Source organism: Paenibacillus terrisolis, from assembly GCF_056171975.1.
Map to the genome: position 1 here is coordinate 115,343 of NZ_JBKFGG010000009.1, position 87,024 is coordinate 202,366.

80 protein-coding genes (1 of these 80 running past the window's edge) are annotated in these 87,024 nt (G+C 53.7%); 22 read left to right on the plus strand and 58 right to left on the minus strand.

What is annotated here, in order from left to right; genetic code table 11:
- A protein-coding gene (locus ACI48K_RS11265; RefSeq protein ID WP_475027695.1) for a glycosyltransferase family 4 protein crosses the window boundary here: on the minus strand, positions 1–21 show its beginning. Its footprint begins 1,194 nt before the window's first position; 21 of the gene's 1,215 nt are visible here — the first part of the coding sequence; it begins with the start codon at positions 19–21; its stop codon lies beyond the left edge, outside the window.
- Positions 22–258: 237 nt separating this feature from the next.
- On the opposite strand from ACI48K_RS11265, the gene ACI48K_RS11270 reads away from it, so the two are divergent.
- The 3 genes from ACI48K_RS11270 to ACI48K_RS11280 are packed head-to-tail and all read left to right on the plus strand — an operon-like array spanning position 259 to position 3,458.
- Complete coding sequence (locus tag ACI48K_RS11270) at positions 259–1,536, plus strand: nucleotide sugar dehydrogenase (RefSeq protein WP_475027696.1); 1,278 nt, start codon at positions 259–261, stop codon at positions 1,534–1,536.
- A 33-nt stretch (positions 1,537–1,569) separates the two neighbouring features.
- Positions 1,570–2,547, plus strand: coding sequence for an NAD-dependent epimerase/dehydratase family protein (locus ACI48K_RS11275; RefSeq protein ID WP_475027697.1), 978 nt, complete (start codon positions 1,570–1,572; stop codon positions 2,545–2,547).
- Positions 2,547–3,458 carry an NAD-dependent epimerase/dehydratase family protein gene (locus ACI48K_RS11280; protein WP_475027698.1) on the plus strand — a complete coding sequence of 304 codons (912 nt, stop codon included), beginning with the start codon at positions 2,547–2,549 and terminating at the stop codon, positions 3,456–3,458. Before ACI48K_RS11275 ends, ACI48K_RS11280 begins: the two co-directional genes overlap by 1 nt.
- Before the next feature lie 101 nt (positions 3,459–3,559).
- Here the strand turns inward: ACI48K_RS11280 and ACI48K_RS11285 are convergent, their stop codons facing one another.
- The 18 genes from ACI48K_RS11285 to ACI48K_RS11370 form a co-directional block, all read right to left on the minus strand.
- Positions 3,560–4,282, minus strand: coding sequence for a glycosyltransferase (locus ACI48K_RS11285; protein WP_475027699.1), 723 nt, complete (start codon positions 4,280–4,282; stop codon positions 3,560–3,562).
- The gene (locus ACI48K_RS11290) at positions 4,279–5,229 is read right to left on the minus strand and encodes an NAD-dependent epimerase/dehydratase family protein (protein WP_475027700.1); all 951 of its coding nucleotides are present in this window, start codon (positions 5,227–5,229) and stop codon (positions 4,279–4,281) included. Before ACI48K_RS11290 ends, ACI48K_RS11285 begins: the two co-directional genes overlap by 4 nt.
- Complete coding sequence (locus ACI48K_RS11295; protein WP_475027701.1) at positions 5,196–6,038, minus strand: SDR family oxidoreductase; 843 nt, start codon at positions 6,036–6,038, stop codon at positions 5,196–5,198. Before ACI48K_RS11295 ends, ACI48K_RS11290 begins: the two co-directional genes overlap by 34 nt.
- Positions 6,035–7,021 (minus strand): polysaccharide biosynthesis protein, encoded by a 987-nt coding sequence (locus ACI48K_RS11300; protein ID WP_475027702.1) that lies wholly within the window; start codon positions 7,019–7,021, stop codon positions 6,035–6,037. Before ACI48K_RS11300 ends, ACI48K_RS11295 begins: the two co-directional genes overlap by 4 nt.
- The gene (gene wecB, locus ACI48K_RS11305) at positions 7,014–8,105 is read right to left on the minus strand and encodes a non-hydrolyzing UDP-N-acetylglucosamine 2-epimerase (protein ID WP_475027703.1); all 1,092 of its coding nucleotides are present in this window, start codon (positions 8,103–8,105) and stop codon (positions 7,014–7,016) included. The genes ACI48K_RS11300 and wecB overlap by 8 nt, the downstream gene beginning before the upstream one ends.
- A 25-nt stretch (positions 8,106–8,130) precedes the next feature.
- Positions 8,131–9,573 (minus strand): glycosyltransferase family 4 protein, encoded by a 1,443-nt coding sequence (locus ACI48K_RS11310; protein WP_475027704.1) that lies wholly within the window; start codon positions 9,571–9,573, stop codon positions 8,131–8,133.
- A gap of 43 nt (positions 9,574–9,616) precedes the next feature.
- Entirely contained in the window at positions 9,617–10,735 is a 1,119-nt protein-coding gene (locus ACI48K_RS11315) for a CgeB family protein (RefSeq protein WP_475027705.1), read from the minus strand.
- A gap of 157 nt (positions 10,736–10,892) precedes the next feature.
- The gene (locus tag ACI48K_RS11320; protein WP_475027706.1) at positions 10,893–11,987 is read right to left on the minus strand and encodes a CgeB family protein; all 1,095 of its coding nucleotides are present in this window, start codon (positions 11,985–11,987) and stop codon (positions 10,893–10,895) included.
- A gap of 234 nt (positions 11,988–12,221) precedes the next feature.
- The gene (locus ACI48K_RS11325) at positions 12,222–12,626 is read right to left on the minus strand and encodes a hypothetical protein (RefSeq protein WP_475027707.1); all 405 of its coding nucleotides are present in this window, start codon (positions 12,624–12,626) and stop codon (positions 12,222–12,224) included.
- On the minus strand, positions 12,589–12,930 hold the full coding sequence (locus ACI48K_RS11330; RefSeq protein ID WP_475027708.1) for a hypothetical protein: 342 nt from the start codon (positions 12,928–12,930) through the stop codon (positions 12,589–12,591). Before ACI48K_RS11330 ends, ACI48K_RS11325 begins: the two co-directional genes overlap by 38 nt.
- A complete protein-coding gene (locus ACI48K_RS11335; protein WP_475027709.1) occupies positions 12,927–13,280 on the minus strand; it encodes an alpha-helical endospore appendage domain-containing protein in 354 nt (117 codons plus the stop codon). Before ACI48K_RS11335 ends, ACI48K_RS11330 begins: the two co-directional genes overlap by 4 nt.
- A 26-nt stretch (positions 13,281–13,306) precedes the next feature.
- Positions 13,307–13,594 (minus strand): nucleoside-diphosphate sugar epimerase, encoded by a 288-nt coding sequence (locus ACI48K_RS11340; RefSeq protein ID WP_475027710.1) that lies wholly within the window; start codon positions 13,592–13,594, stop codon positions 13,307–13,309.
- Between the two features lie 89 nt (positions 13,595–13,683).
- On the minus strand, positions 13,684–15,048 hold the full coding sequence (locus ACI48K_RS11345) for a glycosyltransferase family 2 protein (protein ID WP_475027711.1): 1,365 nt from the start codon (positions 15,046–15,048) through the stop codon (positions 13,684–13,686).
- Between the two features lie 33 nt (positions 15,049–15,081).
- Positions 15,082–16,203 carry a GT-D fold domain-containing protein gene (locus ACI48K_RS11350; RefSeq protein WP_475027712.1) on the minus strand — a complete coding sequence of 374 codons (1,122 nt, stop codon included), beginning with the start codon at positions 16,201–16,203 and terminating at the stop codon, positions 15,082–15,084.
- A gap of 47 nt (positions 16,204–16,250) precedes the next feature.
- Complete coding sequence (locus ACI48K_RS11355) at positions 16,251–16,982, minus strand: sugar phosphate nucleotidyltransferase (protein ID WP_475027713.1); 732 nt, start codon at positions 16,980–16,982, stop codon at positions 16,251–16,253.
- 26 nt (positions 16,983–17,008) lie between these two features.
- Positions 17,009–17,761 carry a glycosyltransferase family 2 protein gene (locus tag ACI48K_RS11360; protein ID WP_475027714.1) on the minus strand — a complete coding sequence of 251 codons (753 nt, stop codon included), beginning with the start codon at positions 17,759–17,761 and terminating at the stop codon, positions 17,009–17,011.
- Positions 17,758–18,879, minus strand: a complete 1,122-nt coding sequence (locus tag ACI48K_RS11365; RefSeq protein WP_475027715.1) for a glycosyltransferase family 2 protein — start codon at positions 18,877–18,879, stop codon at positions 17,758–17,760. The genes ACI48K_RS11360 and ACI48K_RS11365 overlap by 4 nt, the downstream gene beginning before the upstream one ends.
- 5 nt (positions 18,880–18,884) lie before the next feature.
- Positions 18,885–19,724, minus strand: a complete 840-nt coding sequence (locus tag ACI48K_RS11370) for a glycosyltransferase family 2 protein (protein ID WP_475027716.1) — start codon at positions 19,722–19,724, stop codon at positions 18,885–18,887.
- A 311-nt stretch (positions 19,725–20,035) separates the two neighbouring features.
- On the opposite strand from ACI48K_RS11370, the gene ACI48K_RS11375 reads away from it, so the two are divergent.
- Complete coding sequence (locus tag ACI48K_RS11375; RefSeq protein ID WP_475027717.1) at positions 20,036–20,992, plus strand: radical SAM protein; 957 nt, start codon at positions 20,036–20,038, stop codon at positions 20,990–20,992.
- 68 nt (positions 20,993–21,060) lie between these two features.
- Here the strand turns inward: ACI48K_RS11375 and ACI48K_RS11380 are convergent, their stop codons facing one another.
- Positions 21,061–22,233 carry a glycosyltransferase family 4 protein gene (locus tag ACI48K_RS11380; RefSeq protein ID WP_475027718.1) on the minus strand — a complete coding sequence of 391 codons (1,173 nt, stop codon included), beginning with the start codon at positions 22,231–22,233 and terminating at the stop codon, positions 21,061–21,063.
- A gap of 211 nt (positions 22,234–22,444) precedes the next feature.
- On the opposite strand from ACI48K_RS11380, the gene ACI48K_RS11385 reads away from it, so the two are divergent.
- The 3 genes from ACI48K_RS11385 to ACI48K_RS11395 all read left to right on the plus strand — a co-directional run bounded on the left by ACI48K_RS11385 (position 22,445) and on the right by ACI48K_RS11395 (position 27,148).
- Entirely contained in the window at positions 22,445–23,572 is a 1,128-nt protein-coding gene (locus ACI48K_RS11385) for a YheC/YheD family endospore coat-associated protein (protein WP_475027719.1), read from the plus strand.
- Positions 23,573–24,903: 1,331 nt separating this feature from the next.
- The gene (locus ACI48K_RS11390) at positions 24,904–25,263 is read left to right on the plus strand and encodes a BlaI/MecI/CopY family transcriptional regulator (protein WP_475027720.1); all 360 of its coding nucleotides are present in this window, start codon (positions 24,904–24,906) and stop codon (positions 25,261–25,263) included.
- 13 nt (positions 25,264–25,276) lie between these two features.
- Entirely contained in the window at positions 25,277–27,148 is a 1,872-nt protein-coding gene (locus ACI48K_RS11395) for a M56 family metallopeptidase (RefSeq protein WP_475027721.1), read from the plus strand.
- A 65-nt stretch (positions 27,149–27,213) separates the two neighbouring features.
- Here ACI48K_RS11395 and ACI48K_RS11400 read toward each other — a convergent pair whose 3' ends face one another.
- The 3 genes from ACI48K_RS11400 to ACI48K_RS11410 are packed head-to-tail and all read right to left on the minus strand — an operon-like array spanning position 27,214 to position 30,273.
- Positions 27,214–28,014, minus strand: a complete 801-nt coding sequence (locus ACI48K_RS11400) for an energy-coupling factor transporter transmembrane component T family protein (RefSeq protein ID WP_475027722.1) — start codon at positions 28,012–28,014, stop codon at positions 27,214–27,216.
- Positions 28,011–29,675, minus strand: a complete 1,665-nt coding sequence (locus tag ACI48K_RS11405; protein ID WP_475027723.1) for an ABC transporter ATP-binding protein — start codon at positions 29,673–29,675, stop codon at positions 28,011–28,013. Before ACI48K_RS11405 ends, ACI48K_RS11400 begins: the two co-directional genes overlap by 4 nt.
- A complete protein-coding gene (locus ACI48K_RS11410) occupies positions 29,668–30,273 on the minus strand; it encodes an ECF transporter S component (RefSeq protein ID WP_475027724.1) in 606 nt (201 codons plus the stop codon). Before ACI48K_RS11410 ends, ACI48K_RS11405 begins: the two co-directional genes overlap by 8 nt.
- 349 nt (positions 30,274–30,622) lie before the next feature.
- On the opposite strand from ACI48K_RS11410, the gene asd reads away from it, so the two are divergent.
- Complete coding sequence (gene asd / locus ACI48K_RS11415; protein WP_475027725.1) at positions 30,623–31,408, plus strand: archaetidylserine decarboxylase; 786 nt, start codon at positions 30,623–30,625, stop codon at positions 31,406–31,408.
- A gap of 4 nt (positions 31,409–31,412) precedes the next feature.
- Here the strand turns inward: asd and ACI48K_RS11420 are convergent, their stop codons facing one another.
- The 3 genes from ACI48K_RS11420 to pdxR all read right to left on the minus strand — a co-directional run bounded on the left by ACI48K_RS11420 (position 31,413) and on the right by pdxR (position 34,864).
- On the minus strand, positions 31,413–32,282 hold the full coding sequence (locus ACI48K_RS11420; RefSeq protein WP_475027726.1) for a DUF4097 family beta strand repeat-containing protein: 870 nt from the start codon (positions 32,280–32,282) through the stop codon (positions 31,413–31,415).
- A 214-nt stretch (positions 32,283–32,496) separates the two neighbouring features.
- Positions 32,497–33,282 (minus strand): AraC family transcriptional regulator, encoded by a 786-nt coding sequence (locus ACI48K_RS11425; RefSeq protein ID WP_475027727.1) that lies wholly within the window; start codon positions 33,280–33,282, stop codon positions 32,497–32,499.
- Positions 33,283–33,322: 40 nt separating this feature from the next.
- Positions 33,323–34,864 (minus strand): MocR-like pyridoxine biosynthesis transcription factor PdxR, encoded by a 1,542-nt coding sequence (gene pdxR / locus ACI48K_RS11430; protein ID WP_475027728.1) that lies wholly within the window; start codon positions 34,862–34,864, stop codon positions 33,323–33,325.
- A gap of 604 nt (positions 34,865–35,468) precedes the next feature.
- Between pdxR and ACI48K_RS11435 the strand changes: the two genes are divergently transcribed.
- The 3 genes from ACI48K_RS11435 to ACI48K_RS11445 all read left to right on the plus strand — a co-directional run bounded on the left by ACI48K_RS11435 (position 35,469) and on the right by ACI48K_RS11445 (position 37,729).
- On the plus strand, positions 35,469–36,089 hold the full coding sequence (locus tag ACI48K_RS11435) for a pyridoxamine 5'-phosphate oxidase family protein (protein ID WP_475027729.1): 621 nt from the start codon (positions 35,469–35,471) through the stop codon (positions 36,087–36,089).
- 110 nt (positions 36,090–36,199) lie between these two features.
- Complete coding sequence (locus tag ACI48K_RS11440; protein ID WP_475027730.1) at positions 36,200–37,498, plus strand: aminotransferase class I/II-fold pyridoxal phosphate-dependent enzyme; 1,299 nt, start codon at positions 36,200–36,202, stop codon at positions 37,496–37,498.
- 105 nt (positions 37,499–37,603) lie between these two features.
- Positions 37,604–37,729 (plus strand): YjcZ family sporulation protein, encoded by a 126-nt coding sequence (locus tag ACI48K_RS11445; protein ID WP_475027731.1) that lies wholly within the window; start codon positions 37,604–37,606, stop codon positions 37,727–37,729.
- A gap of 61 nt (positions 37,730–37,790) precedes the next feature.
- Here the strand turns inward: ACI48K_RS11445 and ACI48K_RS11450 are convergent, their stop codons facing one another.
- The 5 genes from ACI48K_RS11450 to ACI48K_RS11470 all read right to left on the minus strand — a co-directional run bounded on the left by ACI48K_RS11450 (position 37,791) and on the right by ACI48K_RS11470 (position 42,614).
- Positions 37,791–39,005, minus strand: a complete 1,215-nt coding sequence (locus ACI48K_RS11450) for an ABC transporter permease (protein ID WP_475027732.1) — start codon at positions 39,003–39,005, stop codon at positions 37,791–37,793.
- Positions 39,006–39,008: 3 nt separating this feature from the next.
- Complete coding sequence (locus tag ACI48K_RS11455) at positions 39,009–39,755, minus strand: ABC transporter ATP-binding protein (RefSeq protein WP_475027733.1); 747 nt, start codon at positions 39,753–39,755, stop codon at positions 39,009–39,011.
- A gap of 35 nt (positions 39,756–39,790) precedes the next feature.
- Positions 39,791–41,233: a DEAD/DEAH box helicase gene (locus ACI48K_RS11460; protein ID WP_475027734.1), complete on the minus strand. Its 1,443-nt coding sequence runs from the start codon at positions 41,231–41,233 to the stop codon at positions 39,791–39,793.
- Positions 41,234–41,350: 117 nt separating this feature from the next.
- On the minus strand, positions 41,351–42,127 hold the full coding sequence (locus tag ACI48K_RS11465; protein ID WP_475027735.1) for an SDR family NAD(P)-dependent oxidoreductase: 777 nt from the start codon (positions 42,125–42,127) through the stop codon (positions 41,351–41,353).
- 31 nt (positions 42,128–42,158) lie between these two features.
- Positions 42,159–42,614 (minus strand): chemotaxis protein CheX, encoded by a 456-nt coding sequence (locus ACI48K_RS11470; RefSeq protein WP_475027736.1) that lies wholly within the window; start codon positions 42,612–42,614, stop codon positions 42,159–42,161.
- 293 nt (positions 42,615–42,907) lie between these two features.
- Here ACI48K_RS11470 and ACI48K_RS11475 point away from each other — a divergent pair, with 293 nt between their 5' ends.
- Together ACI48K_RS11475 and ACI48K_RS11480 are read left to right on the plus strand one after the other, a co-directional pair.
- On the plus strand, positions 42,908–43,810 hold the full coding sequence (locus ACI48K_RS11475; protein ID WP_475027737.1) for a LysR family transcriptional regulator: 903 nt from the start codon (positions 42,908–42,910) through the stop codon (positions 43,808–43,810).
- A gap of 48 nt (positions 43,811–43,858) precedes the next feature.
- A complete protein-coding gene (locus ACI48K_RS11480; RefSeq protein WP_475027738.1) occupies positions 43,859–44,668 on the plus strand; it encodes a histidinol-phosphatase in 810 nt (269 codons plus the stop codon).
- Between the two features lie 135 nt (positions 44,669–44,803).
- On the opposite strand, the gene ACI48K_RS11485 is transcribed toward ACI48K_RS11480, so the two are convergent.
- The 4 genes from ACI48K_RS11485 to ACI48K_RS11500 all read right to left on the minus strand — a co-directional run bounded on the left by ACI48K_RS11485 (position 44,804) and on the right by ACI48K_RS11500 (position 47,258).
- On the minus strand, positions 44,804–45,364 hold the full coding sequence (locus ACI48K_RS11485; protein WP_475027739.1) for a GNAT family N-acetyltransferase: 561 nt from the start codon (positions 45,362–45,364) through the stop codon (positions 44,804–44,806).
- Positions 45,365–45,386: 22 nt separating this feature from the next.
- Positions 45,387–45,878 carry a VanZ family protein gene (locus ACI48K_RS11490; protein ID WP_475027740.1) on the minus strand — a complete coding sequence of 164 codons (492 nt, stop codon included), beginning with the start codon at positions 45,876–45,878 and terminating at the stop codon, positions 45,387–45,389.
- Positions 45,879–45,880: 2 nt separating this feature from the next.
- Positions 45,881–46,624: a DUF1361 domain-containing protein gene (locus ACI48K_RS11495; RefSeq protein ID WP_475027741.1), complete on the minus strand. Its 744-nt coding sequence runs from the start codon at positions 46,622–46,624 to the stop codon at positions 45,881–45,883.
- A 79-nt stretch (positions 46,625–46,703) separates the two neighbouring features.
- Positions 46,704–47,258, minus strand: coding sequence for a GNAT family N-acetyltransferase (locus ACI48K_RS11500; protein WP_475027742.1), 555 nt, complete (start codon positions 47,256–47,258; stop codon positions 46,704–46,706).
- Positions 47,259–47,364: 106 nt separating this feature from the next.
- Between ACI48K_RS11500 and ACI48K_RS11505 the strand changes: the two genes are divergently transcribed.
- Positions 47,365–47,688, plus strand: a complete 324-nt coding sequence (locus tag ACI48K_RS11505) for an MGMT family protein (protein WP_475027743.1) — start codon at positions 47,365–47,367, stop codon at positions 47,686–47,688.
- 5 nt (positions 47,689–47,693) lie between these two features.
- Here the strand turns inward: ACI48K_RS11505 and nagZ are convergent, their stop codons facing one another.
- The 6 genes from nagZ to selD all read right to left on the minus strand — a co-directional run bounded on the left by nagZ (position 47,694) and on the right by selD (position 55,706).
- Positions 47,694–48,980 (minus strand): beta-N-acetylhexosaminidase, encoded by a 1,287-nt coding sequence (nagZ, locus tag ACI48K_RS11510; RefSeq protein ID WP_475027744.1) that lies wholly within the window; start codon positions 48,978–48,980, stop codon positions 47,694–47,696.
- Positions 48,981–49,031: 51 nt separating this feature from the next.
- Positions 49,032–49,610 carry an LOG family protein gene (locus tag ACI48K_RS11515; protein WP_475027745.1) on the minus strand — a complete coding sequence of 193 codons (579 nt, stop codon included), beginning with the start codon at positions 49,608–49,610 and terminating at the stop codon, positions 49,032–49,034.
- 82 nt (positions 49,611–49,692) lie between these two features.
- Positions 49,693–50,223 carry a hypothetical protein gene (locus tag ACI48K_RS11520; RefSeq protein WP_475027746.1) on the minus strand — a complete coding sequence of 177 codons (531 nt, stop codon included), beginning with the start codon at positions 50,221–50,223 and terminating at the stop codon, positions 49,693–49,695.
- A gap of 801 nt (positions 50,224–51,024) precedes the next feature.
- Positions 51,025–53,427 carry an S-layer homology domain-containing protein gene (locus ACI48K_RS11525; protein ID WP_475027747.1) on the minus strand — a complete coding sequence of 801 codons (2,403 nt, stop codon included), beginning with the start codon at positions 53,425–53,427 and terminating at the stop codon, positions 51,025–51,027.
- A 142-nt stretch (positions 53,428–53,569) separates the two neighbouring features.
- Positions 53,570–54,613, minus strand: a complete 1,044-nt coding sequence (gene mnmH / locus ACI48K_RS11530; RefSeq protein WP_475027748.1) for a tRNA 2-selenouridine(34) synthase MnmH — start codon at positions 54,611–54,613, stop codon at positions 53,570–53,572.
- Between the two features lie 40 nt (positions 54,614–54,653).
- Entirely contained in the window at positions 54,654–55,706 is a 1,053-nt protein-coding gene (gene selD / locus ACI48K_RS11535) for a selenide, water dikinase SelD (RefSeq protein WP_475027749.1), read from the minus strand.
- Positions 55,707–55,892: 186 nt separating this feature from the next.
- On the opposite strand from selD, the gene ACI48K_RS11540 reads away from it, so the two are divergent.
- On the plus strand, positions 55,893–56,957 hold the full coding sequence (locus tag ACI48K_RS11540; RefSeq protein ID WP_475027750.1) for a permease: 1,065 nt from the start codon (positions 55,893–55,895) through the stop codon (positions 56,955–56,957).
- Positions 56,958–57,105: 148 nt separating this feature from the next.
- Here ACI48K_RS11540 and ACI48K_RS11545 read toward each other — a convergent pair whose 3' ends face one another.
- Together ACI48K_RS11545 and ACI48K_RS11550 are read right to left on the minus strand one after the other, a co-directional pair.
- Positions 57,106–57,942, minus strand: a complete 837-nt coding sequence (locus ACI48K_RS11545; RefSeq protein WP_475027751.1) for a lysostaphin resistance A-like protein — start codon at positions 57,940–57,942, stop codon at positions 57,106–57,108.
- A gap of 15 nt (positions 57,943–57,957) precedes the next feature.
- Positions 57,958–58,479: a YfiT family bacillithiol transferase gene (locus ACI48K_RS11550; protein WP_475027752.1), complete on the minus strand. Its 522-nt coding sequence runs from the start codon at positions 58,477–58,479 to the stop codon at positions 57,958–57,960.
- 148 nt (positions 58,480–58,627) lie between these two features.
- Here ACI48K_RS11550 and nrdD point away from each other — a divergent pair, with 148 nt between their 5' ends.
- Together nrdD and nrdG are read left to right on the plus strand one after the other, a co-directional pair.
- Positions 58,628–60,817 (plus strand): anaerobic ribonucleoside-triphosphate reductase, encoded by a 2,190-nt coding sequence (gene nrdD, locus ACI48K_RS11555; protein ID WP_475027753.1) that lies wholly within the window; start codon positions 58,628–58,630, stop codon positions 60,815–60,817.
- Positions 60,818–60,822: 5 nt separating this feature from the next.
- Positions 60,823–61,335 (plus strand): anaerobic ribonucleoside-triphosphate reductase activating protein, encoded by a 513-nt coding sequence (gene nrdG, locus ACI48K_RS11560; RefSeq protein ID WP_475027754.1) that lies wholly within the window; start codon positions 60,823–60,825, stop codon positions 61,333–61,335.
- A gap of 567 nt (positions 61,336–61,902) precedes the next feature.
- Here the strand turns inward: nrdG and ACI48K_RS11565 are convergent.
- The 7 genes from ACI48K_RS11565 to ACI48K_RS11595 form a co-directional block, all read right to left on the minus strand.
- Entirely contained in the window at positions 61,903–64,284 is a 2,382-nt protein-coding gene (locus ACI48K_RS11565; protein WP_475027755.1) for a glycoside hydrolase family 95 protein, read from the minus strand.
- A gap of 80 nt (positions 64,285–64,364) precedes the next feature.
- Positions 64,365–67,406, minus strand: coding sequence for an alpha-mannosidase (locus tag ACI48K_RS11570; RefSeq protein ID WP_475027756.1), 3,042 nt, complete (start codon positions 67,404–67,406; stop codon positions 64,365–64,367).
- Between the two features lie 232 nt (positions 67,407–67,638).
- A complete protein-coding gene (locus ACI48K_RS11575) occupies positions 67,639–71,889 on the minus strand; it encodes a X2-like carbohydrate binding domain-containing protein (protein ID WP_475027757.1) in 4,251 nt (1,416 codons plus the stop codon).
- A 258-nt stretch (positions 71,890–72,147) separates the two neighbouring features.
- Positions 72,148–73,023, minus strand: a complete 876-nt coding sequence (locus ACI48K_RS11580) for an NAD-dependent epimerase/dehydratase family protein (RefSeq protein ID WP_475027758.1) — start codon at positions 73,021–73,023, stop codon at positions 72,148–72,150.
- Between the two features lie 32 nt (positions 73,024–73,055).
- Complete coding sequence (locus tag ACI48K_RS11585; RefSeq protein ID WP_475027759.1) at positions 73,056–73,850, minus strand: nucleotidyltransferase domain-containing protein; 795 nt, start codon at positions 73,848–73,850, stop codon at positions 73,056–73,058.
- A 22-nt stretch (positions 73,851–73,872) separates the two neighbouring features.
- A complete protein-coding gene (locus ACI48K_RS11590) occupies positions 73,873–74,355 on the minus strand; it encodes an N-acetyltransferase family protein (RefSeq protein ID WP_475027777.1) in 483 nt (160 codons plus the stop codon).
- A gap of 120 nt (positions 74,356–74,475) precedes the next feature.
- Positions 74,476–75,228, minus strand: coding sequence for a hypothetical protein (locus ACI48K_RS11595; protein WP_475027760.1), 753 nt, complete (start codon positions 75,226–75,228; stop codon positions 74,476–74,478).
- Between the two features lie 241 nt (positions 75,229–75,469).
- On the opposite strand from ACI48K_RS11595, the gene ACI48K_RS11600 reads away from it, so the two are divergent.
- The 5 genes from ACI48K_RS11600 to ACI48K_RS11620 are packed head-to-tail and all read left to right on the plus strand — an operon-like array spanning position 75,470 to position 79,159.
- Positions 75,470–76,126 carry a DUF1796 family putative cysteine peptidase gene (locus tag ACI48K_RS11600; RefSeq protein ID WP_475027761.1) on the plus strand — a complete coding sequence of 219 codons (657 nt, stop codon included), beginning with the start codon at positions 75,470–75,472 and terminating at the stop codon, positions 76,124–76,126.
- Complete coding sequence (locus ACI48K_RS11605) at positions 76,116–77,111, plus strand: SDR family NAD(P)-dependent oxidoreductase (RefSeq protein ID WP_475027762.1); 996 nt, start codon at positions 76,116–76,118, stop codon at positions 77,109–77,111. The genes ACI48K_RS11600 and ACI48K_RS11605 overlap by 11 nt, the downstream gene beginning before the upstream one ends.
- A gap of 13 nt (positions 77,112–77,124) precedes the next feature.
- Entirely contained in the window at positions 77,125–78,360 is a 1,236-nt protein-coding gene (locus ACI48K_RS11610; RefSeq protein WP_475027763.1) for a glycosyltransferase family 4 protein, read from the plus strand.
- On the plus strand, positions 78,357–78,575 hold the full coding sequence (locus ACI48K_RS11615; RefSeq protein WP_475027764.1) for a hypothetical protein: 219 nt from the start codon (positions 78,357–78,359) through the stop codon (positions 78,573–78,575). Before ACI48K_RS11610 ends, ACI48K_RS11615 begins: the two co-directional genes overlap by 4 nt.
- Positions 78,572–79,159 carry a class I SAM-dependent methyltransferase gene (locus ACI48K_RS11620; protein WP_475027765.1) on the plus strand — a complete coding sequence of 196 codons (588 nt, stop codon included), beginning with the start codon at positions 78,572–78,574 and terminating at the stop codon, positions 79,157–79,159. The genes ACI48K_RS11615 and ACI48K_RS11620 overlap by 4 nt, the downstream gene beginning before the upstream one ends.
- An 83-nt stretch (positions 79,160–79,242) precedes the next feature.
- Here ACI48K_RS11620 and ACI48K_RS11625 read toward each other — a convergent pair whose 3' ends face one another.
- The 8 genes from ACI48K_RS11625 to ACI48K_RS11660 all read right to left on the minus strand — a co-directional run.
- Positions 79,243–80,352 (minus strand): DNA alkylation repair protein, encoded by a 1,110-nt coding sequence (locus tag ACI48K_RS11625; protein WP_475027766.1) that lies wholly within the window; start codon positions 80,350–80,352, stop codon positions 79,243–79,245.
- 29 nt (positions 80,353–80,381) lie between these two features.
- Positions 80,382–80,972 carry a TetR/AcrR family transcriptional regulator gene (locus tag ACI48K_RS11630; RefSeq protein ID WP_475027767.1) on the minus strand — a complete coding sequence of 197 codons (591 nt, stop codon included), beginning with the start codon at positions 80,970–80,972 and terminating at the stop codon, positions 80,382–80,384.
- An 84-nt stretch (positions 80,973–81,056) separates the two neighbouring features.
- The gene (locus ACI48K_RS11635; RefSeq protein ID WP_475027768.1) at positions 81,057–81,923 is read right to left on the minus strand and encodes an NmrA family NAD(P)-binding protein; all 867 of its coding nucleotides are present in this window, start codon (positions 81,921–81,923) and stop codon (positions 81,057–81,059) included.
- Positions 81,924–82,096: 173 nt separating this feature from the next.
- Positions 82,097–82,606 carry a GNAT family N-acetyltransferase gene (locus ACI48K_RS11640; RefSeq protein WP_475027769.1) on the minus strand — a complete coding sequence of 170 codons (510 nt, stop codon included), beginning with the start codon at positions 82,604–82,606 and terminating at the stop codon, positions 82,097–82,099.
- 15 nt (positions 82,607–82,621) lie between these two features.
- On the minus strand, positions 82,622–83,068 hold the full coding sequence (locus ACI48K_RS11645) for an aminoacyl-tRNA deacylase (protein WP_475027770.1): 447 nt from the start codon (positions 83,066–83,068) through the stop codon (positions 82,622–82,624).
- 18 nt (positions 83,069–83,086) lie between these two features.
- Complete coding sequence (locus ACI48K_RS11650; RefSeq protein WP_475027771.1) at positions 83,087–83,974, minus strand: PhzF family phenazine biosynthesis isomerase; 888 nt, start codon at positions 83,972–83,974, stop codon at positions 83,087–83,089.
- A gap of 130 nt (positions 83,975–84,104) precedes the next feature.
- On the minus strand, positions 84,105–85,997 hold the full coding sequence (locus ACI48K_RS11655) for a cellulase family glycosylhydrolase (RefSeq protein ID WP_475027772.1): 1,893 nt from the start codon (positions 85,995–85,997) through the stop codon (positions 84,105–84,107).
- An 89-nt stretch (positions 85,998–86,086) separates the two neighbouring features.
- On the minus strand, positions 86,087–87,024 hold a 938-nt coding region (locus tag ACI48K_RS11660), incomplete at its 5' end, for a cellulose binding domain-containing protein (RefSeq protein WP_475027773.1).

The following is an 87,024-nucleotide window of genomic DNA, read 5'->3' on the forward strand; positions in this document are numbered from 1 at the left end:
GGTCGTCAATAATATGTTCATTTCCCCATTCCTTCCCTTTCGAACTTCTAGAAACAATCTATGTGTTCACCTACTTATTCGTCAGGTACACAAGACCATTTTTTGGCAGATAAAGTCTCGAAAAAAGGCGCTTCTCCATATCAATCTAGTGCGGAGACGGGATATTCTACCATTTTTTCTAGCAAGGGTACTCCCATCTATACCAATAGAAGCCCCGTCGAGTAGGATATACAAACTAGAGAAAAGGAGTGAAAAATAATGGTTCCTGCAAAAGCTAGTATCGCTATCGTCGGTCTCGGTTACGTGGGGCTTCCGCTAGCCGGTTTGTTTCTGGAAAATGGCCATACCGTCTATGGCATCGACGTAGATACGAGCAAAATCGCCAAGCTGAAAAACCAGCAAAGCTATTTATCCGACTTCTCGAATAAAGAGATTCGGGCCATGTTTGCCGATGGCCGGTTTCATGTCAGCGATTCTTTTGCCGAGGTTGATCATGCGGACGCGATCATCGTTTGCGTGCCTACCCCCCTTGATCACAACAGTCAGCCGGACCTCACTTATGTCAGAGGGGCGATTAAAAATATTCTTCCCTATTTGCATCAAGGACATCTGGTCGTGCTTGAAAGCTCCACATATCCGGGAACAACGGAAGAGGAACTGCTGCCGATGCTCCAGTCCACGGGCCTTGTCGTCGGCAAGAACGTTTTCCTCGCATATTCTCCGGAACGGATCGACCCAGGTCCCCACCAAACGTCTCTGCACAGTATCCCGAAAGTGCTCGGGGGAGTGAGCGAGCAATGCACGGCGATGGCCAAAGCGGTATATGAGAGCATTTTTTCCCGCGTTGTGGTCGTTTCTTCGCCCAGGGTCGCCGAATTTACGAAACTGCTGGAAAACTGCCAAAGACTCGTAAATATCTCATTCATGAACGAGATGGCGATGCTCTGCGAGAAAATGGAAATTAATCTGTGGGAAGCGATTGATGCGGCCAGCACGAAGCCGTATGGTTTTACCCCCTATTACCCCGGTCCCGGAATCGGCGGGCACTGCATTCCGGTCGATCCTCTCTATTTGCAGTGGAAGGCCAAACAATACGGGGAAAGTTCCGGCTTTATCGAGGTGGCTCATCTTATCAACGAATCTATGCCGGATTATGTCGCCGAAAAGGTCATTCTAAATCTATCCGCCTCAAAACCGCTGGAAGAATGCAAGGTTCTGGTTGTCGGCGTCACGTATAAAAAGGACATCAACGACCTGCGCGAATCCTCGGCATTCCCGATTATCCGCAAGTTGGAAAGCCAGGGAATCGAAGTTAACTTCCATGATCCCTATATCAAAACAATTGATATCGATGGACGTGTAAAGGAAGGCCTTACACTGACGAAACGCAATATCCAGCTGCATGATTGCGTTTTGATCTTGACCGATCATTCTTCTATTTCCTATGAATCGCTTGCATCGTTTGCCCCGCTAACGATCGATACCCGCAATGCGACCAAAAAGATGAAAGATCGCAAAAATATCGTGTTGATCTAAAACTCTCCCATATCGAACGAGGTGTGTTCAAAGATGAATATTTTAGTAACCGGAGGCGCCGGGTTCATTGGTTCTCATCTGGTAGAGCGGCTGCTGCAGCAGGGACATTACGTCTGGTCTCTGGACGATATGTCTACCGGTCGATTGGAGTTCTTAAGCGAAGCGACCGAAAGCAACCGGCACTCTATGATTCACGGTTCGGTCACCGATAAATATCTGCTTCGCGGGCTGATGGAGCGCTGCGATGCCGTTTTCCATCTGGCCGCCGTATTAGGGGTAAAAAATACCGTCGAAAACCCTTTAAAGGTCATTGAGGGGAACATCGACGGGACGCGCAATATCCTGGAACTTGCTTACCAGAGCAAAATCAAAGTCGTGTTCGCTTCAACCTCGGAGGTGTACGGCAAGAACAGCAAGCTTCCCTTCAGGGAGGATTCGGACCGGGTGCTGGGCGCCCCCCATATCCACCGCTGGAGTTACGCCACCTCCAAAGCGCTAGACGAGCACCTGTGTTTCGCTTATGCCGAAAAAGGGCTCCCGGTCAGCGTAGTGCGTTATTTCAACGCTTACGGCCCGAGACAAACCTCTTCACAGTATGGAGGCGTCGTCCCCCGCTTCATCAAGGCCGCGCTGCTGGGGCAGCCGCTGGAAGTATATAATGACGGCTCGCAAAGCCGCTGCTTCACCTTTATTCGCGATACGGTTGAAGGAACGCTCGCCGCAATGAGCAACCAGGCAAATGGACTCGCGTTTAACATCGGCTCCGAGCATTCGGTAACGATTCGCGAGCTGGCCGAAAAAATACGCGGTCTGGCCGGCTCCTCTTCGCCAATCGTAGGGGTCCCGTACGAAAAAGCTTACGGCCCCGGATATGAAGACATGCCCGTACGGATTCCCGACATCACCCGGGCCAGAACGATTCTCGGCTACAATCCGTCCGTTTCGCTTGACGAAGGGCTGCAAATTTCGATCGACTGGTTTAGAGAACAGCTGAAAGCCGGACGATTGTAATGAAGGCGATCGTTACCGGCGGCGCCGGGTTTATTGGCTCGCATCTGGTTGAAGCCCTGCTTGCAGAAGGGGCCGAAGTCCAGGTTATCGATAACCTTTCAACCGGGAACCCCGATTATCTGCCGAAAGGCGTCACTCTGCATTATGCGGACATTCGCGGCGAGGAAGCCGCGAAAGTGATCCTGACCGAACGTCCCGATATCGTATTTCACCATGCCGCGCAGGTGGACGTTCAACGCTCCGTGTCGGATCCGGGGTACGATGCGGCCGTCAATATCGCCGGCACAATTGAAATTTTGGAGGCTTGCCGGAAGGCATCCGTCCGAAAAATCGTGTACGCTTCTTCCTGCGCCGTATACGGAGACCTCGAAGTTCCGCTGATCCATGAGCAGGACCCTACCGGGCCCATTTCCTTTTACGGGATATCGAAAAAGACGCCGGAGCTTTATATCGATGTTTACCGCAAATTGTACGGGCTGCAGTATACGATCTTGAGATACGCCAATGTTTACGGCCCCAGACAGACTCCAAAAGGCGAAGGAGGCGTTGTGGCGATTTTCATGGACAAAATCCGCAATGGGAGCGAACTCGTGATTTTCGGAGACGGCGAGCAAACCCGGGATTTCGTATACGTCAAGGATGTCGTTAAAGCCAATCTTGCCGCGTCCAAGCGCGGAAACGGAGAGACGATTCAGGTTGGAACGGCATTTCCTACTTCCGTCAATGAATTGCTGCTGCACTTGCAGCATATTCACGGCGCTCCGTTAGCGGCAGTACATCGGCCCGCAAGACCCGGCGATATCAAGCACAGTTGCCTGAACAACATCAAGGCGTTTGAAATGCTCGCCTGGAAACCGAAATACGATCTGTACCATGGACTGCAGGAAACGTACCAATATGTAATGAACTGAGCAAGAAAACAGGGTTGCCCGTCGGTCCATCATGAACGAGGGCAACCTTGTTCTTTTTTTCGCAATGCCTTTCATTGCCTGAGAAAAGCACCCGTCACCCGTTACAGGTTCATCCGGGCCAGAAGCTGTAGCATCAATCCCCGGTAACGCTCCTGGAGCGCCATATACTCCTGCCCGATCTGATGTTGATAACGCAGCGTCCCCATCGCGTCATGCCAGCGGTAGCCGGTCAGCGGCTCATTAAGAAAAGGAAAATGAGCTCCGCTCAGAATCGCTCTGTACCAGAAATCAAGATCATGAGTAAAGGGAAGCGCCTCGTCAAACAGGCCGATGCTGCGAAAAAGCTCCCTTTTGATCATGATCGTGCAGCCGTTGACCGGATTGACGTTGAAAAAAGAACGGTAAAAATCCCCCGTATTGCCGAGCAACCCGGTTGGCGTCACATTGTACATCGTGATTTGGCTTTGGCTGTCGATATAATGAAAATTCGTAAAGGAAATCGAAGCGTTCTGCTCGATCATAAAAGCTACCTGATGTTCGATTTTTTGCGGATAAAACAGATCGTCCGAGCTGAGCCAGGCGATGTATTCGCCCCGGGAATGCAGAATTCCGTGATTCAGCGCCGTAGCGGTTCCCCCGTTGGCTTTTCCCAAATAATGAATCCGACTGCGAAAAGGGGCGAGCCGCCCGGCCTCGCGAGTCGATCCGTCATCGACGACAATGATCTCCACGGAGCCATAAGTTTGATTAAGCGCGCTTTGAACCGCCTGCTCAACGTAAGGATCATTATAAAAAGGAATTACGATCGTCACTAAAGGCCTCATCGAATCTCTCCTTTCACGGCTCGGGAATAGCGGATGACGTCGGTCAGCGAAACATTGAACGGAATCTGCGGCGACCACCCGAGCTGCGACAAGAAGGACGGAACCGGGGAATCCGCCGATTTGGAGACCGCGGCGGACTCGGGCGAAGCATCCTCCCAAGTCACGGAAACTTTCCTTCCCGAGAGGGTTTGCATCGCATCAGCAACCTCCTCGAGGCTCCGCTCCACCCCGGAGCAGACGGGATATACCTGTCCGCTCGCGCCCTCCGCGAGGAGATAGCCATACGCCCGGACCGCATCGCGGACATCCAGAAAATCGCGGAGGGAATAACGGGACGAAATCCGGAAGGGCGGAAGCTTCTCGCCCAGTTCGGACTTGGCGATGTGGCTCCCGAGCAACGAACACACGCCCGAGGAGCTTCCCGGACCGATCAGGTTGGAGGATTCGGCCACCATGACGAATTGACCGAATAAGCTCTCCCAGGAAAGGGCGACCGTCTTTTGCAAGCTTTTGCTGAAGCCGTACGGGTGCCTCGGACGAAAAGGCGCCGTCTGCTCGGAGGACAAACGCGAACCTGCGATCAGAATGCGGCATGATTGATAGGGCCGCAGGGCCTCCAGTAAATATAAAGAAGACAGCACATTGGTCTCGAGATAGAGCAGCGGATGAGCCCAGGATTCGGAAACCGAATTTTTTCCGCCCAAGTGAAGCACAAAGTCGGGAGCGATTTTTTTCACAACGGCGCCAATCTGCCGCGAATCGAGCAAATCGCAAGAATAGTACCGGATATTCGGGACAGGGGGAGAGGCCAGGTTGTCTTTGAACCGAACCAGCGCGGCTACCCGCATGCCCATATCCGCAAAATATTTGCATGCGTGGACGCCGGTAAAACCCGCAGCGCCCGTAATCAGGATTACGCGTTTGCGGAGGGCTTCACCTTCGTCCATCTTTCCAACTCCTTCAGCATTTCACGGTAATGGGGCGTTACATAGCTCCAGTCGCTTCGCGTAGATACCAACGTCCGGTCTTGAAAGGGCTCATCGCTCGGAACGACATTGACCCCGGAAAGGCCCCAAATCTCACGGAACAAAAGCAGTAAATCATGTTTGCTGATTACCTCCGGATGAGCCAGATGAATCAAACCGGATACGGGCGAGGCTAACAGCGAATCGACCGCTTTGGCCAATTCAAGCGTTGTCACCCCGTTCCAAAACACGTTACGGTAGCCCTGAACAGTCCCCTTGCTGTTCATAAACCAATGCATCAGCCCGATGCCTCCGCTGCGGATCTCCGGCCCGATGATCGAAGTGCGCACCGTAATATGACCCGGCGCCCGGACTTCGCCGAGCGCTTTGGTCAAGGCGTAAACGCTTATGCCGTCCGGTGCGTCATCCTCGCGATAATGTCCGCGCGTGCCCATAAATACGCAATCCGTGCTGATATGAATGAGGCGGGCCCCGATCTGATCGGCTGAACGTGCCAACCGGTGCGGCAAAAAACTGTTGATATGGTAAGCGCCTATTTTATCGGCTTCGGCGAATTGGTTCAGAACGCCGATCGCATTGACGATGACCTCCGGCCGAACGGCTTCGACCAGCTTCTCGACTCCCGCGATATCCGCAGCATCGACGATAAGGGCCCCGGGATCGGCGATTTCGCGTGACGTATAAAATACGGAATGTCGGCCCTGCCGCTTAAAATAATCCACCAGCATATGACCGGCCATTCCGTTTCCGCCAAAGATCAAGAGCTTCATGACAAGAACCCCCCGCGCTGCAGTATTTGCCGGATCTCCCCTTTGGACATCAGATTCTGGGAGGAACTGAAGCTGGTGAAAGAGACAGGAGGGCAGTGCTTGTAACGCTCTTTGAGCTCGGGTATATTGATCGTCGGAAGAATGACCAGGTACTGCTCGTCGTAAACGACCGTGTTCAAGCTTTCAAATTCGCTCATAAGAATTTCGTGGATTTTTTCGCCGGGCCGTATCCCCCGTTCCACCAGCTTAATGTCGGACAGACCCGAATCCTCAATCAGCACCTCGGCCAAATCCACGATCCGGCAGGTCGGCATCGTCATGACGAAAATTTCTCCGCCGATGCTCTCCACCGACGCTTTAAACAACAGGGAAATCGCGTCCGGCAGCGTCAGAAAAAAACGGGTCATGTTTACGTCCGTAATCGAAACTTCGCCCTTCTGGCGGATTTGGTCCTTGAACAGATGGACCACGCTGCCGTTCGTTCCGAGCACGTTTCCGCCCCGGACGGTCACGAACCGGGTTTTGCCGCGGAGCAAATTCGCGTAGACCATCAGCTTCTCGCCGATCGCTTTAGTCATGCCGTAGAAGTTGGACGGGTTGGCGGCCTTATCGGTCGAAATATAAATAACCTTTTCCACGTTGCTTTCGATGGCCGCTTCGATCACATTTTGAGTGCCGATCACATTGGTCTTCAAAGCCTCGTAGGGCTGATCCTCACAGACCGGGACATGCTTCAACGCCGCGAGGTGAAAGACGTAATCGATATCCTGACAGGCCGCCGTCAGCGCTTCCTTGTCACGGATATCCCCGATGCAGAAGCTAAGCCTCTGATTCTCGAACTGCCGGCTCATCGCCACCTGGGTGGATTCGCTGCGGGAATAAATAATAACCTCCCGCGGATGCTGGGGAAGCAACTGCGAGATCAGCTCGTGCCCCCAAGAGCCGGTGCCGCCGGTTACTAAAATGCGTTTATTCTCAAACATGCCGTTTCCCTCCAAGCAGAAATTTGACAACCTTCATCGATACATCCGTTGCGAGATACCCCTTGGGGCATTCCCAGCGGGGAGAAATTCCGGTCATAACCCCCACCGATCGGACGATGTCCTCCGCGCCTACCCCGGATACGATGTTGCTCCCGCAATCTATGGTTTCCGGCCGCTCGGTCGTGCGGCGCAGCGTTACCGTCGGCACCCCAAGGATGCAGCATTCTTCCTGGACGGTCCCGCTATCCGTCAGAGCGCATGAAGCATGACGCTCCAGCTTAACGAAATCGAAAAATCCGAACGGTTCGTGAAACTCCACATGCGGATGCAAGCTGTTCCGAATCTCTTGAGTCAACTTCGACCCAGTGCGGGGATGGATGCTGCAAATGATCCGGCGATCGTGTACTTCGGCCACCCGGCTCAGCCCCTGCATGATTTCCTGCAGACGCTCGGGACGGTCCACGTTTTCGGCCCGGTGAACCGTCACCAGAAAATAATTCCGCTCCGTCAAATTCAGCCGCTCCAAAATTTTGCTGTCCGTAATCCGGGTCTCATAGTGCCGGAGCACTTCGTTAATCGGGTTTCCGGTCAACACGATGCGGCGGCTCGGAATCCCTTCCGCGACGAGATGGCGCTTGCTTTGCGGCGTATAAGGCATGTTGATCGAAGAAATCGCATCGATCACCTTGCGGTTTTTTTCTTCAGGAACCTCCAGATCAAAACAACGGTTGCCCGCTTCCATATGCACGACCGGAAAGCCCATTCGTTCCGCCAAAACAGCACATAACGCGCTGTTGGTGTCTCCGAGCAGCAGGACGTGGTCCGGCCGTTCTTTAAGCAAAATGCGCTCCATCTGCGAAAACATGGACGCAAGCTGCTCACCCAGCGTCGACTGCCGATCCTGGAGCACATAATCCGGCGCCCGGAGTCCAAGCTGCTGAAAAAAAATCCCGCTAAGGCTTTCGGTAAAGTTCTGCCCCGTATGCACCAGAATATGTTGATCCGCGTATTGGTCAAGCAGCGGAATGATCAGGCTAAGGCGGATAATCTCCGGACGCGTGCCCAATATCGTCATAATTTTCAAGTGGCTCACCCCTTGGCAAATGATGTTATTTCACGGATCTCTTGCGGGAAGCCGCCAAACGCCGGCGCGTTCTTTGTCTTCCGGACCGGGCCGCCTTCCGGGGTAAACGTTCCTTTTTCGTTCTAGTCCGTGACCTCCTCTTCCCGGACCGGATGGGAACACGCCGTTTAAAGCCGGTTCTTCGCTTGTTTCTTCGCTTCATTCCCCGTTTCATTCCCCGGACCGCCGGCTGCTCCGGCAAATCGGGCTGCTGCTCCTCTACAGCCGATATCGCCGGGAGGATCTCGGGTCCGGGAGCGAGCTGAAGCAAGCGGTTCACCATATCGTCAAAGCGCTCCGCGTAAGTGGAAGGGCCAAAAGCCGCTTCCACTCTCTCCCGGTTCGCCGCTCCTATGCTTTCCATCGTTTCCGGGGACGCCAGAAGCTCCGATATTTTGGCGGCAAGTTCACCGGCTTCTCCCGTTTTGGCCAAATAATTCCCGTTTCCCGTAAGCTCCAGAATTTCTTTAAGCCCCCCGGAAGCGTATGCCGCAACCGGCTTGCCGAAAATCATCGCTTCCATCGCGGTCATCCCGAAGCCTTCGCTCACCAGACTGGGGATGACCACCATATCCATCGCGCAGTAGGCCGCTTCAATATTTTCCTGATGATCGGCGAACATGATCCGGCGTCCGGAACCCTTAGCTTTCTTTTTCAGGGATTGATAAAAGTCGTGATCCAATTCACCGCCGATCACAACATAGCGGGTGTCCGGATGGCCCTGTTCCGCTGCAGCCGCCTCGATAAAATGGTCCGGTCCCTTCTGGGGAAACAGAAAGGAAGATATATAACCGACTACCCGCTCTTCAGGCCGTATACCCCATTCCCAACGCTTTTGTCTTCTTAATGACGGCCACAAAGACGGGTGAAACTCCTCCTGGTTCCATGAAGGATAAAGCAGGCTCAGCTTCCCCTCCGCCGGCGTGCCCTCAAAAGGAGCCAATCCGGCCTTGGAAATACCTACGACGAGGTCGCTGTACCGATCGATTACCCCCACCGATTGACCGGTGTGTTCGTTTTCCGCCACAATTTCGGTAATATGCCAGAGGACGGGAATGCCCAACTGCTTGGCCGCCATGGCCGGAATCACGTTAACGCTCGTGTTCACAAAAACGTAATCCGGCCGTTCTTCCCGGAGAAAGCTTACGGTTTGAGCGGTGGCCCTGCTTCTCAGCATGGCATCGGCGTCCCTGCTCAAGCCTTCATAAGGCAAACACATGCCATAAAGCAAAGGAATGTCCCTGATAACGGCCCGAAGGCCATTTTCTCGGGCCATGCGGGTTAGTCTGCCATGATGTGGAGCCACAATCGTGCAATCGAATTGACCGGAGAGCCTTCTGGCCAGAAAAAGCAGCAGCTTCTCGGCGCCCGTAATGTTTTTGATATTGCTGACATGGGAAAACAGCATCAGCCTCTTCCGTTCCGGCATCGCAAATCTCACCTCCGTATTGGAAGATCAGCCTCTTTGGGATTTACCCGAAAATATGGCGAAGCATTTCGTCGAGACGGTTGCTGTACGTATGGTCCCGATAAGTTCTCGCCAAAGCGCGGAGGGCGATCTCCCGTCTTTCTTTTTCATGAGTTAAATAGAAGTTGACCTTATCCATCAATTCTTCCGGAGAAGTGAACGTTTCGATTTCTTCGCCCGGAGTATAGAACGTCGCCAAATCATCGCGAGCATCGACCAACTGCAGCGTAGCGCAGGCGGAAATTTCGAAGGTCCGCGGATTCGGCGAAGCCGCCAAAATGCCGGCCGCGTTGTTGTTGACCGAATCCTCGAACGGGGAGCGGTGCAAGTTCAAAATGATTTTCGTACCGCTGTATACTTCCGCCGTTTCGGCCGGCCCCATCCATTTACCAAGCTCGATTTGGTTGTGGTAAGCTTCAAACTCGGGAAGCCGATCCCACCATATTCCGTTAATGATCAGCCCGCGGTCCATCAAGCCGCCGATAATCGGCTGCAGGAAATGAACCCGGTTCCAGTAAGCCGAACCGATAAAGCTGAGATTACGGCGAACCGGGGAGAGCGACAGGGTTGGGCGGTAATGTTCGGTGTAAGCGGCAAAAGGCAAATAATGCACGTTTCCGCAGCCGGCCGCCCGGTAAAGATCCACGCAGTTTCGTTCTAAAGTGAATACGAAATCGTAATGGGTCGCCATGCCGATCGTTAAATCCGTGTAGTAAGGATCGTCCGTCAGCCAGACGGCGACCGGGATTCCAAGCGAACGAACATAATCGACCTCTTCTACCGGCCTTTCCATACCGTCAAGCACAATCACAAGATCGGGCCGGACCGAAGCCGCCGTCTCGGTGAAGGGCAGACCTGGATCATGAACCGTCAGATCGGTCACCAAAGTGCGTAAAGTTGCCGTAATAGCCTCATCTATCGGAGAATAAGGAAATCCTTTGCCGGACCCGACATACAGCACTTTCAGGTTCCGGACAGGCCGCGGCGGCTGGCCCTTCTGAACGATAGCGCTGGCCCGGCCCCGCAGATATCCCTCGTCGTAGCCGTCTCTTAGCCCCGCATTCCGTCCGTCTTTTGCAGGATCGGACACCTGATTCTCCATGACCGGTTGAATTGTCAACATACCGTCACTCCTTCTTTAGTCCTTATATAAATTGAACCGAAGTTTGAATACGTATAGTGGCCAGCCGTGCCAAATGTTCTTTCGATGCCGTTTCTGCCGGAACATTTCACACTCTTGCCGAGTTACTTTTTCATTGGTTCAACTTATATAGATGGGTTCAATCCTTAAAAACGGCGGCGAGCAGCCTTCCAACCCGATCCGCATAGTTATGGTCGCGGCGAGTCGTCCAAAGAGAACGCCATGCTATCTCCTGCCGCTCTTCCTCATGATTCAGATAATAGTCGATTTTTTGCTCCAGATCGGAAGCGTCGCTAAACGTTTCGATGTCGTAGCCCGGCCGGTAATATGTCGTCAGATCTTTTCGGACATCCGTGATCTGGAACGCCCCGCAGGCTGAGATCTCATAGGTCCTGGGGTTGATGGATCCTCCGGTGATATCCCTCCCGTTGCGATTATCGAGCCCTGCCGTTGTGGGCCGATGAACATTGATTACGATTTTGGCTCCGTTATAATAGGACACCGTCTCTTCCACCGGAATCCAGCCGCTTCGTATCATTTCCGTTAATCGGCTGTAATTGGCCAAGCGGTCCCAATTCCCTCCGGCGATCAACACATTTTTGTTCTGCAAAAATGAAGCCAGGGTATCGAACAGTCCTACACGGTTCCAAAAGGCGTTCCCGATAAAACAAATATCGTATTGATATTGGGGTCCGGTCTTTATTGGGCGGAACTTAGTCATATCGGCCGCAAGCGGCAGATAATAAACTTGGTTTGCGCCTAAAGACTTATAAAGCGGTACGCATTCCAGTTCATGGGTGAACACCACATCGTAGCGGAGGGATAGAGGGAAGGTATCGTCCGTAAAATAAGGGTCATCGACAAACCAAACCGCTGTGCGGATGTCCATTTTCCGAATTTGGGCAATCTGCTCCGCATGATCGGCAGGAAAGACATGCAGCGCGTTCATGACCAGCACCAGGTCGGGACGAAAGCTTTTCGCCTCGCTTAGCATGGAATCCGGTGATGCCACCCGGCATTCACCCGCCATTTCCTTAAGCGCAGCGGAGACTCCGCCGTCGATCGCCTCAAATCCTTGGGGAATGTACAGAACCCGCTTGTCAAACCGGGGAGGCGCGGAAGACGGAATGCGTTCAAGAACCGCCTGGCATCCCCCATAGCGGTAACCCTCACTGTATCCGGACCGGTAACCTTCATCTGAGGAAATGTCCCGCTTGTTCTTCAAGGCCTTCATCCTATCTTTTTTTGTGATTTCCTGGGTCTGTATAAATATATGCTGAGGGGGCACGTGCATCATGGACGACTACCCGGAGGTTGTATAAATTGGCGAATGCCGCCTTTTCGTACTAGGCTTCCCCCTTGGCACAGGCGGCTTTCGGCCATTATTCGGCCAATGTAAAAAGCCCCTGCATCCCGGCCGATAAGCCGGAAAACAGGGGCAAAGAAATCTATGAATCTATGATGAATGCTACCGTTGCTCTTTATAGGCCAGTTTATGGCCGTCTTCAAAGCCTTGGGCAAAACCCGAATTAAACCCTTCTTGATAAGCCTCATTGTAAGCATGATCATAGGCGGACGTCGCATCCTGAGCCACGTCGGTACTTACGGCGTCCGGTACGGGAACGGCTTCGAAATTCACCGCTCTGCTCACTCGCCGTCCGCGGCGGCTGCGGCGCACTCGCCGGCGCCGGCCGGCGCTTCCTATTCCTTTCTTTCTCCGAGCTTGCCGTGACCTTCCGCGCACAAGGCTCAGCTTGCGTTTTTTGCCCAGCCGGGACTTGCGAAGTTTACCCGTTCCCCGAAGCTTCCGCCGGGCCTTTCTGATCGAACCGGTCTTAAGCCGGCGGCTGCGCCGGGTTTTCGTTTTTGTCATGTCGATCCTCCTGTTCTCCTTGGGCCGCATCGTATGCCGAATAACATGAATTCGTAATCCATGGCGATGAAGGAGTTCCATAATAAACCCGATGCAAATGAATCCCGTATAAAGCGCGGGCCATCGCATCCTGGTGATGGGTCAAAATCCGGATATTTTGAGCCAAATGCCTGGCCGTCTCTCCCGAATGCTCCGACACGTCGGCCAGACTTTCCAAAATGCGGGCCATCGCGGTCTGGCTCCGGCTGATGGAGTCGATGAACCGAAGCTTGACGGCTTCTTCGGCTTCGAAATGCCGGCTCATTTGTCGGCGCCCTCCAGATCGAATCCGCCTCCGCCGAACATCCCGCCAAAACCGCCCCCGTCTCCGCCGAGTTCCTCGGCCCCCGTGTCCAAAACGGTTTTCAGATTGCTCGTCAGCCCGTTCTGGAGCTTGGTCAACCCTTCAACCATCTCAACGATCTGGTCATGAACGTCAAGCGGGTCGGACAGCTGCTTTTCGTGGTCCTGATAGCTGCCTGAGACCACATGATTCAATATCCAGTTGCGCACCTTTTCGCTTTCAACCGCTTTGGCCTCCAGAATCATCGCTACGTTCCACTGTATTTTGGCGGCCGCATCCAGCATGTGCAGATAGGCCTGGTCCCTGCTCATGTCTAATCATCCCCGCTTCTTTCGAGCTACTCTTCTTCTTGGACTCTCAATTCCTTGATCACAAGGCCCAGATTTTCCGCCATCGCCTCCTGAAGATCAGCGATCGCGTTTAAATAAGAAATGACGCTTTTGTTGATCCGGCCCGAATTTTCGAGCAACCCGCTCATTCCCTCAAAAGCGGGTTCGGCATCTGGAATGGCGTGCACGATTTGCGCCATGCGCACGGCAACCTGGCGCTCGGCATCGATTACCCTTGCCATTTGCTGGTGGGAGTTCGACATGTGGACGATCATTTCGGAAATTTGCTGGTCCACCCGGATTCCTCCTCCTAACTGGTCATCTTGGGTGTTGCCCTGCTTCTAACATATGCCGGAGCCGAAACCTCCGTTCCTTCCGGAACGCTTTATAAATCTTCCGAGAGAATCCGCGGCGGCGGCAGAATTGGAAGTCCCTCCGGATGGCTCTCAATCTCGGATCTCGGAGTAATCTCATCCGGTATTTTCAATCCCCATGACAAGCAGGCATAATTCGAGACGATTTCCCGACGATTTCCCCGGTCGAGCTGGTATAGGCGGCCGTTCTCGTCCCGGAGTACCTTTCCTTCCCATGTTTCAGCGGCGGGAGTACCCTGCCCGAAAACAAAAGACCCTGTCCGTTCGCCCCCGGTCGGGAACTGCAGTAAATCGATTACCGATAGCCGGACCGGGTCCGCCGGACTTTCCGCCGCATTCCGACTGCCATTTCCGTCGTATGGATATTTTATCCCGTGCTCAATCCGATAGACTTTTCCCGACCATGCCTTGACCCAGACATGCGTGGGGCAAAAATCCGCGGACTTGCGAATTTCCGGACTGGGGAAGGCTTGAATTCGCGGAAGCAGCCGGTAAGGCTCTCCCCATTTGCCGCTAAAAAACATCTGATTGCGTTCATTGACCTCAATAAAGCCCTGGGCGCCCAAGCCCTTCATCGTCATGCTGCCGAAATGGTGAATAAACGTGTCTCCGGCAATGATCATTTTTTTGCCTTGGAAACGAAGCCGAAGCACCCAATCGTCATCCTCGAAATTTCCAATGGCATACCCTTCGTCAAAGTAACCGATTTGCTCAAAGACGCTGCGGGGAAAAAGAAGGCAGAAGCCGACAAGACGGTCCGTCTCCCGCCATTTCCCCGCATCCGAAACGTTGTAAGCCGCAGCGAATTTCGGCATATCCGCAACATCCTCGTATGGAACGGGAATTAACTGTTCTCCGCTGATATAATTCGTTACCGGTCCGACGGCCGACGCTCCCGGATAAGTCCGCAGGCATTGCAGCAGTTGGCTTAGCCAGCGTTCGGTCACCAGCACATCGTTATTCATCAGCACGATATGGCGGCCTCTGGCCATCATAAGTCCCGTATTCACGGCCCTGGCAAAACCAAGGTTCTCGGGATGCGCCGCAATTCGGACCGTTCCGTGCCGTTTTCGCAATTCCTCAACGGTACCGTCCCCGGAACCGTTGTCCACGACGATGATTTCGTAAGGGGAATCGGTGTGAGCCTCGATGCTTTGCAGGCACCGGAGCAGCAGCTCCTTCTGGTTGTATGTGGGAATGATGATACTGGTCCCCTCAAACCAGACGCCAAAGGAACGTTTTGCCGCAAGCGTCCCCCGTTCATATCCGGTTTCGTAACCCTTTTGGTATTCGCGGGGCTTCGACCGCTCACGATGCTGACGTTTTGCAGCTTCGCGCCCGCGGGGTTTCTTTTTATCGCTTTTATTCTGTAACATCCGACTGCACCTCCTGATAGGGCAAGCTGATGATCATCCCGGCAACAGCTCCAGCTCTCCGCCAACCAGTTTATCGGCCAGATGGCCAAAATCCAGCGCCACCCTGCCAAGCTCGGCCGCGATGCGAGCGCAGAGAATAACGGCGGGGATGCCTGCCGCCACAAGCGCGAGTTCGAAATCCAAACCGGCGACTTCGCCCATGATGCGCGGTATATCATGCACGCCGTTCACAGGTCCGACGATCCCCGAGATTTGAATCCCTCGCTGAGCCATAAAAGCGGCCAATCCCGGAGCTTCGTTCCCCGCGATCAGCACTTTGCGTCCGGTGAGCAGCCTGACGAGGTAACCCTCCGTATTGAGCGAATAATTGATCGTGGAAGATGTCAGCCTGAGCGTCCGGTAATCGATCCCGTAATGCTTGAGTACGGGGAACAGCAGCCCTTGGTAGGACGGATGCCGAGACTCCGGAACTCCGACGATATTCGCGGCGCGGACGGCCCAGGCTAAGGTATCGCGGGCCGCGGGATCCGGCAGATGGATACCGGCATACGGAAGAAAAGCTCCCCAGCGCATGGCTTGCCCCACGGGAAGCACCGTATCGTGGGCAAGAGCCAGCAGTTCCCCGTCGCCCAAACGGACGACCGACAGCGGGATCTTGTTCCGCAGCGCTTCGTCCATGATCGCATATACGGCATCCGGTCTAAGCAGCGGATGCAGTAAGCCCGAAGCGGTACGAAAACCTGCGTTAATGACGTCATCCACCACAAGTTCAGGCAAAATCGAGTAGGCGGGTATCAGCCGCCCCAGCTTGGCTTCGCCGCCTTCAAAAAGTCCCTGCCGGTAGCCTTCTTCAAAGGCGGCGGACCGTTCCATGGCTGCCGTTTCACCGGCGCCCGGCATGGAAAGCCTATGCTGCGCCGCCTCCGCCGCAACCGGAAGCGCCTCTTTCGCTTTTTCGGCGGATCGTTTCTTTTCCCGGACCAACATGAGGCTCGCCGCCTTCCGCCGGGCTCTCCGGCCAGACGGCCGGGAAGCCCGGCGGAAGGCTGTTCTTTGGCTCGCCCGATTCGCCGCTTCCCTGTAGTAGCGCTTGGCTCTGCGCTTCGCTGTCCGCGACGGGTGAACAGGGCGATTTAATTTGCTCCTGACCGCCATAAATCCACCTCCCCCACTCTTTCGCCGAGAGAACCTGCTTTTAATGCTTACGGAAGTACGCCTCTCATGTGGACTCCGGCCTCCTGTAAAGACTCAAACGTCCCGGCATCTCCCCACCACAGTTCAAGCACGTCATATTCCAGTTTGCCGTTTTGCGCATACCTGTTGTTGACGTCCGTAATTTCAAGTTCTCCCCGGGCTGACCGGCCAATTCCCCGAATCAGCTCAAACACCGCGGTATCGTACATATAAATTCCGGTCACGGCAAAGTCCGATTTCGGTTTTTGCGGTTTTTCCTCAATGTAAGAAATCAGGTCGGGATTGTTTTTGTCGAACACCGGGACTCCGTACCTTTTGGGATTCTCCACCGGTTTCAGCATGATTCTGGCGCTTCCCGGCGGCTGACTCATAAACCGTTCCGCATAAGACGTCAAATCGTCCAGAAACAAATTGTCGCCGAGCAGGACGATAAATCTTTCTCCGGGCGGGATCAGTCCTTCGGCAAGCTCCAGCGCCTCGGCGATCCCGCCGGCCGACTCCTGGACGCGATACGTCAGTTTTACGCCGAAATGATCGCCGCTTCCGAAATAATCCGTGTAAAGCCCCGCAGACTGTTTTCCGATCACCATGATAATATCCGTGATTCCGGCTTGACGCAGCCGTTCTATCCCATAACTAACCATCGGATGTTTCCCGACCGGAAGCAGATGTTTATTGATCAATCGGGTTAGCGGGTATAGACGCGTTCCGGTGCCTCCCGCCAAAATCACACCTTTCATGAGCTCTCCCCCCAAGTGTTGGTAAACTATATGAATTGCCGGGGATCCACTCCCCATTTTTCGATGAACAATCTATGGTTCCGCGTAATCAGCGACTCCCACCCTTCGGGGTAGCTCGCTTTGAAGCTGGAACTCCCCGCATGATAAACAAACGTATCTCCGCAAATGAGCAGCCGGTAACCATGCAATCTAGCCCGGTAGCAATAATCGTCATCCTCGTAGTGCCCGGGTGAATACCGTTCGTCCAAAAATCCGATTCTTGTCAGCACCTCACGTTTGAACAACAAGCACAGCCCGATCAGCCTGCTGACCTCTTGCCATTTCTTCGGGTCCGGCGAGGAACCGTTAAAGCGTTCCGCGAATCGGGTAAACTCTTCGCCCGCAGGACACTCAAGTTCCACCTGCTGGCGGCCGCTCGCGTAATTCGTTACCGGCCCCACGAAGCCGATGTCTCCGGAGCTCGCAAGAGCATGCAGCATATTCGTCAGCCATCTTGGCGAGACGATCACGTCATTGTTCAATAGCAGCAGCTGTTCTCCCGAAGCCACGGACAATCCGCGGTTGCAGGCAACCGGAAATCCGGCGTTTTGGGGCAGTGACACGAGAATCAGCCGCTCCTGTAAGCAATACGCCGCCGTCCCGTCGCCGGATCCGTTATCGACGACGATAATTTCGTAGGGCGTCTCCGTATGGCGGCGAATCGCCTCAATGCAAGGCTTAAGCAAATGAAAGCCGTTATACGTTGGAATAATGATGCTGGTTAATCCGAACCCGTTCAATGGGCATTCCTCACTTTCGCAAGCTGACTGCGGGGCAGCGTAACGAACCGCAGCCGAACGCCTTCCAGGCCCATCACCTCACCGAGCGCCTCCACATGATCGCCGACAATAAGCCGGGCAACGGAATTCTCGGGACCGTTGTTCCCGCTGCGGATCCGGTTGTTCCGGACCACGTCCACGGAATAGGGGGCGCTCACCGACAGTCCGCTTGCCATGGCGAGCGCCTGCGCTTTGGGCGGAACGATGAGGGCCCTTGTCCCGATTGCGGACACAGCCTTACGGGACATGGCGTGCGGCACGGCGGTCAGCGAATTGGCCCGCAAATCGGGCCGGCCTAGCGCCAGATTCAAAAACGCCTTGCAGCGCGTCACTTCATCCTGTCGGGAAAATGCGGGTAGATGCGGGGATAAATCGTTCAGCGCAAGGTCCGTTCCCCGATCGACGGCGATGAGAAAAGCGGCCAATTGCTCCGCGTTAATCACGATATCTCCATCCGTAAATAAGAGAATATCCCCCGTGGCTGCCGCAGCGCCAAGCGCTCTTCCTACGTCATGCCCCAAGCGCTCGGGAAAGCTGAGTACCATGGTTCGGGCGTCCCGATGCACCGACGCATAACTGTCATCGGTGCATCCGTTGAGAACAACGATGATTTCGCCGAGCGGCAGCTTCCGCAGTTCGCTTAGCACGAGCGGCAGCGTTTGCTCTTCGTTGCTGGCCGTCACGACGGCGCTGGCCTTCCCCCGGATCGGCAGCGGAATAAATTCGAGATCCGCCTGCATCCCGGAAGCCAGCGCATATCCCAGCCGATGAGCAAACGCAAGCTGCAGCACAGCCGAAACCTCCAAGCCTTCCGGCGCATGGCCGCCATACCAGCTTCGAAAGCTCTGCTGCAGATGTTCCGCAGACAACGCTGCGGTTTCGGCCTCGGCCGCCGCATGAAAGCCGGCTTTGAGCGCAACCTGCTCAAGCCTTCTTGCCATGCTTCCCGCGGCGCCGCGCGAGGTAACGGGAACCCGAGGCTTTCGGACCTTGCTTCGGGATCTTCTTGAGCTGTTCCATCGCAATGGAGAAACGGTTTTTCCGCTTCTTCGTCTTTTTTCATTCGCTTTGTCTCTCATTTTCATCACCTCACCCTGCCGCGCATGCGTCCTAAATCCTCGTAACCGCCGCGCGGCCCATGCTCGCGGATGAGCCAGTGAACGGCTTCCAGATGGTCGCCCGTCACCAGGGATGCCAGCGGGTCCTTGCTCAATTTGCCGCTTTCTTCCTTCTTTCTGCCTCCGCGCCGAATCGGGTTCATCCTGCCTACCGGCACCATATGAACGGCCTGCACGCGAAGTCCCGACAGCACCGCTTTGGCCTGCGCCAAAGGCGGGACCTCCAGAGCCGATGCGCCGACGACGCCGAGAGCCCGGCGGCTGATGGCGTGCGGAACGGCCGTCAAGGAAGCCCCCTGCAGATCGGATCGCCGCAGTAGCGTGTTTAGAACATGTTTCGCCAAAACGACCGGATGTGTCTCCTTTTTGCCTACCGGGCCGGGATACGAGTTCAGCGCGACATCCACTCCCGACAGCACCGCCTCTACGAACGGACGAAGCTCCTTGGCCGGAATGACCATGTCGGCATCCATAAACAACAGCACCGAACCTGCAGCGGCTTCCGCTCCGACGCGTCTTCCCACGTCGTGCCCCAGCGGTTCCGGAACGCGGATGAGCCGCGCACCGCAAGCTTCGGCAAGCTCGGCGGATCCGTCGGTCGAACCGTTGGCCACGACGATCGTTTCGCTGCGGGGATGCACGCGCGAGGCTTCGCGCAGAACTCCCGGAAGCGTGGCAATTTCATTCATGGCCGGAATGATGATGGAGACGACCGGTTCGGGATGATTCACCACCAGCGGCATGGGCGCCTTCCGGCGAACCGTTCTGCGGTTTCGGCGTCTGCGGATAATGCGTTTTCTAACCACAGGCACAACCTCCCAGATCATGATGTTCCGGAGCATATACCACAGTTTATGTGCCAAGCGGAGCGTTGCAACGGCAAACGTACCGTATGTCCACGTTTGCCCGGCTCCGCAAGTTTGCCAAATGGATTAATCCGTACTTCAACGGAATCATGCTATTTTCCTGGATACCGGGTTATGTACAATTCAATCTTCCTTCCATTCCCGAGTTAAAAAAGTCATAAAACGTGTGCATCCAAAACATTTATAATCACTAGACCGGGCTTTTATCGTTGTACTAACTCAGATGTATGATCAGGGGGCAATTATTTAAAATGGAGAAATATAAATTTCTGGAGCTGAATAAGCCGGAAACCTATGAACTGGAGGCGCTTGAGGTAGGCGTTACTTCCAGCTGCAATTTCAGGTGCGATTACTGCTGCGCTTATAAAAGAAACGACGGCAACAGCATTGAAGGCAAGGAAGTTGTCCGCGTGCTGAAGGAAATCCCGTCGATCCGCAGAGTTCGGCTGTCCGGGGGAGAAGTGACCCTCAAATTCCAGGACTGTCTGGAGATCGTCAAGTACTGCGCGGAGAACGGGATCGGCATGCAGCTCAATTCCAATGCCAGCCTGCTCTCGCCTGAAAGGATCGATCAATTGGCCGAAGCGGGCTTAACGAACATACATATTTCGTTTAATTTCACGTCGGCCGAGGAATTTGCGCGATATTACCATCTTCACCCCAGCGTGTATCCGAAAATCCGTGAAAATATCGCCTATTGCGCCCAATCGTCCATCGATACGGTGCTGGAAACGCTGCTCTTCGAAGAAACGCAGCATCGCCTGCGGGAAATCTCCGACCACGTATACCAGCTCGGCGTGCGGACGCATGAAATCCAAAACAGCATCGTGATGGAACACAGCGGCTGGAAAGCCATTGCCGCCCGGGAGCAATTAAAGCAAGCCGTACAGGAGTTGATCTCCTACAGACGGGAGGATTCCACGATTTATTTTACCTGCATGGACCGGTTCGCCGAAGAGTTGGGATTCAAAGAGCAACCCGGCGTCCATTTCTCCCACTGCATCGAAGGGAAAAAGCAGCTGCATCTGCACGGCAACGGGGATATTCTCATTTCCGAGCTGTGTTATCCCGTCGTAATCGGCAATATTTATAATGGAACCTCGCTTAAAGACATTTTTACAAATATGCCGGCGGAGCTGAAGCATTTTCTCGATACCGAGCCATGTCCGGCGCTGGATGCTTTATTTCCGGAAAAATCAAATTCCTAACGCCGCAAAAAAAGCTGTGCCTTGCGTCATGATGCTCATGACATTAGGGCACAGCTTTGCTGTTTCTTTTATAATTTGCGTCCCGCGGGAACGTCCTCGCTTCTCCTCATCAGTTCAACCCAACGTTCCGCCGTATGCTGCCAGCGAAAACGGCTGCGCGCCAGCTCTCTGCCCGTGCGCCCCATGATCTTTCGCTCTTCCTCATGCTGCAGCAAATAAAGCACCCGGTCCGCCAAGCCATTTTCAAGCCCCTCCGATGGCAAAAGAAACCCGGAGCGCCCGTCGGCCACGATTTCGGGAATTCCTCCGACCTCGGCCGCCACCACCGGAACCGCCGCAGCCATGGCCTCGACATTGACCAGGCCAAACGCCTCTTCATCGCCGGAAGGGACAACCAGGCAATCGGCCAAGTTATACCAATCGGCGATCCTGGGGTACGGCGTAAACGGCAGAAAAGCAACCCGGTCCTTGTAGGGATCCGCCATGGCTTTCAGCCTGCGCACATATTCCGTTTCCCGGTTGGCGCCGTAAAAAGAGCTTCCTACGATCACCAGCATCGCGGCCGGTTCCTTTTCGAGCACCGGCCGCATGGCGGACAGCATGTGATGAACGCCCTTGGAGGGAAGCAACCGTCCGACGAACAGGATGATTTTCCGTCCCTCCCAGCCAAAGTCGGCAAGCCGGGCCTGACGAAGCGCCTCTCCGAAAGGCGTCCAGCGGGGGACGAAATCCTCCAGGCTTACACCGAGCGGGTTGACGAACATCGGTACCGATAAAGCGGGAAACCTGGCTTTGATTTCGTCTTTTAAAAACTCGCTGTTGACGATCAATCCATCGACGCTTTGAAGCATTCGCTGCATGCTCGTTTCCGGATGACAGGAAGGGGAAATAAACGTAGTTGAATGAAGCGTCAGCAGCACGCGCGCAAGGCGAAGCCGGCTTTTGAGCCGCATGGCCAGCAAGGGCCTGTTGTGCACGTCAACCGTATCCGGCCTCCATTTGCGAAGATGGCGGAGGATCGATTCTTGATATAAATGGCCGCCGGGCATCCGGTAGCATGGAACTCGGCCGATCATCCCCAGCGCCGGCAGCTCAGCGTCTGCCCGTCCAAAAATCCGAATCTCCAATCGATCCGCCGCAAGCGGAACTACTTTTTCGATAACTCTTTCTACAGAACTGCTTCGCCCTGAAGGAATGACGAAGGATCCCGGGGTGATCACCGCTACCTTTTTCCGTTCCATCGTATAAAAGCCCCCCTCCCTTCCCCATGACGGGTTCATGATACCTTAAATATACGATCATGGCCTGACAAATGTGACTGGAAGAGCCGGCTTAAGGCTGCCCTTTCAGGTCGATGGCCCGAAAACAGGCTGCTGCCGCAGAACAGTCGTCCACTCTTTTTGGCCGTGGAAACATAAATTGGAGGAAGAAGCACGGGAAGGAGGAACATCTATGGGGCAGGACCATGTCGGTATTCTGCTGAACTCCAACATGTACCGCGGCATCCCGCAGCGAAAAACCGGCCAGGAATCGATCTCTAATTATGAGGAAGCGGCGCGGCGGTACGATTTGACTCCTTGTTTTCTGCGCCTGAGCGACATCGATCTGAAGCAGGGAACAGCTGTCGCTTACATGCTTAACGGACCGGATTACGTGAAAAAGACCATTCCGATTCCGTCCATTATTCATAACCGCGGCTTATATCCCGAACCCTCGGCGCACCGGAAAATTCACGACCTGATCTCCCAGGGAATGACCGTTTTTAATGTCAACAACCGTTACGGGAAGGACGTTATTCACCGGTTGTTGTGGAATACGTCCCATCTGCGCAGCTATCTTCCGGTAACGGCTCCCGCCAATTCGGATGCTTTGCGGAAGATGATGGCCAAATACCCCGACTTGATTCTGAAACCGATTCGAGGCTCCGTGGGACAAGGAATTATGCGACTGCGTCAAACGGAACAGGGATGGGAGCTTGTTTTCCCGTCTTCTTCCGAAAAAAACGAATGGAGTACCATGCTTCTGCGGCAGGGAGAGCTTCCAGCCTGGACCCGCCGCCTGTTTCATCGTACTCCTTATCTCGTTCAGGAACGGATCCCGCTTGCCGAATACGATTCCCGGCCTCTCGATCTTCGCGTCACCGTGCAGCGCGGGATCAGCGGTGAGTGGAGCATCACCGGGCTGTTTGCCAAAGCCGCCCCGCAAGGCGGCTTTGTCTCCAACATCGGCAAGGGCGGGGAGGCGTTTCCGGCGGCTCCCTTGCTTGCCATAGTGCTTCCGCCGCGCCTCGTCCGGCCCGCAATCGCCCAGGTCGAGGCTCTGGCGCTGGCCGTGTGCCGCCAACTATCGACCGCTTTGCCGCTGCTTGGCGACTTAGGCATCGATATTGGACTGACCAAGGTCGGCCGGCCCTATTTCATCGAAGCCAACGGACGTGATCAGCGTTACGGTTTCCGCAAAGCCGAAATGACGGAAGTCTGGCTGAATGCCTACCGCCAGCCGATGGCCTTTGCCCGCTATTTGTTGGACTGTCCGGCTCAAGTGGCCTTAACGCGCAAAAACCGGAGAACCGCGCAATAGCCGGACTTCCGCCCTCGAGGGCGATAAGACCAAAGCGATGCACCGGCGAAGCCAAGCTTCCGATATTCATTCAACTTGCGCTAATTGTAAAATATTCAGCTAAATTCCAGTCGGTACACCTTTCCAAAAAAAGTAATTTAACTTTCTGGTTTTTTGCATCCCCCGCTGCCTTCTTAAGCAGATTGTGGGCAAGGGAAAGCTACCCGATCACCAGGCTAAAAAGGGTGCTCCTCTGTCATCTACGATGACTTTGGGGACACCCTTATTCCATTGGAACACATTTTGGCCAGTCCCTCTCGGTTCTTTAGCTTACGGGAAACGGGATAGGATAAAGCCGGGCTTCAAGTTACTCGTGTGAATAATGTGACTCGTGTGACTTCAGGGAACTGGCAGCCAGAAAGTCATTGGGAAAATTCGCCTGCCTTTAACCGTTCCAATTCCCCCTCGCCAGTTCTGCCACTTAAAATAACGGAATTTTATGGCCCTATCTCCACTGGACGGCCCCTTTTTTGCATAAATAGCACCGTTTTGGGGTCTTATTTCTTCAGAAGGAGTCCTTTTCTCCTCAAGTCTAGCCGTTTTATCGAAAATAAAACCATTTTGTACCGCTATTTTCGGGAAAACGCGGTTTCGGAGCGAAATAAGGCCATTTTATGCCTCTATTCGCAAAATTGCCGTTTGCTGGTTATAGTTTATTCCAGGCTAGGCCGGCCCCGCTCAATGCCCGCCGCCCACGCCCCGTTGAAGTATGCCGTTCCCGGAGCAGATGGGCTGCACGCCGATTACGTACGAGCCCCCATCCTTGATGCCAAGACTCGCTCCGACTGACCGGCCCGCAGCGAGGCGCGGCTCCTCGGATCGGCGTTTCGCTAGGATCCCCCCGCAGTAGCATGCGTATCTGTCCTGCACGCTGCGCCGTGCATCAAGGGCAAGCTAGGATTCCGGCATTTGCTGCTTTGAAGCTTGCCGAAAGCAAGCCTAGAGATCGAATCGCTTTCACTGGCCCGGCACCTACCCGACAATTTGCCGCCATTTGCTTGAGAAAGCGGCCATAGAATCAAAAGAATGAAACGATGATGCAGGGATAGCTCCCTGGCGCCGCCGTTTTTTTCACTTTTAGTTCCATTTTCAGCTAAGCAAGCGGCTCGTCCAAAGAGCCACTTGCTTTTGGGCCACTCGCTTGTTTTTTTGTTGTTTGGAAGAGAGCCGTCAGCAAGCCGGCGGAGGCTTCGCCATTCCAGACTACTGGAGTAGTATTTACATCTTGGCACTACTGCGGTAGTATGGTTGTGTCGACAAAACTACTGCAGTAGTTTATAAGGAGATTTGCCATGGAAATCAAACTGTTTGATTCCGAATTAAAAGTGATGGATGTTCTCTGGAAAAAAGGAGATACGACCGCTAAAGAAATTTCCGACATGCTCAAGGAGCAAGTTGGCTGGAACATGAACACTACGTATACCCTTATCAAAAGATGCATCGGCAAGGGGGCAATCGAACGTACGGAACCCAATTTTGTGTGTCATGCTTTGATCACAAAAGAGCAGGTTCAGGAACAAGAAACTGCTGAGCTGATCAATAAAGTCTTTGACGGCTCCACCGATCTGCTGTTTGCCTCGCTTCTGGGCAGCAAGAAGCTGTCAGCAAAGGAAATCGAACGGCTGAAGCAGTTGGTTAAAGATTTAAAATGAGGTGGTCGTTGCTATGCAAGTGATGCAAATGAGCTTTTCGGGGGCAGTCCTCATAGCAGGCGTTGTGATTGTTCGCGCCCTTGCGCTGTATAAGCTGCCGAAAAAAACGTTTCTTGTTCTTTGGGCCATTGTGATTTGTCGCCTGCTTATTCCGTTTTGGGTCCCGTCGCGTTTCAGTTTTTACACCGCTCTTGATCTGCTCGCACATTCTTTTGCGGAACCAACGGCGCTTACAGCTCCGATTGCTGCATCCAACAGCCCCATTTCATTCGCACAGCAAAGTACGGAAAGTGCCGCTGGCGCCGGTATTGGAGAGGCAGGGGCTTCCATTTCTCCCGCCGCTCTCATTTGGCTGGCCGGTTTATGCGCTTGCGTATTGTTTTTCATCGCGATTTACATCAAATGCCGAAGAGAATTTCAGACTTCCCTGCCCGTTGACAGTGATTTTGCCGCCGATTATTTGCGCGAGCATCCCATGCACCGTTCCGTACAAATCAGGCAATCGGATAAAATCTCAACCCCGCTGACCTACGGGGTTTTCCGGCCCGTGGTCCTTCTACCGAAAACGACCGACTGGACGGATGAAACCGGTTTGAGGTACGTGCTTACTCATGAATTTGTGCATATCCGGCGTTTCGACACACTGACGAAGCTGATATTGATATGCGTTTTATGTGTGCACTGGTTTAACCCCCTTGTGTGGGTTATGTACGTTCTTGCGAACCGGGATCTCGAGTTAGCCTGCGATGAAACGGTGGTGAAGACATTTGGAGAAGCCGCAAAATCCGGCTATGCCATTACGCTGATCGACATGGAGGAAAAAAGGAGCACTCTGACTCCTATTGCTAATCATTTCGGCAAAAACGCGATTGAGGAAAGGATTCTGGCGATTATGAAAATGAAAAAATTCACGCTCCGAAAGGTCTTGCTTGCGGTTGTTCTGGTTGTAGGCACAGCGGGCGCATTTGCAACAACTGCGGCTAAATCCGCTTCCGATGTCTCTTCCGTTTCCATGGCGACGGAAAACGGTTCCCAAGCTCAAGGATCGACGGAAAAAGAACATAGCGCCGAACGTAAAAAAATACTGGAGGTCTATGCTCCTTTTGGGCTTAAATACGATGAAGATACCGGTAAGCTGTTCTTTCGAAACAAAGAGGTGCGCGATTTTTACGATGAACGCGCCGGAGTAGGCCAGTCCATGCCAGATGGCAGTGTGGACATATATGCCGTTTATGAGGATGGTAAGTTGGCTGGAATCAAACAGCTCAATCAAAAGCAATTTGACGCGAAATCGTTGGAAAAAGAAGCCGCTCAGAAGGAAACGGATAAAAGGAAGAAGGAATTGGGCCTCTCCGGCAACGCAGCATTTTCCTATTCGAGCGACTCAGCGGCTCCAGTCAATGACAGTATTGAGTGGTATACCTATGATGAGTACAAAACGTGGCTGGATCAGGAAAAGATAGACTTGAAAAAGGCAATCGGGGGAAAGGGATGGAGCCCATCCGAGGGTTGGTATGTCTGGACTCAGGAAAAGGTCGATAAGACCATTCAAATGTATGAGCAAATCTTGCAGGACATCAAAAATGGAACGAAGATATCCAAATCGGTCAATGGAGACGAGAGCTTAGGGATGAGCTATAATCCATCGGATCCGCCTTCGAAAGCCTCTTCAACCGGATTTGTTCTCAACTCTTCCGCGCCTTCTTCCGCTTTGTATTCCGCCAAATTGTCTTTTAGCAACGGTGATGCTAAGGATCTCGGCACATTTGCGACGAAGGAAGAACGATTGTCAGCCGTAAAAGCATACTGCGAAAAGCTGGTTGAGGCAGGTAACTTGACTCGGCAAGAAGCAAACAACGTAATCAAGCTATTCACACAGCCCTAACCATAAGAAAAAGAATAATCCTAAAAAGCAAGGAGGCGGTACGCTTTTCGCCTGTACCGTCTCCTTCAATACCTCACATCCGAAATGCCAAACGGCGGAAAATGCTGCGCGAGCGTGAAAGCAGCCGTTATGGCTCCGGCCAGCAACAGAATGACCAGCAGATCATAACGCGAATAGGCGGAAGGATAATAAAATGTCCGCGCTTTTTTGCTGTCGAACGCTTTGGCTTCCATCGCGACCGCGATCCGGTGCGCGCGGCGGATGCTCTGCGAAAGCAGCGGCACGGCGTACATTTTCACCTGCACGGCCAGTCCCCGGATTCCGCGGGGGCTTCGGAACCCGCGTATGCGAAGCGCATTCCGGCGGATCTGCAGTTCCTCCCAAACCATCGGCAGCAGCCGGATCGAAGCCATGAAACTATAAGCGTATTTGGGCGGGAGCTTTACCTGCTGCATCAGCGAATAAAACAGCGCTACCGAAGACGTGGTGAGCACGAACAGTAGACCCTCCGCCGCAAACGTTACCGACTTCAAGCCGACATGGACGCCGCGAAAGAAGCTTTCCTCCGAAATACGGATGAGTCCCCAGGACCACCAAAGGTGGTCGCCTTTGCCGAACATAATCATCGTCGCCGAGGAAGACAAAAATACGAAAACAAACGTCAGAACGATGATGCTCACCTTCCAGGGAGCATACCCGCTTAAGGCAAACAACAGTACGATAAAAAGCATGGCCTGATAAAACATAAAATCAAGCTGATGCGTAAACAGCGTTATGATGAAAAACAGCACGATGATCGCCAGCTTGCAGGCCGGATTCGCCCGATGCAGCCAAGTTCGAAAGCGCGGAGCCAAAAATTGTTTCATCGCGCCTCGCCTCCTTCATGGGTGGCCGCATATGCCATCGCGGACTCGGCCATGACTATGCCCCGCTTCGTAAACTCCCGGGAAATGAGCCTCCCGTTTGCCACTTCCCAGCGCTGCGTTGCTACCTTTTCCGCGATGATTTCTTCATGCGTCACCATCACGATCGCCGTTCCGGCTCGCCGCAATTCCTCGCACAGCCGCAAAATCGCGAAGGTGTTGACCGCGTCCTGACCGAAGGTCGGTTCATCCAGAAGCAGCACCGGAAGCTCCCGAACCGACGCGCCGGCGACGCTTAACCGCCGTTTCTGCCCGAGCGACAGCTGATAAGGGTGGCGCCGCTCATAGCCTTGAAGGCCGAATTTTTGCAAAATATCGGCCACTTTTTCCGCCGCTTCCTCCGCGCTGAAACCGTCGGCCCGCAGGGAAAACGCGATTTCCTCGCCAACCTGGTCGGCGATAAATTGAAATTCCGGATTCTGGAAGACGAATCCGATCTCACGTGCGGCTTGCCGGGTCCGGTCGCGCCGGACTTTGCCCGCCCTCACCGGAGTCCCCCGCAGCGCATATTTCCCCTCTGTCGCCAGCAGCCCCATGAAGCTGAGGAGCAGCGAGCTTTTCCCCGCGCCGTTAGGCCCCGTCAACGCAATGAAATCGCCCGGCTTGATTTCGGCCCGATCCGCCTCGATGACCGGTTTGCCGTATCGCAGACCGCGGAAATCGGTGAGATCAATGACTGCTCCAGCCGAAACGGCCGATGAAGAACACACTGCCGCCGGCTCGATCAATTCCTTCCCTTGCGGCGAAGCAAAAAAGTCCTCCCACACGCCGGGATACCATATGCCGTATTCTTTCAGTTCCCGGTGAAATTCGGCAAAAATCCGTTCCGGGGAGCCTTGCCCGAGCAGACTTCCATCCGGACCAAACAGGATGACGCTGTCGATCAGTTTCAGAGCAAGCAGTTCCTCGAGCCGATGCTCCACGATGACCAGCGTGCGATGCTCCGCAACTCGGCCGACCGCTTGCCAGATTTGTTCCCTTCCCTCCGGGTCAAGCAAAGCGGAAGGCTCGTCGAGGAACAGAACCTCGGGATCGCTAAGCAGAACGGAGGCAAGCGCAAGCCGCTGCTTCATACCTTGGGAAAGGGAATCCACCGGAACATGCAGGGAATCCAGCATGAGACCCACCATATCTAACGCCCGCTCCATGCGAGCCGTCATTTCCGTCCGGGGAACGCCAAGGTTCTCCAGCACAAACGCCAATTCCTCATCAACATAAGGCATGCAAAATTGCGTGTCCGGATCCTGGAACAGCAGCCCCCATGAAGCCGGGAGAACTTTCTCCGAGCAGCGCATCGGAACCTCGACCAAGTCCGGAATCATGCCGGACAATACCTGCAGCAGTGTCGATTTGCCGCTTCCGCTAGGGCCAAGAAGAAGAACCTTGTCTCCCCGCCGAATCGTAAGTGAAAGATCTTTGAACACAAACCGGCTTTCGCCGGGAAATTTCAGCCGGAGATCGCGGACCTCGGCGGCGGGCAACGGTACTCCTTCAATTGAAACGCCCTCGCTTCTCTCGCGCAGTTCTATGCCCGCAGCAGGGCCATTCAACGCCGCTTTGGCCGCCGTGGCCGGAAGAGCGCTCCCCGGCATCTGATTAGTCATTCAGCGCCTCATAGTCTTTGGCTTCTACAGGCCGCAGCAAGCTGGTTACGCCGGTCGCTTCCACCGCCTTGGCAAGCCCATAAGCCAAATAGCCGCAAATCAACGCTGAGCTTAACGCACGCACGGTGTATTTGGAAATCAGCAGCCATGTCTCGTAATCCTGAACATAACCGTAATAGATGTCTGGAATGAGCGAGCCAAGCGCGGCCCCAATTCCGGCGAGCGCGGCGACGGAACCTGAATATTTCCGGTACCGGAAAGCGGCAAACACCAATTCGGCTCCGAGACCCTGCAGCACGCTGTACATGACGAGCTGAATGCCCCATTCGCTGCCGAACAGAATTTCCACATGGGCGGCGGCGATTTCGGCAATGAGCGCCACGCCGGGTTTGCGAATCAACAGAAAGACCAGCGTAGCCGCAAGGAACCACATGCCGTAAACGAGCTCATCGGCCTGCGGGAACAGCGGCGAAACCAGATTGTAAACGGAGCTCCAGAAATGATAGACCACCCCGAGCACTACCGCTATCAGCACCGTAACCAGCAAGTCGCTCAGCTTCAGTCCGCGGCTGCCTTGTTTTTTTGCCGTTTCTTGCATATCAATCTCCCCTTTGCATTAAAAATGGTATCGTAAAAATAAAAAAACGCCTGAATGCTCAGACGTCGGCAAGGTCCACGGGGAAACAAAAAAACTCCCGGACATTCGATTCTCTACGCTGGCATTATCCAGTTCAGATTAACGGTCCGCAGCGGATAAATGCTGCCATCTCAGCCTGATTGCCCTCAAGCCCCCGTATCCCTATGCGATTGTAAATAACATACACCAAGTCTTTCCATGCATCAAGCACAAATTTTGTAAGCGCCTCCCATATTGATTTCGCGCTTGTTCTATGTCAATATTATCGGAAACGGTCAGGTACAGCCGGCCGGGGCAGGAGGATACAATAATGGCGGCCAATTGGATGAAATATATGACGGAGCTGTCCTCCCGGAAATGGATCGCCCGGCTGACGGGACGATTTTCGCATTCGGCCGTTAGCCGGCCGATCATTCCTTTTTTTGCAAAAGCTTATGGCATTCCGCACCATGAAGCGGAAAAAGAAATCCGGGAATACCGGACGCTGAACGAGTTTTTCTCCCGCAAACTGAAAGCAGGCATGCGCCCCGTGACCAATGAACCAAATGGACTGATCAGTCCGGTTGACGCGCAGATTACATTTATGGGCGACATCCGGTCCGGCACGATGCTAAATGTGAAAGGCCAAGACTATTCGGTCGACGATTTGTTGGCTCGCTCGCCCCGAACGGTATCCTATACTCACGGGTACGCCTTTGTGCTGTACTTGAGTCCCACTGATTATCACCGGATTCATGCGCCGGTCTCCGGCAAGAAGCTGGAGAGCGAACATATCAGAGGAAAGGTATATCCCGTCAATGATTTCGCCATGAAGCACATGAAATCCGTGTTGAGCCGAAACGAGCGGTTAATTACATATATCTCGCATCGCCATGGCGAGCTTGCCCTCGTCAAAGTGGGAGCCATGAACGTCAGCAGCATTAAATACACGGACGAACAGGCCAAAGTCTGGGAGCAAGGCGACGATCTCGCCTATTTCGAATTCGGCTCCACCGTTGTGCTGCTCTTGGAAAACCGCACCTTCAAGCCGCTGCCGGAGCTGCAGATCGGGCACAAAGTGCGCATGGGGGAGCTGCTGGGGCATTTCATTCCTTGAACGGCTAACGCACGCTAATCGAGCCGATGGAAGAAGTGAGCGAAATCAGCGGTCCGCCGCCGTTTATCTCGCTCTTCCCTTTCGCCGCTCCGCTAACCCCGCCCAATTCCGTGGCGGTTTCCAGCGTACAGGCAAGCGACGGAGACAGCGCGACCTGAATGCTGCCGATATCGGCTTTGACCTTAACGCTGCTTTCCTCGCTCATATCCTCAATGACAAGATCTATGCTTCCGGTCCCGGATGTGACCGAGGATTTACCCATGATGCTTGCTCCTTTGAGATGGATCGTCCCCACATCCCCCCGAAGCCGGTAGGTTCCTTTTAAATCGCTTAAGGTGATATCTCCCACATCGTTCGTAAGATCAAACGCATTTACACTTTCCGGAACCTCGATGACATAATTCACGCTAAATTCCGTGAAACCGTATTTCGCTTTGGCCCATTTCCACAAATCCTGATCCGGGTGATCCTTCGGATGCGCCGCAACGATTGCCCGATCTCCTTTGACTGTTACCAAAACCTCACTATTGTCAAATACTTTCTCCAGTTTTTCTTTGCGCAGCGGCAGATTTGTCGACCACAGCTTCGCCTGTACACGAATCTCGTCACCCGCTCCAGGCTTCACATCGATATAACCCACCGCGTTGTCCATATAAAGCTCTTTTGCCGTACCTGCCGGCGCAACTACACTAAGCTCACGTGAAATTCCGTTTTGAGATACATCGTCCTTCCAGTCTTCAGCCGTGTTTTTCACCGACTGCTTCACTCCTTCCGCCATTTTGTTCACATTGTCCCCCAGTTGATTGTTCCATCCGTCACAGCCGGCAAGCAGTACCAGCAAGGCAGCCGCCGCCCCGGCCAGAAAAATTTTCATCCGTTTTGCTCCCACTTTTTATTCCTCCGTTTACTATATAAGAATGGATTTTTCACTGATGTGTTCGGGCTATCCCTCGTCTTTCATTTTATTTCCAAACGTTCCTTCCATGCTATTGGCTGGAGTCCGGTGCGGCGCTGGACTTTGGTCGGGTTTACACAAAAAAGCAGCGATCTTCACGATCGCTGCTGCAAGTTTTATATCGGTTAACCCGCTAACGTATTTCCGAAGGGCTTTTCCCTGTGTATTGTTTAAACTGTCGGCTGAAAAAGAAAATATCCCGATAACCCAGCGCATCGGCAACTTCCGTCACATTCATTCCGGCATGCAGCAGCAGATGCTGCGCCCGGTCGATTCGCGACTTAATGATGTACGATTGGACGGACATCCCTTCAATTTCCTTAAACTTGATTGAAAAATAGCGCGGGGACAACCCGGCGCGGGCGGCCAAATCTTGAACCTTGTGGGGAAGACCCGGATGCTGAAGCACGTAGTTTGCGACTTCGCGAATGACTTCGGTTAGCTGGTTGCTGACTTTTTTCTCGATCGGAACCTCGCGTTCCTCGCGGAGCAGTTGAATCAGCAGTTGCTTTAATATCAGCCGCGCTTCCTCTTCGGCCGCATAGGCCTTGACCAGAAACAGGCGGACATACCGGGATAGCATGTATTCGAAATCCAGCGTATCCTCCAACTCGCGGTAAGAGCTTGGCACCTCCGTAACCGGTTCATCGACATCGAAATGGATGTAGGTAAGTACCAGCGGGCGCTGCGGATTATGCGTCGCGCTCGTGTGATCGCCGCTGCGAAAGAGAAAACAGCTGCCTTTGCTGACCGGAATCGCTTGGTCGTTCAGGACAACCGTGCCTTCACCGCTCCACACATAGAACAAATCGTAGTTCTCCAGCGGCTTCTCTCGCTTATGCCATTTCCAAGCCGGCTCGCATACGATTTTGGCAAACGACGGCTTCAAAATAAATGAAGACGGTGAAACGTGAAGCATGTCCTTCCCTCCCGAAAATAGTATCCCCTCTATTATACTATCAATCCGCGGCCACTTGAATATGTTCCCACGCCGATTTCATGCGGTTTACGCCCTCCAAGAGCCTTTTTTCGTCCAGATGGGCGAAGCAAAAGCATGCGGCGGGCGGTCCCGGCTTCAGCCGATAGATAGCGGCGTCGCGAAACGTTACGCCTCGTTGCTGCGACGCCTGCTGAAAAGTGCGAAATTCCTGCGGCGAGCGCAGCCAGTCGGCATAAACCAGCAGTCCGGCGTCCGCCGGCCGCAGCCGGAACAAGCCGGCCAGTTCCCGCTCCAAGGCGCCGCGGAGCGCTGTTTGCTTCGCGCCATACTCGCGCCGCATCCGGCGCAGATGGCGCTCGTAGCCGCCCGTGCGCATAAAACGGGCGAGCGCCCGCTGCTCCAGCCGCGCCGGAGAAACCGGCTCGTACAGCGCCTTGGCGCGAACGGCCGGTTCGACCAGGCGGCGGGGCAGCACCGCGTAGCCGATCCGCAGGGAGGCGAACATCGTCTTGGAGAAGGAGCCGACATAAACGACACGGTCCTCGCGGTCCAGCGCTTTGAGCGGTTCATGCGGACGGCCGCCCCAGCGGAATTCGCTGTCGTAATCGTCCTCGACGATGACGCCGTCCCGGCGGGCCGCCCACGCCAGCAGTTCGCGCCGCCGCGCCGGGGACATCACGGCGCCGGTCGGGAACTGCCTGCCCGGCGTCACGAACAGGAGCCGCGCGTCCCAGTCGCGCGGCAAGATCCCGTCGCCGTCCAGCTGCGCCGGGACGGCAATGCCTCCGCAGGCGGCGACCGCCCGGGTGATCCCTTGATAACAGGGATCTTCCAGCACGGCCGGCTCGCCTTCCCCCAGCAGGAGCTGGGTCAGCAGCAGAATCGCCTGCATCGAGCCGTTGAACAGGCAGATTTGCTCCGCATCTGCCGCAATGCCCCGGCTCCGCCGCAGGTAAGCGGCGATTGCGCCGCGCAGCTCCAGATCGCCCGCCGGATCCGGCTCCGCTGGCGCCGATGCTTCAACGCCCCCGCCGTCGCGGACGGCCCAGGCGATCGCGCTTTTCCATTCGGCGGCGGGGAACCGCCCGGTGGACGGGCCGCCATCGCGGTAGGAGATTGGCGGTGCTTCGCCCGCCTCCGTTCCCGGCATCGCGACTGTTGGCGCGATGCCGGGGGCTGCCGGCGCGGTGCCCGCGGCTGCGCCGGTCGCCGTGGTGGCGGCCCGCTCCTCGGCCGCCATCACGCGCTGGCCCCAGGGCGACAAGCGCAGCGTGTCCCCGGGCGCCGCCAGGTCCGGCGAGACGGGGATCGCGCCGGACACATACGTGCCGCTTCCGCCCACGGAGCGGACGTACCCCTCGGCATGCAGCATCTCATAGGCCTGGGAGACGCTTCCGCGGGACAAGCCGTACAGCTCCGCCAATTCACGGCTCGAAGGAAGGCGCGTTCCTTCCGGCAGCACGCCGTCGTGAATGGCCTCCCGAAGCGCGTGGTACAAAGCCAAATATTTGTAGCGGTGCTTTTCGCAATGCGCCTCCCAAGGTATCGTAAAATCCAGCATCGTTGTACCTCCCGGACGATTTGATAATCAAAGCTACCTCCCTCTTAGGCCACAGAACCACCTGCCTAAGGCGACAGCGCCAACGAAACTCAGAACCTTTGCAGACTAGAATAAGGAACTTGGGAACTTGGGAACTTGGGAACTTGGGAACTTGGGAACTTGGGAACTTGGGAACTTGGGATCTTGGGATCTTGGGATCTTGGGATCTTGGGAACTATGAACACCCGACCGGCCTAACGGATCTGAGCGACGCTATTTTTCATTTCCCGCGTTATTTCCCACTCTAACGGACTCAGTTGACCCTAATGGGTGCTAAACGCGAAGTTTCGCTGCATTTTCGCACCAATAACGACTCCTCGATCCGTTAGAATTGAAACATGCGCTTTTTACCCAAAATAGCGTCATCTCAGTCCGTTAGAGTTAACCGGGCACTACCCTGACGTCTACCTGACGCACTACCTGACGTACACTTGAGTGCACTACCCGGGTACTCCGCCTAAGCAGAACCGACAAATTGGACCAATAAATTAAATCTAAATTGGTTCTTTTTTATTGTCAATTTTCGGCTTAAGCTGGTATTTAAACAGAGATGGAGGTCCTCGAAATGAGAAGAAAAGAGTTCACGGTGGAAGAACAAGCGGAGATTGATGCATTTTTGCATGAAATGAGTTTCGGATTTCTCGGCACTACGGACGAGGAGGGATGGAGCCGGGTAACTCCGCTTAATTTCGTTTACGACGGAAGCGACTTCTATTTTCACGGCAGTCTAGCCGGTGAGAAAATGAAGCAGATTGCCCGGGAGCCCAGGGTCAGCTTCACTGTCGCCAAGGAGTATGCGATCATTCCGTCCTATTTCACCGATCCGCTCATGGCTTGTCCGGCTTCGGCTTTCTTTAAAAGCGTCATGGTTCGCGGACATGTAGAGGTCGTGGACAAGCCGGAAGACAAGGCGGCGGCCCTTTCTTTATTTATGCAAAAGCTTCAGCCGGAGGGAGGCTACTCTCCCATCGATCCGTCGGATCCGGCCTACGCCGGCCCGCTCAAAGCAGTAGCGGTTTGCCGCATCGTTCCCGAAAGCATGAGCGCCAAATTCAAATTCGGCCAAAACCTGAACGTAGCCAAGTTTTCCGGAGTGATGCAGGGACTCGAAGAACGAAAGCTGGACCTGGATCCGGAAACTGCCGAGCTCATGAAAAAATACTGCCCCGCACATCGTGAAAAATGACACAATGTTGCGTCATTTGACCGTGACTCCCAAAGATCGAAATGATATAATGTTAGGCAGTCAAAAACGGTAGAACACCAATATCAAACCGATCGGAAGGATGAAGAGAGATGAACCCACTCGCGGAGCAGTTCAACGAGAATATCAAAGCCGGCAATATCCATGTGTACGAAATGCTGTCTACTTTGGGCAAGGAAATTTATTTCCCCAAGGAAGGAATTCTGAGCCAATCGGCCGAAGCTTCGGCCCACGCCAAAAAATATAACGCCACCATCGGGATCGCTACCGAAAACGGCGGGCCGATGCACCTGGCAGCCATTCAGGAATCGCTTTCGGCTTTTAAGCCGCAGGACTTGTATCCTTACGCTCCACCGGCCGGCAAACCGGAACTCCGGAACGTATGGCGTGACAAGATGGTTAAGGAAAATCCCGCGCTTGAAGGGAAAAGCTTCGGCAATCCGATTGTGACAAACGCCCTGACCCACGGTCTCAGCATTGTCGCCGACCTGTTCGCCGAAGAAGGCGACGCGGTCATCTACCCGGATAAAAACTGGGAGAACTACGAGCTGACCTTCGGAATCCGCCGTCATGCCGAAATCGTCAACTATCCGCTGTTTACGGAAGACATGAAATTCAACAGCGCCGGGCTCCGCGAAGCTCTCTTGGCGCAAAAGGATAAAGGCAAAGCGATCGTCGTGCTGAATTTCCCGAATAACCCTACCGGTTATACGCCGGGTGCCAAGGAAGGCGACGAAATCGTAGCCGCAATTTTGGAAGCGGCTGAAGCCGGCATCAATGTGGTTGTCGTTACCGACGACGCATATTTCGGGCTGTTTTTCGAGGAATCGCTCAAAGAATCGCTGTTCGGCAAATTGGCCGGACTTCATCCGCGCATTTTGCCGGTGAAGGTCGACGGAGCCACCAAGGAAGAATACGTTTGGGGCTTCCGCGTCGGGTTCATCACTTTTGCTTCCGAGAGCAAAGAAGTATTGGCCGCTTTGGAGCAAAAGACCATGGGCATCATCCGCGCAACCATTTCGAGCGGCCCGCATCCTTCTCAAACGTTTGTGTTGCAAGCACTCAAATCCCCGGACTTTGCCGCTCAAAAAGAGGAGAAGTTCGCCGTGATGAAAGGCCGGGCCAACAAGGCCAAAGCCGTACTGGACAGCGGCAAATACGGCGACGTATGGGAATACTATCCGTTTAACTCCGGATACTTTATGTGCCTCAAGCTCAAATCGGTGAACGCGGAGGAACTGCGGCTTCATTTGATCCATCAATATGGCGTCGGAACAATTGCGCTGGGCGACACCGACCTGCGGGTCGCTTTTTCGTGCATCGCCGAAGAGTATCTTGAGGATCTGTTCGATTTGGTCTATCAAGGCGTTCAGGATTTGCAGGCGAAATAACCGCTGTTTTTGCCCGGAATCTGTACATTGGCCCAAGCACTGGGGCATTTCCCCTCATACAATACGGGTGTAAGCACATTTAGAACCTCGGAAAGGGGAATGCACATGAGCGGAGTAGAAGATGTAAGAGGCGGCTATGGGTATGGCGGTGGTCTGTTTACCAGCATTGGCGTAATCCTTGTTCTCTACATTCTGTTGGTCATCATTACCCGTCCCTTTGGGCTGTACTAATTCATCATTCGGTAGATCAAAAAGGATCGTTCCTCCTCACGGGGAACGATCCTTTTTTGTATTAGTCCTCAAACTCTTCCAGCCATTTGCGCTTCCATCCGGCCCGCATCCCAACCGCCAGCACGATTCCGGCGGCCAAGCTTCCGAAAGTGATTGCGGCGTCTCCGCCCGGTATGACCGCCATCGGCAGCCAAATCAGGAGGACCAACGCAAGCAGCAGCCGTGAACTCAGGCGGATGGCCGCATCCTTACGGGCTCCGGCCGGCAAAGGATAATAGGAAGCTGCGGGAGAATCACTATGCGCATGGCGAAGTGAAGCTAACTGGGTTCCCGTCAGGAAAACAAACAACAGATAGATAAGAGCCCCTAACCAGGACTTGTCATTCCACCCGACCAGCAGCATACCAAGCAGTGTAAGCCGCATAAGGATGCCGAGCAGTTCGCTGCGGATCAGGGTTTTGATCAAAAGGTACCGATAAGCGGCAGACGGCTCCCACGGAACCCGATCCCCAACTTTGGACAACCAGCGGCGGCGGCTGACCTTTTGCCCGTCCGACGGCACGTCGACGAACCAGCCAAGCAGGAGCATAACGCGCGCCGCTCCCGCTTTTTCCGTATCGATGAGGTTATCCCAAGGAACACGGTGCTTCATTGGAAAACGCAGCGCCAGCACATAATTGACGCTGATCAGCAGCATGAAGACGGCGCTTTTCCAGGCAGGCTGCCACAGCCAGGCGGCAAGCATCAGCAGGATGAAGCACCAGCGAAGCAGTCGGTACCCCGCTTTGGCACGGGACGTCGTGATCCGCTGCTCTTGCCAGGCTCCGTAAGCGCTTAAGCCCTTTAAGAGCAGCAGGGCGACAAGCATTAGCCAAAACGGCTGCGTCTGGACGCCGCTGCGAAGATACAGCGGCCAAACAAGCAGGAGCAGGACATACAAACCCAGCAACTTATAGATGATTCCGCTGCGAAAAGCGGGCGACAGGTAATCCTTCATTCGCGTCTCTTGCGGAAGAAGAAAAATGACGTCGGCCGGAACCAAATAGGTGCGGAATCCCGAGTAAATCGTCAACGGCCCGAGCAGAAGCAGCATAATCCAGCGGATCGGCAAATTCGCGGGCAAATTCTGAAGAAACGCCGTATACCAGGCGGAAAAAGCGATAATCAGCAGAAGCAGAAGCACGGCGACGCCGCTCTGGAATACGTAAGGCAGGTACGGGAGCACCTTGCTCCAGAACGCCGTTTTACGCCGGCTGCGCAGCGTTCGCAGTTCCATAAGCTACTCTCCGTCCTTCACTAGAGCATAGAACATATTTTCGAGCGTAGCTCCCGGCGTTTGGGCTTGCTCCCCGATCTCCGCTAAGGATCCTTGGGCGATCACGGCACCCCGATGCAAAACGATAAACCGGTCGCAATAATTTTCGATCGTGGATAAAATATGTGAGCTGAGCAATATCGAAGAGCCGCCTTCTTTCATCTCCAGCATAAAATCCAGCAGCGAACGAATACCGAGCGGATCAAGGCCGAGGAACGGTTCATCGATGATATAAAGCGCCGGCCGGGCCACGAAGGCGCTCATAATCATTACCTTCTGCTTCATCCCCTTGGAGAGATGAATGGATAAACTATCTGCCTTCTCCTCCATGTTGAACAGCTTTAGCAGCCGGCCGGCACGCTCACGGTAAGCTTCCGGCTCCACCCCATAAGCACGGGCGGCAAACTCCAGATGCTCCCTGACCGTCAATTCCTCGTAAAGCAGCGGAGATTCCGGCACGAACGCCAGCGAAGATTGATAAATCTCCGGCTTTTCCTCCCGGGTGATGCCCTGTACGAGAATACCGCCTTTATGGGGCGACATTAACCCCAAAATATGCTTCATGGTCGTGCTTTTCCCCGCTCCGTTCAGTCCGATAAGGCCCACCATTTCTCCCGGTTTGACCTCAAAGCTGATATTGTGCAGCACCGGGCGGCCAAGACTGTACCCCCCGCTAAGCTCTTCGACTTGCAATACGGGCATTTGGCTCAATTCATACTCCCCCCAAACTTTTTGACACACACCCATCATTCCTGGGATTGCTTATTTTTCAGCCATTTAGGCGCGCCTTTGTTTTTGCGGTCCAGCGAACGGTCTTTTTTGCGCGCAGCGGACGGAAGCGAGCTGCGGGTTCCCGACGCTTTTCCATTTCCGGCACTGTGGGCCGCCGGTTTTGCCGTTTTCTCCGAGGCAAAAGATGCCTCCTTGCGGCCGCTCTCCGTTTTCCGTTCTTTTGCGCCATAACTTGGCCCGGTACGGGAAGCCATGCCGCTTTGTCCTTTTATGCTTCGTCCTTTTACACTTTGTCCACCGCGGCTTCCGTCTTGCTCCTCGCCGGGCGCAACGACTTTGCCGCCGTACAAAGCCCGCGGCTCAATGGCGATGCCAAGCTCCCGGGAAAATTTGCGCATGATAAACTCTTCGCGCGTCGTGATGATCGATACGGCAAGCCCATGCTTGCCCATCCGCCCGGTGCGTCCGGCCCGGTGAACGTAGTGCTCGGAGTCGATCGGAGGATCGAGGTTGACGACCAGCGTCAGCTCTTCGATGTCAAGGCCCCGCGCCGCAACTTCGCTTGCCACCAGCACCCGGTACTTTCCGTCCCGGAAACGGCCAAGCGTTACGCTGCGAGCGGTCTTGTCCGCATCGCCGTAAAGGGCGCCGGCGCTAAGGCTCACATGGTTCAGCTTCGCCTCGACTTCCGCGATATCATCCGTATTGTTGATGAACACGATGGCTCTTGGCGGGTCGAAGTGGCGGATGATCCGGCGCAGCAAATCGATCTTGTCCCGCTCATCGCAGACAAAATACAGATGCTCCAGGCTTTTCGAAGTCCGCTGTTCGGGCTCGATTCCCACTTCTACCGGGTTTTTCATTTCCCTGGCCGCTAAAGCACGAATCTCGGAGTTGACCGTTGCCGACAGGAACATCAACTGCCGGTCGCGCTGGGTCCCCCGCAAAATCAACTCCACATCGGCGGTGCCGCCAAGCTGGAACATCTGATCCACCTCGTCGACCACAACGGTCCGAACCGCGTGCAGCTTCAGCTTGCGAAGCGCGAGGATTTCCTTGATCCGGCCCGGCGTCCCTACCACGATATGGGGATGCAGCTTCAAACGCTCAAGCTGCCTTTTGATCGCCGCTCCGCCGATCAGAGGCTGTGCCAGGATACCGAGCGGGGCTCCGTATTTTTCCGCCTCGCGATGGATCTGCATTGCCAGTTCCTGGGTCGGAGCCAAAATCAGCCCTTGCAGGTTTTTTTCCTCGGGCCGGATATTTTGCAGCAGCGGGAGCAGGTAAGCCAGCGTCTTCCCGGTTCCCGTCTGGGACTGAGCCAGAATATCCCGGCCTTCAAGCGCCGCAGGAATACTTTCGGCCTGAACGGGAGACGGCTCCGTAATCCCGTAATCCGCCAATCGCGCGCTCAGCGGCTCCCCAATCCCCAGGCCCGCAAATGTCGTTTTCGTCATCTATAATTCATCCTTTATCATTCGTAGTACATGCTTCTGATGCCAATAATTTCATTATATCGAAAAACGGGCAATGACAACAAATCAATAAAAAAACCTGCCGACATGGCAGGCTGTCTATTTCTTATTCAGCATCCTGTAACTTAGGCGATCCGCCAGGCGGGGAAACAGCTGATAAAATTTGGCTCCAACCCCGGCGACCCAAGGAAGATTGATTTCCGTAGTCCCCTTTTCGACCGCCGATACCATCGCTTTGGCCACACGCTCGGGTTTCATCATAAACCACTTTACATTCTTAACGTAACTCCCGCTTGGATCGGCCAAATTAAAAAACGGGGTATCAATCGGCCCCGGATTAATGGTGGAAACCGTGATCCCGTATTCGCGAACTTCCTGGCGCAGCGCGCTGCCGAAACCCAGAACCGCATGTTTTGTGGCCGTATATGCGGTAGACTTGGAAGTCCCGATCTTGCCCGCAATGGAGGCCACGTTGACGATTCGTCCCGAACGCGCTTGCTTCATATAGGGAAGTATGGCTTTGGTACACCTCACCACACCCATGTAATTTACATTCATCATCTCTGCGAATTCATGCACCGGCATTTCGTCGCAGTATTCGAACCGGCCATATCCGGCATTGTTCAGCAGACAATCCACCCGTCCGAACTCCATCAAAATTTGCGCGAATCCCGCCTCTACCGAGGCATCGTCGCTTACGTCCAACTCCATCAACCGATACGGGCCTTTCAACTTTGAGCCAATCGTCTCCAGCTTATCCATCGAACGCGCGGCAAGCACAACCGTAGCTCCGCGCTCGGACAACATTTGCGCCGCCAAGGCACCGATTCCGCTTGAAGCGCCGGTAACAACAACGATCTGGTTATTCAGCGACATGTCTTTCATCCCTTCGAGCTTTTCCTTAATTCTAAGAGATCATCACTTGAATATCCAGTTCACCGATACCGTCCATCAACAGCGGAATGCAAAGTGCTTTGCGCGGCGCCGAGTCCGCTTGTTCCGTCTTGATCACTTGCGGAGGGGTAATGTCTACGGCAAATCCCTGATTGGATAAAATCGTGCTGGCGTTCCCGCTGATCATATTTCCCAGCTCGGAAATTGCGCTTTGTCCCATTTCATCCATTTCCGTCAAGACAAATCCACCCATCATGGCAGATACGATTCGCAGTGCAACCGTCTCTTGAAGTCCGAAAACAACCATTCCGCTAAAATGACCTGTCATGCCAATCTGAATCCAAATATGATCCTGTACGGGGATCACTTCTTTAACGCCCATGCTCCCGGTGGAAGGAGAGACTTGAACGACCTGTTCAATGACTGAACGTGCAGATTCAAGAAAGGGATTTATTACTTCTGCTTTCAAAATTATGCGCCCCACTTCACTAGGAGAATCACTGATCGATACAATAGACCCATATCTTGGTTAATCCAATTATACTTTATTCCTACTAATAAGTCATTAAAAATCGAACTTTGTTCCCTGATACAAGAAAAAAGATAGAAAATCATCGAATTACGCAGAATATTCCCATAATGCTTATCAAGCCGTGTCATTGATTTAAAGACAGAAAATCCCCTATAATTAATAAAATCATAAGGAAGACGTTTTTTGCTGACGTCCATCGTGAAAAAAACGGATGTAAAGGAGGGAATCAGGTGAATATCAGTCAACTGGAAACTTTAATCACGATCTCCAAAACAAAAAGTTTTCGCAAAGCCGGAGAGCTGCTGAATTTGACGCAGCCCGCCGTATCCGCCCAGATCAAAAGCTTGGAGGACGAGTTTCGGACCGTGCTCGTAGACCGGAACCAGCCGGTAACGCTGACGGACCGCGGGCAAGTGTTTTTGGAGCATGCGGAGCGAATGCTCGACATCGTCGAGGAGCTGAAACAGAAGTTGTCCGATATGGAGCATACGCCGCAGGGCCATATCGTGCTGGGGACAACCACATCGATCGCGATTCAGATATTGCCGCGAATTTTATCCTACTTTCAGGATCAATTCCCGCTGATCAAAACAACGATCCAATCGATGCCGTCCTGTTTGATTTATCAAAACGTAGAACAAGGGTTAGTCGATATCGGCATTGGCTACTTAATCGAAAATAACCCTCAAGTGCTTTCCTCGGTTCTGTATTACGATACCTTCGAACTGGTCGTGTCCCCGCTGCACCCCTTGGCGGGCAGCACCGAACCGACGCTGGATTTGCTGCGCGAGGTGCCGCTGATCATGCTGTCTCCCGATACGGTAGGCCGGCGGTTCATCGACGATATTTTCAAAGAACATGAAATCGAGCCCCACATCGTCATGGAATTGTCCAGCAGCGAAGAAGTCAAACGGATGGTTGAAATCAATCTCGGCGCGGCCATTATTTCCAGACAGGCGATTTTGCGGGAACTGAAGCAGGGCACCCTGAAAATCGTCCCTATTCCGGAACTCGAGGTCACTCACCCCGTAGGCGTTATCTACAAATCCAGCCGTTACATCAATTCGGCCATGCAGCAGTTCCTCGGCGACCTCAAGGGCATGCCGGAGACGAATTTTACCAGTTCCGAGTAGCCGGGGCCGTCCGCGTTCAAAATAAAACGAAGAAAGGAGCGCATCTTCATGAAATTTGACCTTCATACCCATCATTTCCGCTGCGGTCACGCCGATGGGAATATCCGCGACTATATTGAGGCCGGCATCGCCGCCGGCCTCTCGGTTATCGGCATCAGCGACCATACCCCGCATTTCGGAAGCGAGGAGGATCAGCCTTTTCCCCACATTTACATGGGCAAGAAAGAATTCGGAAATTATGTTGCCGAAGTGCTTGAACTGAAGCGGGAGTACGAAGGCAAAATCGATGTTCTCCTCGGAATCGAATCCGATTATTTTCCGGAGCATGCCGAAACGTACCGAAAGGTTCTGGATCAATATCCGTTTGACTACGTAATCGGATCCGTGCACAACGTTGGAGATGTAAGCATCTTTAACAAAAATCGTTGGAAGGGCTTGAGCCGCGAGGAAAAAATTAGGGTCAAGGAAGCTTATTATTCCTTGATCCGGGACTCCGCCCGCAGCGGCATGTTCCAAATTCTCGGACATATCGACGCGATGAAAGGCAACTATCCGGCTTTTTCGGATATTCCGGCCGCATATGCCATTGACGAGACGCTGGAAACGATCGCCGGAGAAGGGCTCGTCATCGAAATCAATACTTCCGGCAAAACGAAAAAAAGCGGAGGATGGTACCCTTCCGACGAGATTCTGGAGCGTGCGCTGCATTTTGGCGTAGAGGTGACCTTCGGATCGGATGCGCATACGCCAACGCGCGTTGCCGACGAATGGGAAGAAGTGTCCAAACGCCTTAAGGAGATTGGTTTTCGCGAGTGGGTTTATTTCAAAAACAAACAAAAACACCGGGTTCCGCTTTAAAAAAAAGGGAACCCGGGTAGCGTCCGCCGGATTCCAAGGAAAAATATATTCAAAAGGGGGTCATGTATTAAGTGTACCCTCTCCCTATTAGAGTTTGATCACAGCTATATTTCATTTGTGTAACAAATCTCGCTTTCAGCGGGAGCTTTTCGTCAGCTTATAGATTTCCAGTGCTTCGAATTCCCCGTCCTCTTTGTCATCGGCGACCATCCGTCCGCAATAACTCATCCCGCTTTTTTGCAGCACACGCTCCGAAGCCGGATTGTCGCCGCTGCAGCGGGCTTCGATTTCGGTAAGCCCCAGCGTGCCAAACCCAAATTCAAGCAAGAGTCCCGCCGCTTCGGTCGCGTACCCGCGATTCCAAAATGCAGGATCCAGCATATAGCCAAGCCGCGCTTTTCCGGCGCCGGGCATCCAGTACTGCAAAGAACAAAGCCCGATAAATCGCTGCCCCCGCTTTTCTTCAACCGCAAAGTGAAGATCGCGCATACTTTGATAGGATTCATCAAAGTAACGGAACAGGCGATCCCGAAAAAGCAAGGTTCCTTGGCGAAACGACATGCGCCGAAGAACGGACGGATGGGTGGCGCAGAGGAACAAGTCATCCGCATCCGCGGCTTCCAGACGGCGCAGAATCAATCGCTCGCTCTCCAGCACGGGAAAACAGCCCTGCAGATCCTGTTTTGTCGCAGGCATGTCCCCTCCTCCTTTCACTCCCTTATCTCGACTTTGGAAGATCCTGCCTGATTCCGCTACCCAGGACAGGTCTGGAGAAAAACGCAAAAATACGAAACGCCCCAAAACCGATAACGGCTCCAAGGGTGTTGAGCAATATATCGTCAATATCAAAGCTGCCAACATGAGTCAGCATCTGTACGATCTCTACGGCAAGCAGCAGAATCAGCGTTCCGGATATGAGGCGGACAAATTTGGTAAACGCCTTATGCAGCAGCGGAAAAAACACGCCGATTGGAATAAATAGCACAATATTTCCGAACAAATTTTTAAACCAAATATCAAAAGGAAGGTAGTCCCGATGATACAGATACGTGTGTAAAGTACGAAAGGGAACCACATTATAGCTGTAGGCGTCGCCGTATACGGCTCCGCGAAAAATAAGCAGCTTTGCCATCACGAGCGCATAAACGAGACAGAAGCCCATGATCAGGAGGTTCCATTTTCGATTCGTAAAATAAGGCTTGAATAGCATGCCTACGCCTTCTCCTTTTTTAGTGCCGCCATGGATTCCCTCATCATGCCGAACAGATACGGTACGACATAACAGAAGCAGGTAATCAAAAATATCCACTTGCAAAATGCCATCGCTTGCTCCAAATGACCCGCTTCCTGAAAATAAGCCGTCGTTTCATGGAGCACATGCCGCGGATTTTTGAGCAAATCCCAGCTGTTCCACCGCATAAATCGCCCGAGATAGATGCCGAAGCTGCTTAAGAGCAGCATAGCCACTGCAAATAACCACCCGATTAGCTCCCCGGAATGGCGCTGCACCAGCCGGTGCACGGAGGCTAGCGAGACGAAGCTCACCGCCAGGCCAAGGAGCGCCGCGAACAACAGGGTGAACAGATGGTTCCAAAACGGAATCTGCAGCCAGAATTGTCCTTGAACCGGATAGGCGGCGAATGGATGGAGCAAGTCGGTAACTAAGTAGGCAGCATTCGGAAAAAAGAACAGCCATAACGCCCCAACCGATATGATTAGTATAAACCTTGGCACCCGGGATTTCAGCAAGCTGATCAAATCCATAACGATGGCAAGTCCGGCTGGAATCCAAGCCAAAAACAAATTCCAGACGAGGAACAAATACGGCGGATTTCCCCCGCCCGGAGGCCGGATGTCCACCGCATATTTCACCCCGATGACCGTACCCGACAATAAAGCGATGTATATATAGATTTTGGCCGGGTAACCCAGCTCATTGAGTGTCCTGCTCTGCAATGGCAGCATCCTCCCATTCACCGTTTCTCGGCTTGTATACGATTAAGGCGAGCAAATTGTTACAATGTCGCCCTTGTCCTTATTCCATCGCTTCGTTTCGCAGAACCATATGGATGTGGTCCTCCCAAACACCGTTGATTTTCAGATATTTCAATGCCAGTCCCTCATGATAGAAGCCGCACTTCTGGGCGACCTTCAAAGAAGCGGCATTCCGCGGCATGATGTTGGCTTCGATCCGGTGGAGCCGGAGTTCGCCGAAGGCATACTTCACAACGCGCTGCACCGCCTCGCTCATGAACCCCTTGTTCCGTTCCTGCCCATCAATGCGGTACCCCATATGACAGGATTGGAAGACGCCGTGAACGATATTGCTGAGCGAAACGGAGCCGATAGCCCGTTCGGGATTCGCAGCCTCAAAGATCCACCATTTATGCATCCGTCCATCCTGGATTTCCAAGGTCTCCTCCTGCAGCAGGCGCTGCTGAAATCCCGCCGTGTAATACTCTTCATCCCGTTTGGGCTCCCATTTCTCCAAAAACTCCCGATTTCGCTCCAGGAAAAGCAGCACATCCTTCCCTTCCTTTACGCCAAGCTCTTTCAAAATCAGCCGATCGGAGTATAAAATAGATTTCATATGCAGCCTCCATTCCTTAAAACATAAAATAAGTCCAAGTGAAAAAGGCGGATGAACCGCCTCAATGTAACCGGATTCAAATTCAATCCTAAGGAGCGCAAAAGCCATGCAGCCGTTTACCGCCCAAGTGATTCAAATCATTTCATCCATTCCCGAAGGAAAAGTCATGACGTACGGACAGATTGCCGCGGAAGCCGGAAGTCCGCGCGCAGCCAGACAAGTCGTTCGGATATTGCACAGCATGAGCGACAAACATCGGCTCCCGTGGCATCGTGTCGTAAATTCCAAAGGTGAAATCGCCCTTCAGGAAGATGAAGCGGTGCAAATTCAAAAAATGTATCTTGAAGCGGAAGGCGTCGAGATCTCCATGTACCGGTCGATCGATCTGACCAAATTCCAACACCGGCCGGAGCATCCTGAAGCGGACTGAACCAATTATTTCAGGCCATGCTTGGTGAGTGCTTCGCCGATTTCCCGGTTAATGGCTTCTACATCCGGCCCTGGCGCCGGATCGTCGGTCAGCCCGTATTTCGCCTTAAGCTTCAGCACGGTATACACCCGGTCGTCAAGCACCTCGGATGAAATTCTTCCGTCTTCTACCGCGCCCGCAATCGCTTGTATGACCGCCTTCTCTTTATCGTATTCATGACCGATCAGCACGATATTGCCCCCGGCCAGCAAAAACTCGACGGCGGCATCGCCCATCTTGTAATGTTCCGTAATTGCACCCATCGTCATATCGTCGGAGATGACCACCCCTTGAAAGCCCATCTCATCCCGCAGCAGGTCCTGAATCACCGCCTTGGAGAATGAAGCCGGATGATCGGGATCAAGTTTCGGCAGGAGCAGATGCGCGATCATCACGACATCGGCGTCGTCTTTAATCGCCTTCGAAAAGGGTACCAGCTCCAGCTTGCGGAGACGGTCCAAATCATGCTGAACGACCGGCAGGCCCAGATGAGAATCCACCGACGTGTCGCCATGACCCGGAAAATGCTTAACCACCGGGATAACCCCACGGTCCCGGATTCCTTCCATCACGGTTAGTCCCATGCTGGTAACAATGTCCGGCTTCGTCCCGAAAGCCCGGTCTCCGATAACCGGATTGTTCGGATTGCTGTTGACGTCCAGTACAGGCGCGAAATCCATATTCAGCCCAAAACCCGATAGTTCCTTGCCGATAATTCCGCCGATTTGACCGGCAAGCTCTTCGCTTTTGCTATCTCCGATCTGGCGGGCTCTAGGAATTTTGGCGAATTCCTTCGGCATTCTGGTAACCCGCCCGCCTTCCTCATCCACGCTCAAAAACAGCGGGACGGGCTGACTTTGATTGATGGACTTCAACCCGTTATACAGGGCTAACGCCTGCTTGGCATCGGTGATGTTGTCCTGATAAAAAATAAATCCGCCCACATGGTCCTTTTCGATCAGCTCCCGTGCCGTTTCGTCGGGAACGGTTCCCTCAAGGCCCACCAGCACGAGCTGGCCGATCTTCTCCGCGGTGCTTAGCTTGTCCAGCTGATCTGCGATGGGGTCGGCCGGCGGTTGTTCGGGGGGCGGAGCCGGCTGTCCCGCTTCAGGCGAGGAAGGCGGCTGTGCCGCTTCCTGATCCGGCGGCGGGGAAGTTTCTCCATTTGGCGAAGTCCCTTTGGAGGAACAGCCGCCCGCGGCAAATAAGGCAATTCCAAGCATCACCGTGCACAAAATAATTCTGCGTTTCATGAAGTCGCCTCCTGAGCAAGGTTGTCTGAATCGATTTACGCAAGGTTTGCGTCAAGCCTTCTGTTTCCACTTTTTCCCCTCATTTTGAGGGACGTAGCTTTCCATCTGCCGGATCAATTCCAGAGGATCCGCGGACATGTTGAGCAGTGCCAGATGATCCGCATCAACGAATCCCGCTTCGATGCAGGATTGCACGAGTCCGATCAGGGGCTCGTAATATCCGTTTACGTTCAAAACGCCGACCGGTTTTTGGTGGATCCCGATTTGCGACCAGCACAGCGCCTCAAACAGCTCCTCCAAGGTACCAAAGCCGCCGGGAAGGGCGATAAAACCGTCGGCCAGCTCCCCCATTTTCGATTTGCGGGCATGCATATCCTCCGCCTCGATAAACTGCGTCAACCCAGGGTGAGCTTTCTCGCCGTCGATCAAACCATAAGGCATCACGCCAATGACTTCCCCGCCCGCTTCAAGCGCCGCATCAGCCATTACGCCCATTAATCCGAATCTGGAACCTCCGTAAATCAGACGATAGCCGTTTTGGGCCAGAACGCTCCCCAGCTCCTTGGCTTTGATCCGATATTGTTCATCATTTCCAAATCGGGAGCCCGCAAATACGCAAATCGATTCCATCCTCTTTCTCCTCTCTGCAGCGCCAAATGAAATCAAGGACCGGTGAACCTGTATAGGTCAGTATATTGTGTAAAATTCGCCGCTATGTATCGGGCAACCCTGCGATATCCCAGCGATGGCGATATTTCTCAAGACGCGGGTGAAGCACGGCAGGCGCTTCGGAAAGCAGCAGGCGAGCTTTGGAAATCCACTCTTCGAATGACGAAAAGGACGCAAACCGGTTGGCCATTTCCGGAGTGAGATAAATAAACAACGGAGCGGGGTAAGTTTCCGCCACATGCCTAAGCGCGGAGTCGACTGGCGTGTATTTTTTCCGCTTGCCTTCCCATCCTTCGACGGCGACCTTCGAAACCCCACGTTCCCGCTTCCATTCATGCAGCCGATCTTCCCGCTTGTAAAAAGCGCTCACCGCCTCATTCCCCATCCGCTTGACGGTTTCCTCGTGCAGCGGGTACAGCACGAATTTGGAGAAAGAGCGGCGCTTTGCCTCCTCCAGTGCTCTGTCCAACTCTTCATCCGTCGTTTGCTCGAAGGAATCATAATACAATAATGTCCCTTTGGTGTGCAGCACCGGCGGCTCATAGCCGTAGGGCACCTGGATATTTTGTCTCATGCTGTCTCTCCTCTGGCTTGGTTGGTAAATATGGCACGCCTAGGTTGCCCTTTTTTACGGCAAATCATGAAGCTAATCCAACCTAATTTTACCATAAGTTCCCCGGCAGAAATATGCGTCAAAAGTAAAAGAGGCGGTCCCAAAAGTAAACTGGCACATTTGACCAATCGCTCACTTAACTGAAAAGGAATCAATAGTGAAAGCCATCCAACCTCTGGGCTTAATTTCGGCAAGTTTCGAAGTAAAAAATGCCGTAAGCATCAGTTGCCCTTGATGCACCGCACGCAGGTTCGCGTAACGGTCAGCCTTGCCGGCGGTCCGGTCAGCCGGAGCGAGCTCGGCATCGAGAATGAGTTGGCGATTTCTCGAATAGCGATACAAAATGGCCTTATTTCACTCCGAGACTGCGTTTTCCTGAAAATAGCGGTTCAAAATGGTCCTATTTTCGGCAAAACGTCCAAAACCGAGTGAAAAAGAGACTCTTCTGAAGAAATAAGGCCAGAAAACGGCGCTATTCATTCAAAATGAGGCCTCTCCAGTGAAAATAGGGCCATTAAAGACCGCTATTTTAAATGACGGAGGAAGAATGGGAAACGGTTAAAGGCAGAACGAATTCCAAAAGTCATCACAGATGACTGGAGGCCGGCCCTCTTGCTGCCATTGGCGTGAGTCGAACGTTGAGGCAAAAACTCGGCCGTCAAATCATAAAACAAACCGGTCTGGCGGTTTTCCAGGGTCCTGATTTCCCCACCAATTTAAAAAAAGGGAGAAGCCTGCGGCTTCTCCCTGATAAAATCCGAATTATTGCTGGCCGATCGGTGAATCGGTTTTGCCTTGCATTCTGACCAACTTCATGATGACGGAGGCGGCTTCCGCCCGGGTAACCGTCTGTTTCGGATTGAATTTGCCGTTTTGCCCTTGCAGAAGGCCAAGCTTAACGCTTAAGGCAACCGCGCCCGGATTGCCGATTGATTTGGCGTCGCTGAACTGGCTCACCGTGCCGTCTTCGCCCAAGTATGCGGTCAGTTTGGAATATTTCAGGATCGATGCCAGCGATACGGCCAACTGCTCTTTCGTCAGCTTTTGATCGACCGGTAAAACGGCATCTTTGGAGAACCACTGCAAATTCGATGCGTAGCTCACCGCATCATAATACTCATTCTCCGGGTGAATCCCGGCTACCGGCTTAGGATCGGTTCCGTAATTATATCCGGAGTAATAAGGCGTAACGGATTTGACCATCATCGTGATCCATTCGCCCGTAGAAACGGCTTCATTGGGCTTCACATTGCCGTCCGCATCGGGAACGATAATCTGATGCTTCACGAGAGTGGCAAGGTCTTTCTCCGCCCAGTGCCCTTGAATATCCTTGGGCTCTACGTCCGTCTGAGGCAAGCTGCTGTCTTGATAGGTTGGCACCCATTTTCCGGTGACGGCGTCAAGCACCTCGTTATTATACACAGGATTGATAAATTCAGGACTGTAAACCAGCCGCAGGACGGGATTGATATATTCGTTGTCATAAATGGTATTACCGCCGTAAAGACCGTACTTCAACGTTAGCTTGTAGTGGCTTTTCAACTCCTGAAGCGCCTTATCGGCGGTTATCGTGGCGCTTTGATCCAGCATATCGCCGCTAATCTTAGTTTCCCGGTCCGCGTTGTAAGCCATCAATCTTCCATACTCATCGATCGTGATCGAAGCTCCGCCGTCTTGAACGGGAATGTCGCCGAGATAGTGGATAAATTGATAACGATATTGCTTACCGTCCGAAAGAAGGTTCCAATTCGCTCCACGGTCAACCAGCTTCAGCTTCCCGCTTGCTTCGGGATACAGAAGATTTATCAAATCGATGGCTCGCTGACGGGCGGTTTCACTCGTTAACCGGACGGCTCCGGCCGGGGCAGATAAAGGTTTAGCCGGCTCGCTGCCCGTGAACTGCTCGCCGTTGAATTGCAGGATTTGCCCTGAAACCGCATCGACCTCCGCCTGCGTTTGGGATGGGAAAAGAGTGCCGTTCACAGGCGTAGGACTTCCCCAGGTTAATCTCCAGATATGTCGAGACTGATCCCTGTAATCCGTGTTCAGGGACTGCGAAATCAAAGCGCGCCCCTCCGGAATCGCGGCCACCTGTTCGACCCGTTTGGCGGCTTCCTCAGACGTGAGTTCTTTGATCGTGTTTCTTGGAACGAAGGTTTGCTTGGATTGAGGGACCGCGCTGTATTTTACCGGAGCCGGGGCAATCTCTTTGCCGTCGTAATCGATTTTCTTCCCGGTCTGCGCATCAATGGAATTGATTGCGTTATCCGCCGGATTCCAGGCCAGAACCCAGCTTTTGATTTCGCCGTTTTGGCGAATCGGGACGTAACCCAGTTCAACCGACATTCCCTCAGTGAATATTTTTTCGGCTTCAACCTTCGTAATAGCAGGCGTACCGGACGGATATTCGTAAGTATCGCCCGGTTTTGAAAAGCTGATCACATTTCCGTCTCCGTCCACAGTGATGCTGATGCTCTCGTATCCGGACAGCCCGTTTTTCAAAATATTGAAACCGAAATCATACTGAACCGGGCCGAACAATGCTCCGTTATCAATGTACCGGTAGTTCTCATCTCTCTTGATATCACTCGGAACAGTAGAGGGAGCCGCCTTGGCGATAAAAGCTTTGGCCGTTTCCAGCGCCTGAGTCTCCGTCAGTTTGGGCGGATAGTAGGACGGTTCGTTTAACGCCGGAAAGCTGATGTAAGTATTAATCAGATCTCCCGTAATGGCGTCTACCTGGCTGCTGAAGCCAAAGCTCCCGTTCCCGTCTCGAAACTGCCAGTTTACGTTCCATATCATTTGATTTTTAGGGGGCGGAAAAGAGTTGGATACTCCAAGCTCTACCTGAGTAACCTCGGCTTTCTTCAAAACCGGAAACAACTCCTGCAGTTTGGCAACCGCTTGTTCTTTGGTAATTTTCGCTTTGGACGGATCCGGCGCGGTTACGCCCGGCGTTGGAATTTCCCCTGCCGCCATCCTAAGCAGCATTTCCGGAGACAAAGACTGGACGGCAGCGTCGGCGGACGCAGAAACCGCAACGGTGCCGCTTTGACCGGAATCCGCCAAGGCCAAACCTTGGGGCAGCGATAATGAAAGCGCAATCAATCCGGTCAATGCCGCTTTCTTGGCACGATGGTTTACTTGTCTGTCTGATCGATTCAAACCTGTTTCATCCTTCCCATTTTCCATATTTTCTCTTTATCCTAATTATTCTACTTCCATCTGCTTGGTTTTTCCAATCTTAAATAAATCCGAACAGCAAAAAAACCGTCCGCCAGATTCCGGCGTACGGTCCATATGTCGTCTAACCAAGCTGCCCCGTTATTTCAGGCAAAATCCCTTCAACGGCAGCGGCAGCCTCGGCTACGGAGCCGGCTCGAATTGTAGTGAACTCAGCCTCCGTATACTGCTCTTCCGTATAGGAATAACGAGGGTCGTAATAATAAAGCAGCAGGAGCTCAACCGCCCGCTCGTAACGCCCTTGAATCAGGCATTCGTCGATTTCGGCCGCGATCGGGACATGGATCCGGGATTTGATCTTCCGAAAAGCCTCGAGGCATGCTTCAGGGTTGTTCCATGGTTCATAATCGTCCAAAATAACCTGAACTCGCGCTTCGATCGGAAGCTCAAGTTTGATATGCTGCCCGTAACCCTTTTGCGCGACAATCAAATCCGGAATAACAACCTTCCCAATGCGCTTGCTTTCCGCCTCCATCAAAACGTATGGGCGCTCCCGGTAACGCAGCAATTCCTCGAGAAGCAGTGAATCGAATGTCTTCTGGTTATGCGGCGAAAGCCCGATCTGCCCAAACGCCGATCCGCGGTGTCCGGCCATGCCTTCCAGATCCAGGACGGGATTGCCGCGTTCCTTGAGTCTTCTCAAAACCGCCGTTTTTCCGCTTCCCGTATTCCCGTGAATGACAACCATCTGCGGAGTGAAGGACATCGACTCCAGGGTAGAAACCACCCACTGACGATAAGCGCGATATCCTCCGGCCAGGCGGTACGTGTGAATGTCCATCAGCGACAGCAGCGTCGCGGTGGTTCGGCTGCGCATCCCTCCGCGCCAGCAGAACACCGCTTTCCGCTCCGGAATATCGGCGAACTGCTGGATAAATGCGGGGAGCTTGGCCGACACGATCTCAAGCCCGCGCTTCTTGGCCGTCTCTACATTGACTCTCGTATATAGTGTTCCGATTTCCGCCCGCTCCTCGTCATCAAACAGCGGGATATTCCTGCTGCCCGGAATGGTAGCTTGCGCAAACTCCGAAGGGGATCGCACGTCGATCATTACGAGTCCCTTGCCGCGCTGCTCCAGCCACGCCTCCAGGGTTATATCCTGAAACATACCGTTATCTCCTTCAATAGGCAAATTCTACGCTGTCTTTCTATAGTTCTACGGTTATGCGGCCCGCGTTTTCGCTTGTGACCTCGCCGATCAAACTCGCTTCCACGCCTTTATCGACGAGCGCCTTCAGCAAAGCGTCCGCTTCACCGGCGGAGACGGAAATCAGCAGCCCGCCTGAAGTTACCGCATCACACAAAATCCAGCGATCAATCTGATCCAACTCTTCCGGAAAGGAAATATCGGATTCCACATGCGCGAAATTGTTTTTGGTTCCTCCGGGAACAAAGCCGCTTTCGGCCAATTCTCTGACGCGAGGCAGCACCGGGACCGAACTGCGGCGAATCGTAATGCCCGCGCCGCTCCCTTTGGCCATTTCAAGCGTATGCCCCATCAGCCCAAAGCCCGTTACATCCGTGCACGCGTGCACTTCAAAAGCTTCCATCGTTTCGGCGGCCGTTTTATTCAAAGCAGCCATCACCGAGGTGACCCGCTTGATCTCCTCCTCGGTAAGCTGATCTTTCTTAATTGAGGTCGTCATGATGCCCACGCCAATCGGTTTGGTCAAAATCAGCTTGTCGCCCGGCTTCGCTCCGGCATTCGTTCTGACTTTATCCGGGTGTACGAGACCGGTAACCGCAAGGCCGAACTTCGGCTCCTTGTCGTCGATGGAATGTCCCCCGACCAGCGTCGCTCCCGCTTCTCTGACTTTATCGGCGGCACCCCGCAAAATGTCGGCGAGTACGCTTTTGTCCAAAGTCGAAATCGGAAACGCCACAATATTAAGAACGGTTAGCGGCTTTCCGCCCATGGCGTAAATATCGCTGATCGCGTTCGCTGCGGCAATTTGTCCAAAAGAATAAGGATCATCCACGATAGGAGTAAAAAAATCGACGGTTTGCACCAGCGCCAAATCGTCGCTGAGACGGTATACGCCGGCGTCGTCGCTCGTATCCAGGCCCACCAGCAAATCGGGATTGGGCTCGGAGCGCGGAAGGCTGCGAATCACCTGCATCAGATCGGCAGGCCCGATTTTGCAGCCGCAGCCGCCTTTGCTGGAAAGCGAAGTCAATTTAACGGGTTCAAATGTAGACATGAAATCGTCACGTTCCTTCCTTGCGGGCTTAAGCAGAGCCCGGTTTTCACCTATAAATCGTACTCCAATTTCCCCAAAAAAGGCAAACCCCGCTGCGAAAACGAGCCGAAAACGGGAATGAAAGGCTCTTGCCTCCCTGTGATATACTTGGGATTGTGTGTAATTATTAACTGTTCGGAGGTAAAAATGTCTTCTTCAAGCGGAAATATTCATTCGAATCGGTCACGATCGGCCGGCAGCCGGAAAGCCATATGGTATGCGGCGATATTTCTCGTTATCGCCATTGCGGGATTGTGCTATGTCAAATGGTGGCCATATTACGGAAAAGCGCTCAAGAGCGCAACCAGCCATTCGATCGGCTCTTCGATTCTCGGTTCCGATACGGCCATCGCCCCATCCTGGAGCGCGGCGCTCGATTATACGGCGGCTTATTTCAAATCGGTATGGAAAGCCGCCGTGCTGGGCATTTTGCTCGGGTCGCTCGTGCAGGTGCTGCTTCCCGCCCGTTGGCTCAGCAAAGTGCTCGGCAGCAGCCGTTTCAAAAGCACCTTTCTCGGCGGGGTTGCCGCTTTGCCGGGAATGATGTGTACCTGCTGCGCCGCCCCGATCGCCTCGGGGCTTCGTAAAAGAAACGTGTCGGTCGGCGCCAGCCTGGCGTTCTGGATCGGCAACCCGGTGCTTAATCCGGCAACGCTCATTTTCATGACGTTTGTCTTGTCTTGGAAATTCACGCTGCTTCGTCTAGTTTTCGGCGTGCTGATGACTTTTGGCGTCAGCTACGCGGCTAACCGGATTGCCAAAGGCCAAGAAGTTCCGGCGCCTGCGGAAATGGAACTTGAAGAGGCGAAAGAGGAAAGCCCCTTCGCATTGCGCTGGCTAAAAAGCCTGGGATTCATGATTTTGAGCGTCGTTCCCGCTTATCTGCTGTCCGTGCTCGTTCTCGGCGCTTTCCGGAACACGATGTTCCCCGTCGCGCTCGGAGGGAGCGTGCTCGCTATCCTGGTTTTTGCGATCGTCGGCACACTGTTCGTGATTCCGACCGCCGCGGAAATTCCGATTATTCAATCGTTTATGGCGCTTGGCCTCGGAAGCGGTCCGGCCGCAACTCTGCTCCTCACGCTGCCGGCGATCAGCCTGCCGTCGATGCTGATCGTTTCGCGATCTTTTCCGCGTAAAGTGTTAATGTTCGTCTGTGCGTCCGTCGTTGTGATCGGCATTGTCGGCGGGCTCGTCGGAGCCTTGGTGCTGTAGCCCGGAGATAGGGCGCGGAATTCATGTCTTGTTACATTTTCCGATATATAAAGGCGCTGTTTCCAAGGAAAGCGGAGTCGGTACTCGACTAAAAGCCCCTTTTGCCTGGAAACGGCGCCTTTTTAATTTCGCGGACATGCCGGCATGCCTACATGACAAGAGTTCTGTTGGCCGACTTGGACCGGTTCCAGCTTCGGAAAGCGAAGAAGCATGCGATCAAAATAACGACAGTCGTCACGAAACTTCCCTCCGCCCCGAAGGTTCCCCCTGAAAGGAACGCGCTGCCTTCCGTGGCCGCAGATACGAATGAGCCTTCTTCAGCCCCCGATACCGCGAAGCCAAACACGTCGCCCTGGAAGAAGTTCCACGTCCAATGAAACCCGATCGTATACCACAGTCCGCGCGTCCGCTCCCGCATCAATGCAAAGAAAATCCCGATCAGAAAGATGTTGATAAGCGGCAAAGGCGTTGATAAAATGCCCGGGTTTCCGAGGTGCATAAGCGAGAAAATAACGGACGGCACGACGACCGCCGTCATCACGCCGAAATATCGCTTCATCACCCCCTGCAGATAACCGCGGAAGAACAGTTCTTCCCCTACGGCGACCAGCAGAAATACGCCGAACGAAGCGCCCGCCTTAGCCCAAGCGTCGGTATCCAGTCGATACGAAAGAATATGTATTCCGCCTAAGGACCAAACGATTCCAAAACAGATGGCTATAAGTGCAATCCCAATAACAAACCCCTGCCCGCCGCTTGCCAAAGGGCGAGGCTGGAGCACGCCGATCGTCCACCTGCTCTTTCGCTCAAAAATAGCGTACATGATAAGCGGAGCCGCGATCATCGGAGCATCGGTAACCAGTTGAGCAGCCCAGGATGTGTGATAATGGATCGCGGATAACCCGGCCGAGCCAAGCGCCAAAAGCACAACGAACAACACGAAGCTAAGCAGAACCTTGCCAGTGACTATAGAGACTTTTTTCAACTTTGCTCCCTCTCCCTAAACGTTGAATTTCTGTCTGCACTGGATGATATGCGCCAAATGATGATTCCCGTGCCACGCGTATACCCCGAGATTGTAAGCAAGGCTTGTGGTTGCTCCGGATTCCGGATGGTGAAACGTTCTTCCGTAGTCAGTATTGCTTAAGGAGCGCAGCAGAATCGCCCATCTTCGGTGCAGAGCTTCCAGCAGCACGGTTGAGACCGCGATATCCGCTTCATAATCGGGGAGCTTCGCCCAGCGATCTTCATAATAAGGCCGGATTGTGGGCGTATCTTCGGTCAGCGCCAGCTTGAACCTTGTGTAGCTGTTGATGTGGCTGTCAACCAAATGATGCACGACCTGCCGAATCGTCCATCCCCCGTCGCGGTATGTCAACTCCAGTTGATCCTCGCTTAATCCCGCTACCGCCTGCTTGATTTTTTCCGGCAGCGCCTCGATTTCCCGAATCCATTCCTCGCGCCGGACGGGGGTGATTTCACCTTCGAATGCAAATTCTCCAATAGGGTATCTGGGGTCCATCGGAAGCCTCCTCTATGAGATATATTCCCTTTATATCCCAAACGAGGAATTATGTCGATCCCCCAAACGAGAGAATGAACAGTGTGTGAAATCACCCTTTTATATCATTTTGTTATGCTATACTCACTGAACAGAACATTTACAAAGGATGATTGTTACGCTAGTCATAAAACGAGACGGGTCCGAAGTGGCCTTTAACCAACAGAAGATTATCGACGCGATATGCGCCGCCATGAACAGCACCGAGAAAAAAGTCGATATGGCTGTCGCACAGAGAGTGGCCGACAAAGTTACCGCCAAAATTTCCAAATTGGACAAGGTGGATATCGAGCATATTCAGGACGAGGTCCAGTCCGCGCTGATGAACAGCCGGAGAAAAGACGCGGCCGAAGCTTATATCGGATACCGCGAAGTCCGGACGCTGAAAAGAAGGGAACGCAGCAGCCTCGACAAAAAAGTGCTGGGCCTGCTTGAGCTGACGAACGAGGAAGTACTCAAGGAAAACTCCAATAAGGACGGAGCCACTATTCCAACGCAGCGGGATCTGCTGGCAGGCATCATGGCCAAGGATTTTGCCCAAACTTACATGATTCCGAAGCGCGTGGTGGAGGCCCACAATAACGGGAGCCTGCATTTCCACGACCAGGACTACAGTCCATATTTCCCGATTTACAACTGCATGCTGATCGACCTCAAAGAAATGTTGGAGAACGGCTTCAAGCTCGGCAACGCGCAGATCGAGACACCCCGGTCCATTACGACCGCCACCGCGATCACGGCGCAGATCATCGCCCAGGTGGCCAGCCACATTTACGGCGGGAACACCATCAACGAGATCGACATCGTTTTGGCGCCTTATGTGGAGAAATCGTTCATCAAACATTACAAGAACGGCTTGGAGTGGCTCTGCGCGCTGGATAGCGACGAGATTGCCAAGCTGGATATTTCCTACGAAAATGACGCGCTGCATGCGCTATATCCGAAATGCTTCGATTACGCGAAAAAGCTGACAGAAAAGGAAACCTTCGACGCGTTCCAATCGCTGGAGTACGAGATCAACACGCTCGTCAGCGCCAACGGACAAACTCCGTTCAGCACTTTCGGCTTCGGCCGCGGACGCTCCTGGGCGGAGCGTCAGATTCAAATCGCCATCCTCCGCAACCGGATTCGCGGGCTTGGCAAAGACGGTAAAACACCCGTATTTCCGAAGCTGATCTTCGGGATGGAAGACGGAGTGAACCTGAAGCCGGGCGATCCAAACTACGACATCAAACAGCTGGCGCTGAAATGCAGCACGCTGCGGATGTATCCCGACATCATCTCGGTGCCAAAGGTCAAAGAGATCACCGGATCGTTCAAATTCCCGATGGGATGCCGGTCGTTCCTCGGCGTTTACGAAGAAAACGGAAAAGAACTGCATGACGGACGGTTCAACATGGGCGTGGTGACCGCCAACCTGCCGCGCCTGGCCATTCGCGCCAAAGGTTCGGAGCAGACTTTCTACCGCCTGCTTGACGAGCTGCTGGAAACGTGTAAGGAAGGGCTGATGTACCGCATCTCCCGCCTGCAGGGCGTCAAAGCCAAAGTCGCCCCGATCCTGTATATGGAAGGCGCGGCCGGAAGCCGGCTGCAGCCCGAAGACAGCATCGACCACCTGCTGGAAAACGGCCGGGCCAGCATCTCGCTCGGATACATAGGCATCCACGAGACCATTCTATCGCTCTATGGGAAACATATTTACGACGACCGAGTCCTGTGGCAAAAAGGACTTGACATCGTCAAATACCTCAGCGCGAAAACCGAAACGTGGAAAAAGGAAACCGGATACGGCTTCAGCCTGTATTCCACCCCGGCTGAGTCTTTGTGCTACCGCTTCTGCAAGCTGGACGAGCAGCGATTCGGCGCGATCGAAGGGATCACGGACAAAGGATATTATACGAACTCCTTCCACTTGGATGTCGCCAAAAAGGTTAGTCCTTTTGAAAAAATCGAATTTGAGAAAGAATATCCCGTTTATGCAAACGGCGGATTTATCACCTATTGCGAATTCGATTCGCTGGTGAAAAATCCGGAGGCGCTGGAAGCGGTTTGGGATTACGCTTACGAACGGGTGCCGTATTTCGGAACGAACACCCCGACGGACAAATGCCTGGAATGCGGCTTTGAAGGGGAATTCGAAGCCACGAACACGGGGTTTGAGTGTCCGAACTGCGGAAACCGCAACCCGAAAACCTCGTCGGTGATCCGGCGCTGCTGCGGGTACTTGTCGGAGCCAAGCCAGCGGCCGTTTAACGCCGGAAAGCAGCGGGAAGTCGTTGCCCGCGTCAAGCATGTGTGAACCCCATGAATATCGCAGACTACAAAAAATTCGACGTGCTGAACGGAAGAGGGCTGCGCAACTCGCTGTTCGTCTCGGGCTGCACCCATCGCTGCGAAGGCTGCTTCAACGCGGCAACCTGGAACTTCAACTATGGCGTCCCGTATACTCCGGAATTCGAAGATCGGATCGTCGCCGACCTTCAGGTGGAGGATATTCGCCTCGCGGGCTTGTCCATCTTGGGCGGCGAGCCCTTCCAAAACACAGACGGACTGCTCGGTCTGGTTAAAAGGATTCGTTCCGAATGTCCCGGCAAGGACATCTGGATCTGGTCCGGCTACACCTTTGAGGAAATTATCGCCGATGCCGCACGCAAGGAGCTGCTTGGCTATTGCGACGTCCTGATCGACGGCAGATTCGTGCTGGAGCGGCGCAACTTGAAGCTCAAGTGGCGCGGTTCGGATAACCAGCGGGTGCTAAACGCGAGAGAAAGCCTGAAAGAGGGAAAAGCGGTAATGCTGGACCCGGATGAGGCGTAGGGCGAATTCGAGAGAGTAGAGTGTTTTTGAGGAAGAGTAGGGCGATTTGAGAAAGAGTAATGTATTTTTGCGGTTGTTTCTTCTCAGCGGCACTGAATAACGATACAAAATGGCCTTATTCCACTCGGAAATCGTATTTTCCTGACAATAGCGGTACAAAAGGGTCCTATTTTCGGAAAAACGTCCAACACCGAGGGGAAAAGGGCAGCTTCTGAAGAAATAAGGCCATAAAACGGCGCTATTCCTTCAGAAAAAGGCACCTCTAGTGGAAATAGAACCCTTTTTGACCGCTATTTTAAGTGTCGGAGGGAAGCCGTGTTTTAGGGACGCTGTTAACCAGAGATGTTGCCCAGAGCAATCCCTTTGTTCTGACTTGTGTCAACGTGTAAATCCCCGTTACAATCCAGCAGGGCTTCTCCGCTTTGTTGTCATGATCTGTTTTAGAGGTTGACCCAAAAGCCGCTATCAATGACTTTTAGGTCAACCTCTTGTCCTATACCGAAAGTAAATCCGGTGCAAGCGTTTATAGTCCCGAAGCTTTCGTCTATTTTAACCTTCTATTTGGGTTCATCGTACGCTCAATTTATACGATCCCCCGGGCTCTGTCGCAAACCGGAGAATACCGTTTGCATCAGGCCTTACTTCGACCTGCCCTCCGTTTGGACCGGTGACCTCGAAGGATGCGCCGGAAGCGCACACCGCGCAGGAACCGCCGTGGATGGAAATCACCCTCGATTCCGTCAGCCGGCCCTCATCCCAGCAAATATCGATTTCGAACCCGCCGCGCGCCCGAAGCCCCGTCACTTCTCCTTGCTTCCAGGAGCTTGGCAGCGCCGGCAGCAGTTCGATACAACCTTGATGGGACTGCAGCAGCATTTCGGCGATGCCCGCCGTTGCGGCAAAATTGCCGTCGATCTGGAACGGGGGATGCGCGTCCAGCAGGTTGCCGTAAACGCCGCCGCGCTCATACACGATATCGTCCTCTTTGACGAGCTGCAGCAGATTGGATACCAGCTTCAAGGCACGGTCGCCGTCCCGGAAACGCGCCCAAAGGCTGATCTTCCAGCCCAGGCTCCAGCCGGTGCCTCCGTCGCCCCGCCGCTCCAGCGACCGTCTGGCGGCGGCAAACAGCTCCGGCGTCTCCTGCTCTGTCAGCTGCCGGCCGGGATAAACTCCAAACAAATGAGACACATGGCGATGGTGTACATCTTCTTCTTCAAAATCCTTGGACCATTCCTGCAGTTGTCCGTGCTTGCCGATTTGCAGCGGCAGCAACCGTTCCCTTGCCGCGGCAAGCTCCTGGGCGAAGTCTTCATCAATCCCGAGCAGCTTCGCGGCCTCTATACAGTTGCCGAACAGCTCCCAAATCAGCGACAGGTCCATCGTAGTTGCTACACTGACACCAAACGCGCGGCCTTCTTCGGTTTTGAATTTATTTTCGGGAGATGTCGAAGGGGCCGTTATTAAATGGCCCTGGCCATCATCGATCAGCCAGTCCAGGCAGAAAAGCGCCGCTTCTTTCATAACCGGGTACGCATGGCTGCGCAAATAAGATTCGTCCCGGCCGAAGACAAAATGGTTCCACAGATGCTGCGTCAGCCAGACGCCGCCCATCGGCCAAAGCGCCCAGGTCGGATCGCCGTCGCCGTAATTGCCCACGGGGGCGGTTTGGCCCCAGATATCCGCGTTGTGATGGGCAACCCAACCGCGGGCGCCATAGTTCACTTTCGCCGTCTCCGCACCCGTCCGGGAGAGCCCGGATATGAGATCAAGCAGCGGCCGATGGCATTCGGACAAGTTGCAGGTTTCCACCGGCCAGTAGTTCATCTGCGCGTTGATATTTAATGTCCAATTGCTGCTCCACGGCGCTCGCGTATGCTCGTTCCAAATCCCCTGCAGGTTGGCCGCCTGCGTTCCCGGGCGCGAGCTTGCGATCATCAGGTAACGGCCGTACTGGAACAGCAGCTCTACAAGCGCTGGATCCCCGGCGCCGTACTGCACAATCCGTGTGTCCGTCGGCGTCTCTTCCGGAGCGGGAGAACTGCCCAAACGCAGCTTCACCCGATCGAAAAGAGAGCGGTGATCCCCGATATGCCCCGCCTTTAATTGCTCATAAGGCATAGACATCGCCATATCCACATAAGAGCCGGCAATAGCCTCGGCGTTTTTGCCTTCGCTTCCGGGCATCCGATCGAAGCCGTTAAAGCTGGTCGCCGCACTGAAATACAGCGTAACGGCCGTGGCGCCATAGATATGGATGCCGTCTCCGTCGGCCATCAAGCGGCCATCCTTCAGTTTAGCCTCAATGCAGCCCGCGAAACGCATGGCTTCCGTTGTTGCCTCATCCCCGTAAACCAGCGGCTTGGAGGAGGAAAAGTAACTCGGATCGGCGTGCTCCGGCGCAATACCGCGGAGTGTGAAGCGCCCTCCTGAAGCCGATGTCGCGTGACGAAGCGGGCTGTCGAGCCGTACATGAAGGTCCAGCGCCCCGCGTTCGCTGGCTTCCATATGAATGGCGAGCACTTGATCCGGGTAAGAAGCAAAAATCTCCCGGACATACTCGACGGTCCCGATCCGGTATTCTACCTTGGACAATCCGCTCTCCAAATCCAACGTCCGCCGATAGGCGTTGTAAATATTTCCATGCTCGAAACTCAGATGCAAATCCCCAAACGGCAAATAGGTCTCCGTATAAGGCCCCATCATATTCTTGCACAATTGTTCCGCTTCTTCATAACGCTCCCCGCGAAGCAATTCCCGCACCTTCTGCAGCGCCTCTTTGGCAGCCGGATTGTTCCAATCCTTCGGGTAACCGGACCATAAGGTATCCTCATTAAGTGCGATCCGCTCCCGTTCCACGCCCCCGAAAACCATGGCGCCCAGCCGGCCGTTGCCGACCGGAAGCGCTTCCGTCCAGAAGCTCGCGGGCTTCTCATATTGCAGCTTCATCTTATACACCTCACCCATCAAGTGAAAATCGGTCGTTTAAAAGGTTCCTTGGCAGACTGGGGTTTCGACCGGACAGATTTTTACGGACGCCGTGGAGAAACGCGAAGCGTTTTGACCTCAAAGGGAGCGAAATTAAGCTGTGCTTCCTGGGAATTTATGAGTGTCGGCTGCAGGCCAAGCTCATGTTCTTCCAGCATGTCCGTTTCCGCGATTCCGGCAATTTCCGTATGAAAACCTATACGGCAGCGGGCAGCCGCCCCTTTAGCTTCATACAGTCTGGCGATCCAGTCCCCCGATCCGTCTTCCGCCATTTTAATCGTATCCAATATGACATTCAACCCACTAAATTGCACAAATTCAAAGGGGCGACTGACCTTTCCGGGAACGACAAGCGGAGGACAATTCAGTTCGTAAGCCTCGCGTACGACAGGACTGCTCATGAAGCCTTTGTTCCATAAATGAAAAGCGTAGGTAAATTCATGCCAGCCCTCATCCGCGTGCTCATCGGGATCGGAAGGCGAACGGAGCAGGGTGAGGTTCATTTTTTTGCCGTCCACGTTGAGCCCGTATTTGCAGTCATTCAGCAGCGAAAAACAGCGATCTCCTTCAACCAGAGCCGACCATTTATGCTGGTTGACCTCGTACCGGTCCGCGTCATGGGGACGGGACCGGTGGGTCGGCCGTTTCGCATATCCGAACTGAATTTCGTTCAAATGTTCGTTTGCCCAAAGGTCAACATCGAAGCACACTTTAAGAAGCTTGTGTTTTTCCTGCCAATGAATCTTCGTGCGGAACTCCACGCTCCGGCTATCGGCTTCCAGGCGTATATCCTGAATCAGCTCGGACTGATGCAGCTTCCGCTGCACCCGAATGGTTCCAAACAGCGGCCCTGCCGCCGCGACGGCGAGTGTCGCCCGCTCCGGCAAATCCACCGGAGCATCGGCATAACGGCGGTCGATTTCCCAAGCGTCAAACCCGGAAGGCTGATCCCGGTACATCAGGAACCGGTTGCTTGGCCCGTTCGTCCACTCCAGACCGGTTTCTTTGTCAAATATGCTCGCGATTTCCCCGTATTCGTTTAAGGCAACCTTCATCCAACGGTTTTCGAGCGACCGTTCCGTCACGATAACCTCTTGCTCCACGTTGCCGGCCGGTGCCGATTGAACGGAGGCAAATCCCAGAGCCGGAAGCTCTACCCGGACGTATCTCATATCCTCTTCATGCTGAACGGGCAGTTTCTCTCCGTAAACTGCGGCGGCGGCACCCTCAAAGCTTTGCGGCAGCTCAACGACAGCCGTACGCTTCCACGGCAGGGAATTAAAGAACGTAACCGCTCCTTCCGTACCGTCGGTCAACGCCGATGCGGCCCGAAGGGCCATGCCTTCCGCCGTATGCGCGATCTCGTCGAAATCCCGCTTGGCCTCTTCATGCACCCGAGCAATCGAACTGCCGGGCAAGATATCGTGGAACTGCAGAAGCAGCAGCTTCCGCCAAACTTCGTCCAATTGCCGCTTCGGATAAGGCAGCTTCCCTTCCAGAGCGGCGAGCGTGCTCCACATCTCGGCTTCCCGGAGCTTAAATTCCCCGAGCCGGTTGCCCTTCTTCATCCCGGCCTGCGTCGTCAGCGTACCGCGATGCGCCGGATAATACAGTTCGCCGCGATAACGGGCGTCCGGCACTCCGCGCCGCTGCAGGTCCTCGAAATAATCCAGCGGAGAGCTGATTTCCGTAAGAGGCACTCCCTCTAGGTTTTCCATCCGTCTCAGCGATTCCAGATCCTTGCGGTTAGCTCCTCCGCCCCCGTCTCCGTAACCGAATTGCACGAGCCGGGTTGATATGTCCTGTTTTTGAATTCGTTCATTCCATTGGAACAGGGCATAAGCGACGTCGGCCGGATTGGGGAAAGGACCGTAATCCATCAGATGCACCAGCACCTCGGAGCCGTCGATGCCTTCCCAGGTGAACGTGTTATAAGGAAAAGGATCGACGATATTGTGATAGGTCTGGAACATTTTGACGGAGGCAAAATAGTTGATCCCGCACTTGCGCATAATCTGAGGCAAACTTCCGGAGTATCCGAACACGTCCGGCAGCCACAGCATCTTGTTGTCGACGCCAAATTCCTCCCGGAAGAAACGCTTGCCGTACAGGAATTGGCGAACCAGGCTTTCGCCGCTAGGCATGCTGGTGTCCGGCTCAACCCAGGCCCCGCCCTCCGGAATAATCCGTCCTTCCTTCACGTAACGCTTGATGCGCTCGTACATTTCCGGGTACAGTTCCTTGACCAGGCTGAATAAAAAGGGCTGACTCTGCGTGTAGCGATACTCGGGATATTCATCCAGCAAAGCCAGTTGATTCGAAAAAGTGCGGGCGATTTTGCGCTTCGTCTCCTCCAGCGGCCACAGCCAGGCAATATCCAGGTGGGATTGTCCCATCATGAACAGCTTGGGAGCCGTCGATCCGTTTACGCATTCCAGAAGCGGCTGCAAAATCTCCCTTCCTTGTTTCGCGAGCATCTCCGGCTCCCGGTCGGCCAGATTCCAATCCAGCTCCCGGATCAGCCGCAGGAAGCCCTTGTCGATTTCGCTGACGCGCAAGGAACCGGCATCCAGGCCGTTTCGCAATTGGAACAAGGTGTTCAGATCGATATAAAACTGATACAACTCTTCATGGGCAAGAACCAGACGGGCGCCTTCGTACACTGGTTTCTGCTCCTTATTTTGGCCCGCGTAGGCTTCGGCGAGGATCTCGAAGGTTTCTCCTGGAACAGCCGCCCGCGTCAAGGTAATTCCGGGATGCTGCCAGTCGGCGGCTCCCGCCAGCTTGCCGTTTACGTACACCGTACTGTCTCCGCCTAGCCGGAGCTGAATTTCTACGCGACTCCCCTCGGCTTCCTGCGGTATAACTACGGTTCCTTTGAACCATCCGTATCGCCAGGCTTCGCCCCACTCTGAGCCGGGTTTTATCGGCGCGAATTCCTTATTTACGGCCTCCCCGTATGGAACCCATTCGTCCGTAACGGTATATTGGAACTCTGGCTCCTCCAAAGACCGGAATACATGCTTGTTTTGATCTCCCAGCCACTTCTCGACATGAAAAAAATACTCTTTCGCCAGTGCCACGGGTCTCCCTCTTTTCTTCGCAGATATATTTGACAGCGCTTACCACAGGTAATATTTTAAGCGGAGCGCTACCGGGGAGGTAGGTACATTTCCGCCCAATCCCGTACATTTACCCGCCTATCTAAGGGACAATTCCGCAGCACTCGTCCCCTTCTCCCGTGAATGCCGCCTAAGCAAAAAGCGCAAGCGGAAGGATACTCGAACCCTTCGCTCGCGCTTTTCGGCCAGTTATTTACGGTTTACCGGGTTTGTCCGGCTTATCCGGCTTGTCCGGCTTGTCCGGTTTGTCCGGTTTGTCCGGTTTGTCCGGTTTGTCCGGTTTGTCCGGTTTGGATGGGGTACCGATGGTGCTGTAAACCAATTTGTCCACGATCATGAAGGCTCCCGATGTTTTCACGACCTTCAGGGTGTGTGAACCGGCGGAAAGTCCGTCGATGCTGAACAGCGTCTGCTGCGTCAATCGTTCGGGAGCATAGGCACTAACCGTTTTTTTCAGCTTACCGTCCACATAGATCTTCATGTTTCCTTGTTCCGGTCCCTTATCGGTGATGAGCCGTATTCCCGTTCCCTTAAATGCGTACTCCATAAAGTCGCCATCCGCGGCGGTGAAGTGCACATCTTCCTGATAATTTCCCGTGAATGAAAATGCGAGATAAGCCGTTCCGACCGGCTGTGCGGCAAGATAATCCCGCTTGATCGTAACCGTATTGCCGTCTACCGTATAATCCGTGCCTTGAACCAGCTCGGTTTCCTGATTCGAGATGCCCTTCAGGTTTCCGGCATCCAGCGCCAGAGTTACCGTAAGATCCTCCGGATTCGCCGCTTGTTTGTCAAACACGGCCGTATCCGGCCCGATCAAATCCGGCAGGATCATTCGCAAAGAATCGAGCAGCATGTAGGAACCCGATTTTTTAACCGCCTTCAGGGTATGAGTTTCATAAGGCAAACCGGTAATGCTGTACACGGCTTGCTGAGTCATTCGCACAGGGTTGTACGTGCTGAGCGTTTGCTTGAACTCGCCGTCCACATAGATGTCGACATCTCCCTGTGAAGTATCTTTTTCCGAAATGAACTCGATGCCGGTTCCCGTAAACGCGTATTCAAAATAATCCCCGTTCTTCTCGGTGAACTGAACATCATCTTGATAATCGCCAAGCCCACGGTTCCGCGAGGAATTCCAAGACCCCGTGAAGAAAATCCCGGATTCGCTGTTGTTGACGGTCACCAGACGTCCCCTGGAAGATTCGCTGACCACCACCGGCAGCGTCCCGGTGGCGCCTGAACCGAAGGTGAAGGTCAGGTTCGCGACCCCAAGCGGCAAGGCAGCCAGGAATTCCTTCCGGAACGTGACTTGATCGCCGGAGACCACGTAATCCGTGCCGGGAATCAATGCGTTATCGCCGTAGGAGATAGCTGCAAAGCTGTCCCCGCGCAGCGTCATGGCCGTCGATAAGTCCGCCTGCTCCGAAGCCTTGCGGTCAAAGCTGAGCGCCGCGGGACTTAAAGTGGGCGAGGTGTCGCTAATTGTTAAGGCCAGCAATCCGTCTGCCCCCGAGCTGAAATGGAAGGTCAGGCTCGCGGCGCCAAGCGGCAGAGAAGTAAGATATTCCTTCTTGATCACCGCCTCATTGCCGGACGAAATGTAGTCCTGCCCCGGAATCAGCGCACGGCCGTTATTGTCCGTGATGCCGGTAAGCTCGTTCCCGTTCAGTTCCAGGTCGATTGCGGCATCCGCCTGCTCCGTCGTTTTCTTATTGAAGCTGATGGAATTAGGGCTGATCGTGCTGTTTGGCGAGTCCGTATCAAGAATCGAGACGACCAGGTTTTGCGTGGCCCCCGAGCCGAAGGAAAACTCAAGATTTGCCGTCCCAAGCGGAAGTGCGGCCAGAAATTCCTTTTTCAGCGTGATTTGATTGTTCAAAACGGCGTAATCGGTCTCAGGAGTTAGAGCGGTTCCGTCATGTGCAATGCCGGTCAGGCCAAGCGAGCCGCCGTCCGGCGTTTCCGAAACCGTCAAATCCGCCTGGGCGTCCGCCCTTTTATCAAATTCGGCCGCATCCGGACTGATCAAATCGGGCAGCATGATCCGCAATTTATCCAACAGCATGAAAAATCCGGTCTTCTTCACGGCCTTTAAAGTATGCGTCCCGTTCTCCAGACCGGAAACCGTGTAGACGGTTTGCTGGGCCGAACGGCCAAGATCGTGTGTGCTGACCGTTTGTTTGAACTCTCCGTCCACGTAAATATCGATATCGCCTTGGGAAGGGTCTTTTTCGGTGATGAATTCGATGCCTGTCCCGTTAAAGGTATACTCGAAATAGTCGTTTTCCCGTTCCACGTAATGAACATCGTCCTTGTAATCGCCAAGGTTGCGGCTGGTACTCACGCTCCACGCTCCGGAGTATACAATGTCCGGGTCGTTGTCATTCAGGATTTTAACCGCGCCCCTAGACGTATCGCTGACTGCCACCGTCAAGCTCCGATCCGCACCCGAGCTGAACGACAGCACCAGGGTTGTCATCCCGGCAGGCAGTCCGGCCAGAAAATCCTTCTTCACAATCAACTGATCGCCCGACAGTTTGTAATCGGTATCGGGGATTAATGCCGTCCCTTCATGGGTAATGCCGGTCAAATCGTTTCCGTTCAGAGCCAGCGTTGCCGTTACGTCGTGCTGATTCTGGCGGTTCTTATCGAAGCTGACCAGCGTGGGGTTGATCTCGCTGTCCCGCACTGTCGAATCGGTAACCGTAACCACGAAGGTTTGCGCCTTCCCCCCGCTAAAGGAAAACGTGAGATATGCCGTGCCAAGCGGCAAGGTAGACAAATATTCCTTCTTCAAAACAACCTGGTCGGCCGAGATCGTGTAATCCTGATCGGGCTGAAGCGCCCGCCCGCCGTTCGAAATCCCGGTCAGGCCGTTCCCGTTCAACGCCAGAGTCGTCGTAAGATCCGCTTGAGCGTCCGCTTTCTTATCGAAGGTCGCTTCGGACGGATTCAAGCTGCTGTTTTGCGTCACGGAGTCCTCGATTGCCACAACCAGATTTTGCTGCGGCTCTACCAGTTCCTTGCCTCCGTTGCGCTCCCAGGCTCCAGTGTACCTGATGCCCGTATCGTCGTCGTTGACGGCGGACAGACCGCCGAGCGAAGTCACCTTAAACAACCGGGAAGCGTGCGGCGCCAAATCGGATACGCCGTAGCCGTCCGTGAAAGTGCCGAGTTCGCTGTGGCTCCATAAATCCCTCACCGAAGCGGAACCGGTCAGCCCGATATCGCTCCAGTTGACCGATACCGCCGCGGGCGCGCCGCTCAAGTTGAACAAGGCAACCGTATAAGTCCCGTCGCCATTATTGGCATACCATACCTGCTTATCCGTATCCATCGACACGGGATGCGCCGGGCGCCCCGCCTGATTGACGGCGATAACCTCGTCGTTCGTCAGCAGAGAGAGGCCGTAATCATCCAGATTGGTCAAGTCATTGCCCGTATAGAGCTGCGCCGAAGAAATCGACCATAACGTCATGGCCGTCTGCCGCTCGTCCATCGTAAGGCCGTCCATCGCTCCGTTGCCGATATCCAGCGAATCGAAATCGTTCCAGCCTCCAGGGCCCGCATCCCGCCACCACAATGCCGCGTCGGGGAACAACCGGGCGATATTGGCCCAGGTCGTTAAAGAAACGCCGGTCTGATAGCTCTCCACGTCCCAATCGACCCGCCATCCGTTGGCGTATTTTTTCCACGTGTCTACGTAATTGTGGTCCAGCGCCCACGAGAGTTCAAACCAGATGTGGTGCCGGCTGAGAGCTTGGGACCACGCTTTAACGTCGTCCCGCGCGTCGATGGAAGTATCGTTGTGCCCGGAGCCCGGAGTGACGCTGTCAAACTTGACGAAATCAATCCCCCAAGAAGCCAGTTCATCGGCGATGGAGTCGATGTATTTCTGGGCGCAGGGATTGCTGAAATCGATTTTATAGCCGATGCCCCAATAATCCGCCTGTCTCAACGGCTGGGCCGCGATATCCTGCATACGGCATTGATTGTCTGTGCCGTAAATCGGAAGGTTCGCTTCATACGCCTGCGGAGAAAGTCCGGGGATCATGTAGATGCCGATTTTTTGCCCGTTGGCGTGTACGTAATCAATCACATCCTGAAATCCGTCCGGATACAGCGTCGTGCTTGGCGTCGGCCGACCATATTCATCCATCCCTCCGTTCCACCCGGCATCGATGTTGATGTAGTTGTACCCATGGGACTGAAGCTTCTCATGCATCGCATCGGATTGGGCCTTGATTTGTTCGGCGGTGATCCAGCTCCCGTTCTCAAACACCTGCATGCTGTAACTGCTCCAGCCCATCAGCGGCTTCTGGGCCAGACCATTGTCGGCGGCCTTGGCGGCCGGCGCATTCGGCGCAAAGACTGCGATCTGGGTTGATAAAACAATCAGGGTCAACAACAACAGCTTCGTTTTGCTCCAAAATCGGTTCATCAAATTGCTCCTTTCCGGTTTATATTATGGGATGATACATTTTCAGTTTGATTCTCTCCTCTTCTTCGGGCGCGCCTATCATTTATCTCTTTTGATAGCGCTTTCCACGATTCCCATTTTATGTTTTACGATGTCCGGAAGGTAGGTACATTTCCCGCCGGCCAGGTACAGTTCGTCCGATAGATCATCTGAAACGCATAAGAAACCCCCGATTTGCCGGGGCAAATCGGGGGTTTCACGAGATTTCCATCGGAATGATTATTTTGCATTTTGTGCCAAATCGCGGTTTCTCAAATGCGGAATCGTCGTCATCACGGATTCATGGCCGAGCTCCTCGCGGATTTTATCCGAAGCAAATAATGGCTTGTGTTCGTTGCCGGGCCGTTCGTAATATGAGAAATCGAACTCCTTCAAAGCAGCCTCGCCATAAATCGCCCGAAGCATCTCCACCGTCTGGGCGTCGCAGCTGGAATCGGGCCCCACCACATTATACACGCGGGTGCCTGAACGTTCGGCAAACAGCGACTTTTCCACCGCGTCAAGCACGTCGGAAGCCAGTACGCGAGTCAGCATCGTGATCGGAACGGGAAGCGGCGTATTCGGACCAACAGGTTCCGGCACCCAACTATCCGGATGCACCGCGCCGAATCTCAATTGGGTGAAATCCGCGTCAGGATATAATCTGCCAAAATAGCCGACCAGTTCTTCCACCAATGCCTTGCTCATCCCGTAAGCATCCGTTGCTAGGCAAGGATGGTCGTCGGCGATCGGAAAACGAAGCGGCAAAAAGCGTTCATCCAGGCAGCCTGCCACCGCAATTGAACTGGCAAGCACGAATTTGCGACAGCCCCGGTCCAGCAAATAGCGGAGAAGCTTTCCCGTACCAAGCACATTGACGGTGAGCGCGCTGTCTTCGGAAGCGCCCCCGGTTACCGCCGCAAGATGGACAACCGACGTAATGTCGTATTCATCCAGCTTGTGCAAATCTTCGATACTTTCGAACGTTCCTTTCACCCAAGGAATGTCGGCCTTGGGCCTGCTCCGGGATAAACCGATAACATCGTGCCGCCCTTTCAGCCTGTCCGCAAGTCCGGTGCCTATGAACCCCGCCGCGCCGGTAATCAGAATCGCCATCTCAATCCCCCCGTATAGATCCTTTGACTGTGTTATATATCCTGGATCGGTGTGAAGCCGTGCAGCCAGTTCAATTCGCTGTCCTCCATAAATCTGGCGGGCCAGCTTACCGGATCGGTTCCCCAATCGGTAAAATTTTTAACGGAGTTATAAAAAGCTTCGATATTCTCCTCGGAAGGCTCCTTCAACAAACGATCCAGATGGTTCATGAAATCCTCCGGCTTGCGCGGCGCTTTCTCCAGTACTTTAAGAAACCATTTATGATAAGGGTATAATTGCTCGTTATAGGCCAGAATCATGCGCCCGCCGAACAGCGCCAAATTGTTTACCGAATGCTGCAGCAAATAGCGGTTATCGTGCTTGAAAGCCTCGGCGCAGTACCATTTCCAGGCTTCCAATTGGGCAAAAAACCGCGCCAGATTCTCCGGTTTCCGCTCCACGGGATAGCGGACGATTCTCGTCAGCAATTCTTCCATGTCTTCTGCCTTTGAAAAGGCCAAAATCGCTCCTTCGAAGGCGAAGCGCGCCGGTTCGCTGCCCTTTTCGGCAACGCTCTCCATAAAGCTGCGAGAGATGTACTTGCCATCAACGTAACCCGAGTCGTAGGCGGTTGACTCCGACTCCCAGTAGTGGATTTCCCCGGAGCTTAACCGTTTAGCGTAATCGTCCTCCGAAACGACAATCATGATGTCCACATCGGAGGAGGGCTTGGCAAATCCGTGGGCAATGGAGCCGGAAACCAGCAGCGCCAAAATATCGTCCCTTTGGCTAAGCTTGCCTGCAAGCTTTTGAATCGATTCTTCATGATGCTTGAAAATGGGAAACACCTCATTTCAGAATGTTTTGGCACTAGACCGGCTTATAGTAAATAACCGTGGCATCCAGTTCTCCGTTTGCGGATTTGGCATACCCCGGAATCCGTCCGGCCTCCACATATCCAAGCGAGCGGTACAGCAAGTTCGACGGATCGTCCATCCTTGTATCAAGGACCAGCAAGCTTCTGCCTTCGCGGATAGCCCGTTCCTCCAGAGTCCGCATAAGCCGCCTTGCAATGCCCTGCTTCCGTTCTTGCGGCAGCACCATAAGCTTGGCCACTTCGGCCCTGTGCAGACCATTGGGCTTCAAGGCAAGCTGCAATTGCACGGCGCCTACGATCCGGTCATCCTTCACGGCAGTCCAGAGAATCACGCCGGGACCAAGAACCTCCTGCCAATAGAGGATCGCTTCGTCACGGGCAAGCGGAGGAAGAAAACCGACGGAGGCGCCGTCCTGAACGACCTTGATCAATAAATCGGCCAACTGCTCCACATCCCCGAGGCTCAGAAATTCCATCTCCCGAATTTCCGGCTTTGAATGATTCACGCAGGTTTCCTCCCTAGCTTGGATGTTTTTGTGCTTCCCGTGATTATACCATTATGTTCCTAGGGGATGAAGGGGCAGTTTTCGCCGATATTACCAATCAAAATCTTCTTCGTACCCTAAATAAATCAACAGCTCTCCGGCCGATTTTTTGAACTTGCTTTTGGTTTCCTCCGTGAAGTATTTGCGCCACTCCCCTTGGGGGACGCTCTGGTTCTCCCAAAGCTTGATGCGCGACACCCGCTTCTTATACCGGTCTTTCGGAATTCCGCCGTCCCGCAAATCTTCCCACAAGTAATCGATCAGACGGGTCTGCTCGCTCAGCAGTTTGTCGCGGCCGGCAACCAGATCCTCATAACGGATGACCAGGGTTTGCGGGTCTTCAATCCATCGCAAATACTGATTGTAATATTCGTTGGTCTTGCCATAGCCGATTTGCGAAAGTCCGTAGCTTCTGGACACCTTCCTGCTCTCCATAAAGCCTGTGGCGAGCTGCGAAACCCGCTGCTCCATCGTTTCGTAATGATGATTAAAGTATTCGTAGTGTTCATGCAAAGGATTATTCATGATGGAAAAGATCATGTTGACGATCATATCCCGCGGATCCCGCAAAATAAACACTCTGCGAATATGGCGCTCATTAAGAAATTGCCGCATCGTTTCGCTGTAGTACACGTATCCCGGCCGGATTTCCCCCGCTTCCATTTGACCCAAGCTGTCCCGTACGTCCTCCTCCCATTGATTGAGCCACTTTCCTCGCCCGAGAAGCGGCATCTTCGCCATAAAAGGATACAAAACTTCAATCCCGCTTTCGGGAATCCCTGTAAGCAATATTCGCACTGTCATTTTCTCAGCTCTTTCCTGATCTGATTTTCCTTTCTCTACTACTCTATGATTGACGGGGGATTAGCGTTTGGCACATATACCTTTAATTAGTAAAAACTAGCATCTTTTTAACGAATAATATACATACCCAAGCATTCGAGACCGAGATTGCATTTCATAATAATACGACGGAGAAAGTGAGGTGGGCTTATTAGAAAAGGCAAACGGCGGAGCCGGAAGATTTGCAGAAAGGAGATTGTAAATGAAACTGGCGGAATTAAAAGGGAGCTACGATGCTATTTTTAGTTTGGGAGACCTTTGCTTGTCGTCATTGCAGCTTGAGAAAAACAACCTGCGGCCTTATGCGGGCGTGTTCGACTGGCTCGCTTCAAAAAACGTCGAGGACCTTTGCAACCTGATCGCGAACGGTTTCTCCGGTTTCATGGAGCAAAAAAACCTGCGCGTGGGCGGCTTAACGGAAAACGGGATGATCTGGATTTATGACGACGCCAATTCTTTGATTTTCAACCACGACTATAAATTGGGGCCGAATACGGTGACCCATCTGGCGACTTATCCTGAAGTCAAAGCCAAATATGATCGAAGAATCGAGCGTTTTATGAAAAAAATAACAACCAGCGAACGCATTCTCTTCGTGAGAACGGAAGCGACTCTGAACGAAGCGAAGTTGATCGAGAAAACCTTAAAAAAAGCGGTGAAAAACGACTTTTCAATCCTGCTCGTCAACCATTCTCAATCGCAAGGGATTGTGGAAATCGACTGGCCGCTCGAAAAAACATGTACCGTCCAATTGTCCGATCGGGAGATCTGGATGGGCAACGATTATCATTGGAAGCAAATTTTAAGTGGAATTCACTACGTGAAGGACCTTACTAGAGGTGGGCAATATGGAATATAATCGCTCTTTTTTGCTGACCGGAGGCACCGGCTCTTGGGGATATGGACTCGTACGCAAGCTGTTAACCTGGAATCCGAACAAACTTGTTGTATTTTCCCGCAACGAATCCCAGCAAGTGAAAATGCAAAGGGAGTTCAACGATCCCAGGCTGACGTTCATCGTGGGCGACATCCGCGACAAAGAAGCGATTACGGCAGCATGCGGCGGCATCGACTATATTCTGCATCTGGCGGCTCTCAAGCATGTGAACATCTGTCAGGAGCAGCCTTACGAGGCCATGAAAACCAATGTCATCGGCGTGCAGAATGTCATCGAAGCGGCCATCCATAACAAGGTAAAAAAAGTAATCAACGTATCCTCCGACAAAGCGGCGAATCCCAGCAACTTTTACGGGCTCACCAAATCGATCGGAGAAAAACTGATCCAATATGCCGATACCATCGGCAAGGACACCCGTTTTCTGTCGGTTCGCAGCGGCAATGTCATCGGTACGAGCGAAAGCGTCGTTCTCCTTTTCAAAGACCAAATCAAGCATCAAGGACGAATAGGGCTTACCGATCTGAAAATGACCCGTTTTTTTGTCACGAACGAAGTCACAACGGACCTTGTGCTTGATGCACTCGAGGAAGGGAAAGGCGGAGAAGTTTTCCTCCCGGACATGCCGGCCTGCAAAATTCTGGAATTGGCCGAGGTCATCAAAGAAAAATACGGAAGCAAGGACGACAAAATCGAAGTAATCGGAATACGACCGGGCGAAAAGCTGCACGAGTATTTGATCTCGGACTACGAAGTCCCTAATACGGTACTGTACGAAAAGGACGGCAAGCGGTATTTCATTGTGCTCCCGTCCGTACAAAGCGGGGAGAACCTGAGTTTCTACGCTTCTTACCCACGCGTGAAGGCAAAAAGCTACACCTCCGAAACGGATTTGATCAGCAAGGAAGAAATCAGACAGATGCTGCAATCCGGCGGATTTTTATCATAAGGATGATGAGTTTATGAAAATACTGTTAGCCACTTACTGGGCCATTCCGCATGTCGGAGGAGTTTGGCCCTTTATGCTGCAGCTCCAAAAGCAGCTTCAGGCCCGGGGACATGAAGTGGACCTGCTCGGGAACGGCGGAGACCCGGGCAGCACTTTCATCTCGATCCTGGATAAAGCGGAAATCTTGAAAAGCAAGCTCCGCCCTCTCCTTACGGAGAAGCTCAACATCCTGGCATATCCGTCCATCCACCGCAATTCGCTGGTTCTATATACCGAGATGGAGCGTTATTTGTTTGAGCTTGCTGCCGCTTATTTAAACATCAATTATTACGATGTGATTCATACGCAGGACGTCATCGCCGCCGCTTGTATCCAGCGCGTCCGTTCGGACAAAACGGCCCTGGTCGCATCTTTGCACGGCAGCGTGGCGCATGAAGTGGAACGCCAGCTCGAGACCTTTCACAAATCCTCGACCGGCCCCGTGGCCAGAGCTTATTTCAGCGCTCTTGAGCACGCCGGCGCTTCCTCTTCCGAAACGGTGATCGTCGCAAACCAATGGCTGGAGCGGATTTTGAACGGGGAATTCGGAGTTCCGGCGGACAACATCAAAAGGTATCCCTATGGGTATGATCAAACCGCTTTTCTGAAACGGGCAAACACGGCTTCCCCCGATGTCCAGAGGCCGGAAGGCAAAAAAGTGATTATGTATGCCGGCCGGCTCATCGAGCAAAAAGGCGTTCATCATATTATCGATGCTCTAGGCGAGCTCAAGAAGAAACGAAACGATTGGGTTTGCTGGATGATCGGCGACGGGGACCTGCAAGTCAAGATGCGATCTCAATGCCAGAGCTTGGGGCTTGAGGACGACCTCGTTTTTTGGGGACGCAGGGACGACATTCCGTTCCTGATGCGAGCCGCGGATCTGTTTCTCCAGCCCAGCCTGCTCGATAACCAGCCTTTATCGGTTATTGAGGCCCAAATCAGCGGCCTGCCGGTCATCGTCAGCGATGCTGGAGGCCTGCCCGAAATGGTCGAGCATGGGGAGACCGGAATGATCAGCCCCGTAGGCGATATTCAGAGCCTAAGCGATCAGATGGACCTGTTGCTCGGAAACGATAAACTTAGAGAAAAAATGGGCGCGAAAGCCAAGGCTTGGGCTACGGAACACTGGAGTCTTGACCTGATGGTCGAACGTTACCTGGAGATCTATGAAAATGCGCTTTTGAAACGGGAAGAGGGGCGAAGATGAGCAAATATTTATTCGTAAATGGAGACAATTATAATTTCTTGTTCGGGAAACCCGTGAACGATATGGAAAAGTTCGTCATCGTCGACGGACATGTCTGGAATAGAATCGTTGCCGCGTTGCCCGAAGAGTACCGGCTTCCCGACCGGACGGCCGAAGACGTTCTGGATCAAGCCGTAGCCGAGTTGGACGCCAACGTCTGGAGGGGAGAAGAATGAACAATTACTGGGATACCGTCAATACGAATCAATTTCTGCAGGATGAACAGGAAGGATACAACAAACCCGTCCGAAGCAAATATCGCGAGATTCTTCAGGAACTGGAGATCAAGCAAATGCTTGAGGTCGGATGCGGTCCAGGCGTGGACTATGTCGGCGCAGTGCAGACGCGGCCGGACATCCGGTACGTTGGAGTGGACTATACGGCCCAGATGGTTCGCCACTGCCGGAAGCTGTATCCGGAGGGGAAGTTTTATAAAGCCGATATTCACCAGCTCCCCTTTCCCGACGGAGCCTTCCAGTTCGTATACTGCAAGGACGTGCTGAATCACCTGGACGATTGGAAAAAAGGGTTCTCGGAGCTGCTGCGCGTGAGCCGCAAATATGTGCTTGTCAACTTCTTCTATGGCCTCGGTTCCATTACGTTCAATCAAAAGAAGCAGGAAAACGGGTTTTTGAACAACTTTTTCGATTGGAATCAAATGATGACCGCGCTGGTATCGCACCCTCACGAATCCATCAAGGTTTATACTTTGCAGTGCAAGCCTAACGAAGAAACCATGGTTTTGTTCACAAAACCGTAATTCCATGAAAGCAAAGGGACGCTTCCGAGACCGGAAAATAACGTCGGCTCGGAAACGCCCCCTTCTTGCATGCACCCGTATGCTTAGTTCGCAGCGTGCAGCTCCAACGAGGAACGCGCGACCTCCACGCCGTTCACGAGGAGCACAATGGAATGCGTCCCCGGATAATGGCGGCGGGTCGTTAATTCCGCCCAGCTATGCATGCGGGCTCCCGTCATGCGGGTTCCTCCGGAAGCCGTTTTATCCGTCAACAGAAACAACTTGCGGGAGGTACGGCCATTTGCTTTGACGAAATCGATGCCGTACTCCACCCGAATATGCACGGGTTCCCCTTCACGGATGCCGATCTCGTATTGAAGCTCTCCGCTTTCTCCTATGGACAAGAACGACGGCACTAAGGACAAAGCGGCTGAAGTGACCAGCGGCTCCTCACCGCTGGATGCCGCGTAGCCGAACAAGGCCAGCGCTTCCGGCCCTCCTTTGCGGACAAGCGTCCGGCAACCGTGGCGGATAATCCAGTCCGTCTCCTTATGATGTCCCTTCCAGCGGCGGGCAATTTCCAGCACCAGGTCCGGATGGTCCTTGGCGATATCGTTCAAGTTATTGGCCACGCTTTTGCGCACATACAGGGAAGGGTCTTCCTTCAATTGCTCCAGAATCGGCAAAATCGGAGACGGATCGCGTTTGAACATCGTAAGGGCCTGCCCCCAAGGCAGTCTTGGCCTGCAGCCTTCGCTGGCCAGGCGCCGGACATGCTCATTCGGATGCTTGGACCAGGCGAGCATTCGGCTCATCGTCCGCTCGGGATCGCGAATGAGAAAAGAACGGATGGCGAACTCCGCCGAAGATCCTATCGTAAAGCGTTCAAGAGAGTCCATCGCCAGGTGCCAGTCTTTCTCCGCAGTCCCGTACACCTCAACGAAATCGGGGAAGATCAGATAAGGGAAGCCAGTAAACTCCTTATCGATTTGACAAATCACACCCAGCGCCTCTTCGAAGCTCGCGGGCAAATATTTTCCGAGCGTCAGCGAAATTTGCCGCATCCTTGCTTTCAGCTCCAGCGTTTCCCAAGCGGAATCCATCGTTTCGGCTACGAACTTGTTCGTCTCGAAAGAGGGGTACACCGATTGGATTTTCCGCCCCAAGTCTTGCAAAAACGATTCGTTGTAGATGGATTTTAAGGTCTCTGCCATGCTTATCCTCCTTCGTCCTTTATGGAACGCTATTTCTTCCGGCTTGCCAACCCATTTATTATCAGATCGCACACGGCTTCAAAGCGGTCGTCCGCATCAGGCAGCTCCCACTCCGCCGCAAAAGCGGCGTAATGAAACCGCGAAGTGGCCAAAAAGGCGGCCAAAGCGGCGTGGCGCGAATCCTTGCAAGTAAAATCACCGGAAGAAACACCGTCTTGAATAATGGACTCGAGCTGATCGAGCAACTGCTCCACATGGATTTCCAGCACACCTTCCGTCTCGGCGACAAGCGACGCGTACATCGCGAACAGTTCGGGATCCTTGCGGGCGCGTTCCCGCTTAAAGGAGCGAAGAGTGGAGAGCCAAAGGTACAACCTTTTCTCCGGGGAAGCTTTCTTTGCCACAGCGGCTTCCAGCGGTTCAAGCGCACCGTGCATCCACCGTTCCACGACCGCCTTTCGCAAGGCGGCTTTATTGTCATAATGCCGGTACAAAGCGGCGTGGCTGACGCCTAGCGCCCGTGCGACATCGGACATGTTCGATTTGGCAAGCCCATATTTACGGAGAACCGCCTCGGCTGTATCCAGGATCAATTCTTTGGATAGCGTTTCATCTGCCATAATAGATCCACACCTCCTTGATTCGAACCGATCATATCATACCCCGTTACGATTTACCAAAAACAAATGATATAACTTGTAACTTCAGCTCATTATACCGTTAAGGACTTCTTCCATCGAGACATGGCCGACCACCCGCTCGGTACCTTCCCCTTCGAAGGCGATCCAACCCGAATTAAAGCCCTCCAGCATTTCAATCCGGCCGTCGCAGGTCCCCGCTTCAGCGCCTTGCAGGACGAACTGCTCTTCCCACTGCTCACGCGGTACGCTGACGGCTTCGACCGGACGATTCAGTTTGCGGGATACCATCTCCGCAATGTCCAGAGGCGAATAGGCGCGAGGACCTTCAAGCTCGATTACCCTTTTTCCGGACCAATCCTGCTGCAAAAGACGGGCCGCCGTTTCGCCGATATCCGTCGTTGCTACCATCGGAATCGGACGATCCAGCGGAAACAAACAGTTTGAAATTTTTCCGTGCTCTTTCGCTTCGGCGACATCCCACTGCGAATTTTCCATAAACCAGGCGGCCCGGATAAAAGCGCTGGACAACGGCAGTTCGCCGATTTCCCTCTCGAAAAAGGTATGCGGGGTAATGATCCCGAGACCGTCCGGACGATGGGAGCCAACCGAGGACAATACGACCACTTTGCGCGGCAGGGCCGCTTTGAGCGCCGCAATCACCGCAGCCAATTGGACGCGCACTTCAGGAAATCCCTCCTGCGGATAAAAATAAGGCGGGAACATCAAAAAGACGCCTTCAACTCCCGTAAAGGCCGCCTTAAGAGCGACAGAGTCCTCCAAGTCGGCTATGGCAAGCTCGGCTCCGCGTTTGGCCCAAACTTCCCCTTTTTGAGCATCGCGAACAACGGCCCGAACCTTTTCCCCTTGAGCAAGCAATTGCCGGGCGGCTACGCTGCCGACCCGTCCGGTAACTCCGATAATGGCGTACATAGCAAACACTCCTTTGATTTAGTATGGGATCATCATATCACGCCGAGTTACATATTACAAGTTACATAATTTGAATTTTGTATCATAGCAATAAAAAAGAAGCCTCCAGGTCCGTATAACCTGGCTAGGCTTCCCTTTCTAAGCTTTCCGCAATATGGGCTTGGTCAAAAGCTTTAGACAAAAACCTTCCCCATGCAATATTCATCAACCGGAATTCCATCAACCACAACGGAATTCTTTTTGAATCCTTCAATTTCAAAGCCCATCTTTCGGTATAAATGCACCGCTCGCTCATTGTGGACCATCACGGTTAGTTCGAACCGGGAAACTCCCGCATTCTGCCTCCATGCTTCCAGCGCCTCGAACAATTTCGTTCCGATTCCTTGACCTGCGTACTCTTCGAGTATCCCGACAACGATATAAACCCGGTGCCGTATGCGATTCGCACCGCCGCCGGACGCCGATAAGAAACCGGCCAATTTCTTACAGGCCTCGTCCTCGGCCACATATATTACGGAATTATCCGATTCCGCAGCGCTTTGGATGATATCCCGCTGGCGCTCCAATGTGGTTGTTCTTTCCTCCGGTTCAAGCAGCATAAACCGGGTCTCAACATCGATCTGCTTATGTAGTTCGAGAAGCTTCGCGGCGTCTTCTACCTTCGCCTGCCGGATCAAAATCATGGTGATGCTCCCCCTTTATTCGATATAACCGACAACCCTGTTGATCTTTACCAGATCCGCCGGCCGGATCTTAAGGGTCGATTGCGGCACGCCGGTTCCTCCATAAATATATGAAAATTGAAAAAGCTTCTTATCGATAACGGCCGGTATGTCCGAATGAATCAGCGATACGCTTCCGATTGCGCTGCCCGTCAATCGCTCAACTTCTTGAGGCTTTGCCATTTTTACCCGTTCGGCCCCCAGGATTGGCTTTACCAAGTCCAAATCCACGCGTTCGCGAGCCCCGGAAAAGATTAAAGCGCAGTACCCCGCATCCGTCGCCAAAATCAGGGTCGGCGCCGTCTCGCCAATTCCGATGCCCAACGCATCGGCCCCTTCCCGAGCGGTGTGAAGCTGCCTGTCGTGTCTGATAATCTCGTAATCGAACCGGTTCTCCTCCAATAGGGAGATCAACTTGTCCATAGCGGGCGCCTCCTTATCTCATATTTCACAATCCATTTCCCGTACAAACACCGCCGTTCCGGAAATAAACACTTCGATTTGCCCTTCCGCACGGCGAGCTTTAACGATAACCCTTCCGTCCTTATTCATTTCATGTCCCTGCTCAACGATAAACTCGGCAGCTCCGGCGGTTTTGTCGAGATAAGTTAACAAATAGGCCCCCATCACGCCTGAAGCTGTACCGGTTACCGCATCCTCTTGGGTTCCCGAATAAGGGGAGGAAAAATGTCTCGCGTGCATCATGGCCCTGGGATCGAAGGTCTCCAGACAAAAAGGATGCACCGAGGCACTAGGGCTTTCTTTTAATATATCGGGAAACCGCTCGTTAACGGGATTCATTTTTCCAAAGCTGTGCAGCCTTTTGATCGGGACAAGCAGCGTCCAGGTTCCCGTGCTTCCGTACACGACAGGATTGGACGAATCGATGTCATCCTCCGATAAGCCCAGGCTGTCGGCAAGCTCCGGCACGGAGCCTTGAAACGGAATAAATCGGGGCAAAGCCTGCTTCATGGTGATTCGAAGCTCATCGTTTTCCGATTCAAAAGAAACGGGCAAAACGCCGGCGTTCGTCTCGATTGTGACACTGTCTTTATCGCCCAATGCGCCGCTCTGCTTCATGCAATACATCGACGCGACCGTGGCGTGACCGCATAAGTTCATTTCATGACCCGGCGTAAAATAGCGCAATTTCAAATCGGCCTTGCCGGAATTCATGGCAAAAACCGTTTCGTTAAATCCGATTTTTGCCGCGATGGCCTGCATTTGAAGTTTATCCAGATCATCCGCATTCAGAACTACTCCTGCCGGATTTCCCTTATTGGCATGGGATGAAAAGGCATCGTAATGTAGAACCGTTCTCCGAGCCATTTCCAGCTCACTTCCTCTCCTCATTTTCAGAGCGCGTTCCATAGAAATTCGGGAGATCTCGCGCAATTCCTTCTACAAAAAAAGGCGGGGTTCCCTGTAAGGGACCCCGCCGCGGCGTTGCACGCATGGATTAAGGCTCTACGCCCCATACCAGGGTATCGCCTTGATAAAGGGTGACTTTATCCCAATCCGCATAGTTGATTTGGGTCGGATCAAAAGAATAATCGTTGGCTTCGTTAAAGTTGGACCAGTCGGATTTGGCCATCCGAAACTGAATTTCGCCGCTCTCCGCGCCTGCCGGAATCGACCCGGCAGCCGCCGTGAAGCTAAGCTCCACATACGTATCGGTGAAGGCCGACTGAACGTTCGCCGCTCCCATTTGAGCCCAATCCACCCAAGCGCTTACGCTTGCGGAACCGTCCTTGGAAAAGTAATAGCGAAGCTTCAGGTCGCTAAGGCTAACCGCGGCCGAACCGTTATTTCTGATCTTGAAATACGGTTTGATCTGGCTGTCGGTCGCATTGGTATCGGCCGCCTTATAAAGCACAGTCAGATTGCCCAATGGAACGCTTGGCCCATCCTTCGGCGTCGCCGACGCCTGCGCCGAATCGGCGCTCTCACCGGCCGCATTGACGGCACTGACCTTATAATAATAAGTTATGCCGTTGGAAAGCCCGCGATCCGTGAAAACGGGGATCGTAATTCCGGTTGCCACGGTGGTGTACGGACCGTTGCTGACATTCGCTCGCTTCACGTTGTAGCTTGCCGCCCCGGAAGACGGCGACCAGCTCAAGCCGACCTGCCCGTTGCCCGCCGCGGCCGTTAACCCGGCAGGCGTGGCGGGCGGAGTCGGACCGTTTCCGCCGCCGCTAAGCGGCTGCATGATCCGATCCAGCATCGCCTGCTTCGGAGCGTTCCAGGTGTTCCAATCGTCCAGAAGCAGGCCGCCCGTATCTCCGGAATTCGGGTTTACGCACCAGTACGTCCAATACAGCTTGTTCGCCCCGATATAATCGACCAGACCGTTCTGCCAGATGCCTTCGACACTGCTCTTGTCCACGCCGCGGCCGCCGAATTCGCCGACGATAACCGGAGCGATATTTTGTTTGCTGATGTATCCCCAATACGCGTCCCAAATGGCCGGCATATTATTGGGGAAGGAAGGATCGGAGAACCAGGGCTGGGAGGCAACGCCGGGTCCGTAATCATGGGCCGAATACACGACCCGATTAGGAACGCTCAAATCGACCGGGTGATTTGCGACCCCTTTAAGGTTGCCGCCCCACCAATAACCGTCGCTGAAGCCCTGCACATTTTTCTCAATGCCTTCCACGATGATGAGCCAATTGGGGTTCACGGACAAAATGGCGTTGCCCGCCCGCTCCGAGGCAAGCTCCCAGTCGGTGGCGAGATTTCCCGTTCCCCAACTGGCCGAACCGTGGGGTTCATTATGCAGGTCGGCGCCGATCACCGTGTCGTTGCCGTTATAACGCGCGGCCAGCATCTTCCAGTCGTCGATCCAGCGCTGTTCGGAATAAGCCGAGGTGTACCATAGCTCGGATTGCCCGCCGGAATCCGGACGATGGCGGTCCAGGAATATTTTCATCCCGCGCGCTCCCGCCTTGTCGACCAGCTTGTCCATAATCTGAATCGGAGTCAGCCCTCTTAGATCCGGATTTTTGGCATAGTCAATGCTGTTCGGAACCGACCCGGCATCAAACATCTGATTGCAAAAAGGAAGGCGGATCAGGTTGTAGCCGTGGGCTTTGATTTGATCCAGCACGTCATCCATGGACCTCGTCCATAGACCGTGGGGCGAATAGTTGGCCGTTTCAAACCCGAACCAGTTGATTCCGTTGAACACTGCGGGATTTCCGGCGGAATCGACGATCCGGTTTCCCGACGTATGATAATAATTCGCGGCAGCTTCCGCCTGTCGGGGTTCCGGGCCGAACACACCCACCCCCATGGCACTGAAAATCAGCGAACCGATCAGCAAGCTTTTCGTTAAGATTTTGAACATACGCTCACCGTCTTTCGAAGGTTTGATATAAAAAGCGGGGAAGACCAGGCCTTCCCCGCTTTGGAGACGCCGGGCAAACGGCGCTGTCCTTAGTTAGGTTCTACGCCCCAGACGAGCGTACCGTTTTGATAAAGGGTGACATGATCCCAATCGACGTAAGCCGTCTTGGTGGCATCGAAGGAATAGTCGTTGGTTTCGTCAAAATTGGTCCAATCGGTCTTGGACATCCGCAGTTGAATGTCGCCGGACTGTCCACCCGCGGCAATCGATCCGGCCGCAGCGGTAAAGCTCAGTTCAACATAGGTGTCCGCGTTCGTGCCCGTTACGGTGCCAAACGTTCTTTGAATATTCGCTCCGCCGACTTGCGCCCAATCGATCCAGGAGTTTACATCCTGACTGCCGTCCTTCGTGAAGTAATAACGGATTTTCAGGGTGCTCAGATCAACGGCGGTCGTACCGTTATTTTTGATATTGAGCTGAGGTTTGATTTGATTGTCGGCCGCGTTCGTATCCCCCGCACGGTACTGCACTGCCAAATTTCCCGTGCCCGTTCCGCCGCTCGTCGGAGTCGCGGCGGCCTGCGCCGAGTTTGCGCTTTCTCCGGCACTGTTCACCGCACTCACCACGTAATAATAAGCCGTTCCGTTCGTTAACCCCGTATTCGTATAGCCGGTTGCGGTCACTCCCGTTGCCACGGCCGCGTAAGGCCCGCCGCTGGTCGTCGCCCGTTTCACGTTATAGCTTGTAGCGCCGGAAGACGCCGTCCAACTCAGCGTGACCTGCGCGTTCCCCGCCGTCGCAGTCAAACCGGCCGGTGCTGCCGGTACCGTTGGATTAGGATTGCCTCCGCCGTTCGTCGGAATTACCGGATAAGCGTTTTGAACAAGCTGTACAAACTGGTTATGGAACCAGTGGCCGGATACCGGAGCGCCCGGAAGAGCGCCGGTCAATACGCCGCTGGAACTGACGTATGTCGGATCGCACATTCTGTCGAAGCCCTTGCCTTCATCGTTCGGGATGGCGGTAC

Coding starts and splice junctions, on each gene's coding strand:
- ACI48K_RS11485 (WP_475027739.1), bottom strand. CDS start 45,364: ATGCCTGCGACAAAACAGGATCTGCAGGGCTGTTTTCCCGTGCTGGAG.
- ACI48K_RS11635 (WP_475027768.1), bottom strand. CDS start 81,923: ATGTACGCCATTATCGGAGTTACCGGACGGGTCGGCAGCGTAGCCGCC.
- asd (WP_475027725.1), top strand. CDS start 30,623: ATGGCGGCCAATTGGATGAAATATATGACGGAGCTGTCCTCCCGGAAA.
- ACI48K_RS11575 (WP_475027757.1), bottom strand. CDS start 71,889: ATGAACCGATTTTGGAGCAAAACGAAGCTGTTGTTGTTGACCCTGATT.
- ACI48K_RS11385 (WP_475027719.1), top strand. CDS start 22,445: ATGGGGCAGGACCATGTCGGTATTCTGCTGAACTCCAACATGTACCGC.
- ACI48K_RS11520 (WP_475027746.1), bottom strand. CDS start 50,223: ATGAGACAAAATATCCAGGTGCCCTACGGCTATGAGCCGCCGGTGCTG.
- ACI48K_RS11655 (WP_475027772.1), bottom strand. CDS start 85,997: ATGTTCAAAATCTTAACGAAAAGCTTGCTGATCGGTTCGCTGATTTTC.
- ACI48K_RS11395 (WP_475027721.1), top strand. CDS start 25,277: ATGCAAGTGATGCAAATGAGCTTTTCGGGGGCAGTCCTCATAGCAGGC.
- ACI48K_RS11350 (WP_475027712.1), bottom strand. CDS start 16,203: ATGGCGGTCAGGAGCAAATTAAATCGCCCTGTTCACCCGTCGCGGACA.
- ACI48K_RS11400 (WP_475027722.1), bottom strand. CDS start 28,014: ATGAAACAATTTTTGGCTCCGCGCTTTCGAACTTGGCTGCATCGGGCG.
- ACI48K_RS11540 (WP_475027750.1), top strand. CDS start 55,893: ATGTCTTCTTCAAGCGGAAATATTCATTCGAATCGGTCACGATCGGCC.
- ACI48K_RS11330 (WP_475027708.1), bottom strand. CDS start 12,930: ATGAGCCGGCATTTCGAAGCCGAAGAAGCCGTCAAGCTTCGGTTCATC.
- ACI48K_RS11620 (WP_475027765.1), top strand. CDS start 78,572: ATGAACAATTACTGGGATACCGTCAATACGAATCAATTTCTGCAGGAT.
- ACI48K_RS11345 (WP_475027711.1), bottom strand. CDS start 15,048: ATGTTACAGAATAAAAGCGATAAAAAGAAACCCCGCGGGCGCGAAGCT.
- ACI48K_RS11300 (WP_475027702.1), bottom strand. CDS start 7,021: ATGTTTGAGAATAAACGCATTTTAGTAACCGGCGGCACCGGCTCTTGG.
- ACI48K_RS11550 (WP_475027752.1), bottom strand. CDS start 58,479: ATGGACCCCAGATACCCTATTGGAGAATTTGCATTCGAAGGTGAAATC.
- ACI48K_RS11605 (WP_475027762.1), top strand. CDS start 76,116: ATGGAATATAATCGCTCTTTTTTGCTGACCGGAGGCACCGGCTCTTGG.
- ACI48K_RS11640 (WP_475027769.1), bottom strand. CDS start 82,606: ATGATTTTGATCCGGCAGGCGAAGGTAGAAGACGCCGCGAAGCTTCTC.
- ACI48K_RS11580 (WP_475027758.1), bottom strand. CDS start 73,023: ATGGCGATTCTGATTACCGGCGCGGCGGGGTTCATAGGCACCGGACTT.
- ACI48K_RS11625 (WP_475027766.1), bottom strand. CDS start 80,352: ATGGCAGAGACCTTAAAATCCATCTACAACGAATCGTTTTTGCAAGAC.
- ACI48K_RS11410 (WP_475027724.1), bottom strand. CDS start 30,273: ATGCAAGAAACGGCAAAAAAACAAGGCAGCCGCGGACTGAAGCTGAGC.
- ACI48K_RS11425 (WP_475027727.1), bottom strand. CDS start 33,282: ATGCTTCACGTTTCACCGTCTTCATTTATTTTGAAGCCGTCGTTTGCC.
- ACI48K_RS11320 (WP_475027706.1), bottom strand. CDS start 11,987: ATGAAGGCCTTGAAGAACAAGCGGGACATTTCCTCAGATGAAGGTTAC.
- ACI48K_RS11465 (WP_475027735.1), bottom strand. CDS start 42,127: ATGTCGCTGAATAACCAGATCGTTGTTGTTACCGGCGCTTCAAGCGGA.
- ACI48K_RS11390 (WP_475027720.1), top strand. CDS start 24,904: ATGGAAATCAAACTGTTTGATTCCGAATTAAAAGTGATGGATGTTCTC.
- ACI48K_RS11355 (WP_475027713.1), bottom strand. CDS start 16,982: ATGAAAGGTGTGATTTTGGCGGGAGGCACCGGAACGCGTCTATACCCG.
- ACI48K_RS11630 (WP_475027767.1), bottom strand. CDS start 80,972: ATGGCAGATGAAACGCTATCCAAAGAATTGATCCTGGATACAGCCGAG.
- ACI48K_RS11285 (WP_475027699.1), bottom strand. CDS start 4,282: ATGAGGCCTTTAGTGACGATCGTAATTCCTTTTTATAATGATCCTTAC.
- ACI48K_RS11480 (WP_475027738.1), top strand. CDS start 43,859: ATGAAATTTGACCTTCATACCCATCATTTCCGCTGCGGTCACGCCGAT.
- ACI48K_RS11590 (WP_475027777.1), bottom strand. CDS start 74,355: ATGGAATTTCTGAGCCTCGGGGATGTGGAGCAGTTGGCCGATTTATTG.
- ACI48K_RS11310 (WP_475027704.1), bottom strand. CDS start 9,573: ATGCCGGAACGGAAGAGGCTGATGCTGTTTTCCCATGTCAGCAATATC.
- ACI48K_RS11275 (WP_475027697.1), top strand. CDS start 1,570: ATGAATATTTTAGTAACCGGAGGCGCCGGGTTCATTGGTTCTCATCTG.
- nagZ (WP_475027744.1), bottom strand. CDS start 48,980: ATGAAACGCAGAATTATTTTGTGCACGGTGATGCTTGGAATTGCCTTA.
- ACI48K_RS11565 (WP_475027755.1), bottom strand. CDS start 64,284: ATGAAGCTGCAATATGAGAAGCCCGCGAGCTTCTGGACGGAAGCGCTT.
- ACI48K_RS11315 (WP_475027705.1), bottom strand. CDS start 10,735: ATGTTGACAATTCAACCGGTCATGGAGAATCAGGTGTCCGATCCTGCA.
- ACI48K_RS11440 (WP_475027730.1), top strand. CDS start 36,200: ATGAACCCACTCGCGGAGCAGTTCAACGAGAATATCAAAGCCGGCAAT.
- ACI48K_RS11335 (WP_475027709.1), bottom strand. CDS start 13,280: ATGAGCAGGGACCAGGCCTATCTGCACATGCTGGATGCGGCCGCCAAA.
- ACI48K_RS11505 (WP_475027743.1), top strand. CDS start 47,365: ATGCAGCCGTTTACCGCCCAAGTGATTCAAATCATTTCATCCATTCCC.
- ACI48K_RS11445 (WP_475027731.1), top strand. CDS start 37,604: ATGAGCGGAGTAGAAGATGTAAGAGGCGGCTATGGGTATGGCGGTGGT.
- ACI48K_RS11290 (WP_475027700.1), bottom strand. CDS start 5,229: ATGGACGAAGGTGAAGCCCTCCGCAAACGCGTAATCCTGATTACGGGC.
- ACI48K_RS11615 (WP_475027764.1), top strand. CDS start 78,357: ATGAGCAAATATTTATTCGTAAATGGAGACAATTATAATTTCTTGTTC.
- ACI48K_RS11450 (WP_475027732.1), bottom strand. CDS start 39,005: ATGGAACTGCGAACGCTGCGCAGCCGGCGTAAAACGGCGTTCTGGAGC.
- ACI48K_RS11270 (WP_475027696.1), top strand. CDS start 259: ATGGTTCCTGCAAAAGCTAGTATCGCTATCGTCGGTCTCGGTTACGTG.
- ACI48K_RS11325 (WP_475027707.1), bottom strand. CDS start 12,626: ATGACAAAAACGAAAACCCGGCGCAGCCGCCGGCTTAAGACCGGTTCG.
- mnmH (WP_475027748.1), bottom strand. CDS start 54,613: ATGTTTCAGGATATAACCCTGGAGGCGTGGCTGGAGCAGCGCGGCAAG.
- nrdD (WP_475027753.1), top strand. CDS start 58,628: ATGATTGTTACGCTAGTCATAAAACGAGACGGGTCCGAAGTGGCCTTT.
- ACI48K_RS11600 (WP_475027761.1), top strand. CDS start 75,470: ATGAAACTGGCGGAATTAAAAGGGAGCTACGATGCTATTTTTAGTTTG.
- selD (WP_475027749.1), bottom strand. CDS start 55,706: ATGTCTACATTTGAACCCGTTAAATTGACTTCGCTTTCCAGCAAAGGC.
- ACI48K_RS11420 (WP_475027726.1), bottom strand. CDS start 32,282: ATGAAAATTTTTCTGGCCGGGGCGGCGGCTGCCTTGCTGGTACTGCTT.
- ACI48K_RS11515 (WP_475027745.1), bottom strand. CDS start 49,610: ATGGAATCGATTTGCGTATTTGCGGGCTCCCGATTTGGAAATGATGAA.
- ACI48K_RS11610 (WP_475027763.1), top strand. CDS start 77,125: ATGAAAATACTGTTAGCCACTTACTGGGCCATTCCGCATGTCGGAGGA.
- ACI48K_RS11500 (WP_475027742.1), bottom strand. CDS start 47,258: ATGAAATCTATTTTATACTCCGATCGGCTGATTTTGAAAGAGCTTGGC.
- ACI48K_RS11280 (WP_475027698.1), top strand. CDS start 2,547: ATGAAGGCGATCGTTACCGGCGGCGCCGGGTTTATTGGCTCGCATCTG.
- ACI48K_RS11460 (WP_475027734.1), bottom strand. CDS start 41,233: ATGACGAAAACGACATTTGCGGGCCTGGGGATTGGGGAGCCGCTGAGC.
- ACI48K_RS11405 (WP_475027723.1), bottom strand. CDS start 29,675: ATGACTAATCAGATGCCGGGGAGCGCTCTTCCGGCCACGGCGGCCAAA.
- ACI48K_RS11375 (WP_475027717.1), top strand. CDS start 20,036: ATGGAGAAATATAAATTTCTGGAGCTGAATAAGCCGGAAACCTATGAA.
- ACI48K_RS11595 (WP_475027760.1), bottom strand. CDS start 75,228: ATGACAGTGCGAATATTGCTTACAGGGATTCCCGAAAGCGGGATTGAA.
- ACI48K_RS11650 (WP_475027771.1), bottom strand. CDS start 83,974: ATGGCTCGGAGAACGGTTCTACATTACGATGCCTTTTCATCCCATGCC.
- ACI48K_RS11295 (WP_475027701.1), bottom strand. CDS start 6,038: ATGAAGCTCTTGATCTTTGGCGGAAACGGAATGGCCGGTCATATGCTG.
- ACI48K_RS11365 (WP_475027715.1), bottom strand. CDS start 18,879: ATGAGAGACAAAGCGAATGAAAAAAGACGAAGAAGCGGAAAAACCGTT.
- ACI48K_RS11645 (WP_475027770.1), bottom strand. CDS start 83,068: ATGGACAAGTTGATCTCCCTATTGGAGGAGAACCGGTTCGATTACGAG.
- ACI48K_RS11490 (WP_475027740.1), bottom strand. CDS start 45,878: ATGCTATTCAAGCCTTATTTTACGAATCGAAAATGGAACCTCCTGATC.
- pdxR (WP_475027728.1), bottom strand. CDS start 34,864: ATGCTGGATTTTACGATACCTTGGGAGGCGCATTGCGAAAAGCACCGC.
- ACI48K_RS11380 (WP_475027718.1), bottom strand. CDS start 22,233: ATGGAACGGAAAAAGGTAGCGGTGATCACCCCGGGATCCTTCGTCATT.
- ACI48K_RS11435 (WP_475027729.1), top strand. CDS start 35,469: ATGAGAAGAAAAGAGTTCACGGTGGAAGAACAAGCGGAGATTGATGCA.
- nrdG (WP_475027754.1), top strand. CDS start 60,823: ATGAATATCGCAGACTACAAAAAATTCGACGTGCTGAACGGAAGAGGG.